The sequence below is a fragment of the Rhodanobacter glycinis genome (assembly GCF_006438785.1).
Classification (GTDB): Bacteria; Pseudomonadota; Gammaproteobacteria; order Xanthomonadales; family Rhodanobacteraceae; genus Rhodanobacter; species Rhodanobacter glycinis_A.
Genome location: NZ_RCZB01000003.1, coordinates 686,793 through 772,628 on the forward strand (window position 1 = coordinate 686,793; position 85,836 = coordinate 772,628).

The 85,836-nt window shown below is 62.8% G+C and carries 64 protein-coding genes and 2 tRNA genes (1 of these 66 cut by a window edge); 46 read left to right on the forward strand and 20 right to left on the reverse strand.

The features are described from left to right. From gmd to EAH75_RS13705, 6 genes are all read right to left on the reverse strand, one after another. Positions 1-174 carry the 5' end (the start) of a GDP-mannose 4,6-dehydratase gene (gmd, locus tag EAH75_RS13680; RefSeq protein WP_140805817.1) on the reverse strand. Its footprint begins 945 nt before the window's first position, so only the first 174 of its 1,119 coding nucleotides appear in the window; the start codon lies at positions 172-174; its stop codon lies beyond the left edge, outside the window. Positions 175-240: 66 nt separating this feature from the next. After that, positions 241-2,277, reverse strand: coding sequence for a tetratricopeptide repeat protein (locus EAH75_RS13685; RefSeq protein WP_140805819.1), 2,037 nt, complete (start codon positions 2,275-2,277; stop codon positions 241-243). Positions 2,278-2,337: 60 nt separating this feature from the next. After that, complete coding sequence (locus tag EAH75_RS13690; protein ID WP_161596304.1) at positions 2,338-4,137, reverse strand: phosphoethanolamine transferase; 1,800 nt, start codon at positions 4,135-4,137, stop codon at positions 2,338-2,340. 16 nt (positions 4,138-4,153) lie between these two features. After that, entirely contained in the window at positions 4,154-6,187 is a 2,034-nt protein-coding gene (locus tag EAH75_RS13695) for a tetratricopeptide repeat protein (protein WP_140805823.1), read from the reverse strand. A 62-nt stretch (positions 6,188-6,249) separates the two neighbouring features. Then, positions 6,250-6,681: a pilin gene (locus tag EAH75_RS13700; RefSeq protein ID WP_140805825.1), complete on the reverse strand. Its 432-nt coding sequence runs from the start codon at positions 6,679-6,681 to the stop codon at positions 6,250-6,252. Between the two features lie 341 nt (positions 6,682-7,022). Next, on the reverse strand, positions 7,023-7,463 hold the full coding sequence (locus tag EAH75_RS13705; RefSeq protein WP_140805827.1) for a pilin: 441 nt from the start codon (positions 7,461-7,463) through the stop codon (positions 7,023-7,025). 208 nt (positions 7,464-7,671) lie between these two features. Between EAH75_RS13705 and EAH75_RS13710 the strand changes: the two genes are divergently transcribed. Beyond that, a complete protein-coding gene (locus EAH75_RS13710) occupies positions 7,672-9,801 on the forward strand; it encodes an alpha/beta hydrolase family protein (protein WP_140805829.1) in 2,130 nt (709 codons plus the stop codon). A gap of 382 nt (positions 9,802-10,183) precedes the next feature. Here EAH75_RS13710 and EAH75_RS13715 read toward each other — a convergent pair whose 3' ends face one another. The 6 genes from EAH75_RS13715 to EAH75_RS13740 all read right to left on the reverse strand — a co-directional run bounded on the left by EAH75_RS13715 (position 10,184) and on the right by EAH75_RS13740 (position 15,754). After that, a complete protein-coding gene (locus EAH75_RS13715) occupies positions 10,184-10,678 on the reverse strand; it encodes an REP-associated tyrosine transposase (protein WP_140652360.1) in 495 nt (164 codons plus the stop codon). 196 nt (positions 10,679-10,874) lie between these two features. Then, on the reverse strand, positions 10,875-11,897 hold the full coding sequence (locus EAH75_RS13720) for a magnesium and cobalt transport protein CorA (RefSeq protein WP_140652363.1): 1,023 nt from the start codon (positions 11,895-11,897) through the stop codon (positions 10,875-10,877). A 52-nt stretch (positions 11,898-11,949) separates the two neighbouring features. After that, on the reverse strand, positions 11,950-13,155 hold the full coding sequence (locus EAH75_RS13725; RefSeq protein ID WP_140805831.1) for a DUF4105 domain-containing protein: 1,206 nt from the start codon (positions 13,153-13,155) through the stop codon (positions 11,950-11,952). A 132-nt stretch (positions 13,156-13,287) separates the two neighbouring features. Further along, complete coding sequence (locus tag EAH75_RS13730; RefSeq protein ID WP_140652367.1) at positions 13,288-14,133, reverse strand: HlyC/CorC family transporter; 846 nt, start codon at positions 14,131-14,133, stop codon at positions 13,288-13,290. Positions 14,134-14,225: 92 nt separating this feature from the next. Further along, positions 14,226-14,669, reverse strand: coding sequence for an rRNA maturation RNase YbeY (ybeY, locus tag EAH75_RS13735; RefSeq protein ID WP_240046229.1), 444 nt, complete (start codon positions 14,667-14,669; stop codon positions 14,226-14,228). Positions 14,670-14,773: 104 nt separating this feature from the next. Further along, on the reverse strand, positions 14,774-15,754 hold the full coding sequence (locus EAH75_RS13740) for a PhoH family protein (RefSeq protein ID WP_140652369.1): 981 nt from the start codon (positions 15,752-15,754) through the stop codon (positions 14,774-14,776). Positions 15,755-15,901: 147 nt separating this feature from the next. Here EAH75_RS13740 and EAH75_RS13745 point away from each other — a divergent pair, with 147 nt between their 5' ends. From EAH75_RS13745 to EAH75_RS13760, 4 genes are read left to right on the forward strand one after another with little or no spacing between them, the layout of a single operon-like run. Next, entirely contained in the window at positions 15,902-16,564 is a 663-nt protein-coding gene (locus tag EAH75_RS13745; protein ID WP_140805833.1) for a TetR/AcrR family transcriptional regulator, read from the forward strand. Between the two features lie 16 nt (positions 16,565-16,580). After that, positions 16,581-17,555 carry an HlyD family secretion protein gene (locus EAH75_RS13750; RefSeq protein WP_140805835.1) on the forward strand — a complete coding sequence of 325 codons (975 nt, stop codon included), beginning with the start codon at positions 16,581-16,583 and terminating at the stop codon, positions 17,553-17,555. A gap of 35 nt (positions 17,556-17,590) precedes the next feature. Further along, positions 17,591-18,535 (forward strand): ABC transporter ATP-binding protein, encoded by a 945-nt coding sequence (locus EAH75_RS13755; RefSeq protein ID WP_140805901.1) that lies wholly within the window; start codon positions 17,591-17,593, stop codon positions 18,533-18,535. Further along, positions 18,532-19,641 (forward strand): ABC transporter permease, encoded by a 1,110-nt coding sequence (locus EAH75_RS13760; protein ID WP_140652375.1) that lies wholly within the window; start codon positions 18,532-18,534, stop codon positions 19,639-19,641. Before EAH75_RS13755 ends, EAH75_RS13760 begins: the two co-directional genes overlap by 4 nt. A gap of 85 nt (positions 19,642-19,726) precedes the next feature. Here EAH75_RS13760 and miaB read toward each other — a convergent pair whose 3' ends face one another. Then, on the reverse strand, positions 19,727-21,070 hold the full coding sequence (miaB, locus tag EAH75_RS13765; protein ID WP_140805837.1) for a tRNA (N6-isopentenyl adenosine(37)-C2)-methylthiotransferase MiaB: 1,344 nt from the start codon (positions 21,068-21,070) through the stop codon (positions 19,727-19,729). Positions 21,071-21,351: 281 nt separating this feature from the next. On the opposite strand from miaB, the gene EAH75_RS13770 reads away from it, so the two are divergent. Further along, complete coding sequence (locus EAH75_RS13770) at positions 21,352-22,503, forward strand: lytic transglycosylase domain-containing protein (protein ID WP_140805839.1); 1,152 nt, start codon at positions 21,352-21,354, stop codon at positions 22,501-22,503. 1 nt (position 22,504) lies between these two features. Here the strand turns inward: EAH75_RS13770 and EAH75_RS13775 are convergent, their stop codons facing one another. Further along, positions 22,505-23,680 carry a S1C family serine protease gene (locus EAH75_RS13775; RefSeq protein WP_140652381.1) on the reverse strand — a complete coding sequence of 392 codons (1,176 nt, stop codon included), beginning with the start codon at positions 23,678-23,680 and terminating at the stop codon, positions 22,505-22,507. Positions 23,681-23,845: 165 nt separating this feature from the next. Here EAH75_RS13775 and petA point away from each other — a divergent pair, with 165 nt between their 5' ends. The 5 genes from petA (at position 23,846) to EAH75_RS13800 (ending at position 27,656) form a co-directional block, all read left to right on the forward strand. Then, positions 23,846-24,451 carry a ubiquinol-cytochrome c reductase iron-sulfur subunit gene (gene petA / locus EAH75_RS13780; RefSeq protein WP_140652383.1) on the forward strand — a complete coding sequence of 202 codons (606 nt, stop codon included), beginning with the start codon at positions 23,846-23,848 and terminating at the stop codon, positions 24,449-24,451. Beyond that, the gene (locus EAH75_RS13785) at positions 24,451-25,752 is read left to right on the forward strand and encodes a cytochrome b (RefSeq protein ID WP_140652386.1); all 1,302 of its coding nucleotides are present in this window, start codon (positions 24,451-24,453) and stop codon (positions 25,750-25,752) included. The genes petA and EAH75_RS13785 overlap by 1 nt, the downstream gene beginning before the upstream one ends. A 13-nt stretch (positions 25,753-25,765) precedes the next feature. Continuing rightward, the gene (locus tag EAH75_RS13790) at positions 25,766-26,506 is read left to right on the forward strand and encodes a cytochrome c1 (protein WP_140652388.1); all 741 of its coding nucleotides are present in this window, start codon (positions 25,766-25,768) and stop codon (positions 26,504-26,506) included. 69 nt (positions 26,507-26,575) lie between these two features. Beyond that, entirely contained in the window at positions 26,576-27,214 is a 639-nt protein-coding gene (locus EAH75_RS13795; protein WP_140652390.1) for a glutathione S-transferase N-terminal domain-containing protein, read from the forward strand. Beyond that, positions 27,201-27,656, forward strand: a complete 456-nt coding sequence (locus EAH75_RS13800; protein ID WP_241668948.1) for a ClpXP protease specificity-enhancing factor — start codon at positions 27,201-27,203, stop codon at positions 27,654-27,656. Before EAH75_RS13795 ends, EAH75_RS13800 begins: the two co-directional genes overlap by 14 nt. 43 nt (positions 27,657-27,699) lie before the next feature. Here EAH75_RS13800 and EAH75_RS13805 read toward each other — a convergent pair whose 3' ends face one another. The 4 genes from EAH75_RS13805 to EAH75_RS13820 form a co-directional block, all read right to left on the reverse strand. Then, complete coding sequence (locus EAH75_RS13805) at positions 27,700-28,107, reverse strand: DUF3301 domain-containing protein (RefSeq protein WP_140652394.1); 408 nt, start codon at positions 28,105-28,107, stop codon at positions 27,700-27,702. 47 nt (positions 28,108-28,154) lie between these two features. Further along, positions 28,155-29,012 (reverse strand): carboxylating nicotinate-nucleotide diphosphorylase, encoded by an 858-nt coding sequence (nadC, locus tag EAH75_RS13810; RefSeq protein WP_140652397.1) that lies wholly within the window; start codon positions 29,010-29,012, stop codon positions 28,155-28,157. Further along, positions 29,009-31,330: a DUF1631 domain-containing protein gene (locus EAH75_RS13815; protein ID WP_140652399.1), complete on the reverse strand. Its 2,322-nt coding sequence runs from the start codon at positions 31,328-31,330 to the stop codon at positions 29,009-29,011. Before EAH75_RS13815 ends, nadC begins: the two co-directional genes overlap by 4 nt. 132 nt (positions 31,331-31,462) lie before the next feature. Then, positions 31,463-31,732 carry a Trm112 family protein gene (locus EAH75_RS13820; protein ID WP_140652401.1) on the reverse strand — a complete coding sequence of 90 codons (270 nt, stop codon included), beginning with the start codon at positions 31,730-31,732 and terminating at the stop codon, positions 31,463-31,465. Between the two features lie 66 nt (positions 31,733-31,798). On the opposite strand from EAH75_RS13820, the gene purE reads away from it, so the two are divergent. Both purE and EAH75_RS13830 read left to right on the forward strand, forming a co-directional pair. Continuing rightward, the gene (gene purE / locus EAH75_RS13825) at positions 31,799-32,302 is read left to right on the forward strand and encodes a 5-(carboxyamino)imidazole ribonucleotide mutase (RefSeq protein WP_140652403.1); all 504 of its coding nucleotides are present in this window, start codon (positions 31,799-31,801) and stop codon (positions 32,300-32,302) included. Further along, positions 32,299-33,453, forward strand: a complete 1,155-nt coding sequence (locus EAH75_RS13830; RefSeq protein WP_140805841.1) for a 5-(carboxyamino)imidazole ribonucleotide synthase — start codon at positions 32,299-32,301, stop codon at positions 33,451-33,453. Before purE ends, EAH75_RS13830 begins: the two co-directional genes overlap by 4 nt. A gap of 65 nt (positions 33,454-33,518) precedes the next feature. Here the strand turns inward: EAH75_RS13830 and EAH75_RS13835 are convergent, their stop codons facing one another. Next, positions 33,519-34,097, reverse strand: coding sequence for a superoxide dismutase (locus tag EAH75_RS13835; protein WP_140652407.1), 579 nt, complete (start codon positions 34,095-34,097; stop codon positions 33,519-33,521). Between the two features lie 114 nt (positions 34,098-34,211). Between EAH75_RS13835 and grxD the strand changes: the two genes are divergently transcribed. The 7 genes from grxD to EAH75_RS13870 all read left to right on the forward strand — a co-directional run bounded on the left by grxD (position 34,212) and on the right by EAH75_RS13870 (position 43,185). Further along, positions 34,212-34,535 (forward strand): Grx4 family monothiol glutaredoxin, encoded by a 324-nt coding sequence (gene grxD / locus EAH75_RS13840; protein ID WP_140652493.1) that lies wholly within the window; start codon positions 34,212-34,214, stop codon positions 34,533-34,535. Next, the gene (locus EAH75_RS13845; protein WP_140805903.1) at positions 34,535-35,302 is read left to right on the forward strand and encodes an SDR family NAD(P)-dependent oxidoreductase; all 768 of its coding nucleotides are present in this window, start codon (positions 34,535-34,537) and stop codon (positions 35,300-35,302) included. The genes grxD and EAH75_RS13845 overlap by 1 nt, the downstream gene beginning before the upstream one ends. A 66-nt stretch (positions 35,303-35,368) precedes the next feature. Further along, positions 35,369-35,968 carry a YhgN family NAAT transporter gene (locus EAH75_RS13850; protein ID WP_140652495.1) on the forward strand — a complete coding sequence of 200 codons (600 nt, stop codon included), beginning with the start codon at positions 35,369-35,371 and terminating at the stop codon, positions 35,966-35,968. A gap of 98 nt (positions 35,969-36,066) precedes the next feature. Then, positions 36,067-37,779, forward strand: coding sequence for a GNAT family N-acyltransferase (locus EAH75_RS13855; protein WP_140652411.1), 1,713 nt, complete (start codon positions 36,067-36,069; stop codon positions 37,777-37,779). Positions 37,780-38,150: 371 nt separating this feature from the next. Continuing rightward, the gene (locus EAH75_RS13860) at positions 38,151-41,483 is read left to right on the forward strand and encodes a TonB-dependent receptor (protein WP_140652413.1); all 3,333 of its coding nucleotides are present in this window, start codon (positions 38,151-38,153) and stop codon (positions 41,481-41,483) included. Positions 41,484-41,638: 155 nt separating this feature from the next. After that, complete coding sequence (ppnN, locus tag EAH75_RS13865) at positions 41,639-43,039, forward strand: nucleotide 5'-monophosphate nucleosidase PpnN (protein WP_140652415.1); 1,401 nt, start codon at positions 41,639-41,641, stop codon at positions 43,037-43,039. 69 nt (positions 43,040-43,108) lie between these two features. Further along, a tRNA-Asn gene (locus EAH75_RS13870) sits at positions 43,109-43,185 on the forward strand. A gap of 61 nt (positions 43,186-43,246) precedes the next feature. Here EAH75_RS13870 and EAH75_RS13875 read toward each other — a convergent pair. Then, positions 43,247-43,804, reverse strand: coding sequence for a GspH/FimT family pseudopilin (locus EAH75_RS13875; RefSeq protein WP_140652497.1), 558 nt, complete (start codon positions 43,802-43,804; stop codon positions 43,247-43,249). 157 nt (positions 43,805-43,961) lie between these two features. Between EAH75_RS13875 and uvrB the strand changes: the two genes are divergently transcribed. The 26 genes from uvrB to EAH75_RS14005 all read left to right on the forward strand — a co-directional run. Continuing rightward, positions 43,962-45,983, forward strand: coding sequence for an excinuclease ABC subunit UvrB (gene uvrB / locus EAH75_RS13880; RefSeq protein ID WP_140805843.1), 2,022 nt, complete (start codon positions 43,962-43,964; stop codon positions 45,981-45,983). Positions 45,984-46,069: 86 nt separating this feature from the next. Beyond that, positions 46,070-46,144: transfer RNA gene (locus tag EAH75_RS13885), tRNA-Val, on the forward strand. 952 nt (positions 46,145-47,096) lie between these two features. Next, entirely contained in the window at positions 47,097-47,618 is a 522-nt protein-coding gene (tssB, locus tag EAH75_RS13890; RefSeq protein ID WP_140652499.1) for a type VI secretion system contractile sheath small subunit, read from the forward strand. A 6-nt stretch (positions 47,619-47,624) separates the two neighbouring features. Further along, positions 47,625-49,121 carry a type VI secretion system contractile sheath large subunit gene (gene tssC / locus EAH75_RS13895; RefSeq protein WP_140652418.1) on the forward strand — a complete coding sequence of 499 codons (1,497 nt, stop codon included), beginning with the start codon at positions 47,625-47,627 and terminating at the stop codon, positions 49,119-49,121. A 130-nt stretch (positions 49,122-49,251) separates the two neighbouring features. Continuing rightward, positions 49,252-49,746 (forward strand): Hcp family type VI secretion system effector, encoded by a 495-nt coding sequence (locus EAH75_RS13900; protein ID WP_140652420.1) that lies wholly within the window; start codon positions 49,252-49,254, stop codon positions 49,744-49,746. Between the two features lie 191 nt (positions 49,747-49,937). Continuing rightward, entirely contained in the window at positions 49,938-50,729 is a 792-nt protein-coding gene (locus tag EAH75_RS13905) for a type VI secretion system accessory protein TagJ (RefSeq protein ID WP_140805845.1), read from the forward strand. A gap of 18 nt (positions 50,730-50,747) precedes the next feature. Then, positions 50,748-51,251: a type VI secretion system baseplate subunit TssE gene (gene tssE, locus EAH75_RS13910; RefSeq protein WP_140805905.1), complete on the forward strand. Its 504-nt coding sequence runs from the start codon at positions 50,748-50,750 to the stop codon at positions 51,249-51,251. 6 nt (positions 51,252-51,257) lie between these two features. After that, positions 51,258-53,141: a type VI secretion system baseplate subunit TssF gene (gene tssF, locus EAH75_RS13915; protein ID WP_140805847.1), complete on the forward strand. Its 1,884-nt coding sequence runs from the start codon at positions 51,258-51,260 to the stop codon at positions 53,139-53,141. After that, positions 53,105-54,127 carry a type VI secretion system baseplate subunit TssG gene (gene tssG, locus EAH75_RS13920; RefSeq protein ID WP_140805849.1) on the forward strand — a complete coding sequence of 341 codons (1,023 nt, stop codon included), beginning with the start codon at positions 53,105-53,107 and terminating at the stop codon, positions 54,125-54,127. Before tssF ends, tssG begins: the two co-directional genes overlap by 37 nt. 121 nt (positions 54,128-54,248) lie before the next feature. Beyond that, on the forward strand, positions 54,249-56,981 hold the full coding sequence (gene tssH / locus EAH75_RS13925; protein ID WP_140805851.1) for a type VI secretion system ATPase TssH: 2,733 nt from the start codon (positions 54,249-54,251) through the stop codon (positions 56,979-56,981). Between the two features lie 86 nt (positions 56,982-57,067). Then, positions 57,068-57,943, forward strand: a complete 876-nt coding sequence (locus tag EAH75_RS13930; protein WP_140652432.1) for a hypothetical protein — start codon at positions 57,068-57,070, stop codon at positions 57,941-57,943. A gap of 94 nt (positions 57,944-58,037) precedes the next feature. Next, a complete protein-coding gene (locus tag EAH75_RS13935) occupies positions 58,038-59,051 on the forward strand; it encodes a hypothetical protein (RefSeq protein ID WP_140805852.1) in 1,014 nt (337 codons plus the stop codon). Positions 59,052-59,182: 131 nt separating this feature from the next. After that, positions 59,183-59,470: a PAAR domain-containing protein gene (locus EAH75_RS13940; RefSeq protein ID WP_140652436.1), complete on the forward strand. Its 288-nt coding sequence runs from the start codon at positions 59,183-59,185 to the stop codon at positions 59,468-59,470. Between the two features lie 203 nt (positions 59,471-59,673). Further along, entirely contained in the window at positions 59,674-60,987 is a 1,314-nt protein-coding gene (locus EAH75_RS13945; RefSeq protein ID WP_140805907.1) for a tetratricopeptide repeat protein, read from the forward strand. 364 nt (positions 60,988-61,351) lie between these two features. Continuing rightward, complete coding sequence (locus EAH75_RS13950; RefSeq protein ID WP_140652440.1) at positions 61,352-63,367, forward strand: type VI secretion system Vgr family protein; 2,016 nt, start codon at positions 61,352-61,354, stop codon at positions 63,365-63,367. A 16-nt stretch (positions 63,368-63,383) separates the two neighbouring features. Next, positions 63,384-63,932 (forward strand): DUF6931 family protein, encoded by a 549-nt coding sequence (locus tag EAH75_RS13955; protein ID WP_140805854.1) that lies wholly within the window; start codon positions 63,384-63,386, stop codon positions 63,930-63,932. Positions 63,933-64,314: 382 nt separating this feature from the next. After that, positions 64,315-65,682: a type VI secretion system-associated FHA domain protein TagH gene (tagH, locus tag EAH75_RS13960; protein ID WP_140805855.1), complete on the forward strand. Its 1,368-nt coding sequence runs from the start codon at positions 64,315-64,317 to the stop codon at positions 65,680-65,682. Between the two features lie 124 nt (positions 65,683-65,806). Beyond that, positions 65,807-67,144: a type VI secretion system baseplate subunit TssK gene (gene tssK / locus EAH75_RS13965; RefSeq protein WP_140805857.1), complete on the forward strand. Its 1,338-nt coding sequence runs from the start codon at positions 65,807-65,809 to the stop codon at positions 67,142-67,144. 4 nt (positions 67,145-67,148) lie between these two features. Further along, positions 67,149-68,504 (forward strand): type IVB secretion system protein IcmH/DotU, encoded by a 1,356-nt coding sequence (gene icmH, locus EAH75_RS13970; RefSeq protein ID WP_140805860.1) that lies wholly within the window; start codon positions 67,149-67,151, stop codon positions 68,502-68,504. Positions 68,505-68,509: 5 nt separating this feature from the next. Next, positions 68,510-72,049 carry a type VI secretion system membrane subunit TssM gene (gene tssM / locus EAH75_RS13975; RefSeq protein WP_140805862.1) on the forward strand — a complete coding sequence of 1,180 codons (3,540 nt, stop codon included), beginning with the start codon at positions 68,510-68,512 and terminating at the stop codon, positions 72,047-72,049. 4 nt (positions 72,050-72,053) lie between these two features. Continuing rightward, positions 72,054-73,655: a type VI secretion system-associated protein TagF gene (tagF, locus tag EAH75_RS13980; protein ID WP_140805864.1), complete on the forward strand. Its 1,602-nt coding sequence runs from the start codon at positions 72,054-72,056 to the stop codon at positions 73,653-73,655. Beyond that, positions 73,652-74,371 (forward strand): PP2C family protein-serine/threonine phosphatase, encoded by a 720-nt coding sequence (locus EAH75_RS13985; protein ID WP_140805866.1) that lies wholly within the window; start codon positions 73,652-73,654, stop codon positions 74,369-74,371. The genes tagF and EAH75_RS13985 overlap by 4 nt, the downstream gene beginning before the upstream one ends. Positions 74,372-74,387: 16 nt before the next feature. After that, positions 74,388-78,809, forward strand: coding sequence for a protein kinase domain-containing protein (locus EAH75_RS13990; protein WP_140805868.1), 4,422 nt, complete (start codon positions 74,388-74,390; stop codon positions 78,807-78,809). Next, positions 78,806-79,165, forward strand: a complete 360-nt coding sequence (locus tag EAH75_RS13995; protein WP_140805870.1) for a hypothetical protein — start codon at positions 78,806-78,808, stop codon at positions 79,163-79,165. The genes EAH75_RS13990 and EAH75_RS13995 overlap by 4 nt, the downstream gene beginning before the upstream one ends. A 457-nt stretch (positions 79,166-79,622) precedes the next feature. Further along, positions 79,623-81,407 carry a ShlB/FhaC/HecB family hemolysin secretion/activation protein gene (locus EAH75_RS14000; RefSeq protein WP_241668950.1) on the forward strand — a complete coding sequence of 595 codons (1,785 nt, stop codon included), beginning with the start codon at positions 79,623-79,625 and terminating at the stop codon, positions 81,405-81,407. Between the two features lie 12 nt (positions 81,408-81,419). Next, on the forward strand, positions 81,420-85,836 hold a 4,417-nt coding region (locus EAH75_RS14005; protein WP_161596305.1), incomplete at its 3' end, for a beta strand repeat-containing protein.

The following is an 85,836-nucleotide window of genomic DNA, read 5'->3' on the forward strand; positions in this document are numbered from 1 at the left end:
CTGCCCCGATTCATGCGGGTCCTGATAGAGGTGGTTGACCCGCTCGGTGTTGAATGACGATGCCCGGCGCTTGACGCCATGAACCTCGTAACCCTTCTCCAGCAAAAATTCCGCCAGATAGGCGCCATCCTGACCGGTGATTCCAGAAATAAGTGCTCGCTTCACGAGGTTCATCGCCTGATGGGGATCGCAAGTTGTCAGTTTAAGCGTTGCCGGTGCCTGCGCGTAGAGTGCCTTTTCTCACTCGCGCGACAGCCGGGCCAATTGCTCCCGCAAGGGCTCAAGGCTATTGTTCAACCGACCACCGATATTGAGTCGTTCCAATTGCTGCAACGCCTGAGCGGCTTCATCCACGCGGCCCTGGGCAACCATCATCCGGACTAATGTGATCCGATAGGCAGCTTCATTTGGGCTGGTTTCGATGGCTTCCCTCGTCATGCGCGCGCCCAGCTCCTTGTCATTCAATACGTTCCAGGCGTAATCGCCATAGGTAGCAAGTAGACGCGCGCTGGGATGGGGATGTGCGAGCGCAGCCATAAATGCATCGATCATGCGGTCTCGGGGCAGGTCGCAGTGATTTTCGCGCGCACATTGAGTCAACGCGCCTAACGAACTTTCGTCCTGCACCCCCGGTGTGTGTGCCTTGAGCTTGGCGATCAAACTACGCCACCAGGAATCTTTTAGTGGCAGATGCATCTTTGCGTTCATGAAGATCAAGGCTTGCTCGGGGAGAATCGATGAACCCGGCAAGGCCGCGGATCTCTCCAACGGAGCGTAGGCAAGTGCTGTAAAAGGCGAGGCCGGAGCGTAGTGCGAATAGATGATATAGGTGCGACCCAGTTCATACTGGGATCTTGGGGAGTCTGGCGCACGGGACGCCAAATCTTCGGCCAGCCGCAACGGATCACCCCACGCGTAGGATGTCAGAGCGGTTAGAGCGGTCCAGCACAAGAACAACCCCCCGAGCAAAACGTGACGGGGCAGGGCAAAGGGTCGGTTGCACGGTACCGCCAGTATCGGCACGACCGCCATGAGCAGCCCGAAGCTGGCGAAATAATTTCGGTGTTCGTAGATCAGTTCCAGCGGAAGGATGGTTCCGGTTAGGAGCTCGCATCCAAGGAAGAGCGCCATTCCCAGGGCAATCAGGGGTTTGCGCGACCGTAGCCAGATGCCCGCGCCGATAAAGATGATCAGAAATGCAATGCTGCCAAGCGTGCTCCATGGAGTGGTCAATCCCACTGATATGCGAAAATCATCGTGATAGAACGAAAGCGCATTGGGCGTAGGTAGAAGAGTCCACGCTATGTAGTCAACGACAATGCGTGCTTCGCTGAGCAGGCGCGTGCCGAGGGTGAAGTCGCGCGATGCCCATGTTTCGGGTTTCAACAGGCCGGGAACCAGCCAGACCAAACCAAGCAGCATCGGTAGAACCAGAACGAAGAGGTAAAGACCGACGACGCGCAAGTCGCGTCGGGGTGCCTTCACATCGGGAGCCCCCGGGAAAGGTCTGTTTTCGACCGATTCGCCAAACTGAAACAGTGCCCACTCGGTTAGCAGTGCATACAGCGGCAACATCACCGCCGTTTCCTTGGCAAGAAGGCCAAAGGCCGTTGGAATCGTGACGCTGATCAAGCAAAGAACGAAGCCGCGAACGTATGTCGAAAAGCCGACGCTTTCCTTGCTTGGAGGCGAAGAAGTAGACGCGCTGGCAAGCATAAGGCGGCGACCGCTGACATAGCCGAGCAAGCCAATTAATACAAATAGATTGGCCATGCTCTCCATGCGCTGGACGACGTACAGCACGCCGGTCAGGTTGATCGGCAGCAGCAACCAGCCACCGGCGACCAGCGCGCCCACTACGTCAGCCCGGGCCATGCCGCTCTCCGTCGCGGGGAAACGATCGGCCACCAGTGCATCATCTTCTTGTACCAGTAGTAGCGCCCTTGCCAGCAGAAAGACCAACAGCCCGTTCAGCAGGTGAATGACGAGATTGGTCGCCTTCATCCAGAATGGATCGAGGCCACTGATCAGGTAGTTGATCGCAAAACTGAGCGAAGCGAGCGGGCGCTTGAAATCGCTCGCTGGTGAAGAAAGGGCTGCGTTGATCAATGAAGGCAGACTTGCATCCGGCGGTTGTACGCCCTGGTTGTCGACAATGTTGGGGTAGTCGTCGAACAGGTAGCTGCCTTGAAGGCCTGGCCAATACACGGCGGCTGTGATTGCCAGCAACAAGAGCACTAGCCATAGGCCACTACGGCGAGACGGAAGCAAATTCATAGACACATCGGGCACTCAATGGGTCATGCATCGTAACGGACACATGGATGCTGGGTCTGGTCAGCCGCCCACCTGCTTTGTCGTCGTTGGTCGCGGGGTTGCCGCGCTCGAAGATTCGCCGGGAAGCGCGAGTGGGGCTTTCGGGTTCGCCGGAATGACAATCGGACACTTCTTGCCAAGCACGGCATGATCGAAATCGCTCTGCCACGCCGAGTTGACGATGCGAGGGCGGTAATGCCATTGCTGGCTGAACAGACTCCGCGTCGCGTCATGACTGGGAAAGTTCACGCCAGCCATATCGATCAGTGACTCGAAAGTGTTCGCGCTAAGTGTGCGTTCTCCTGCATGTGCGCGCATGTTGGCCACGCGTTCCGGGAACTGTTGTGCGTAGGTATCCGAATACCAGAAAAAAGCCGGAATCTGAAACTCGAAATGTGTGCCGAGACCATGCCCCGCGAAAGAGCACGTCGGCGTTACCAGCATTTCACCGTGGTCCGACTCGAACCACAATGCGGTGGTCGCGTCGCTTTGACGCAGAATGTTAATCGCTTCGGCAAGCACATGGTCGGTATACAAGATCGTATTATCGTAGCTGTTCTGCATTCGTATGCCTGGCAGAATGCTGTCGTCCTGATCGGAATAAGTGGGCCGGAAGTGCTTGAAACTTGCTGGATAGCGATAATCGTAGCTCAGATGACTTCCCATCATATGCAACACGATGAATAGATCATTATTTGAATCATGCAGCGCGCCGCGTAGAGGCGCCAACAGATCCTCATCGTAGCTCCCCGGTGCTGCCCATGAGGCATGATTCAGCCATTGGACGTGCTGGGCCTGATAGGCATACATCGACACGGGCGAATCGAACTCGCCGATCGCTAGCTGATTGGATATCCAGTAGGTTTCGTAGCCCGCCTCCTGCATGGCCCGCAAAATTGAGGCCTCATCGAAGGTCGCACTTTTGCTTGTGATTGGCTTGCGCGTCAGGATTTGTGGGATGGCATCGATTGACTCCGGCCATGAGGTCACCATGTGTCCAATCGGGACAAGATTGGTGACGCGACTTAGTTTTGGATTGGTTGCGCGTGTGTAACCGAAAAGCTGCCAATTGGCGCGTCGACTGCTTTCACCGATCACAAGCACATACACTTGGCGCTGGTGCACTGGACTAATGCGATGGGCGTGAAAACGATATGCGTCCAGTCGTGAGGCGCTGGCACGCATGGCGGTCCATTCCGCCCGATAGCTGGTTACACGTTGAAACACCCCGAATGGATAACCGAGTTCGACTGGCGCACCAAGGGTCGACCACAGTTTCATTGCTCCATGCATACGCTGGCGCAGATTCCCGGATGTCGTGGCCAAGGTTGTCGCCATGGCTACTAGCGGCGTGGTAATAACGATGACGAGAATCCACGACCGTCCGCGACCTCGCCAGCGCACGCGCGCGCGTGCGCTGCATCGCGCGGCCAGCAGTGCCAGAGTCACAGCGGCCAGTAGGCAAAGTAGGATGGGGGTTAGTGAGCCACCCAGGTATTCGCGCGTTTCCCGAGGATTGGTAGCGACCAGCGTGGCGATGATTTCTGCTGAAGTGGGATGGCGATAGGTGGCGATGAAGAACGCCTCCATCGGGGCTAGTAATGCAAATGGAGCTAGCAGGAGACAGGCCAGCCACGGTGCGTCGCCCAGCAATGCAAAAAACACCAACAGAAGAATGACCGGCACCATCAAAGCCTGTATCCACAGCGCAATGCCGCGCCCGTACCACCACCAGATCAGGTTGGGCAGCATTAACAATGCAAACAGCGAGAACAAGGCGATCAACGCCCACTTGCGATTTGAAGTGAATCCTTGAGTCATAATCGATTTTCTTGATTCAATGACGAGGTGTATTGTCTGACCGATGCGGGATATCGACGGGTGACTGGCCGTCGGGTGTTGTGTGTTCTTCCGCCTGCTCGCTAAGGGTGGCGCGTAAGTGCGTGAGCTCATGCGGCCAGTAGTCCTGTCGCGTGAGCACCCACTCGTGCACCATAGGCATGCCAAAGTCCGGCGGCATGGCGTGGCTTTTTACCTGTTGATAGTGATCAAGCAATTGGAGGCCTTGCGTCGGGTAGCCAGCGGAACCCAGTATCGCGGCGACCTCCAGTGCAAATCCGGGGCGTATTTGCAAATCAAGTGCGCGGAGATAGTCCGCGAGCGCCTCATCGGGCTGATGCTGTGCGAGCGCAATTCGGCCGCGCATATAAAGGAAGTCCTGCTGCCGCCCGGAGTCCGCCAGTTTTGGGTTGTGGAGGCCATCGTTGATCAGATCGAGCAGGACCGCCAGCGTCAAGCCGGGGCACTCGCCGGTCGCGGCTACAGGCAGGGTGCGGTCAAACCAATTGGCGAATAACGATCCCGTATTGGCGCTGCCGCGCATGGCTGTGCGCGCAGCGGCAATGTCGCCCGATGTTATTCCGCCGGTCATGCAGTGCGCGCCGATCAGGCTGAAGGCTAGTTGTACTTGGTCAGGCTGAGCGATCAGCAGATTTTCCAGTCGGCGCGCCGCATCGAAAGGATGTCCGGTTTGCATCTGGTTTTGCGCAGCATTGGTCTGTGCTCTAGCCGAGTTGGGGTTGATGTCTGCCCAAACCAGCGCTTGCGCATGCACATTACCCCACACCTCGGTACTGGCATGGGTCATCACCGCCAAGCCGAGCGGCAGCACAATCATCAGGCCACGTTTGAGCAAGGACAGTGTCCGGGTGTCCGCCAGCCACAGCCCCAGCGGCCAGAACATCAGTAATGCGGGCACGTAGTTGCGATGTTCGAAATACAGCTCCAAACCAATCGATGTGGATTCGAGCAACTGGCCTGCGAAGTAAAACAGGATAGCCAGCGACCACGCGGGGTAGTGTTTCCGCAACCGCCAGGCGACACCGATCATTATAAGAATGGCAATGATGGCCGGTAACGTTGTGGCGGGATGCAACAACGAGGTGGATGCGACGTACTGGTCGTTGAACAGTCCGCTCGAAAACGCCCGCGGCACCCACAATAACGACAGGTAATCCAGCAGTATTCGCGGCTCGGTCAACAGGCGCTGCGCGGTCGACCAAGGCCGTATTCCCATGTTGTCACCATGCAGCATGCCAAGCACGGCGATACGGGTCAGGTACGCGAGAATGGTCGCCGCAGGAACTACCCCCAGTATCCACATGACGCCGCGATGGGCGAGTATCGCCTGCCCTGATGGCAATGCGTGCCGCGGTTTCAAGACAATGACTTCTATCAGCAGTGCATAGAAAGGCAATAGGGCGCCGTTGGCTTTGGCGAGGATGCCCAGCAGGGTGAAACCGCCTAGTCCAATCACGCTCCAGATCAGGCCGCCGCGGATGTTTCCACGGAACAGTTGATTGCGTCCGTGTAGCCAGATCAGCAGGCCGGCCATTACGCAGGTGGCCGGCAGCATTGCTTCGCGCTGGACGATATACAGGGTGGTGGATACAAGCAGCGGGTGCAGCAGCCATAGCGCGGCACCGAACAGGGCGGCGGTCTGGTAACGGCGAGTTTCAACTACCAGTGATTGCCCAAGTTTGGCGAGCAGGACATACAGCAATGCCCCGTTGAACAGGTGCAGGATCAAGCTGGTGCGCTTGAAAGGGAATGGATTGGCTGGCCAGTCGTTCGCGTCGAGCAAGAAGGTCAGCAACGTCAATGGTCGACCGGTGGGGTCGGCGGTACCGGAAGTAATGTAGCGCCAGAAAGTTGGCCAAGTGTCGATCGGGCCGGTGGCGCCCAAAGCCGGCAAATTAGCGAAATCGTCGAACAGGAAACCACCATGCAGACCAGGCCAGTAAGCGGCCAGTGTAAGCAGCGCGAATGCTGCCCATGCGAATAGCGGCCTTATGGAGTAGCGATTTTGCATCTGTTATCCGAAAAAAAGGGCCGCCCGAGGCGGCCCTTCTGGTAGCAATCTTGCCGAAACTATTATCGGCAGGAGGTCGGCAAGTACTTGGGCAACAGGGCCGCATTGCCCTTGCAGTGCCATTCGACGCTGCCGGCGTGGGTGATCGCAGACATCGACAGCTGAGCGCTTGCCAGTGCTTTATTCGCTTTGGCACCCACGTATGTGGCCGTGATGATACCGCTCGTCACAGTGAGCGTGTCCACGTACTGTCCGGAAATCAGCGATGGTGCTGCAAGCCCGGCAGATGTGTTGCCCCCTGGAAAGCGACCTGTATTGCTGTAGAACTCGCCGACCGCGGTCTTGGCACCATCAGCCAACACGGCACCTTCAGACACCTGCGTGCGAATCAGGTAATCCTGATAGGCCGGGATGGCGATGGCGGCGAGGATCGCGATGATCGCAACCACGATCATCAATTCGATCAGGGTAAAACCTTTCTGCATCTTCTTCATGATAGTTCCTCTGTATTTGGTTAGCTAACCGTGTGATGCCCCCTGAGCCCCAGTCCCGTATCCCCCTAGGCGGGATCGGACCCCATACTCATGGTCAGGAACGACCAGGAAGCTCGCGGCAGAGTCAAGCAGGTTGTATGCCATAACTGCTGCGGGTGTATTCCCGCATATTCGCGGGTGAAAGGATTGTGCCCGGGGTCACGAAAGCTCGCAACCACTGGTACGACATGTCTGCGAGGTTTTGGAAGTGTGACCCAAAGGCGGTACGGGGTGTTGTCCATGCCGGGCACTTAGTGACGCTCATTGTCAGTTTGTGTGGTGGTCGTGATAAGTCAGCGACGCTATTTGCGACAAGTCGTAGGCAGATATTTGTCCGCCACAGTCCCACCGTTGCAACTCCAGGTAATGCTTCCGGCCTGAGTGATGGCAGAAAGCACAAGGGTGCTAGCTCGAATGCCCTGGTTGGCCTTGGGACCATTGAAGACGACCGTGATCTTGCCGGCGGGAGTCAGGTCCAGGCTGGAAACGTATTCGCCGATAATCGAGGTGTTTTTTGCCAGGCCTGCGGACGCGTTGGATTTAGGGAACCGTCCGGTGTTGGAGACGAAGTCCCATTCTGCGGCCTTGGCCCCGGTGGCCAGAACCATGCCCTCGCTGACCTGGGTACGTATCAAATAATCCTGATAGGCCGGGATGGCAATCGCGGCAAGGATCGCAATGATTGCAACGACGATCATCAGTTCGATCAAGGTAAAACCGGCGGAAATGCGCTGGCGCAACATGGTGGACTCCCCTGTGAGTGCCAGTAGCAGGCACGTTTTGTACCAAATGTGAAGAGCCGGCGTGAGCTGGATCACATTGCCGTACGAGGTTCCACAAGACTTGAGTCATGGGACTTCCTCTCGTGACCTGGTTGGTAAATGACGGGTTGCTTGCTTCGTGTCCGCGCCGCGCTTAACGTCGAGGTTTCGTCCAACCCGAGGAAGTTCCATGAAACCCCTGATTGCCGCGCTACTGCTTGCGCTGGCCGCTGCGCCTGCGATGGCGGGCGATGTTGTGGATACCACCTTCGTCAAGACTGAGGGCGTGCATGCATTCAATGTGCGCGACCTGGTGATGATGGATCGGGTCAGCGATCCGCAGCTGTCGCCGGATGGGCGCTACGCGGCGTTTGGCGTGCGCAGCACCGATTACGCAGCTAACAAGGGCGTCAGCGCGATCTATGTGTTGGATCTCGACAAGGGTGGCCAGCCGGTGAAGGTGGTCGACAAGGGTGGTTCGGCGCGCTGGTCGGCGGATGGGCGCAGCCTGTATTTCGTGGCACCGGCCAAGGGCGTGGCGCAGTTGTGGCGAGTGGACCTGGGCGGCAAGGGTGGTTTGAACCTTGCCAAACATGCGGCGGCCGCACAGGTGAGTCATGGCGTGCTGGACCTCGGCGGCTACAAGCTGTCGCCGGATGGCAAGCAGGTACTGTTGTCGTACGAGGTGTTCACCGACTGCACCACGCTGGCGTGCACCCAGCAGCGCGCCGCGGCGCGTGACAAGGACAAGGCGAGCGGCACGCTTTACACGAAGCTGTTCGTGCGGCACTGGGACACTTGGGCTAACGGCCGGCGCAATCAGCTATTCGTGGCCAGCTTCGATGGAAAGGGACAGTTGCCCGCCGAACCGAAACTGCTGAGCCGTGGCATCGACGGGGATGTCCCGAGCAAGCCTTTCGGTGACGAGGGCGAGTTCGCGTTTGCGCCGGATGGCAAGAGCGCGTACTTCGACGTGCGCATTGCCGGCACGACCGAGCCGTGGTCGACCAATTTCGACGTGTACAGCGTACCGGTGGATGGTTCCACCGCGCCGAAGAATCTCACCGCTGACAACAAGGCGTGGGATGCATATCCGGTGGCCTCACCGGACGGCAAGACGCTGTACTACCTGGCGATGAAGACGCCGGGTTCCGAGGCCGATCGGTTCGCGATCATGGCGCTGGATCTGGCTAGCGGCACCCGGCGTGAAGTGGACCCGAACTGGGATCGTTCGCCCGGTGGCCTGACGATTTCCGCCGATGGCAAGACGCTGTATGCCACCGCCGACGACAACGGCCAGCATCCGCTGTTCGCGATCGACGCGGCCAATGGCAAGGTCAGCCAGTTGGTCGGCGAGGGCACGGTGGGCGGCTATTCCATGGCTGCCGGCAAGTTGCTGCTGACGCGCGATGATCTGAAGCGCCCGGCGGATGTCTATCTTGCGCAAGCCGATGGCAGCGCCCTGCGACAGGTCACCCACTACAACGCGGCGGCCCTGAAGAATACGAAGGTCGGCGATTTCGAGTTTTTCAACTTCAAGGGCGCGAACAACGCAACCGTGCAGGGCTACGTGGTCAAGCCGGCCAACTACCAGAGCGGCAAGACCTATCCGGTGGCGTTCATCATCCACGGTGGCCCGCAGGGCGCGATGGAAAACGGCTGGAGTTACCGCTGGAATCCGCAGACCTATGCCGGCCAGGGCTTCGCCGTGGTGACGGTGAATTTTCACGGCTCCACCGGTTACGGCCAGGCCTTCACCGACGCGATTTCCGGCGACTGGGGTGGCAAGCCGCTGGAGGATCTGAAGCTGGGCTGGAAGGCCGCGCTGGACAAGTACAGCTTCCTCGATGGCGACCGCGCCTGCGCTATGGGTGCCAGCTATGGCGGCTACATGACGTACTGGATCGCCGGTGTGTGGAATCAGCCGTGGAAGTGCCTGATCGATCACGACGGCGTGTTCGATACGCGCGCGATGTACTACGACACCGAGGAGCTGTGGTTCGAAGAGAAGGAAAACGGCGGCACGCCCTGGGAGCATCCTGAGAACTACGAGAAATTCAATCCGGTCAACCACGTCAAGGACTGGCGCGTACCGATGTTGGTGGTGCACAGCGCCAACGATTTTCGCATCCCGATCACCCAGGGCATGGGTGCGTTCACCGCACTGCAGCGCCGCGGCATCCCCAGTGAGTTCCTGACCTTCCCCGATGAAACCCACTTCGTGCTGAAGCCGCACAACAGCGTGCAGTGGCACGACACGGTGAATGGCTGGCTGAAGAAATGGACGGCCAAAGACGCGCCGAAAACGCCAGCGAAATGAATCTTCTCGTGTCATGACTACATTGTGGGAGCGACTTCAGTCGCGATGCTCTTGCTGCCTTGAGGCTGGGCCATCGCGGCTGAAGCCGCTCCCACAAAATCGCGCGGATCCTGTCCACAAGGGACTCCCCGTGGTCGTCGGAGCGACTTCAGTCACGATGCTCTTGCTGCATTGAGGCTAGGCCATCGCGGCTGAAGCCGCTCCCACAAAACTACGCGGATCCTGCCCACAAGAGACTCCCCGCGATCGTGGGAGCGACTTCAGTCGCGATGCTCTTGCTGCCTTGAGGCTGGGCCATCGCGGCTGAAGCCGCTCCCACAAAACCACGCGGATCCTGCCCATAAGGGACTCTCTGCGATCGTGGGAGCGACTTCAGTCGCGATCAATCCAGTTGCAAACCAGTAGCGCCATTGATGAAGTACGCATCCCAATACGGATAGTCCATCAGGTCTTCCACCAACCCTGCGCGTACAGGGTTGGCAATGATATAGCGGGTTGTCTGCTCGATGGCCTCGTCCCGGCGCAGCGCATGATCATGGAAACCTTTGGCCCAGAGTGGTCCATCAAATGCACAGGATTGATTCACGTGACGAGCCGTTACGCCCTTGATGCGCTGAACTACGGTCGAGAGGTTTGCACCTTCGCCAAGTTCGATCAGGCCATGCCAATGGTCCGGCATCAATACCCAGCACAGGCAACGACTGGGCAACCAGAGTTCCGCGGAGGAGATTGTGCGAGCGGTCGCCCGTGCCAGTTCCGGATCGAGGAAATGGGGTTTGCGCTGCGAGGTGGTCCAAGTGATGAGATAGAGCTGGCCCGACAGGGAACGTCTGCCAGTGCGTAACCGTCGATAGCCCAGAGTGGGGAGGCGTGACATGGGGCCAGTTTGCAGGGCCGAAGCATGGCAGTCATGCAGTCAGCGGTTTGCTGGCTTGTAGTTGTTATCGGGCACATGTGTAGGAGCATCGCGACTGAAGTCGCTCCCACAAGCAGCGCACGTCATTTTGTGGGAGCGACTTCAGTCGCGATGTCTGGTTGTTTTGACGCGGAAACAGCCACCGCGATCCGCCAGCTCAGAGCCACTTCGCCCGTTTCAGCCCCAGGTAGATGCCGCCGACGACGAGAACCATCACGGTGATCATCGCGGGATAGGCCCATGGCTTGCTGAGTTCGGGCATGTGCTGGAAGTTCATGCCGTACCAGCTGGTGAGCAGGGTCGGCGCGGCGAGCATGGCGGCCCAGCCGGCGAGCTTCTTCATCACCTCGTTCTGGCCGAAGCTGACCAGCGAGAGGTTGACGCTGATGGCGGCAGACAGCATTTCGCGCATCGCGCCAATCGATTCGTTGACGCGGAACACGTGGTCGTAGACATCGCGGAAATACGGGCGCAGTTCGTCGGGGATCAGCTGCGGATGCAAACGTACCAGCTGGCTGATGATGTCCTGCAGTGGTGCCACTGCCAGGCGCAGTGTCATCAGGTCGCGCTGCATGTCATACAGGCGATGCACCGTGCTGCGCTTGAAGGTTTCGGCGAAGATGTCCTGCTCCAGCTGCTGCAATTCCTCGCGGAATTCGCGCACGATCGGCAGCAGGTTGTCGACAATGAAGTCGAGTACGCCGTACAGGCCATAGCTTGGTCCGTTGGCCAGCAGTTCCGGTGTGTGCTCGCAGGTGCGCCGCGCCGGTGCATAGGACAGCGAAGCGCCGTGGCGCACGGTGACCATGTAGCGCGGGCCGAAGAAGATATGTGTTTCGCCGAAGGCCAGGTGGCCGTTGATCAGCTGGGCGGTCTGCACCACCAGGAACAGCGAATCACCGTACGTCTCGATCTTGGTGCGCTGATGCGCAGCGTGGGCATCCTCGATCGCCAGGTCGTGCAGGCCGAACTCTTCCTGCAGCTTCAGCAGCAGGTGTTCATCCGGCTCGTGCAGGCCGACCCAGACGAAGGTACCCGGTTGCGCCAGCACATCGCTGATCGCGTCGAGGGTGACGTCACCGATCCGGCTGCCGTCCTGTCGATAGGCGATGCAGTTGACCACCATCGGCTGGTCGGAGGTTGATGGTGCGATTGGCGCTGGCGGGGTGAGCAGATTCATGCGCGCATCATGCCCCGCACCGGAAGACGGGGCAATTGCACATCGCCGGATATCAGCGGTTGCGACGCAGGCTCCAGGCCAGTGCCAGCCAGCACGGCAGCGCAAGCAGCAGCCACGGCTGGTTCTGTTGCACGGTGCCCGGCAGCAGGTGCAACAGCACGGCGATCACGATAGCGAGCAGTTGCAGTGCGATCACGCCGTCCATGAAACGCGAGGCGGCGAAGCCGCGGCGCGAGCGCCACAGCGTCGGCAGCAGCAGCAAGGCCAGCGGGTTGAACAGCAGCAGATTGGCATTGGCCCACGCCGAGTGATGCGTGGTGAGTGTCCACAGCGCCAGCAAGATCAGGCCGACGATGGTGGCCGAAACCAGGTACAAGGTGCCGAGCAGGGCATAGCCAATTGGCCACCGGCGCCGCGTCAATACGATCAACACGCCAATCACCAGGCCAGCCAGCGCCAGCGGCAGGCGCAGGTCGGGCGCGGCGGTCGGCGGCACGTCCAGCCGATTCGGCGAGGTCAGCTGTTCGCCGCGCACCAGCGGCTGCAGGCCACCATGACCGTTGTCGACACGCACCTCGCGCAACTGGGTCTGCAGTACTTCGGGCAGGAAGCTTTCCTGCCATGCGTCGAGCGGCTGGTCGGCATACGGCCCCAGGCCCAGATCCATGATCAGCATCAGCCATGGCTGCGCGCTCATCAGGCGCACCGTCTGCTGGCGGTAGGTCATGCCGCCGGGGCGTGCGGTCAGCTGGGCTTTCATCACGCCGCCCAGTGCCTTGTCCAGCGCGTCGCGCACGCGGGTGGTGCAGTTGTCGGCGTAGTAGTCGTAGTTGTAGCCGGCGTTTTCGGGGCGCAGGTTCCACAGCAGGAAATCGCGCAGCGCGGCCGCCTGGTCGGCAGTCATCGCCAGTGTCTGGCGGGTGACCGAGCGGCCGCTCTCGATGTAGAAGCGCTCGTCGATGCCGCTGGGGGCCGCGTCCATCAGGTAATGCATGCGACCGCGGGCGAAGTTGAGGAAGAAGTTCTCCTCGTTGAAATCGAACACGCCGTAGTTGAAGTTGACCGCCTCGCCCGATCCGCTGTCGCGCAGTTCGATCGCATCGTGACCGAAGCGCTCCCAGTAGGTTTCGCCGGGACCGTAGGTGATCAGCGATACCTCGATATTGGCGCCGGGGGCGTTGGCGATGCTGGCGTGGGCAGGCAGTGCGAAGGCCATCCAGAGCATGGCAAGGCAGAACGCGGAGCCGATGTATCGCATGAATCCAACCTTGTCGTAGTGGTGCTCTGTGGGAGCGACTTCAGTCGCGATGCGTCGCTGATTGAACACCAGAGCGTCGCGACTGAAGTCGCTCCCACGGGATCGCGCCTTTCAGGGCTGCGTCTGGGCGGCTCAGTCTTTCTGGCGATCTACGCGGAACTGCTGCACGCGTCGATCATCGGCTTCGGTGACGTGGAACTGGTAGTCGCCGATGCGGACTTCCTCGCCGACCTCCGGCAGATGGCCGAACTCCGAGGTGACCATGCCACCGACGGTGTCGTATTCCTCGTCGGAGAAGCCGGCACCGATGTATTCGTTGAAATCCTCGATCGGCGTCAGCGCGCTGACCAGCCAGTCACCGCCAGGCTGCTGGTGCATCAGCTTGGGTTCTTCCTCGTCGTCGTGTTCGTCGTCGATCTCGCCGACGATCTGCTCGAGTACGTCCTCGATGGTGATCAGGCCGGCGACGCCGCCGTATTCGTTGACCACCAGCGCCATGTGGTTGCGCGACAGCCGGAACTCCTCCAGCAGCACGTTCAATCGCATCGATTCGGGAATCAGCACGGCCGGGCGCAGGATGGCGCGGATGTCGAAATGCTCTGCCGCGCCGAAGAACTTGAGCAGATCCTTGGCCAGCAGGATGCCGAGGATCTCGTCCTTGTCGTCGCCATGCACGGGGAAGCGCGAGTGACCCGATTCGACCACGGCAGCGAGAATGTCGGGCAGCGGCGACTCGGCCGCCAGCATCACGATCTGCGCGCGCGGGACCATGACGTCGTCCACGCTCAGTTCGGTGACCTTGATCGCACCCTCGACCATGGTGAGGGTGTCGACGGACAGCAGTCCGTTGGTCTGGGCGGAGCGCAACTCCTCGATCAGTTCGCTGCGGTTGCGTGGCTCGCCGGAAAACATGTGGCCCAGCCGGTCCCACCAGGTGCGGTGTGCCGGGCCGCTGGTACTGCCAGGGTCGTCGTTCATCACTCGTTTGAATGCAGCCCGTAAACGGGCGGAAGGCCGATTCTAGCGGAAAAATTTTGACGCTTCCGAGGGTTTGCCAGGCGCAGGCAGGTTCAGGTGTACGGGTCGGCGATACCCAGGCCAGCGAGAATGCGGGTTTCCAGCGCCTCCATCACGTTGGCTTCGCCGTCTTCGATGTGGTCATGGCCGAGCAAATGCAGCACGCCGTGGATGGTCAGGTGGGCCCAGTGATCGCGCGGCGACTTGGTTTGCCCGGCGGCTTCGCGCAGCACCACCGGCGCGCAGATCGCCAGGTCGCCGATCAGCGGCAGGGCCACGCCGGGCGGCAATTCGGCGGGGAATGACAGCACATTGGTGGCGTAGTCCTTGCCGCGATAGTCGCGGTTGAGCGCGCGACCTTCATCGGCATCGACGATTCGGATGGACAGCTCCGCCGGTTTGCGGCGTCTGGCGCCATGCAGAGCCGCCTCGACCCAGCGGCGGAAACTGGCCGACGCCGGGAGGCCGGCGCGCGGCACCGCATAACCGACGTGCACCGTGGCGCTGCCTGGGGGGAGCGACTTCAGCCGCGATGATTTTGCCTCTTGTGAACGAACGCTCGCGACCGAAGCTGTTTTCACCGTTGCAGAAATCCGCCGATTCACTGGCTATCCTCTTCCTTCTGTTCGAACGCCTCGTAGGCGCGCACGATCTTCGCCACCAGCGGGTGACGCACCACATCGCGCGAGGTGAAGAAAGTGAAGCTGATGCCGTTGACGCCACGCAGTACCTCGATCGCCTGACGCAGGCCCGAGCGGGTGTTGCGCGGCAGGTCGACCTGGGTGACGTCGCCGGTGATCACCGCCACCGTGCCGAAGCCGATCCGGGTGAGGAACATCTTCATCTGCTCGACGGTGGTGTTCTGCGCCTCGTCGAGAATCACGTAGGAATCGTTGAGCGTGCGTCCGCGCATGTAGGCCAACGGCGCGATTTCGATCACGTTGCGCTCGATCAGCTTGGCCACCTTCTCGAAGCCCAGCATCTCGTACAGCGCGTCGTACAGCGGGCGCAGGTACGGATCGACCTTCTGCGACAGGTCGCCGGGCAGGAAGCCGAGTTTCTCGCCAGCCTCGACCGCGGGGCGTACCAGCAGCAGGCGCTGCACGCGGTTCGCCTCCAGCGCCTCGACTGCGCTGGCCACCGCCAGATAGGTCTTGCCGGTGCCGGCCGGACCCACGCCGAAGCTGATGTCGTGGCTGGCGATCGCGTGCAGGTAGCGCGCCTGGTTGGGGCCGCGACCCTTGATCACGCCGCGCTTGACCCGGATCGCCACCTCCTGTGTGCCTTCGGCGGCGTCGGCGCCGATCGCGTCGATGCCGGACTCGGCCAGATGCAGGTTGATCTTCGCGCCGGTCAGGGCTTCGTCCTCGGTCAGGGCGTAGAGCACGCGCAGCACCTTGTCAGCGGCACGCGCCGCCACTTCCTCGCCGATCACCTGGAAGATGTTGCCGCGATGGTTGACCTCGATGCCCAGCCGCAATTCGATCTGCCGCAGGTGTTCGTCGAACGGCCCGCACAGGTTGGCGAGGCGGGCATTGTCTTCGGGGTCGAGCGCGAAGTCGCGTTGGATAAGTTCACTCATAAGACGCGCGAGAGTAGCGCGCAAGCGGCACGAGGGCCACCGCCAGCGGTGACGCGCGGATCGCACGTGACTCATCCATGCAGGCGGGCGCGGGCGCCGACGGGGGTGGTGCTTGAAACTAATTAACCAATCAATTAATTTAGGCGCATGGCCCGAGCAACCCCACCCCCCAGCCGCACCCGCCGCCGTCGCGCCGGCCGCCCCGGCGCCGACCAGCCCGACCTGCGCGAGCTGCTGCTGGATACGGCGATCGCGCAGTTTGCGCGGCACGGCATCGCCGCCACTTCGCTGCGCGCGATTGCCAGCGCGGCGGCGGTCACCCCGGCGCTGCTGCATTACTACTTCGGCGACAAGTCGCGGCTCACCCAGGCGCTGCTCGACGAACGCCTGCTGCCCGCGCTGGGCGGCCTGCGCGCGCAGCTGGAGCAGGTCGGCGACGATCCGCTGGAGCTGATGGAAGGCTTTGCCCGCGGCATCACCGAAATCGTCACCCGGCATCCGTGGCTACCGTCGCTGTGGGTGCGCGAGGTGCTGAGTGAGGACGGCGTGCTGCGCGAGGCGATGCTGCTGCGGGGTGCCCCGTCGCTGCCGCAGATGCTGGCGCAGCGCTTTGCCGCGGCGCAGGCCGCGGGCCGCCTTAACGTCGATCTCGACCCGCGACTGCTGATGGTTTCGCTGGTCGGCCTGACGATGTTTCCGCTGGCCAGCGCGCCGGTATGGCGCGGCGTATTCGGCGGCGGCGAGCTGGATGCCGGCGCCCTGCTCAAACACACGCTGGCGCTGCTCCGGCGCGGCACGGAACCGGCATGAATCCGGGGAGGCACACATGAAAACCACGGGCATGATCCATCGCCTGGCACCGCTCGTCGCCGGCCTCGGCCTGCTGCTGGGCGCCTGCACGAAGACGCCGCCCGAGGCGCTGGGCACGCTCGAGCACGACCGCATCACGCTGCCGGCGGCGGCGGCCGAACGCATCGTGGCGGTGCAGGTGCGCGAGGGCGAACAGGTGCAGGCAGGGCAGCTGCTGCTGCGGCTCGACCCGGCCCATACCCGGGCGGAGCTCGCCGCCGCCGAGGCGCAGCTGCGCCAGCAACACGAAGTGCTGGCCGAGCTCGAGGCGGGGCCGCGTTTTGAGAACATCGACCAGGCCCGTGCGAATCTGGCAGCGGCGCAGGCGCAGGCGCGCGAAGCGCGGGCCTATTACGCGCGCCTGTTGCCGCTGAAGAGTCAGAGCTACGTGGCCGCGGCGGATCTGGATCGCGCCCGTGCCGCGGCCGGCAATGCCGACGGTCAGGCCGCTGCGGCCGGCGCGGCGCTGGCCGCGCTGGTGCACGGATCGCGTCCACAACAGATCGCGCAGGCACAGGCCGCGGTGGCCGCTGCAGCCGCCCAGGTGCGCGCGCAGACGGTGTTGCTGGACAAGCTGAGCGTGGTGGCGCCGCGTGGCGGCTGGGTCGACAGCATCCCGTACAAGCTCGGCGACCAGGCGCCGGTCGGCTCGCCGCTGGCGATCCTGCTGGCCGGCGACACACCTTACGCACGCATCTACGTGCCGGAGCAGCAGCGCGCCGGCGTGCATGTCGGCGACGCAGTGGACGTCTATGTGGCCGGACGCGCCACGCCGTATGCGGGCAAGGTGCGCATGCTGCGCAGTGAGCCCGCGTTCACGCCGTACTACGCGCTGATCGGCGAGGACGCGGCGCGTTTGAGCTATCTCGCCGAGATCGCGCTCGGTGCGGATGCTGACGCGTTGCCCGCGGGGCTGCCGGTGCGCGTCGAATTTGCTGGGGCTGCGAAGTGAGCACGTCGATCGCAGGCGATGCCGACCGCCTGGCGATTCGCGCACGCGGCCTGACCCGGCGTTTCGGCGAACTGGTGGCGGTGGATCACGTCGACCTCGACGTGCCGGCCCGGCGCGTCTACGGTTTTCTCGGCCCCAACGGATCGGGCAAGTCGACCACCATCCGCATGCTGTGCGGCCTGCTCACGCCCAGCGACGGCCAGATCGAGGTGCTGGGGCTGCAGATCCCCGCGCAGGCCGATGCCTTGCGTCCGCACATCGGCTACATGACGCAGCGGTTCTCGTTGTTCGAAGACCTTACCGTGCGCGAGAACCTGGAGTTTCTGGCGGCCATCCAGGGCGTGCCGAAGTCGCGCACGAAACGGCGCATCGACGAGCTGGTCGATCAATACCATTTCGCCGACCGGCAGAAGCAGCTGGCCGGCACCTTGAGCGGCGGCCAGAAGCAGCGGCTTGCGCTGGCCGGCGCGGTGATCCACGAGCCGGAGCTGCTGTTTCTGGACGAGCCGACCAGCGCGGTGGATCCGGAATCGCGCCGTGACTTCTGGGAGAAGCTGTTCGAACTGGCCGACCTCGGCACCACGCTGCTGGTCTCCACGCATCTGATGGACGAGGCCGAGCGCTGCCATCGGCTGGCGATCCTCGATCGCGGCCGGCTGGTGGCCGACGGCACCCCGGGCGAACTCACCGCCGCGCTGGCGGGACGCACCTTCCTCATCGACACCGCCGATCCGCGCCGCGCCCAGCGCACGCTGGTCGATGTGCCCGGCGTGCTCGGCGTGGCCCAGGTCGGCACCAGCCTGCGCGTGCTGGCTGGCGACGATAAGGGCATGATCCAACGCATGGACGAGGCGCTTGCCGCCGCCGGACAGCACGCCGGCGTGGCGCCGGCCGCAGCGAACCTGGAGGATGTCTTTGTCGCTGCCACGCGCGGCGGCGTGACGGGGGCGGGCGATCGCGAACGGGAGCACGCGGCATGAGCTGGCGCCGGCTGTGGGCCATCGTGCTCAAGGAGCTGCGCCAGCTTCGCCGCGACCGCGTGACACTGGCGATGATCATCGGCATCCCGATCATCCAGCTGGTGTTGTTCGGCTACGCGATCAACTTCACCTTGCGCGGGCTCAACGCCGGCATCGCCGACCAGGCCGGTACCGCCGGTTCGCGCGCGCTGGTGATGGACATGCTTTCCAGCGGCGTGATCGCGCCGGTCGCGGTGGCGAACACGCCCGCGGCGCTGATGGAAATGATCCGGCGCGGGCAGATCAGCGTGGGCGTGGTGATCCCGCCTGATTTCGAACGCCGCCGCATCGACGGTCGCGAAGTGGCGCAGATCCTGGTGGACGGCAGTGACACTGCGGTACAGAGCGCCGCGGCGCAGCTGGCGCAGACGCCGATCGACAGCGCCCGGCCGAGCCTGCGCGCACCGCTCGCCAGCACGCCGGCGCCGGCGCCGATCAGCGTAGTGAGTTTCTACAATCCGCAGCGGCTGTCCACGGTCAACATCGTGCCGGGCCTGATCGGCGTGATCCTCACCATGACGATGGTGCTGTTCACCGGCATCGCGGTGGTGCGCGAGCGCGAGCGCGGCAACATGGAGCTGCTGATCGCCACGCCGCTGACCAGCACCGAACTGATGATCGGCAAGGTGCTGCCGTACATCGCGATCGGCCTGGTGCAGGCCAGCGTGATCCTGGCGCTGGGCATCTGGCTGTTCCACGTGCCGATCCGCGGCAGCGTGCTGGACGTCTATCTGGCGACGTGCCTGCTGATCCTGGCCAGCCTCGCGCTGGGTCTGCTTATCTCGACGCGGGCGCAGTCGCAGTTCCAGGCGATGCAGATGACGTTCTTCGTGTTCCTGCCCTCGATCCTGCTGTCCGGCTTCATGTTTCCGTTTGCCGGCATGCCGAAGTTCGCGCAGTGGTTTGCCGAGATCCTGCCGCTGACCCATTTCCTGCGGCTGATCCGCGGCGTGATGCTGCGCGGCGCCAGCCTGTGGGAGCTGTGGGGCGAGGTGCTGGCGCTGGCGGTGTTCACGCTGGTGATGATGACCGCGGCGATCCTGCGTTTCCGCAAGCGGCTGGATTGAGCGGTGCAGGGCGCCCCCTCCCCAGCTCTCCTTGCGAGCAGAGGAGGTACCCTGCCACGGACAGAACGGTCGCGGCGTGCGGGAGTCAGGCTGCGGCTTCTTCGCTCAGCTGCACTCGCCCGCGCAGCGAATTGGCCATCGCGTCGGTGATCAGCACGTCGACGAACTGGCCGATCATGCGCGGGTGCCCGGCGAAGTTCACGTAGCGCATATTCTCGGTACGGCCCATCAGCTCGCTGGGGTCGCGGGTGCTGGGCTTTTCCACCAGCACGCGCTGCACGCTGCCGACCATCCCCTCGCTGATTTTTTTCGCGTTGGCGTTGATCGCCGCCTGCAGCCGCATCAGGCGCGCGTGTTTTTCCGTCGCCGGGGTGTCGTCGGCGAGGTTCGCCGCCGGCGTGCCGGGACGCGAGGAGAAGATGAAGGAGAAGCTCTGGTCGAAGCCGATGTCGTCGATCAGCTTCATGGTCTTCTCGAAATCCGCCTCGGTCTCGCCGGGGAAGCCGACGATGAAGTCGGACGACACACAGATGTCCGGGCGCACCGCGCGCAGTTTGCGGATCTTCTGCTTGAACTCGATCGCGGTGTAGCCGCGCTTCATCGCGCTGAGGATGCGGTCGGAGCCAGCCTGCACCGGCAGATGCAGGTAGTTGGCCAGCTGCGGCACGTTGGCGTAGGCCTCGATCAGCGAGTCGGAGAACTCCAGCGGATGCGAGGTGGTGAAGCGGATGCGGCCGATGCCGTCGATCTGCGCGATCGCGTGGATCAGCACGGCGAGATCCGCGATGCCGCCGTCGTGGGTCGGGCCGCGATAGGCGTTGACGTTCTGGCCGAGCAGGTTCACTTCACGCACGCCCTGGGCAGCGAGCTTGGCGACTTCGACGATCACGTCGTCGAACGGACGGCTGAGCTCCTCGCCCCGGGTGTACGGCACCACGCAGTAGCTGCAGTATTTGGAGCAGCCTTCCATGATCGACACAAACGCGGTGGGGCCTTCGGCGCGCGGCTCGGGCAGGCGGTCGAACTTCTCGATCTCGGGGAAGCTGATGTCCACCTGCGGCAGGCCGCTGGCGCGCTGTTTCTCGATCAGCTCCGGCAGGCGGTGCAGCGTCTGCGGGCCGAACACCAGGTCGACGTAGGGGGCGCGCTTGACGATCGCCGCGCCTTCCTGCGAGGCCACGCAGCCGCCCACGCCGATCAGCACCGGCCTGCCGTCCTGCTTGTGCTGCTTCCAGCGGCCGAGCTGACTGAACACCTTCTCCTGCGCCTTTTCGCGGATCGAGCAGGTGTTGATCAGGATCACGTCCGCCTCGGATTCGTCCAAGGTCAGCTCCATGCCGTGCGACGCCTTCAGCACGTCGGCCATCTTGGCCGAGTCGTACTCGTTCATCTGGCAGCCGTGGGTCTTGATGAAGAGTTTGCCGGTCATGGCGTGGATACCGTGGTTCGTGGAGCAGGAGGTGCGATCCGCTGAACCGCGCAGTTTACCCGCGTGACGGCGTACTCGCCAGTAATTCGACATGACAGATCAAGCACTTGCGCTGGCCGGGAGGCCTTTCACGGGAAGGCACTGCCCGCCTGCCTTTGCCAGCACCACGGCGGCGGATCGAAGAGCCGGTGGGCAATCTCCGCCCTACATTAGCGTTTGGTAGCTCACGAAATGGCCCGCACACACTTGGCGCGGGCGGCGCATGGCGGCACACTGCCACCATGTTCGACGTCGCACGTCATGGGGGAAGCGTCGATCCTGCCGGGAGCTTCCCATTACGCTCGATCCTGTCCTGGGTCGCGCTGGGCTGTGCGCTGCTGTGGTGGCCAACCGCCCACGCAGGCACGATGTATCAATGCACCGGTTCCAGCGGCGAAGCCGTGTTCAGCAGCAGCAAGGCGGGGTATCACGGCTGTAAGGCGATCAGCACCTATGCAGCACCGGTCCCACGCCGGCTGGCGCTGCCGCCACCGTCGGTATCGCTGACCGGAGTGACGGGCTCGGTCGTGACCACGGCGCACAATCTCGCGGCAGGTGGTGTCGAGCCGACTTCACTGATCGGCGTGCGCGGCATGGTGGAAACCAGCGCGCAGCGGATCGGACAGACGCAGATGCAGAGGGTGTCGCTGGCCGCCATCGAGGGCTCGGTCGAGACTAGTGCCAAACATCCTCTGGGGGCTGTTGCCACCGCGGGCACTCCAGGCCGGTGGAACTATCACGAGTCGCCTGATGCGGTGCCGCTGGCTGCGCCGGTGGCAGTCGCTTCCGCCGACCGCGTGCTGCGTGGCGCGGTTTACCGCATCGTGCGCCAGGATGGCAGCGTGGAGTACACCAACCTGCGGCCGGCCGGGCAACAGGGTCACGCCGTGACCATGCTCTTCAGCTACATCGCCACCTGCGCCGCGTGCAACCTGCACTCGACCATCCGCTGGGGCAGCGTGTCGCTCAACCTCACCGCGTATGCGGACACGATCCGCGCGGCCAGCATCGAGTACGGCGTCGACGAGGCGTTCCTGCGCGCGATCATCCATGCCGAGAGTGCGTTCAATCCGCGCGCCTTATCGCTCAAGGGAGCGCAGGGTCTGATGCAGTTGATGCCGGGCACGGCCAATGACATGGGCGTGCTGGATGCGTTCAATTCCGATCAGAACATTCGCGGCGGCGCGCGTTACCTGGGCCTGTTGTTGCACAATTTCGATGGCAATGAACGGCTGGCCGCCGCCGCCTACAACGCCGGCCCCGGCGCGGTGCAGCGCTACAAGGGCGTACCTCCCTACGCCGAAACCATGGTTTACGTGGAGCGGGTGGATACCCTGCGCAAGCGCTATGGTGCCGCGATCCATCCGCCGCTGGCGTCGCGCGGGCCGGGCTGACTCAGTTGTCCAGCGCCGCGTTGGCGTTCATCAATGGCCGTTGCGCCAGGGTGATCTCGAGGTGGAACGGGCTGCCGTTGCGCAGGCCGGAGATTTGCACCTTGCTGCCGGGTTTGAGCGCGGCTTCGCGCCGACGCAGGTCGGCCGGATCGCGGATGTCGTCGGTGCCGATGCGCAGCAGAATGTCGCGGGGTTGGATGCCGGCCTGGGCTGCAGGGCTGCCCGGATAGACCGTGGTCACCTGGGCACCGCGCGCCGCCGCCGGCAGGCCGCTGTCGGCGGCTACCGGGACGAACGCATAGTCGGCGCCGATCCAGCCGCGCACCACGTGGCCGGTGGCGATGATCTGATCCAGTACTTTTTTGGCCGTGGTCACCGGAATGGCAAAGCCGATGCCTTCGGCGCCGACAGCCTTGCCGATCAGCAGCGTGTTGATGCCGACCAGTTGTCCCTCGGCATTGACCAGCGCACCACCGGAGTTGCCGAGGTTGATGGCTGCGTCGGTCTGAATGAAGTCCTCGGCGCTGGAGCTGTTCAACTGGCGACCGATCGCGCTGACGATACCCATCGTCACGGTCTGGTTGAGCCCCAGCGGATTGCCGATCGCCAGCACCACATCGCCGGGGCGCAGCTGCTGGTCGGCTATCTGGATCACCGGCAGGTTGCTGGCGTCGATCTTCAACACCGCCAGATCGGATTCCTCGTCCGCCCCGACCAGGGTGGCCTTGGCGATGCGACCGTCGTAGAGCAGCACCTGGATGTCGGCGGCGTGGGCGATCACGTGGTTGTTGGTGAGCACATAGCCCTGATCCTGCGCACTGACGATCACGCCGGAGCCGAGCGTCTGCTCGCGGTGCTGATAGGTGGTGGGCTGGCCACCGAAAAGCTGCTGCAGCACCGGGTTGTCGTACATGCGCACGGCCTGCTCGGTGACGATCTTGTTGGCATAGATGTTCACCACCGAGGGCGCGGCGGCGGCTACCGCGTCCGCATAGGAGACCGGTCCGCTGCCCACATGGTTTTGACTGACCTGTGTCGCCGGGGGCGTGGTCAGGCCGAAGCGTGCGCGCAGGCGCTCGCCGCTGCCGGGCCAGAACAGGCCCACGACAAACGCCATGGCCAACCCGAGGACGGCAAATCGTGCGATGAAGAGGAGCGTGCCGGCGGCATGTTTCATGTCGAAAGGAGAGAGTCCCGGCGAGTCGTGGCGAATGTTGCGGTGAAAGGGCTTCGCCCGGATCCGGTTTATTGTACGAGGCAAGGCCTGACGCTACACTAACGCGATTTTTGCGGGGTCCCAAACCCCACCATAGACATGACATTGCAAGTACCGGAGAGCCTGATGGCGAACGAAGTCGTCGATCACGGCCGCCGCCGTTTCCTGACAGCAACCACAGCGGTGGTTGGTGGCATAGGAATCGTGTCGGCAGCTGTGCCCTTCATCAAGTCGTGGGAACCCAGCGCGCGCGCCAAGGCCGCTGGCGCTCCGGTTACCCAGTCGTTGGCCAAGATCGAGGCGGGGCAGATGCTGACCGTGTCATGGCGCAGCCTGCCGGTATTCGTGCTCAATCGCACCCCGGCGCAGCTGGCCACGCTGCCGATGGTGGATTCGCGCCTGGTGGACCCCAAGTCCAACGGCGCCTCCTCCGACCAGCAGCCGAAGTACGCGCAGAACGAGGGCCGCTCGATCAAGCCGGAATGGCTGGTGATTGTCGGCATCTGCACGCACCTGGGCTGCGTGCCGGACTTCGTGCCGGAGATCAAGCCCGAGCCGTTCGATCCGAACTGGAAAGGCGGTTTCTACTGCCCCTGCCACAAGTCGCGCTATGACCTGGCCGGCCGCGTGTTCAGCGGTGTTCCGGCACCGAAGAACCTGCAGGTGCCGCCGTATCACTTCATCGACGACAGCACCATCCAGATTGGCGTGGATCCGAAGGAGGCTGGCTAATGGCCAACGTATTCACGAGCATCGGTGACTGGGTCAACGAGCGTGCGCCGAACATGATGCCTGCGTACCGCAAGCACATGACCGAGTACTACGCGCCGAAGAACTTCAACCTCTGGTACTACTTCGGTTCGCTGGCGCTGCTGGTGCTGGTCAACCAGATCGTCACCGGCATCTTCCTTACCATGAACTTCAACCCGAGTGCGGCGGGAGCCTTCAACTCGGTCGAATACATCATGCGTGACGTGGAGTGGGGCTGGCTGATCCGCTACATGCACTCCACCGGTGCCTCGCTGTTCTTCGTGGTGGTTTTCCTGCACATGTTCCGCGGCATCATGTACGGCTCGTACAAGAAGCCGCGCGAACTGGTGTGGCTGCTCGGCATGCTGATTTTCCTGGCGCTGATGGCCGAGGCATTCATGGGTTACGTGCTGCCATGGGGCAACATGTCGTTCTGGGGCGCCAAGGTGATCATCTCGCTGTTCGGCACGATCCCCTACATCGGCGGCACGCTGGTGGAGTGGATCATGGGCGACTTCCTGCCGGCCGATGCCACGCTCAACCGCTTCTTCGCGCTGCACGTGATCGCGTTGCCGATCGTGCTGCTGTTGCTGGTGGTGCTGCACATCGCCGCGCTGCACGAAGTGGGCTCGAACAACCCCGACGGCGTGGAGATCAAGAAGGGCCCGAAGGGCAATCGCTGGGATGCGAGCAAGCCGGCCGACGGCATCCCGTTCCACCCGTACTACACGGTCAAGGATCTGGTCGGCGTGGGCTTCTTCCTGCTGATTGCCGCCTTCATCATCTTCTTTGCGCCGACCTTCGGTGGCTGGTTCCTGGAGCACGACAACTTCATCCCGGCCAACAACCTGGCTACGCCGTCGCACATCAAGCCGGTTTGGTACTTCACCCCGTTCTACGCGATCGTGCGCATGATCCCGTCCTTCCTCGGCTCGGCCGTATGGGGCGTGATCGCGATGTTCGGCTCGATCGGCGTGCTGTTCGCCATGCCCTGGCTGGATCGCGGCAAGGTCAAGTCGATCCGCTATCGCGGCACCGGCTTCAAGGTGGCGCTGGGCCTGTTCGTGCTGTCGTTCTTCATGCTCGGTGCGGTCGGCGCGGGCATCACCGCCGAGGTGATGCCGGTATGGTTCGGCGACATCGACGTGACGTTCTGGGAGAACCTGTTCGGCCGCGTGATGACCGCGGTCTACTTCGGCTTCTTCGCATTCCTTTGGGCTTACACATACTTCGGCTGGGAAAAGACCAAGCCGGTTCCGGAACGGGTGACGACGCATGACTAAGCGGCAGCTGCTAATGAAGCGATACATCTTCCCGGTGGCGTTGGCGTTCAGTCTGATCGTCGGCAGTGTGTCGGTGCAGGCGTCGGAGGAGGGCGGCCTGCCTGCGGCCGGTACCAACGTGCAGGATCAGGCTTCGCTGCAACGCGGCGCCAAGCTGTTCTTCAATTACTGCGTTGGCTGCCATTCGCTGAAGTACATGCGCTATGAGCGAATCGCCACGGACCTGGGCCTGTCCGAACAGGAAGTGATGCAGAACCTCAATTTCACCGGCGCTAAGTTCGGTGAAACCGTGGTTTCGCAGATGCCGGCGGAGTCGGCCACCAAGTGGTTCGGCAAGGCCCCGCCGGACCTGTCGCTGGAAGTGCGGGCGAAGGGTGCGGACTGGGTTTACGGCTATCTCAATTCGTTCTATCTGGACCCGAGCCGCCCGGTGGGCTGGAACAACACGGTGTTCCCGAATGCGTCGATGCCGTTCCCGTTGTGGGAACTGCAGGGGCTGCAGACCGCCGAGATGAAGCCGGTCAAGGCCGGTGCGGATCCGGTGGTGGAGAAGCTGGTGCTGTCGCAGCCGGGCAAACTGACCCCGGCGCAGTTCCAGCAGGCTACCCGTGACCTGACCAGCTTCCTGGAATACGCCTCCGAGCCGGCCGCCCTGGAGCGGCACCACTACGGCATCTGGGTGCTGCTGTTCCTGGCGTTCTTCACCTTGCTGGCAGCCATGCTCAAGAAGGAATACTGGAAAGACGTCCACTGATCCGGGTGGCATCATCCGATTGCGGCGGCCATGAGCCGCCGCAATCGTCTCACCGATGGGGAATCGCGCATGGTCCAAAGCGCTCGCTCGCGTACCGTATTGACGCTCTACACCACGGCCGATGACATCCAGTGTCATCGCGCGCGGCTGGTGCTGGCCGCCAAGGGGGTCAGCTACGAACGGGTACTGGTGGATCCGGCGAAACCACCGGAAGACCTGATCGACCTCAACCCCTATGCCAGTACGCCGACCCTGGTCGACCGCGACCTGACCCTGTTCGATACCTCGGTAGTCTGCGAATACCTGGACGAGCGCTATCCGCACCCACCGCTGATGCCGATCGATCCGCAATCGCGCGCGCGCCTGCGGGTGGCTGCGGTGCGCATCGAGAAGGACTGGCTGACCGAGGTGGACATCATTCGGGCCGGTGGTCGCCCGGCGGATGCTGCGCGCAAACGTCTGCGCGAGCAGATGCTGTCCACGGTGCCGCTGTTCAAGGCGTCGAAATTCTTCCTCAATCCCGAGATGAGCTTGGCCGATTGTCTGGTGGCGCCGGTGATCTGGCGGTTACCGTGGCTAGGCGTGGAGCTGGGGCGCGAGGGCAAGCCGGTCATCGACTACGGTGAGCGTTTGTTTCACAGTCAGGGTTTTGCGCGCAGCATGACCGATCAGGAAAAGGCGATGCGGCAACTCCATGAGCAAGAATGAAACAGTACCCATGACCTCCAATCGCCCCTACCTGTTGCGGGCGATCTATGACTGGATCAGCGACAACAACCTGACCCCGTACGTGCTGGTCGACGCCGGTTTCGCCGGCGTTCGTGTACCGCCGCAGGTAGTCAAGAATGGCCAGGTGGTGCTCAACCTGGCGATGCGCGCGGTGGCGAATCTGGATCTGGGCAATGAATGGATCAGCTTTCAGGCGCGTTTTTCCGGCGTCAGCCAGACCATCCAGATTCCAGTGCTGGCGGTGCTGGCGCTGTACGCCCAGGAAAACGGCCAGGGCATGATGTTTCCGGCGGATGAAGAGGGTGGTGATACTCCGCCGCCATCCGCGCCCGAACCTGACGATGCGTCGCCGGCCCCCGATGCCGACGTAGGTGGCGCCAAGCCCAAGCGCGGCGCGCCGCATTTGCGGGTGGTCAAGTAGGCACAATGGCTGTGGGTCGCCGGGTTTCCGGAAAACCGGATGCTCAGTGCAGCCGGTTGTTCGTGCGTGGATGCAGCGGCACGACATTGCTCGGTGGCGTTGGCAATGCCGTTCTGGCGATTGCTTCTTCATGCGCCAGCAGCTCGATCGTCGGCAGGCTCAGGCTGCTGAGCGTATTGCCAATCATCCACAGCCGCCCCGGCTCGCGGTCGTGGCCATCAATGCTCACCTCGAAGCCGTAGCAGCGTTCGATCATGCGCAGGCCATTGACGCCCCGACGCAGGCGCACGCTGCGAAGTCCCACGGTTTCGTCCAGCAACTGCAGGCCGTGCTGCTGGCATTGTCGCCGCGCCTCCTGCACTGCCCGCTCGCGCGCCACGCTCAGCTTCAGCCATAGCCCGACGATACTTCCCAGGGCCAGCAACAGCAGAAGATTGGAAAGATCGCTCATGCCTGCAGTGTGTGGGCGCGACCGGCCGCGTGCAAGCTGGGCGCCGCTCAGGTCAGCTGCAAACGCAGCGACAGATCTACGGCCCGCACGTGCTTGGTCAATGCGCCGACCGAAATGAAGTCGACGCCGGTGCGCGCAAACTCGCCGATCGTCTGCAGGTCGACGTTGCCGGATACTTCCAGCGGTGCGCGACCGGCGGTGCGGTTCACCGCCTCGGCCATCCGGGCCAGATCGAAGTTGTCCAGCATGATCCGGTCCGCACCTGCGTCAAGCGCCTGCGCCAGCTCATCGAGATTTTCCACCTCGACCTCGAGCAGCAGATCCGGATACAGCTGGCGCGCAGCCAGAACTGCGGCGGCGATGCTGCCGGCGGCGATGATGTGGTTTTCCTTGATAAGGATCGCGTCGTACAGACCCATGCGGTGGTTGTGTCCACCGCCGCACCGCACCGCGTATTTTTGGGCGATGCGCAGGCCCGGGATGGTCTTGCGGGTATCCAGGATACGCACGCTGGTGCCGGCGACGGCAGCGACGTAGGCGGCGGTTACCGTAGCGGTTGCGGAGAGCAGCTGCAGGAAGTTCAGCGCCGAGCGTTCAGCCGTGACCAGCGAACGGGCATGTCCGGACAGGCGGCAGATCACGGCGCCAGCCTCGACCGACTGGCCATCACGGGCCTGCCAGTCGATCTGCACGGCAGGATCGAGCTGGCGGAAGCAGGCGTCGAACCACGGTGTGCCCGCAATCACTGCCGCATCGCGGCAGGTCAGGACGGCGTGGGCCAGGGCGTCGCCAGGCAGGAGCCCCGCCGTGGCGTCGCCCTGGCCCAGATCCTCGGCAAGGGCGCGTGCGACATCGACGGCGATCTGTGCAGCATCCGGTACTGCAAGCGATGACGTGTGACTCATTCGGAATCTGTACCCGCGGCCGGCGTCGTATCCGGCTGGCTCAGCTTGCCGACGATGGCACTCATCGCACGGTCGAACAGCGCGTTGGCGGCGAGCACGCGAGCCTGGCCGCCGGCGAGCAGCACAGCCAGTTCCTGTGGCGGGTAGTCGGCCACTTTCAGGCCACGTCGATTGACGAACAGGTAGCGACCGCTCATCGGGCTGATCCAGGACAGCTTGGCGCGGGTCATAGCTTCGTCGGCGAAGCAGAACTCCAGCCAGGTGCCCGGTTGCAGCGCCTGCACCTGATGCCATTCGGGACTGTCCAGCGGTACCTCGACGGTTTCCTCCTGAGCGTCGACATTTGCGGCCGGTGCGGCATCGTGGTCGATGATCGGCTGGATGCTGTCGGGGATCGCCAGCATGGCAGCGTCCTCCTCGATGGTGACGACCTCGGTTGCGTCCAGCGTCTCGCCGAGCTGCTGCCGGTAGTAGGTGTGCAGCTGACTGAGCAGGCGTTCGATGTCCTGTTCCTGGAACGCCACATTGGTCAGACCCTGCCGCAATGCGCGCTCGACACCAGGCAGCATCTGCCGCAGCGCCTGGCGGCTTTCCGGGTTCGCGGCCGGCCGAGTGCTGGCGATGAAATCGTCGACGAAGCGCAGTGCGCTCTTGAATTCGGGCGAGGTTTCGCCCTGGCGCAGCAAGGTCAGCACCAGGTGATTGGCCCAGGCCCGCGCGAGGATGCCATGCACCAGCGGCGGCAGTTTCTGCTCGCCGATGCGATCGAGGATTTCACGTGCGGCGCGGCGGCGCGCCTGTTCGAGTTTCTCGCGGCCGCGGGTGGACTCGGCAACGCGCTGTTCGGCCAGTTCGGAGCGCCGCTTGTTGACGTCCTGAAACTGCTGTAGGTCGACCAGCAGGCGCTCGAAGATGCCCATGTCGTCGTCGAAGTCGTGCAGCAGCTGATCGACGATCGATTTCACTTTCTCGTGCAGTCGGCGGTCACGATCGGACTCTTCCGACCAACCCTTGGCCTGCTCGGCCAGGCAATCCAGCAGCCGGCGCGCCGGATGCTGGCGGTGGGCGAACAGCTTGCGATCGAGAATCGCCGCCTTGAGATAGGGAATCTGCAGCCGCGCCAGCATCACCTGCATCGCGGCAGGCAGGTTACGGTCTTCCAGGATGAATTCGAACAGCATGCCGACCAGGTCGATGGTGTCCTCATCGATGGTGGCGACATGGCTGGGCCGCTCGCCGCGCAATGCGCCGATCTGGGTCAGCAGTTGGCTCTTCAGCTGCAACACTTCACGGCTGAGTTCGGCGGCATCGCCCGGCTGTGCGTAGGGCAATGGGCCGGCGCTGGCGATCTGGCTCTGCAGCACGCTGAGTGCGCCAAGCAACTCGTTCGCCGAAGGCAGCGGCCCGCTCATCACGTGCATGCCGGCGATGCTGCCACTGCCCATGTTGCCGCCAACAACGGGGCCGCGGCGCGCGCTGAACAGTGCATGCAACGTCTGCAGCAGGTCGCTGGGAATATCGCCGACTTCGTCTGCCATCGCGGTGGCCGCACCGGCTTGCTGGCCGTCGCCACCGTGGGTGGCGGCACCGGCAGCCTTCGCGTTGCCGCCACGCACCACTTCGTGGCGCATTTGCGGGAGCACGCCGGCGCGCACCAGCTCAGTGTTGATTTCCTGATAGAGCTCTTCCAGCGAAGACAGCACGTAGCGATCGAACAGCTTGTAGATGATCAGCTTGACGCGCATGTCCGCGCTGAGTTCATGCAGCGCTTGGCGAAATGCCTGTGCCAGGATCGCCGGTGCCACCGGATTGCTGGTGTCATCAATCTTGTGGCCGCCACAGATCACCGACAGCCGCTGATTGACGGCGAACAGATCGCGCGACAGCCGCGATTCGTTCTTGCCGATCATGCTGGTGATCGCCAGCGATTCCTCCAGCTCGTTGTCCGCCACCAGCGACAGCTCGACCGTGCCCGACGACATCGCTGCGGTGGTGGCCTGGGATTGTTGCGCTGGGCGGGTCAGTTCGCCGAGATCGCGGCTGATCGTGCCAAGGAAACTGCGCTCCACCGCGGGACGGCGTTTGCGCACCTCGCGCATGCCATCGAAATAATGCATCTGGGCGGCGTTGTTCTCTGCCTTTTCGGCGAGGTCGAACAGCGCGTCGTCGACATGTTCGAAGGCATTGCCGACCCATTGCTGCAGACGCTTGCCGGCGATGCTTCGGACCGCGTTCAGCAATTCACCGACGCGCTCACTGGCAGGATCCAGGCGCTGGCTCAAATTGACGACTCTGGATGGATCACTGGCTTCGTTCATCGCCAAACCCCTGAAAACATTTGCTACACGCAACTGAGCCCGAACGGGCCGTGCAGATGTCGACGATAAGCTAAAGCGGGTGCCCGTGTCATTCCTAGGGTGGCGGGGCCGTCCTGGCGGCCAACGAATGCGTCAGGCTGCCGGAAAGTCCGTCAGCTGCAGCGTACCGATACCTTCCTCCGGGAGCATTACCGGGATGCCATCCTCGACCCGATAGATCACCTTGCGATCGATGGTGATCAAAGCCTCGGCGATTCGCTCGCGCACTGCGACGCCAGCGACGGAATCGACCGTGCCGGCAGCGATCGCGTCGTTCAGGGCATCGAGCTCGCGCTTGCTCAGCGGACGCACCGGCGTTTTACTGACCGGGCAGCACAGGATGTCGAGTAGACGCTTGTCCATGATGGGTTTGCGGGTGTGCCGAGGCTGGGAAAGCCCGTACAATAGCCGTTTTTGGACGACCGGGCCATGACAGGAACAACCAAGCCGCCGCGCGTTGGCGTCGTGATGGGTTCGCGTTCGGACTGGGAAACCATGCAGCACGCAGCCAATGTGCTGACCGAGCTGGGAGTGGCGCACGAGGTGCGGGTGGTTTCCGCGCACCGCACCCCGGATCTGCTGTTCAGTTACGCCGAACAGGCGCCGGTGCGCGGTATCCAGGTGATCATCGCCGGTGCCGGCGGCGCCGCCCATCTGCCCGGCATGCTGGCGGCGAAAACCCGCCTGCCGGTGCTAGGCGTGCCGGTGCAATCGAAGGCACTGAACGGGATGGATTCACTGCTGTCGATCGCGCAGATGCCCGCCGGCATCCCGGTCGGCACCCTGGCGATTGGCCGTGCCGGCGCGGTGAACGCCGGCCTGCTGGCCGCGGCAGTGCTGGCGCTGCACGATCCGGCACTGGCCACGGCGCTGGACAATTGGCGCACGCGACAGACCCAGGCCGTGCTCGATCAGCCGGACCCGCGTCAATGAGCGAACGGCGGCAGCCCGTGCTGGGCGTTCTCGGTGGCGGCCAGCTGGCGCGCATGCTGGCTTTGGCAGCGGCGCCACTGGGTGTGAATACGCTGGTGGTGGACAGTTCCGCCGACGCCTGTGCGGGACAGGTCGCGCCACTGGTGGTGGCCGACTGGACCGACTACGCCGCGCTGGAAGCGTTTGCCGCCCGGGTCGACGTGGTCACCTTCGATTTCGAGAATGTGCCGGCGGAGACCGCCCATTGGCTGGCCGAGCGGGTCGCGGTATTTCCCGCGCCGCAGGCGTTGGCGGTGGCGCAGGACCGGCTGGCCGAGAAGACCCTGTTCCGCGAGTGCGGCCTGCCCACTCCGAACTTCATGACGGTGGACACCCGCGAGCAACTGGACCTGGCGTTGGTCGCGGTCGGCGCGCCGGCGATCCTGAAGACGCGCCGGCTCGGTTATGACGGCAAGGGCCAGTTCCGGCTGCGCGAACCGGCCGATGCCGATGCGGCATGGGCCGCGCTCGGCGCGCAGGCGTCGAAACATGGCTTGATCCTGGAAGCGTTCGTGCCGTTCGAGCGCGAGCTGTCAGTGATCGCCGTGCGCGGCCGCGACGGCGATTTCCGCATTTGGCCGCTGACCCGCAACTGGCATGTGGACGGCGTGCTGTCGATGAGCTTGGCGCCGGCGCCTGATATCGAATTGCTGCAACGGCGTGCTGCCGAACTGGCCCGCACACTGGCCGAACGACTGGGCTACGTGGGCGTGTTTGCGCTGGAACTGTTCGTCAGGGACGGCGAGCTGCTCGGCAACGAGATGGCGCCCCGGGTGCACAACTCCGGCCACTGGACCATCGAGGGCGCGCACACCAGTCAGTTCGAGAACCACGTTCGTGCCGTACTCGGCTTGCCCCTGGGCGATACTGGCGCGCGCGGCATATCTTCGATGTTCAACTGGATCGGTGATCTGCCTGACGCGTCTCCGATACTGCAAACGGTCGATGCGCATTGGCACGACTACGGCAAGCAGGCCCGTCCAGGCCGCAAGGTAGGTCACACCACGGTGTGCGCGCCGGATGCGGGCCAACTGGCCACGCGGCTTGCCGGGATTGCCGCGGCGCTCGGGCGCGAGACGCAGGTCGAGCCGGTGTTGCAGGTGCTGGACTGAGTCAGGCACGGACCCCGCCGCAAAAAACGGAGCCACATGGGCTCCGTTTTTGTTTCAGTAGTGAATCAGGCCAGGTTGCTGGCCGCAAATTCCCAGTTCACCAGATTCCAGAACGCTTCCACGTACTTCGGACGGGCGTTGCGGTAGTCGATGTAATACGCGTGTTCCCACACGTCGGTGGTGAACAGCGGCTTGTCGCTGCCGGTGATCGGGGTGGCCGCGTTGGACGTGTTGACGATGCCAAGCGAACCGTCCGGGCGCTGCACCAGCCAGGTCCAGCCCGAACCGAAGTTGCCGGCAGCGGATTTGCTGAACTCGTCCTTGAACTTGTCGAACGAGCCGAACGCCTTGCTGATCGCGTCGGCCAGCTTGCCGGTCGGTTCCCCACCGCCCTTGGGGCTCATCGAGTTCCAGTAGAACGTGTGGTTCCAGATCTGCGCAGCATTGTTGAACACGCCGCCGGAGGACTTTTTGATGATGTCTTCCAGCGCAGCGCCGGCGAACTCGGTGCCTTCGATCAGCTTGTTGAGATTGGTCACGTAGGCCTGATGGTGCTTGCCGTAGTGGAACTCCAGCGTTTCCGCGGAAATATGCGGCTCAAGTGCGTTCTTTTCGTACGGAAGCGGGGGAAGTTCGATCGCCATGATGAGGCTCCTTAGCTTTGGCTGGGGGAGAAAAGGTCGGCGCAGAGGACGGCAGCCGACGGGTGACTGATACAATATCGGTCTGCCTGCATTGTAAAGATGAAACACCGAGCTATGGACATCAACGAGCGAATCAAGGCGATGCTGGCCGCGCATCCCATCGTGCTTTTCATGAAAGGCACGCCGGAGTTTCCGATGTGTGGTTTCTCCAGCCGCGCCGCGAAGGCGCTGACCGAAGCGGGCGCCACGTTCCACGCGGTGAACGTGTTGGCCGATCCCCAGATTCGCGCGGCGCTGCCACATTTCGCGAACTGGCCGACTTTCCCGCAACTGTTCATCCAGGGCGAACTGATCGGCGGCTGCGACATCATCGAGGATCTGAAGTCCGCCGGCGAGTTGAGCCGGATGGCCGGGGACGTGGCCGGAGCGGCACCTTGATGACACTGCCGGTTTCCCGTTTGCCGGGCGGCTGGCTGCCGGCTGCCGACACCCTGGCCGATCGGGTGGTGCTGGTAACCGGGGCCTATGGCGGGCTGGGCGGCGCGGTGGCGCGGGCGGCATCGCGCGCGGGTGCCACGGTGGTGATCACCGGCAAGCGCAAACGCCAGCTGGAGCAGTTGTACGATGCGATGCGCGCCGAGGGTCTGGCCGAGCCGGTGATCCACCCGCTGGACATGGAGGCGGCCACACCGCGCGAGTACACCGCATTGGCCGAAGGGCTTGAGCGCGACTTTGGCCGACTTGACGGCATCGTGCATGCAGCCGTCAGTTTCGGTGGGCTGACGCCGATCACCATGCACAAGCCTGACGCCTGGTTGCGCGCGATGCACGTCAACGTGTCCGCCCCGTTTGCGCTGACCCAGGCCTGCCTGCCGTTGCTGACCCAGGCCGGCGACAGTGCGGTGGTGTTCGTGCTGGATAATCCCGAGTTGCTGCAACGCGCACACTGGGGCGGCTACGGCGTGTCGAAGGCGGCGCTGGAACGGTTCGTGGCGATCCTGCACGAGGAAACAGACAGCAGCGCGTTGCGCGTTCATGCCATGCTGCCGGGGCCGATGCGCACGGCGCTGCGGCAACTGGCGTATTTCGGCGAAGACATCATGCAGCGACCGCCGCCGGATGCCGCGGCTGCAGCGGCGATCTATCTGCTCAGTGCGCAGGGTGTAGCGGCACGCGGTGCAGTACTGGACCTTCGGGTCGACTGAATAGGAATTCCGGTCCGGCCGGAGCAGTGCGCGCCTCACCAGAAGGGAGCTGAGATGGAAACGCAGATGACCACGTTGTCGGCGGGAATCATGTTGTTTCTGATCATGGACCCGCTGGGCAACATCCCGTTCTTCCTGAGCCTGTTGAAAGACGTGCCGCCCAAGCGTCGCCGACGGGTGATGGTGCGCGAACTGCTGATCGCACTCGGTGTGCTGCTGGCGTTCCTGTTCGGCGGCCAGTACATCCTCAAGCTGCTGCAGCTGAAGCAGGAATCGATCAGCATCGCCGGCGGTATCGTGTTGTTCCTGATCGGCATTCGCATGGTATTTCCGCCGGCCGATGGCGGCGGCATCTTCGGCAAGCCCGGCCAGGGCGAACCGTTCATCGTGCCGATGGCGATTCCGGGTGTTGCCGGCCCGTCGGCGATGGCTGCGTTGTTGCTGTTGACCAACAGCCAGCCCGGCCGCACCGCCGACTGGGTGATCGCGTTGCTGCTGGCGTGGCTCGCCACCTCGCTGATCCTGCTCAGCGCCACCTACCTGTTTCGCTGGCTCGGTGAAAGCGTGCTCACGGCGCTGGAGCGCGTGATGGGCATGCTGCTGATTGCGCTGTCGGTGCAGATGTTCATGGCCGGTGTGGCGTCGTTCCTGCACCTGAACGTTTGAAACAGCGACACCGTCGGATCTGCCGTCCGTGACGCTTCGGATGATTGCCCAGCTGTCATAATTGATCGCCAGGATGGGGGAAATCCGAGGACGCAGACATGCTGAGTATCGAGCAATCCCTTACCGAGCGAATGCCATGGCTGGCGCAGTATCCGCGCATCCGTCGCCCGATGGCGGGCGTGCTGGGGCGGTTGGCCGATGAGGACGGTTTCAATCGCGTGCTGGATAGGGTCGGCACCGCTGAAGGTTTTGATTTTGTCGAGCGTGTGCTGGACATCCTCGGTACCAGCTATCAGGTCAATCCGCGCGAACGCGAGCACATCCCGGTCGATGGCCCGTTGCTGGTGGTGGCCAATCATCCGCTCGGCATGCAGGACGCCCTGGCCTTGCTGCAGCTGATCGGCTCGGTGCGCCGGGATGTGCGCTTTCTCGGCAACGACTGGCTGGCGGTGATTCCGCAGCTGAGCAAGCTGATGCTGCCGGTGGACGTGTTCGGCAAGGGCGCTGCGTCGCGTCTGCGCGGGATCTACCGTGCGCTGGACAACGGCGAGGCGCTGATCGTGTTTCCCGCCGGCGAAGTGTCGCGTGTGCGTCCGGGTGGCGTGCGTGACGGCCAGTGGTCGGATGGGTTTGCGCGGCTGTCACTGCGCAGCAAGGCGCCGGTGTTGCCGATTCATGTCGCCGCACGCAATTCGGCGATGTTCTATGGATTGTCGATGCTGGCCAAACCGCTGAGCACGGCGATGCTGCCGCGCGAGGCGGTGGCGCCGGGCAAGCGGCGGATCGGTTTCAGCATCGGTGCGCTGGTCAGCGCCGAGGAACTCGAACAGCGCAGCGGCGGCTCGTCGAAACAGGCCACCAAGCTGATGCGTCGGCATGTGTATCGGATCGGCCAGCATCGTGGCCTGATCTTTGGCGGGCAGGCGCCGCTGGCCTTGCCGGAATCGGCCGAACAGGTGGCAGCGGAACTGACCCGATCCGAAAAACTGGCGGACCTCGGCGACGGCAAGCAGGCGTGGTTGTTCAAGGGAGCGCTCGACAGCGCGGTCATGCGCGAGATTGGCCGGTTGCGCGAACTGACTTTCCGCAAGGTCGGCGAAGGCACTGGCGAGCGGCGTGATCTGGACGCTTATGACCCTCATTATGAACATCTGGTGTTGTGGGATCCGCAGGCGCTGCGCATTGTCGGTTCCTATCGCTTCGGGCATGGCGGCCGGCTAATTGCCGAGCGCGGCATGGCCGGGCTGTATACCTCCAGCCTGTTCAGCTATTCGCCGGCGCTGGAATCGCGGCTGGCGCAGGGCATGGAGCTGGGGCGCAGTTTCGTGGCGCCGGCGTACTGGCGTTCCCGCGCATTGGACCAGTTGTGGCAGGGCATCGGCCTGTATCTGCAGCGGCATCCGGAACTGCATTACCTGTTCGGTCCGGTCAGCATGTCGGTGAGCCTGCCGCGCGAGGCGCGCGAATGGATCGCCGCAGCACACCAGCATTATTTCGGTGCGCCGGGACTGGCCGCGGCGCGACAGCCATTCGTTATCTCGCCTGAAGTGGTGCAAGGCGTGCGCGCGGCACTGGAAGGTCTGGATGCGCCAGCCGGCCTCGGCAAGCTGAAACATCACCTGGATGCGCTGGGCGTCAGCCTGCCGATGTTGTATCGCCAGTATGTCGACCTGGTCGAGCCCGAAGGCGTGCAGTTCCTCGACTTCGGCGAGGATCCGGATTTTTCCGGCTGCGTGGATGGACTGGTGATGCTGGATCTGGCGAGCCTGAAACCCGCCAAGCGTGCACGCTACCTCGGAAAGTCTGCCTGAGCGCTAAGTGCGGCGCAGGTTGCTGCGGTGGCGACCAGCCTTTACCCGAGGCCATTTCAACAGCAGCTTCTATATGGCTGATTTCCAACAGTTCCGCTGGTTTGTGGCGTGGGTGGCATGAATCGACAGTGACGTGTCAGTGTTACAAAAGTGTCATACAATGTCGTTAAAATTGATTTAACAATCAGTCGGCGGGCGGGAAGGTCCGGCTAGCTGAAATGCCCGAGTCCATCGCTTTACGATGAGTTCGGAGTATCCACAATTGGGGTTATCACGAGTGATCGATGCCGCATTTGGCGTGTGCCAGGCAAGGTCGCGTTTTCACTCTGAAACGTAAAATTTTTCGTTGCGAACCAAAGGGTCGATCAAGAATGAATAGCCGAATTCGCGCCAAACTGCTGCCGTTTGCCATTGCCTCATTGCTGGCAACTGCGGTGCCCGCCATTGCGCAGGACACCTCCTCCTCGATCAGCGGTCGCGTACTCGACGCAAACGGCCAGCCGGTCGCCGGCGCCACCGTGCAGATCGTGCATGAGCCGTCGGGCACCACCAAGATCGCGACCACCGATGCCAGCGGCCGCTATGCCGCGCAGGGTTTGCGTGTGGGTGGTCCGTTCGACGTCACGGTGTCCAAGGCGGGCATGGCGCAGGCTGAGCAAGGTCAGGTGTATCTGCAGCTGGCTCAGGAAACCCCGGTCAATTTGACCATTGGCGCAGAGCAGGCGAAGGACGTCCAGAATCTCTCCGGCGTCACCGTGTCGGCCAATGCGCTTGCGCAGACGTTCTCGTCGGACAACAAGGGCATCTCGACCAATGTTTCGCAGCGCGAGCTGGAGGCAACGCCGACGCCGGGTCGTTCCATCCAGAACATCGTGCGCCTCGATCCGCGTATCGTGATTTCCGATCGGGACCGCGGCGAGATCTCCGCCATCGGTCAGAACAGCCGCTACAACAACATTACGGTGGACTCGGTCAGTGCCAACGATCCGTTCGGTCTGAACGCGAATGGTTTGCCCACGCTGGGCACGCCGATTTCGCAGGACACGATCCAGGAATACAACATCTCGACCGCCAACTACGACGTGGCCACCCGTCGCGGCGTCGGTGCGATCGTCAATGCCGTGACCAAGAGTGGTACCAACGATTTTCACGGTTCGGCGTATTACGCGTTCCAGAACCGCGACCAGATGATCGCCGACTACAATGGTCAGCCGTATGGTGGTTTTCGTCGTACCTGGACCGCTGGCGCTACCGTGGGTGGCCCGATCATCAAGGACAAGCTGTTCTTCTTCGCGTCGTACGAGAAGAGCAAGCAGATCGGCCCGTCATCCCAGTATGGCGTGCAGGGTTCCGGCGCGACCACCGAGATCCGCGGCCTGACCCAGCAGAACGTCGCTGACATCACCGCGGCAGCCAAGGCCAAGGGTCTGGGCGATGTCGGTGGCCTCAACGGCGGCAGTTCCGATCTGCAGGACAAGCGTTACCTGGCCAAGATCGACTGGAACATCACCAACAATCACCGCGCCAGCTTCACTTACAGCCAGACCAAGGAAAACAAGCCGATCATCACCGGCAACAACAATACGTTGGTGCTGTCGAGCGGTTGGTACAAGACGCAGGTAGACAACAAGAGCTACGCGCTGCATTTCTATGATGATTGGTCGGACGTCTTCTCCACCGATACCACGATCTCTTATGCCGACTTCCAGCAAAATCGCGGCCCGTACAACGGCACGCCCATGCCGGACGTTTCGGTTTGCGTAAACTCTGTCAACGGTTGCGGCAGCACCAGCAGCAGCTCGCCCGGCGTGGAATTCGGCACCGAGTATTCCAGCCAGGCCAACGTGCTGCACGTGAAGACGCTGAACGCGGCTTGGGCTGGAACGCTGTATCTGGGCGACCACACCGTGAAGGGTGGCTTCGACTTCCAGCGCGGTCAGTACTACAACTTGTTCCTGCAGAACGCATTTGGCAGCTATCAGTTCAACAACCTGGCCGATTTCAACGCCGGCAAGTATTACCTGTATCGCTTCAACACGCCGGCTGCTGGCCTTGGCCTGAGTGACGTCGCTGCCAATTTCGAACTGAAGGAATACGGTCTGTTCCTGCAGGATACCTGGCAGGTGAACTCGAACCTGTCGGTACAGTACGGTTTCCGCGTCGATATTCCGCTTACCAGCGATCGTCCGCTCTACAACCCCTGTTACGCCGCGGCACCGGGACAGGCAGTAATTGCCGCCAACTGTGTTTCGCCTCAGGGTGGTTTTGGTCGCACCAACGTCAGTACCATCAATGGCAATCGTCAGGTGCAGCCGCGCGCGTCGTTCAACTACACCTTTGACACCGAGCGCATGACGCAGTTGCGTGGTGGTGCGGGCCTGTTCATTTCCAACCCACCGAGCGTGTGGCTGGGCAACATCTACCAGAACTCCGGTGTGACCCAGGTGCAGTTCGCCTGCGGTCCGAGTTCCTCGGCATCGGCGGCCTGCAAACCTGGTTCGGTGGGCTATCCGGTGTTCAGCACTGATCCGAACGGCCAGAATGCCGGTTCGGCACCGATTCCGGGTGCCAAGGGTGCGCAGATGGCGGTCAGCACGGTCAGCGATAATTTCCAGATCCCGAGCGTGTGGAAGATGTCGCTCGGCTTTGACCGGGAGCTGCCGTGGTGGGGGGTGGTGTTCAGTGCCGACTATGAGCACATCAAGAATCGCAATGCGATCTGGTACCAGAACCTGAACATCGGTGCGCCCACCGGCGTGCTGCCTGATGGCCGATTCACCTATTACAAGAACCCGAAGGGCGGTAGCACCGGCAACACATCGCGCGCGAACGCCAACCCGGCGTTTGGCGATGCGGTGATCAACCTGGCCAACAGTGACCAGGGCAGTGCCGACAGCCTCAGCCTCGCACTGAAGAAGCCGTTCGCGGACGAATGGTCCGCCATGGCCGGCTTCACCTGGAGCCGCGCCACGGAAGTGAACCCGGGCACCTCGAGCGTGGCCCGTTCGAGCTACAGCAACAATGTCTGGGTGAACCCGAACGAGAACAAGGCGAGCACCTCCAGCTATTCGATCCCGAAGCGCGTGATCGCCTCGCTGACCTGGCAGCATCGCTTCTTCGGCGACTATGCCACCAGCGCCACTGTGTTCTATGACGGTCATTCGGGCACTCCGTATAGCTGGCGCTACGGCAATGACGCCAACGGTGACGGCTTCACCTCCGACCTGGCCTACATTCCGAACAAGGGTGATATCAGCTTCGCGCCGGGAACCACGCAGGCACTGCAGGACTCGTTCTGGCAGTACATCGACAATGACAAGTACCTGAAGGATCACAAGGGTGCGATCGCCAGCCGCAACGGTGCCCGTGCCGCGTGGATCAACCAGGTCGACCTGAGTTTCAGCCAGGAGATCCCGGGTCTGTTCAAGGGTAACAAGGGCATGCTCCGCCTGGATGTCTACAATCTCGGCAACATGCTCAACAAGAAGTGGGGTGTCGATCACCGTGCCAGCTTCCCATTGGTACGCAACCTTGCCGACTTCGCAGGTGTGGATGCCGCCGGCAAGCCGATCTACGACATCAGCAAGGCGGCCTACAAGGACAGCAACGGCAACTACAGCCCGCTGCCACTGCCGCGTGCTGACGAGTTGAACGGGCCGACCCAGCGTTGGTCGATCCTGGCCACCGTCCGTTACACCTTCTGACCGAACCGTTGTCCGGAAAGCATGACCGGCACCCGCAAGGGTGCCGGTTTTTTTGTGGCTTGACCGAGCCGTGCCGGCCGCGTGAAGCTAACCGGTCAGCTGCGGTCTTGCGCTGAAGTACATGCTGCACACAAGAAGACAGGAGAATGATTCGAATGAATGACATCAAGGCCGGATCGCGAAGCAAGTCAGCTACGGTAAGCGCCCGCATTTCACCGGTCGGTGGGTTGGATATCCTGTCGCGCAACGAGGTGGCGCGGCTGCGTGGCGCCAGCGATTCGGGTCTGCATGCGCTGCTGCGCCGTTGCGCGCTGGCGGTGCTGACCTCGGGCAATATCAGCGACGATCCGCGCGCCATTCTTGAGCACTATCCGGATTTCGACATCCAGGTGTTGCAGCAGGATCGCGGCATCAAGATCGAACTCAGTCATGCGCCGGCGCAGGCTTTCGTGGACGGGCAGATCATTCGCGGCATCAACGAACTGCTGGTGGCGGTGGTACGCGACATCGTCTACGTGTCGACCCAGCTGGAACAGATCGGCCTCGATCTGGACGGTTCGGCCGGGCTGACCCAAGGCGTTTTCGAGATCCTGCGCAATGCGCGCATCCTCAAGCCGCACATCGACCCCAACCTGGTGGTGTGCTGGGGCGGTCACTCGATCTCGCGCGACGAATACGACTACACCAAGCTGGTCGGCTATCAACTCGGATTGCGTGGACTGGACATCTGCACGGGCTGCGGGCCGGGTGCGATGAAGGGGCCGATGAAGGGCGCGACCATCGCGCACGCCAAGCAGCGGCGTCGGAACAATCGCTACATTGGCATCACCGAGCCGGGCATCATCGCCGCCGAGTCGCCGAACCCGATCGTCAATCATCTGGTGATCATGCCCGACATCGAGAAGCGACTTGAGGCCTTCGTGCGCATGGGTCACGGCATCCTAGTGTTTCCCGGTGGCGTGGGCACGGCCGAGGAAATCCTCTACTTGCTTGGCATCTTGTTGCATCCGGACAACTCCAGCATACCCTTCCCGTTGATCTTCACCGGGCCGCGCGAATCGGCAGCCTATTTCGAGCAGATCGATCGTTTCTTGCGGCTGAGCCTGGGTGACGAAGTGGCGCAGCGTTACCAGATCATCGTGGACGATCCGGCGGCCGTGGCACGGGCGATGATCAAGGGCATCGACAGGGTGCGTCACAACCGGCTTGACACCAAGGATGCGTTCTTCTTCAACTGGGCGTTGCAGATTCCGCTGGAATTCCAGCTGCCGTTTCGCCCCACACATGAGGCCATGCGTGCGCTACAGATTCATCACGACCGTCCGCGGCACGAACTGGCGGCGGACCTGCGCCGGGCATTTTCCGGCATTGTTGCCGGCAACGTGAAGGAGGAGGGCGTGCAGGCAATTGAGCAGCATGGCCCGTTCGACATCGACGGTGACGCGGACATCATGCGTGCGCTGGACAAGCTGTTGCAGGCGTTCGTCGAACAGCACCGGATGAAGCTGCCTGGTGGCACCGCATACGTACCCTGTTATCGGGTGGTGACGGCGTAGAAAATGTGCAGGGATCTATCAGCGATGGCTTGACAGCTAGGCACGCCCTCGACAAACTACGCAGCTCACGCCCGAATAGCTCAGCTGGTTAGAGCACTTGACTGTTAATCAGGGGGTCGCTGGTTCGAGTCCAGCTTCGGGCGCCAAGTATCGCAAAAAGCCGGCATATTGCCGGCTTTTTGCGCTCTAGCGCCGGCACCCCGCCAGTCAATTCGTTTGTGCGCAGGTAGCGGCCTGCTCTGCGCTGGCAGGAGCGCCCCGGATACGGCCCGAGTTGGAGACCACCACACTGAGCGCATGTGCAGCGTCGGATGGCTGGCAGAACAGTAGGGTGATGTTGCTGCCGCTGGCGCTGCCATCGGGACGAAAGCGCACGATGTGCCGACCTGAGCTGCTGTGGACGATCAGTTTTCCGGCATAGCCGTGGCCGGTATACAACGGCCCGTTGTCGGGCTGGTCGTCAAAATTGGCATCATGGCCAAGCAGCCAGCCGTTGTCCCAGCGCATATCGTCGCTGCAGCTGCTGCCATCGCGGGTGGGACAGAACAGCGTGCGCTTGCCGCTGGTGGCGGCGGTTTCGCGGGCATGCTGCAGTGCTGCGATGAAATCGGTCTGGGCGACCTGCAGTAGGTTGCGATTCAACAGATTTCGTAGAGGCGGCATGGCGATGCCGGCAAGCACCGCCATGATGGCGAGCACCATGATCTGCTCGACGAGGGTCATGCCACTTTGCTTGCGACGTAGCCTTGAATTCCGGGGAACCATCACGGCGTCGCTTCCTGCGTTGTCCGGGGATGTCCATGCTAGGACGCCGGTGCCGTGCGGCCAGTGGCCTCAAGGTCGCATGGATGTCAGTGTGTGCTGACGCGTCCTGTCAGCAGGTCCGATTTAGAATGGCCCACCACGCCCACATATGTAGCCGATGACTGACCGCTTCCAGCTCGTTGCTCCCTATCAGCCCGCCGGCGACCAGCCGCAGGCGATCCAGCGCCTGTCCGATGGCTTCGAGGCCGGTCTGGCCGCGCAGACCCTGCTCGGCGTGACCGGCTCGGGCAAGACCTACACGATCGCCAACGTGATCGAGCAGGTGCAGCGGCCGACCATCGTGATGGCGCCGAACAAGACGCTGGCCGCGCAGCTGTACGGCGAGTTCAAGGAGTTCTTCCCGCACAACGCGGTGGAGTACTTCGTCAGCTACTACGACTACTACCAGCCGGAAGCCTATGTGGTGGCGTCGGATACTTTCATCGAGAAGGACGCGTCGATCAACGAGCACATCGAGCAGATGCGGCTGTCGGCGACAAAGGCGCTGCTGTCGCGCCGCGACTCGATCATCGTGGCCACGGTGTCGGCGATCTACGGCCTCGGCAATCCCGAGGATTACCTGAGCCTGCGTTTGATCCTGGCCAAGGGCGAGCGTATTGAGCAGCGCAAGTTGATCCACCAGCTGACCGAGCTGCAATACACGCGCAACGAGATGGAGTTGCGGCGCGGCACCTATCGGGTACGCGGCGAAATCATCGACGTGTTTCCGGCTGAATCGGAGACCGAGGCGCTGCGCATCGAGCTGTTCGACGGCGAAGTGGAAAACATGGCGCTGTTCGACCCGCTCACAGGCGAGACCATTCGCAAGGTGCAGCGCTACACCGTCTATCCGCGAACGCATTACGCCAGCACGCGCGAGAGCGTGCTCAACGCGATCGAGACGATCAAGGTCGAGTTGAAGGAGCGGCTGGAGTTGCTCTATCGCGAGAACAAGCTGGTCGAGGCGCAGCGGCTGGATCAGCGCACGCGCTTTGACATCGAGATGATGACCGAGGTCGGTTACTGTCAGGGCATCGAAAACTATTCGCGCCACTTGACCCGGCGTGCGCCCGGCGAGCCGCCGCCGACACTGTTCGACTACCTGCCGTCCGACGGCTTGCTGGTGGTCGACGAGTCGCACGTCACCGTGCCGCAGCTGGGCGCCATGTACAAGGGCGATCGCTCGCGCAAGGAAACCCTGGTGGAATTCGGATTCCGGCTGCCATCGGCGATGGACAACCGGCCGCTGAAGTTCGAGGAGTGGGAGCAGCGGGTACCGCGCTCGATCTTCATCTCGGCCACGCCGCGCACCTATGAGTTGGACAAATCCGGTGAGGCCGTAGTCGAGCTGCTGGTACGCCCTACCGGCCTGGTGGATCCGGAAGTGGAAGTGCGCCCAGTACGCACCCAGGTCGACGACTTGCTCAGCGAGGTGCACAAGCGTGTGGCGATGGGCGATCGCGTGCTGGTCACCACGCTGACCAAACGGATGGCCGAGAATCTCACCGAATATTTGTCCGAACAGGACGTGAAGGTGCGCTACCTGCATTCGGACATCGAGACGGTCGAGCGCAGCGAAATCATCCGTGATCTGCGTCTTGGCGAATTCGACGTGCTGGTCGGCATCAACCTCCTGCGTGAGGGCTTGGACATGCCGGAGGTTTCACTGGTGGCGATCCTCGACGCCGACAAGGAGGGTTTCCTGCGCTCTACCGGATCGCTGATCCAGACCATCGGCCGTGCCGCCCGCAACGTTCGCGGCAAGGCGATCCTGTACGGCGATCAGGTTACCCGCTCGATGCAGGCGGCGATTGATGAAACGGCCCGCCGCCGCGAGAAGCAGCTGGCCTGGAACGAGCAACAAGGCATCGTGCCGACCACCATCGTGCGACGCATCGCCGACATCATGGAGGGCGCACGCAGCGAGGCGGGCAACCGTCGCGGCAGCAAATCCTCGACGCGCAGCCGTGCGGTGGCCGAGCAGGGCGCTGATTACGCCGGACTCAATGCGCAGCAGGCAGCAGGCATGCTGAAGAAACTGGAGGCGCAGATGTACAGGCACGCACAGAACCTGGAGTTCGAAGATGCCGCCCGGTTGCGCGACCAGATTCATCAGCTGCGGGAACAGGCCCTGCGTTGACCGCCCACCCAGCTTGCCGGGATATTGTCGAGAGCCGGCGGCTCCCGTATACTGCGCGGCTCGCGTACAGAGCCAGAACGCGAGACGGGCGGTTAGCTCAGCGGTAGAGCACTACCTTGACATGGTAGGGGTCACAAGTTCGATCCTTGTACCGCCCACCAATATTGAATGGCACTGGCCCAGGCAGCTATGCGACGCTCTGGGCGGTTGCACGAAGACGGTCCAGGAAAGCCGCCCATCAGGGCGGCTTTCCTGTTTCTGACCCTTCATCCCCCCCCGTTTCACCACAGGCGTCTGGCTGCCGCTACTGTGTTGAAAGCTGACTGGTGCGAGCGGGAAACGGAAACTCAGGAGAGGAGACAACGGTTTTGTGTCCTCTCGTCTGATGACTCGGGGCCGTTGACGACGCATGCGCCGCGCATGTGGTGGTCAGGCTCAAATTCAGCTTGCAGACAGTCGTTGACAGATGTACGTTAAGGAACGAACCGATCTCGTTCAGAATAGCCGCGTGCGCCAGTCTTCCGGCGTGCCGTTGCAGTAAAGGTTGGGGGGCTTCCGTCTGTCACAGAGACTGCGCTGCCAGGGCGGCGCATCGATGACGACGCCCCAAGGTGGAATGCGTCAGTACGCCTGCCGGGAGGCGGGGTCATTGTTCATCGTCGACTGATGAGCACTTGGCAGCAGGGTGGGCTTGGGAGGGGCGGGCATGGGTGCGCCTTTGCCTGTCCAACACAAGGAATGAAGGGGGTGACGATCACGCTTGCGAACGCTTTTGGCGACGACGGGTCGGGCCGTGTTGGGCATGCGGCCGTCCGGAATGCACCGAACCTGGCGCCAGGCATCGCATAGCGCGGTATTCGAGAACACGCGCATCCAAATTGATCCGGACCTGTCCGATCGACGGCCTGCGCCTTGCGGGTTGCGCTTGCCGTGTCGAGCAGGCAGCAATGCCGGAGCCATCCACATGAGGATAGTTGGCGAACGGCAAGTGATTGCGCCGTTCTGACGACCGTTGTACTGACGTCCTGCTTCCCCGTGGCAGACCAAAGCCATGCCGCGCAGAACCGACCGCTCCATTCAAAAACCGGAAGAGCATTTACTGGGAGACATCGCATGGCCAAGCAAAGTAGTCAGAAATTCATCGCGCGCAACCGCGCGCCGCGCGTGCAGATCGAGTATGACGTCGAGGTATATGGCGCTCAGAAAAAGGTGCAGGTGCCTTTCGTGATGGGTGTGATGTCGGATCTCTCCGGCGCCAACGCGGGCGAATTGCCGCCGATCGAGGATCGCAAGGCGCTGGAAATCGATGTCGACAACTTCGACGGACGTCTCCAGTCAATGAAGCCGCGGGTGACGTTTGCCGTGCCGAACACACTGACCGGCGAAGGCAATCTGGCTGTCGACATCACCTTTGAAAGCATGGATGACTTTTCCCCCGCCGCCGTGGCCAAGAAGGTCGGCGCGGTGGCCAAACTGCTTGAGGCACGTACTCAGCTCGCCAATCTGGACACATACATGGATGGCAAGGCCGGCGCCGAGAGCCTTATCGCGAAGGCGCTCAAGGACCCGGCACTGCTGCAGTCATTGGTATCGGCGCCCAAGCCCGCCGATGACACCAACAAAGACGGGGAGTAAGCAAGCATGGCAACTGAAAATCTGGCCGAACAACAGGGCGGCGCCGTTCAAACTCTGGATGCCGGCGACTTTGCCGCGCTACTGAGCAAGGAGTTCAGGCCCAAGAGTGACCGCGCGAAGGAAGAGGTGGAGTCCGCCGTCCGCACCTTGGCCGAGCAGGTATTGAACAAGTCCGACATTGTCTCCGACGATGTCGCCCAGACCATCAACGCCTACATCGCTGAAATTGATCGCAAGCTCAGCGAGCAGATCAACTTGATCATGCATCACGCTGATTTCCAGAAATTGGAGAGCGCCTGGCGCGGCCTGCATCACCTGGTCAACAACACCGAGACGGATCAGCAGCTGAAGATCCGTGTGATGAACATTTCCAAGAAGGAACTGGCCAAGACCCTGAAGCGCTACAAGGGGACGGCTTGGGACCAGAGCCCGATCTTCAAGAAGATGTATGAGGAAGAGTACGGCCAACTCGGTGGTGAGCCTTACGGCTGCTTGGTCGGCGATTACTATTTTGACCACAGCCCGCCCGATGTCGAACTGCTCGCTGGCATCGCACAGGTCGCAGCGGCTGCGCACGCACCCTTCCTCGCATCCGCCAATTCCACCCTGATGGGCATGGACAGCTGGAACGAACTGGCCAACCCGCGCGACCTTGCCAAGGTTTTTTCGACGCCGGACTATGCCGCCTGGCGTTCGCTGCGCGAGTCGGACGACGCCAAGTACATCGGCCTGACGATGCCACGCACCTTGGCTCGGCTGCCCTATGGTGCCAAGACGGACCCGGTGGAGGAGTTCAATTTCGAGGAAGATACCAGCGGTGCGGATTCGGCCAAGTACACCTGGCAGAACGCGGCCTATTCGATGGCGGTGAACATCAACCGTTCCTTCAAGGAATATGGCTGGTGCTCGCGGATCCGTGGCATCGAGTCCGGTGGTGCAGTCGAAGGTTTGCCGTCGCACACCTTCCCCACCGACGATGGCGGTGTGGACATGAAATGCCCTACCGAGATCGCGATCACAGACCGTCGCTCGGCCGAGCTGGACAAGATGGGCATGATGCCGCTCGTGCATCGCAAGAACTCGGACATGGCCGCGTTCATCAGCGCGCAGTCGCTGGCCAAACCGGAGGAGTACGACGATCCGGATGCCACCGCCAATGCAGCGCTCGGTGCACGCCTGCCCTATATGTTCGCGTGCTGCCGCTTCGCGCACTACCTGAAGTGCATCGTCCGCGACAAGATCGGCTCGTTCAAGGACCGCGATGCGATGGAACGCTGGCTGACGTCCTGGATCATGCAGTACGTCGATGGCGATCCGGCCAACTCCAGTGAACAGACCAAGGCACGCAAGCCGCTATCTGCTGCAGAGGTAGTAGTTGAAGAAGTGGAAGGAGCTCCGGGTTACTACACCTCGAAGTTTTTCCTCAAGCCGCATTACCAGTTGGAAGGCTTGACTGTTTCCTTGAGGCTCGTGTCCCGTTTGCCGTCGGCTGCCAAGAGCTAATCAGGCGTTGTGTCATTTGGTTCTGGAAGTCGCAGGTAGTAATCGCAACATCAACAATCGCCGGCATGTGTCAGCAAGACTCGCATGATGCAGCCGGTTCAACTGAAATAATCAGTCCAGGAGAATTCTGATGTCACTAGACATGCATTTGAAATTGACAGGTGGTGCGATCACGTTCACGGGTGAGTCGAAGCACACCAGTCATAAAGACGAAATCCAGGTCCTGGCATGGTCGTGGGGGTTGTCGCAGAGCGGTTCGTTCGGTCACGGCGCTGGTGGTGGTGCCGGCAAGGCGAACGTGCAGGACATCAGCTTCACCAAATACATCGACAAGAGTTCGACGGCATTCATCAAGGCGGTCGTGACCGGTGACCATATCGGATCTGTGGTCTTGTCGATCTCGAAGGCAGGCGGCAAGCAGGAAGACTACTTCACGATCACCCTCACCAGCGCCATGGTGACCAGTTACTCCACTGGGGGATCTGGCGGTGAAGACATGCTTACCGAGAACGTCACGATCAGCTTCGCGAAATTCGATGTCGAGTACTTCGCGCAGACCGACAAGGGCGCGGTGGCCTCGGCTGGCAAGGTCGGGTACAGCGTCGAGGAAATGGTGGCAACCTGATTCAACGCTCTACCTCTTGATTAGAGGTTGGGTTTCCCAGGGGTCTCTGTACAGGAATGGGTAGGCATCCGGTGACGGGAGTTGCCGGATGTCCCGCTGCTGGCTGGATGTGCAAAGACCGCCTGGGACCGGGTGTTTTCTTGATTTGGCCGTGTCCACGACTTGGTCAATGCCGGCCTGCGAGAGATGAAATGACACCAGAGAGCAAACTCAAAGAAGGTCGACTGGCTGAAGCGCTGCAACTGCTGACAGTGGAAGTCCGCAACAACCCGGCAGATGCCAAGCGCCGGGTTTTTTTATTCCAGTTGCTGGCTCTGCTTGGTCAGTGGGAGCGCGCGCAGAATCAGTTGAATGTGAGTGGCGAGCTGGAACCACTCAACGCAATGATGGTCGGCGCCTATACCGAGGCGTTGAAAGGCGAGGCGGTGCGTACCGATGTTTTTGCGGGGGCGCGGCTGCCGGTGGTCATTGGCGAGCCGGAACAATGGCTGGCGCTGCTGTTGCAGGCGTTGAAGCTGACCGCGAAGGGACGCCACGAACAGGCCGTCAGCCTGCGCGATCAGGCGTTCGATCAGGCGACAGCCGTAAGTGGGAGTATCGACGGTACCCCGTTTGAGTGGATTGCGGATGCGGATCCGCGACTGGGTCCCTGTCTGGAAATCGTCGTCAATGGCGGATATTCCTGGGTACCGTTCTCGCGTCTGCGGGAACTGAAATTCGAGGCGCCTACGGATCTTCGCGACAAGATCTGGGTGCCGGTGGAAGTTACCTGGGCAAATGGCGGCAAAGCCATCGGGTTCATTCCCGGTCGCTATCCCGGCTCCGAGCGCAGCGACGACAACGATGTGGTGCTGGGCCGCAAGACGGAATGGGTGGGTGCCGAAGATGGGCTCCAGACCGGGCTCGGTCAACGGATGCTGGCTACCGATGCGGGCGACTACCCGTTGCTCGATATCAGGCTGATTTCGTTCGACGCCAACTGATGAAGGTGCGTGCGTGACATGGCTGAGTTGACGACCCAGGAAAGGCTCCAACCCTCGCTGTTGGATCGGCTTACCGACGACGAACCTGGCAAGCTGGAAGAGAGCCGCGAGAAACGCGTGATCTCGGCCATGCGTTTACGCGATTGCGTTACACGCGATGTCTCGTGGTTGCTCAATTGCGTGAGCCTGGATGTGAGCGTGGACCTCGACGATTACCCGGAGGTGGCTCGCTCGGTGCTCAATTTCGGTATCCCCGACCTTACCGGCGCATCCCTGTCGGGTATCAATTCGGAAACCCTGCAACGTCAGATCAAGGACGTGATCCTCGCCTTCGAGCCGCGTCTGACGGCCAGTACGTTGCGGGTTTCGGCGAACGCGAACCAGAAGCGGATGGATCGCCAGGCGTTGAGGTTCAGCATCGAGTCGGAGATGTGGGCCCAGCCGATCCCGCTCAATCTCTACCTGAAAACCGAGGTGGACCTGGAGACGGGCAACTTCAAGGTATCGGAGGGCTTCGGCTGATCAATCATGGACCCACGCCTGCTGCGTTATTACAACCGGGAACTGCAACACGTCCGTGAGATGGGGGGCGAGTTTGCGCGCGAGTACCCGAAGATTGCCGGACGTCTCGGACTGGAGGGCTTCGAATGCGCGGATCCATATGTGGAGCGCCTGCTGGAAGGGTTCGCGTTCCTGGCAGCACGGGTTCAGCTCAAGCTCGACGCGCAGTATCCGGTGTTCACCCAGCACCTGCTGGAAATGATCTACCCGCACTATCTGGCACCGGTACCTTCGATGGCCGTCGTGCAGATGCAGCCGGACCTGAAGGAAAGCGGGCTGCTCGCCGGCCACACGGTTGCCCGGCATACGGCATTGCGCAGCTTGACCGGAAAAGATGACCGCACGGCCTGCGAATATCGCACCGCTCACGACGTAACCCTGTGGCCGCTGGAGCTTACCGACGCAAAGTATTTCGAGACCCCGGCGGCGATCGCTGCGGCGGGGGTGACGCTGCCGCCAGGCAAACCGGTGCGGGCCGGCCTGCGTTTGAAGTTCAGGGTGACTGCCGGTGCCCAGGCGAACATGCTCGCACTCGATAGCCTGCCGGTGTTCATCGCCGGCGCGGACGAGCTGCCCAAGCGGTTGTATGAACAGTTGCTGGGCAACGCGGTGAGTTTCGTCGTGCGCGCACAAGGCGCCAGCGGCGAGATCAGCCAGAGCTTCGACGCCTCGCACATCCATCGCAAAGGCTTCGAGGACGACGAGGCATTGATTCCCTACAGCGGCCGTTCGTTCAGCGGTTATCGGCTGCTGCAGGAATATTTCGCCTGCCCCGAGCGTTTCCTGTTTGCCGAATTCACCGGCTTGAAGTCCGTGCTGGCCCGTTCCAAAGGCAGCGAGTTCGAGATCGTGGTGCTGTTCGACCGCAGCGTGGCCAGCCTGCACAACGCGATCGACGTGAACAACTTCCGTCTGTTCTGCACTCCGGCGATCAACCTGTTTCCGCGCCGTGCAGACCGCATCCATCTGCAGCAGGGCAAGACCGAGTACCACATCCTCGCCGATCGCACCCGGCCGATGGATTTCGAGATCCACAGCATCGGCAACGTCGAGGGCTTCGGCGACAAGCAGGAGCCGGAGCAGCGCTTCCTGCCGTTCTACGGCTGCGACGAGCGTACCTGGCACAGCCAGCATTCCGCCTACTACACCATCCGTCGCGAGCCAAGGCTGATCTCGTCCCGACAGAAGCGTCAGGGCGCGCGCTCCAGCTATATCGGCAATGAAATGTTCATCGCCCTGGTGGACTCCAGCGAAGCGCCTTATTCCACTCAATTGCGTCAGATCGGCATGCAGTTGATGTGCACCAATCGCGACCTTCCGTTGCAGATGCCGGTGGGCAAGTCCAAGACCGATTTCACGCTGGAGACCGGCGCGCCAGTGGAGGCGATCCGTTGCGTCGCCGGGCCAACCAAACCACGTGCTTCAGTGGCCACTGGTGAGACCGCCTGGCGCTTGCTGAGCCATCTGCAGTTGAACTACGTGTCGCTGCTCGAGAACAACAGTGGCGAAGGGGCCTCGGCTCTGCGCGAAATGCTGACGCTGTATTGCGACGAATTCGATTCGAGCGCATTGCGTCAGATCGAAGGCGTGAAGGCGGTCAGCTCGCAAGCCATCGTGCGGCGAGTGCCCGTACCGGGGCCGATCACGTTTGGCCGTGGGTTGGAAATCACACTTACCTGCGATGACGGCGCGTTCGAAGGTACCGGCGCCTTCCTGCTGGGTGCGGTGATGCAGCAGTTCTTCACGCGTTACGTTTCGATCAATTCCTTCACAGAAACCGTTCTGCGTACATTGGAACGCAACGAGGTCGCCCGATGGCCCGCCCGGCTGGGAACACGGCAGACGCTGTAGCGCTGGAGAACGCGCTGCGCGACCACCCCGAGGCCTTCGAGTTCTTCGAAGCTGCCCGCAGGCTTGAGTGCGCGTTTCCCGAGCGGCCTCGGCTGGGTCACTCGGCCAAGGCACTGGATGATTTCGTGCGGCTGTGCCAGACACCGTCGCTGTCGTTCGCGCCGAAGACGGTCGATCGCTATCAGCCTGGCGGTGCCGGCAAACCAGCGCGCCTGCATGGCCTGTTCTTCGGGCTGTTCGGTCCCAACGCGCCATTGCCGTTGCACCTCACCGAATACGCCATGGATCGCGAGCTCAACGCGAAGGATTCCACCTTCACCGCATTCGCGAACATCTTCCATCACCGCATGATGAGTCTGTTCTATCGGGCCTGGGCCGACGCGCAGCCGACCGTGCAACTGGACCGTCCGGCCGAGGACCGTTTTCGCCTTTACATGGGTGCGCTGGTGGGTCTGGCTACACCGAATCTCGACAATCGCGACGCGTTGCCGGATCAGTTCAAGCGCTTTTTTGCAGGACGTCTGCTCCAGCAGACCCGCAACGCCGAAGGACTCAAGGGGCTGATCGAACGGTTCTTCCGCATCCCTGTCGGCATCGTGGAATTTGTCGCCGAATGGATGCGACTGCCGCCGACTTCCCATCTTCGGCTCGGTGGGTCCGGTGACGTGGCAGCGCTGGGGCTTACCGCTGTCACTGGCGAATACGTCTGGGGTAGCCAGCAGCGTTTTCGTCTGCGACTGGGGCCATTGAGCTGTGCCGAGTTCAACAATTTTCTGCCGGGCGGTGTGGCGCTCAACCAGTTGGTTGCCGCCGTAAAGACCTACGTGGGCGAGGAAAAGGCGTGGGATGTACAGCTGGTGCTGAAAAGGGCCGATGTGCCCGCCACCCGATTGGGCCGGAACGGGCGGATGGGCCTGACCACATGGATGGGACAGCCGCAGCAGGATGCCGATGTCGATGATGTCGTATTGAAGCCCGTGGGGTAGGTGATCGCGCGGGCTTGCACACGGCATGGTGGCATGAGCTGGAATCACGAATTCGCAACGCTGGATTGACTTCGCACCAAGACATCCGGATCGGACAACTACCACAAAAGGATCAATGACCATGGCCGAAATCAGTCGCGGCGCCCTGTTCGGAAAACTCAACAAGCTGGCCTTCCGTGGTATCGAAAGCGCCACCGTGTTCTGCAAACTGCGCGGCAATCCGTATGTGGAGCTGGTGCACTGGATCCATCAGATCCTGCAACTGCAGGACTCGGACCTGCATCGCATCATCAAGCAGTTCAACCTCAATCCGTCGAACCTGGCGCGTGACATCACCGATGCGCTGGATCGCCTGCCGCGCGGCTCCTCGTCCATCTCCGACCTTTCCAGCAATGTCGAGGAGGCCGTCGAGCGCGCGTGGGTATTCGCCACCCTGATGTTCGGCGAGGCGCAGGTGCGCACCGGCTATCTTGTCGTCGGTTGCATGCGTACGCGCAACCTGCGCAATGCGCTGGTGAACATTTCGGCCGAGTTCGACAAGATCAAGCCAGAGGCCCTGGTCGAGAAATTCGCGGAAGTGGTGGCTGGTTCGCCGGAAGACGGGCAAAGCGCGAACGACGGCTTCCGGATGGGCGGTGGCGGTGCACCAGGTGAGGCGAGCAGCGCAATGTCGCCCGCCCAGATGGGCAAGCAGGAGGCCCTGGCACAATTCACCGTCGACCTGACCGAGCAGGCGCGCAGCGGCAAGATGGATCCGATCGTCGGTCGCGACGACGAGATTCGCCAGCTGGTGGACATCCTCATGCGCCGGCGCCAGAACAATCCGATGCTGGTCGGCGAGGCCGGCGTGGGCAAGACCGCCGTGATCGAAGGCTTCGCCTTGCGTATCGTCGCCGGCGATGTGCCACCGCCGCTGAAGGACGTGCAACTGCGCGTGCTCGACGTGGGCCTGCTGCAGGCCGGTGCCAGCATGAAGGGCGAATTCGAGAATCGCCTCAAGCAAGTGATCGAGGAAGTGCAGTCCTCGACCCGGCCGATCATCCTGTTCATCGACGAGGCACATACGCTGGTCGGCGCCGGTGGCGCGGCGGGCACCGGTGATGCCGCGAACCTGCTCAAGCCGGCACTGGCGCGCGGCAACCTGCGCACGATCGGCGCCACGACGTGGGCCGAGTACAAGAAGCATATCGAGAAGGACCCGGCGCTGACCCGCCGCTTCCAGACCGTGCAGATCGACGAGCCGAGCGAGGAGAAGGCCATCCTGATGATGCGCGGTGTCGCCAGCGTCATGGAAAAGCACCACAAGGTGCAGATCCTCGACGAGGCGCTCGAAGCCGCAGTCAAGCTGTCGCATCGCTACATCCCTGCACGCCAGTTGCCGGACAAGGCGGTCAGCCTGCTCGACACTTCCTGCGCGCGCGTCGCGATCAGCCAGTACGCCGTGCCAGCAGAAGTGGACGACACCCGCAAGCGCATCGATGCACTTCAGACCGAGCTCGGCATCATCAACCGCGAGAAAAACGTCGGCGTCGATGTCGCGGCCCGCGAGGAAGCAGCTACCGAGAAACTCGCCACGCAGAAGGCGCGCCTGGAAACGCTGGAGGCGAACTGGGTCACCGAAAAGGATTTGGTCGAGAAGATTCTCGCGATCCGCGCCACGCTGCGGGGAACCGGCGCGCCGGTGGAGGGCACCGGCAGCTCGCTGGAGGAATCGGCCAACAAGGAAGCCGCCGAGAAGGGTGTGGCCGCGCTTGAGGGTGACGAGCGCACCGCTGCGCTGGGCGAACTGAAACGCCTGCAGAACCAGCTCGCCGAGTTGCAGGGGGAGCATCCGCTGATCCTGGCATCGGTGGACTACCAGGCGGTCGGCTCGGTGGTGTCCGACTGGACCGGCATCCCTGTCGGGCGGATGGTCAAGAGCGAGCTGGAAACGGTGATGAACCTGGCCACGCTGATGGGCCAGCGCGTGATCGGTCAGGACCACGCGATGGAGATGATCGCCAAGCGCATCCAGACCTCCCGTGCCGGCCTGGTCGACCCGAACAAGCCGATCGGCGTATTCATGCTCGCCGGCACCTCCGGCGTCGGCAAGACCGAGACCGCGCTGGCACTGGCCGAGGCGCTGTACGGCGGCGAGCAGAACATCATCACCATCAACATGAGCGAGTTCCAGGAGGCGCACACCGTTTCCACACTCAAGGGCGCTCCGCCCGGTTACATCGGTTATGGCGAAGGCGGCGTGCTCACCGAAGCCGTGCGACGCAAGCCGTATTCGGTGGTGCTGCTGGACGAGGTGGAGAAGGCACACCCGGACGTCCACGAAATCTTCTTCCAGGTGTTCGACAAGGGCGTGATGGAAGATGGCGAAGGCCGTTCGATCGACTTCAAGAACTGCCTGATTCTGTTGACCACCAACGCCGGCACCGACATGATCGCCGGCTTGTGCAAGGACCCTGAGCTGATGCCCGATCACGAGGGCATGGCCAAGGCGCTGCGCGAGCCGCTGCTGAAAATATTCCCGCCAGCATTGCTGGGCCGGTTGGTGACGATTCCGTACTACCCGCTGAGCCCGGAAATGCTGGGCAAGATCGTCAAGCTGCAGCTCAACCGCATCAAGAAGCGGGTCGAGGGTCGCTACAAGATCCCGTTCGAATACGACGAGGACGTGGTGAAGCTGGTGGTTGAGCGCTGCACCGAAACCGAGTCGGGCGGTCGCATGATCGACGCGATCCTGACCAACACCATGCTGCCGGATGTCTCGCGTGAATTCCTCACCCGGATGATGGAAGGCAACGCGATTGCACGGGTGCAGGTCGGGGTGACGGACGGGGAGTTTTCGTACGGGTTTGGGTGAGGCGGTGCGGTCAGGAAATGCCTTCACCGCTCAGGGGTTTGAAAGTGCGCTCTGATCTGGGTGGATCACTTTAAGGGGAAATTGGTATGAACGAACTTGCAGCCAAATTCGCAGCCCGATCGGCGGCGTCGCCGGTGTGCACCAAGCGATATCGGCACATCTGGACGCAGGAGCAGGGCGGTGTCACCTATGGCGACGGGGTCAGCACGTGGCCCGCGGTGTACGAACTGTCGACCTCCGCCGCGTCGACGGCGCTGACGGTCAACGTGCTGATAGGCGCGACCGACGGTGGTGGAGGCTTCACGGCCGAGGTCGCAACGCGCTGGTCTCTGGCGATCAAACGCGTCTGGAGCGACAAGGCCTCGGTGTCGATCAATGAAACCGCTGGAGGTGTCGTGAAGACCCATACCCGGCGAATTCTGTTCGACATTTCCTGGAACGATGCAAACGCCGAATACACGGTCCAATGTCGGCCGACGCCTGGCATGGCCGGCCTGATTGCGTCCATCGACAGCGGAGCAACCCCAGGAGCGCGCTGCGCTCACGTCCAGGCCCTCGGCGTTCCAAGCGTCAAGGCCGCGACCTACGACATCGCATGGCCCATGTGGAAGAAGACGGCGCTGTTGCACGACGTGGATCGGGACAACGTATTCCATGGCACGCCCAACATGCTCGAGTGGGGTGCGGACGACAGCGAAGCGGTGCCGCACGAATTCGGCCATACGATCGGCCTTCCAGACGAATATCTCACGACGCAGTACAACGGCGTGGCGGTCGACGCTGCCATCTACAACCAGCCGCCGTTCGGCACGAAGAGCATCATGAACAACACGGTGTCGAGCCGGGGATCTACCCTTTATCCGCGGCATTTCAGTCTGATCGCAACCGACTTCAGGGATTTGATGAGCACGCTCGTCAAGCCTGGCAGCACTTTCGGTGCGGCTACCGCGCGTATGTTGTGAATCCACAGCGTGTTGGTGAAAACGGGGTCAGATTGAACCACCCCGTTTTCATCCATGCGGTACTCAGAGTGCAGACAACAGGGGGAGACAGGCGATGCCATCCAAACCGCTAAGCATGGGCGAGTTCAAGGCCATGGGCGAACTGGCGCGAGCGCGCCAGCAACTGGTCGTCAACATGTTCGGCGGCACGAAGCTCAAGTTCGGCACCAGCAGTCAGCTGTCCACGGCCAAGCAGGTGCTGTCGACGGGCAAGAAGATCGTTTCCTCGGCCAACAAACTGGCAAAAGGCGGCAAGGCAGCCAGCACGGCGGCAAGCATGCCGGGCATGAAGGAGGCGGTGCAGGACTTCATCGTCGAATGCGCGGATGTCGATAACATCCATGAAGTGATCGCGGCGATCACGGGTGAGGTGCTGGCAAACCTGGTGCACGAGATCACGCCGATTCTCGGCGTGGTGACCAGCGGAGTGAAGCTGGCCAAGGCTGGCAAGGCAGTCGCAGAGGACGGATATCACCTCTACAAGAGCGACGACTACAAGGCTGGCTTCCGGCTCGGCGATCCCAGTGCAGCGGCCGAGGCGATCCAGCTCATCATCAAGCGCGACCTCGCCAAACACTCGGTGCAACTGGGGCAGCAGGCGCTCGCCACCGGCGCCAAGATCGGTGGGCTTTTCGCGGATTTCGGCACGGCCACCACGGCGGGCATCGGCATCGCCAATTCACTGGCCAGTCTTGGGCTGCAACTGTACGGCCTGGGCCTGGACATCAAGGACATGCGTGCCGGCAACAAGCGGTTGGCGGCACCGAACTCGCTGGATCTGTTGGTGTTCAACGAGTGCCCTATCCTTGGCTGCTATCTGCTCACCTGCGCTGATACATCGGCCGTCGCCAACATGTTCATTGCCGACATCGGGTTGCCGGGCTGGATGGACAAAGTCGAACTGATGAAGAAGAAGCAGATGGATCCCCTGCTCAAGATCGCCACCAAGAACATCACTAGCTCGCGCCTGCAACTGGAGGGGCTCGGCAGCGACAAGGGCACGCACGTCAAGAAGGGTTTCTTCGCCGGGATAAAGAGCAAGGCGCTCAAGCAGATCGGGCTGTCGTAAGGTTGCTGGGTGTTTCCGGTCACTGCGCGATTGAATGGAGCGGCAAAGCCAAACGGGCGGTCTGCTCATGAACCGCCGGAAGCGTAACATCGGGTCGTTGTCACTGAGTCCACCTGCCAGGTCCATCACTAATGCCCCCAGCCGCACGACTTACCGACATGCATGTCTGCCCGATGGTGACCGGCGTGGTGCCCCACGTCGGCGGCCCGATCCTGGCGCCTGGCGCACCCACCGTGCTGATCGGCGCACTGCCCGCCGCACGGGCTACCGACATGGTGACCTGCGTGGGCCCGCCCGATGTCATCGCCATGGGATCCACCAAGGTTCTCATAAGTGGCTTGCCGGCAGCGCGCCTCGGGGATCCGACTGCCCATGGCGGATCCATTGTGCTCGGCTGCCCCACGGTGTTGATCAGCTGAGCCAGGACATGGGAATGGCCACGGCTGCGCCGGGTTGATTCGGCGAGACATGCATCGTGGCGCCACGTGGCGAAGGGTGGGGAGAATTCGGTGAGAGGAAATCGCAAGTCGTTCATGGCTGGCGCTTGGGTGCCCGTTTGAAGCGGACATCGTCTGGTCGGGGCAGATGCGGGAGCCGCGCCACCGATGTCGCCCACGGCGTGATGGCTCTGCTGCGCAAGGCGGTCGAGGCCCATCAAGGCGGCGAGCTGGATACGGCAGAGACGCTCTATCGCCGAGTACTGCAGATGCAGGCCGGGCAGCCCGACGCGCTGCATTTTCTCGGCGTGCTGTGTCATCAGCGTGGTCGCAGCGAGGATGCCGTGAGGTTGATCCGATTGGCGCTTCGGGCCACTCCGCAACACGCCGATGCGCACAACAATCTCGGTAATGTTCACAAGGAAAGCAGCAACCTCGCCGAGGCCGAGGCGTGCTACCGACGTGCTCTGGCCTGCAACGCACATCATCAGGATGCGTTGGGCAATCTGACCGTGGTGCTTGAGGCCCAGCAGCGGCCGGAGGAGGCGCGGCAAGCCTGCCGCACGTTGATCGAGCAGGCTCCGCAATTGGGTCGCGCGCACTATTTGATGGGAATGCAGCTGCGCAGGCATGCGAGCGAGATCGAGGATGTGGAGCAGGCAGTGGTCTGCTTCAGGAACGCGATCCGCTTCGGCGGCAGCAACGTGCGGGCCCTCGATGAACTCGGTGTCGCGCTCTATGTGCTCGATCGGCACGACGAAGCCATCGGCGTTTACCGCGACTGGCTGAGCCGCGAGCCGGACAACCCCGTGCCCCGGCATATGCTGGCCGCCTGTGGCGGCATGGCAGCGCCGTCGCGGGCGGACGACGACTACGTGCGCAATGTGTTCGACAGATTCGCCGACAACTTTGACGAGCAACTGCTGAACAACCTCGCATACCGGGCGCCGCAGGTGCTGGTCGATGCGCTGAGGCCCATGCTTGGATTGCCCGCTGGCGTGCTGGATGTCCTTGATGCCGGCTGTGGCACCGGATTGTGTGGCCCGCTGATCCGACCGTATGCACATCGCCTGAGTGGCGTCGACCTCTCCGGCGGCATGGTCGAGAAGGCGCGTGCGCGCGGCGGTTACGACGTGCTGGACGTGGCCGAACTGACTGCGTATCTGCAACGACACCCGGATAGCTGGGACTTGGTGCTGTCCGCCGACACCCTGGTCTATTTTGGGGATCTGCACGTGGTGCTGTCTGCCGCCTGTCATGCCTTGCGGCTGGATGGATGGCTCGCCTTCACGCTGGAAGCGCTGGAGGGTGAGGAGAGTCGCACGGAGCTGAGTCCAAGTGGGCGCTATCAGCACACCCGCCGCTACGTGATGGATGCACTGGACGCCAATGGATTCACCGGCGTGGCAATCGCGCCCGAGTCACTTCGCAAGGAAATGGGTGCGCCGGTTGCTGGCTGGGTGGTGCTGGCACGCAAGAAGGAAAGCCGGGAGGGTTGAGGCTTTCGCCATCGGCAGCAACAGACAGGACAGTTTCGACATCGTGCGGATCGAGTGGCACGAGGCGGATCCGGCTCAGGATTTTGTGTCGACCGGAATGGTCGGGAATCGTTTGGCGGCGGCAGCGATCTCCGCGGGATGATCGCTGCTGCTGACCATGTGGTGGCCGTTGACCGTTGCCGCAGCGAAACGTTGCTAACATACCTGCCGCTCATGAAAGCAGGGGTTTGCCATGGGCGGATGCGCTGGAAGAACGGACGGCCTCGATCTGCCACGTCTCGAAAGGCCTCCCGTTGGGGGCGACAATATGGTACACAGCTGAAGTTGCCAGCCTGCCGTTGCGGGCTCGCGGGGGAGAGTGGATATGACGCATCGGATGACACTGAAGTCAGACCTCGGTGACAAGCTGCTGCCCGCAAGCCTGTCGGGCAGCGAGCAACTCGGGAGGCTTTTTTCCTACCAGCTGAAATTGCTGAGCAAGGACAGCGGGATCAAGCTGCTCGACCTGCTCGGCACATCGATGACGGTTACTCTTGATACGGGTGACTTCAAGCGTCATTTCAATGGCATCGTCTCGGAAATATCCCAGATCGGTTTCGAGAGTTTCCAGAACGAACGTCACGCCGAGTACGCAGTGACCCTGGTGCCAAAGCCCTGGTTGCTGCTGCACAAGGTGGACTGCCGGATCTACACCGATCTGTCTGTTCCAGACATCATCAAGACCGTGCTGTCCGAGGTGGGTTGTACCGATGTCAAGCTCAGCCTTAGCGGCAGCTACCCGGTTCGGGAATATTGCGTCCAGTATCGCGAGGATTACTTCAACTTCATCAGTCGGCTGATGGAGCAGGAGGGCATCTATTACTTCTTCCAGCACTCCGACAATACGCACACGATGGTGCTGGCTGACTCGCTTGGAGCTCACTCGGCGACTGGCGGATTTGACGAGCTGCCGTATCGGCCGCAGGGAGAGGCGAGTCGCGGCGCACAGACTCCAGCCATCCAGGATTTTTCCGCCGTACGCTCCATGCAGACCACCAAGTATTCGCTGACCGACTATGACCCTTTGAAGCCGCGCACTTCGCTGCTCGGAGATGAAACGATCAGCAACGCGGACAGCAACCACAACGTGATGGGCCTGGAGTCGTTCGACTACCCTGGCGACCATGTGACCGGTGACGTCGGCAAGCACTACGCGCAAGTACGGATCGAAGCGCTGAACGTGCAGCAGTCGCTGTGTTCGGGCTCGACCACGGCCAGCGGGCTGTTGACCGGCGCATTGTTCAAGCTGGCTGAGTTTCCCCGCAAGGAGCTCAACCTGGAATACCTCGTCACGGGTTCTACCGTGCATATCGAGGATGACGCCTACCACTCCGGCAAGGCACAGGGTGGCGACCTTTTCTTCTGCAATTTCTCGGCGATCCGGAGCGGGCAACCGTTCCGCACCATGCCTACCGCTGTCCGACCGATGGTGGTGGGCCTGCAGACCGCGGTGGTGGCGGGCAGCGATACTGCCGAGGACATCTCGGTCGACAAGTACGGTCGTATCCAGGTGATCTTTCACTGGAACAAGACGGACAAGAAGAACTGGCACATTTCCTGCCCGGTTCGGGTGGCCTCGGCATGGGCCGGCAAGAACTGGGGGGCCGTGAACATCCCTCGCGTCGGCCAGGAAGTGGTGATCAGTTTCCTCGAAGGGGATCCGGATCGACCGCTGGTGATCGGCAGCGTCTACAACGCGGACAACATGCCGCCCTACACCCTGCCGGACAACAAGACGCAGAGCGGCATCAAGAGCCGCAGCCATGAAGGCGGCGGTGCGGATGACTTCAACGAGATCCGCTTCGAGGACAAGAAAGGCAGTGAGGAACTGTACCTTCACGCGCAAAAGGACATGCGCGAAGAGGTGGAGAACGACCACTTCGTCGACATCGACCACGACGAAACCGTCAACATCAAGAACGACCAGACCGAGAACATCAAGCACGATCGCAAGCTGACAGTCGGCAACGATGACAAGCTCGATGTTACGCAGAATGCCACGACCACGGTCGGTCAGAAGTTCAAGCTCAGCGCGGGTACCGAGATTGAACTGGTCACCGGTGCCTCCAGCATCGTGATGAAAAGCGATGGCTCCATCGAGATCAAGGGCGTCAATATCAAGGTCAGCGGCAGCATGGGAGTAAAAGTGGATGGCCAGGTGGAGGTCGGCATCAAGGCCGGCGCCACCATGGACATCGGCGCGGGAGCATCCCTGAAGATGCACTCGGACGCGATGCTGGAAGTTGCCGGTGGCGCAATGGCCACCGTGAAAGGGCCGATGCTGACGCTGAAGGGCGATGCGATGACGCAGGTGTCCGGCGCCATCATCATGATCGGGTAAGCGGGAGGACACGCAGATGTCAGCAGTGTTGCAAGCATCCATGCAGATGGAATTGTCCGAGCCGGCCAGTGCGATGCTCAAGGCCGACATGACTCCGCAGGTAGCGGTGCAGGCCCTGGTCGGTGCCGGCCAGGTGCAGGATGCGCTGAAGCTGCTCGCGCGGCTCTTGCCCAAGCGCTATGCGGTAGCCTGGCTGTGCCAGTGCGCGCGCGATCAACCGTTGAGCCCCGAGGACAAGGCCGGCGCCTCGTTGGCAGAGAAGTGGGTGCGAGAACCGAACGAGAGCAATCGGCGCGCGGCATTCGAATTCGCCAACGCCGGCGGCTACAAATCGACGGGCGCATGGTTGGCCGCCGCCGCTGGATGGTCGGGAGGCAGCCTGGCACCGGCATCGCAGGAGACGCCGGTGCCTCCGGCGGATCATCTGACGGCGTGTGCCGTGGTGGCCGGGATCAACATGCTGGCAGCGCTGGTGATCGACAAGTTCGAGGCCCGCCGTGCCGGCTACATCGAGCCTGCGATGAACCTGCTCAACGCCGGCGGAGCCGCTTCGGGCTCTGCTTGAGTCAATCCCAGCCGGTCTTCCGGAAGCTTGCCCACTGCGCAGATGGGCGATACGATTGTGAACCGTAGTTTTATTGCGTCCGGCGAGCTCATCAACAGGTAGGGTCGGGGTTTGCGGCTCGGGAATAGCAGGGCTTCCGCGGGGTGTGAGGTTGCGTCGGTCGGCCATCGGGGCGTCTGGTTACGCTGATGCAGAGGGCGATCAGGTGCGCTATCGGGGCGGTACATTCAACCTGCAACAGTCGCGAAGCCTCGGTGGTTCGCGAACAATCATTCGGGACGACCATCCGGATTTCATGCGCTGACCCGTTGCATGAGTAAGCGCGATTCATTCATCGCTGTCCTGGTTGGCTGACAGTTGCAGGGGAAATACGAGCGTGTCGATGTCGCAGAGCCTGATCCTCGCAGTTGCTGGCCGCCAGGCTGCCCAATTTGGCAGTCGCAGCCGCAAGACGTTTGAGGCTGTGGGCGGAAGCATCGGCCGCTCCGAGGACTGCGACTGGGTGCTGAGTGCTTCCGGCGTGTCCCGCGTCCACGCGATGATCCGCTACCTCAATGGCATGTATTTCATCGAGGATCGCAGCACCAACGGCATGCTGTTGAACGATGCTCCGCTGATCAAGGGCGATCCTTCGGCGTTGAAAGACGGCGACCGGCTGCTGATTGATACCTTCGAAGTCGAAGTTCACCTGCAGGCAGCCACCGTCGCGTCAGCAATGCCCGACCTGCTGGCGCCGGCACCCGCGGCGGCCGTCCCGACGGCGATGGTGATCGATCCGCTGGATTTCGATCTGCTCGATCCGGTGCCGCGGGCTGCGGCTTATCCACCATCTACGTCAGCCATGCCGATGGACGCGGGTCTCATCCCCGGCGCCATCGATGCACAGGCGGGTGGAGAGCTTGACCCGTTGAGTTTTCTTGGCTCGGCCGACACGTCGTCCGGGCTCCTGTCAGGGGCCACCACGGGTAACGCCAGCTCGAGCTGGAACCACTCGGCCAGCACCGACGACTATTTCCATCCGCCGATGACGACCGATCAACGGCAAGCCAATGCGCTCCCGGAAAATTGGGATCTGACGGTGGGTGACTTCGCGTCGCCGCCGGCGCCACCCAGTTCGCCAGCGCCGCCCGCCGCGGTTGTGGCGTCACCGGTGGCCGTCCCGGCGCGTCCACCTTATAACCCCGCCACCCCGGTTGCAGAGACGACCGGCTCAGCGACACTGCCGCCGGATGTCGATCAGATATTCCGTGTTGTTGTCGACGGCGTGATGGATGTGTTGCGCGCCCGTGCCGAGATCAAGAACACGTTCCGCCTGCCGGTCACGATCATCCAGCGTTCCGAGAACAACCCGTTGAAATTCGCGCCGAACCCGGACGAGGCGCTGCAGAAGATCATGGCGCCGTCCAACGGCGCCTTCATGTCGGGCACGGCCGCGTTCGAGGATGCCTTCGACGATATCCGCTGCCATCAGATGGCGATGCTCGCCGGGGTGCGCGCGGCGTTCGAATCGCTGCTGGTGCATTTCAACCCGGATCGGTTCGAGCAGGAAGCGGATGGCTCGTCGAAGCGTTCGGCGTTCGCCGGCAAGGGCAAATACTGGGACAAGTACCGCGAGAACTTCGACGGACTGTCACGCGATCCCGACGAGTGCTTTCGTCGATTGTTCGGCGACGAATTCGCACGCGCCTATGAAGAACAGTTGTCACGCCTGAAATCGGCGCGGAGAATGCAGAAGTCGGCACGTCACTAGGGGCACTGGGGACGCGGGTTACAGGCAGGAAACATCCAGGGGACGCGCAGGCGAGCAACATGCCGCCCGCGCGGGAATGCCCGGCAGCGCAGCCGGGGGCATCTCACAGGGGCAGGCGCGACGCATGACGGATAACAACAAGGTCGTCTGGAGCGAGGGCTTGTTCCTTCGTCCCCAGCATCTGCAGCAGCAGGAGCGCTACCTTGAGCGCTTCGTGGAACTGCGCGCCGGCAGCCTGCGCCCTTATACATGGGGGTTCTCCGAACTGGAATTGGAGTCCGACCTGCTGGCGATCGGCAAGTTGGGCATCAAGCGTGCCCGCGGCGTATTCCCCGATGGCACGCCTTTTTCGATGCCCGGTGACGACCCGTTGCCGCTGGCGCTGGAAGTTGACGGCAACTGGCGCGACCAGACCGTATTCCTGACCCTGCCGCTGCGCTCGCCGGCACAACCGGACAGCGGCCGGCCCGAGGCGCCTGCCGAAAAGCTGTTCCGCTTCCGGGTACGGGAAACCGAGGTGCGCGACGCCTCCGGCAGCGTCGATGGGCTGACCCCGCTGGAAGTGGGCGGTCTCAATAGCCGCCTGCTGCCGCAATCGCAGCCACTTGAAGGCCTGGCGCAGATTCCGCTGGCGCGGATCGTGGAATGCCGCTCCGACCGTCGCGTGATCCTCGAAGAATCCTTCATGCCTACGGCGCTCAGCTGTCATGCCGCGCCGAGGCTCACGACTTTTCTCACCGAGCTGCTTGGCCTGCTGCATCAGCGCGGCGAGGCGCTGGCCAGTCGCGTGGCGGTGACCGATCGTGGTGGTGCCGCCGAGATCGCCGATTTCCTGCTGCTGCAGGTGGTGAATCGCTATCAGCCGCTGATCGCGCATCTGGCTGCCGCGCCGATCCTGCACCCGGAAGATTTCTACCGCGTGCTGGCGGGCATGGCCGGCGAGCTGTCCACGTTCACGGCGAGCGGCAAGCGACCGCCGGCGTTTCCACCGTATCGACATGAAGTGTTGCGTGAAACCTTCGAGCCGCTGATTGTCGCGTTGCGCAACAGTCTCAGTGCGGTGATGGAACAGACCGCCATTCCGATCCCGCTGCAGCAGCGCAAGTTTGGCGTATGGGTTGCCGTGGTGCCGGATCTGAGCCTGCTCGACACCGCCGCGTTCGTACTGGCAGCCAAGGCCGATCTCAAGTCCGAGGATCTGCGGCGGCAGTTGCCGGCGCAATCGAAGATCGGCCCGGTCGAGAAGATCCGCGATCTGGTGAACCTGCAATTGCCCGGTATTCCGGTGGCACCGATGCCGGTGGCGCCGCGGCAGATTCCGTACAACTCCGGCTATCTGTATTTCGAGTTCGACAAGAATTCGTCGATGTGGCGGGAGCTGAAGACGTCAGGCGGCATTGCCTTCCATTTCGGTGGCGAGTTCGCCGGTCTCGACTTGCAGTTGTGGGCGATCAGAGGTTGAGCGCATGAGCAGCAATGGTCCCAACGACGACGATCCCCTGCGGGATGCCACGGTAGTGCGTCCGCGTGGCGCGCCGACACCACCCGCACCCGCCCCGGCGCCTGCAGCGAGGCCGGCAGTTGCGTCAGCGAGAGGGCCTGCATCGCGTGCCGACATGGGGCCACCCGCAGCCATCAGTGATTTTCTCGGCGGCGGGTTGAACGCATTGGTACAGGCGGCAAGCCCGCTGCTGCTGCTTGCCGTGCAATTGCGCAACAGCGTGTCCCAGCCGGATGCAGCGCACCTGCGCGATCAAGTGATCGCCCAGGTACGTCAGTTCGAAAGTCATGCGCAAGCGGCCGGTATTGCGGCGCAGACCATTACCGCGGCGCGTTACGTGCTGTGTTCGACGCTTGACGAATCGGTGATGAACACGCCGTGGGGCCAGCAAAGCGGCTGGGCGGCCAAGACCCTGCTGGTGATCTTTCACGGTGAATCCTACGGTGGCGAGAAATTCTTCGTCATCCTCGATCGGCTGTGCGCGGACTTCTCGCGCCATATCGATCTGATCGAACTGATGTACATCTGCCTCGCATTGGGTTTTGGCGGGCGCTACCAGATCGAGGCCGATGGCCGCGCGAAGCTGGCCGACATCCAGGAAGACCTGTACCGGCGACTGAAGGGACAGCGCGCTCCGGCTGCGGAGGAGCTGGCGCCGCACTGGAAGGGCATCGAGGATCGGCGCAATCCGCTGGTTCGTTATGTACCGCTATGGGTGATCGTGGCCGCCGGTGCCTGTCTGCTGCTCGGTGCCTTTCTGTACTTCTATACACGGCTGAACGAACGGTCCTCGCCGGTGAGCGCGCAGGTTGCGCAGATTGGTCTGAAAGGTGCGGTGCCGCCGGATGAGGCGCGGCTCAGGCAGACGCAGCCCAAGGTCGCGCGCAAGAGCCTGAAGCAGCTGCTGGCGCAAGAAGAACAGGCCGGCGCGCTGACCGTTGACGAAAAGCCGGACGGGTCCGCGCTGGTGCGCCTCAATGCGACGGCGATGTTCGCCTCGGGCGGCACCGAAGTCACCGCGAAGCAGGTCCCGATGCTGCACGCCATCACCGCCGCGCTGAATCAGGTGCCGGGGCGGGTGATTGTGGTCGGCCATACCGACGATCAGCCCGTGCATTCATTGAAGTTCAAGGACAACTACGCACTTTCGGCGGAACGCGCGCGTTCGGTGCTGCAGATACTGAGTCAGGGCATCGACAATACGGGGCGGCTGGAGTCCAGCGGTGCGGGGTCATCGCAGCCGATCGCGCTGCCGGCCAGCCTTCCGGAAAATCGCGCGCGCAATCGCCGCGTCGAAATCCTTTACAGCCCGGAGGACTGAACATCGTGGGCAAGCTTCTTGCGCTGTTCAAATCCCGCCTGTTCATCACCCTCGTCGGCCTGTTGCTGCTGTCGCTGTTGATCTGGTTTGGCGGTCCCTACCTTGGCTTCGGCGAATCACAGCCGCTGACGAGCCCGGTCGTGCGGCTGTTGCTGATCATCGTGATCGTGGTGATCTGGGCGGTGTGGCTGCAGATCCAGCAACTGCGGGTACGCGGCAAGGCCAAACAGATGGCCAGCGACCTGAGTGACCAGGGTGCACCTGCAGCCGGCGGTGGCGAGCGCGATGAGCGCTCTGCCAACGAGCGTGCGCAGTTGCAGGGCCGCTTCCAGGAAGCCGTGGATACGTTGCGCAAGAATCGCAGCGGCGGCACCAATCTTTATGCCTTGCCCTGGTACGTGGTGATCGGTCCGCCGGGTTCCGGCAAGAGCACGCTCTTGCAGAACTCCGGGCTCAATTTTCCGCTGTCGAACAAGTTCGGCAAGGAAGCGATCCGCGGTGTTGGCGGTACCCGCAACTGCGACTGGTGGTTCACTGACGAAGCCGTGTTTCTGGACACCGCCGGCCGCTACACCACACAGGATTCCGACCGCGGTGCGGACGCCTCGGCGTGGGAGGAATTTCTCAATCTGCTGCGCAAGTATCGCAAGCGGCGGCCGATCAACGGCGTGATCGTGGCGATGAGCCTGTCGGATCTGCTGACACTGGATGCCAGCGGCCGCCAGCAGCACATCCTGGCGATTCGCCAGCGTCTGGACGAGCTCGCCAAGCACCTGCGCATCGGCGTGCCGGCCTACCTGGTATTCACCAAGTGCGACCTCGTGGCGGGCTTTACCGAATTCTTCGATGACCTCAATCCGGAGCTGCGCAGCCAGGTCTGGGGCATGTCGTTTCCGGTCGGCAAGACCATGGACGGCACTGCTGCGAAGCAATTTCTGGACGAGTTCAACCTGCTGCTGGACCGGCTCAACACGCGCATCCTCGACCGCCTGCATGGCGAGCGCGACCGCACCCGGCGCGCGGCGATCCTGTCGTTCCCGCAGCAGCTTGGCGCCTTGCGCGAAATCACCCGGCAGTTTGTCGAAGGCGTATTCACCGGGCATCAGTACGACGCGCCGCTGCTGCTGCGCGGCGCCTATTTCACTTCCGGCACGCAGGAAGGCACCCCGATCGACCGCATGATGGGCGCGGTGGCACGCACGTTCGGCCTGGATGCCTCGCGTCTGCACGTACCGGGCGCACAGAGTCGCACGTTCTTCGTCGAGCGCCTGCTCAAGGACGTACTGTTCAAGGAATCGGGTTTCGCCGGTACCAACCCCAAGCTTGAGCGGCAGAAGATCCTGCTGCAGGCCGCGTCCTATATCGGTGTGCTGCTGGCGTGTGCGTTGCTGGTTTTCGGGCTGGCCAGCAGCTATCGCCGCAATGGCAATTACCTGGCGCAAGTGCAGACAGCGTTGCAGAAATACCCGGCGCAGAGCGACATGTCGCTGGCGCCGAATCAGCAGGCGTATTTCGCACTGGTGCTGGAACGGCTGGAGGCATTGTCGGCCGCGGTGGATGTCGCCGACCAGCACAAGGGTAATGTGCCGCTGTCGATGCGTTTCGGCCTGTATCAGGGCAACGCCGTAGGCGACGAGGTGCGCGACGCCTATTACCGCGAACTCAACGGCATCCTGTTGCCAGGCGTGGCTTCACAGTTTCGTGCGGGCCTCGCCGCGAACGCAGCCGATCCCCAGATGCTCTACTACTACCTCAAGGGCTACCTGATGCTGGGTGAGCCCAAGCATTTGGACCATGATCAGATCGTGGCCCTGGCCGGCATCGAGTGGCGTCGCCTGTTCCCGGCCGATCCGGTCCTGCAGAAGGCGCTGACCAAGCACTTCGATGCGCTGGTCGGGCATGAGGGGCGCCTGCGTGCATTGACCCTGGATGCCGGTCTGGTGGAGCAGGCGCGCAACACATTGCGCACCGCGGATCTGCCCACCCTGATCTATGGCAACATCAAGCTCACGGCGGACAACGACGGCTATGCGCCTCTGCAACTGGACAAGGAGCTTGGCCTGCTCGGCAATGTGTATCGGCGCAAGAGCGGTGCGGCACTGTCCGAGCCACTGCCCGCGCTGTTCACCCAGCCGGCGTTCAAGAACGAGGTCGACAAGGGTATCGAGCAGGCGGTGACGCAATTCGCCGACGACGACTGGGTATTCGGTGCCAGCAAGATCGATTCCCTGCAGAAGGCCCAATTGGCCCAGCAGGTGCTCGCGCTCTACGAGCAGGATTACATCAAGGCCTGGGACGCCATCCTCAACGATCTGGAATTGCAGCCGATCAGCAATATCCAGGATGCCAGCGCCATCGCCGCCAAGCTTGCCGGCCCCAATTCGCCATTGAAGCTGTTGCTGAAGGTGGTACGAGACAACACCAACGACCTGATGCGTGCGCCGCCTGCGGATGCCGCAGACAAGGCCGAGGATGTGGCGAAAAAGCTGGCGCAGAAAAAGGCCACGCAGACCGCATTGGCGAGGGCGCTGGCACAGGCTGGTGCAGGCAGCGGCGGTACACCCGGGGCAGATGCGACGAGTGCAAAACCCGGGCAGGTGATCAGCGATCATTTTGAGCAGATCAACAAGCTCAGCGATGGGGCGCCCGGTGCCGCACCGATCGACCAGACGCTGAAGGTGCTCGATGATCTCAGCAAGACCTTGCTGACGATGGGTGATTTCAGCTCCGCCGCCGGGCAGCCCAACCCGCAATTGCTGATGGCGCAGCAGGCAGCCACGCAATTGCCTGCGCCGGCTTCCGGCTGGTTTGCGGCACTCACCGGCAAGAGCCAGGCGTTGGTAGCCAGCGGCACCAAGGGCGCGCTCGACGACCAGTTCCAGCAGGTGGTCGCGAAGGATTGCGCCGACTACACGCGCGGTCGCTATCCGTTCTCGCCATCCAGCAACAACGACATTCCTTTGCAGAACTTCGGTGAGATGTTCGGTTACGGTGGCCGTTTCGACAGCTTCTACACGCAGACGCTCGGCAAGCTGATCGATGCCAGCGGCCGCAACTGGCAATGGAAGACCGGACCCGGTGCGGTCAGCGGCTCGGCCGGCATGCTGGCGCAGATGCAGGGTGCCGACCGGATCAAGCAGATGTTCTTCCGCAGCGGCAACATGCCCGAGGTTGATTTCACGCTGCTCACGCCGGTACTCGATGCCGGCATCGGCAAGCTGGTCATCAATGTCGATGGCCAGAAGTACGAATACCAGCCGGGCGGCGCAACGAACGTCGCCATGAAGTGGCCGGGGCCGACGCCGGGATCCGTTTCGATTTCCGCCTACGACCCTTCCGGCGCGTTGCTGACGACGTTCGACTATCACGGTGACTGGGCGTTCTTCCGCGCATTGCAGGCGGCCAGCCTGCAGAAGCAATCCGATCTGCGTTTCGTCGCCAGCTTCAACTTCGGCGGCCATTTGGCGAAGGTGACGATCCAGGCCAACAACCTCAAGAACCCGTTCCTGAGCAACGCATTGTCCAGCTTCCGGTGCGGGGGCTAAGCGCGTGCCGAATCCCGCTGCAGGTTTTTTCGGAAAGCTGCCCAGCGCCGGGGATTTCGTGCAGCGTCGGTTGCCACCCGGTTTCGTCGATGTGTGGGATCACCATTTCGAAAGCGCGGTGGCGGAAAGCCGCAGCGCGTTGAATGGGGCTTGGTATGAGGCCTATCACGCCAGTCCGGCGTGGCGCTTCCTGCTCGCGCCAGCGATATGTGGAGAGTCGGCCTGGGCAGGGATCATGGGGCCGGGCGTGGACCGGGTCGGACGTTGCTTTCCAATGGTCATCGCCACGCCGATCGCGGCTGATGCCGGGGTCTGCGCCCGCGCGTTGACGGAGGGCGGCAGCTGGTTCGACTTGGCCGAGCAGGTGCACTTCGCCGCGCAGGCCGACGCCTCGATCAGTGTGGATGCGTTTGACGAGCAGGTGGCCGCGCTGGCGAGCCCGCTCGATGCAGGGCGGCCGGATGCGCTGGAGCTTCTGCATGGCATCGACTGGAACGCGGCAAGCCATTGGCGCCTGCCGCTGCCGGCCCGCGGTGGCACGGGCACGTTCCTGGGCGGGTTATGGACGCGCCTGGCGGCCACACCCGGCAACTGGTGTCTGTGGTGGACGACGGGAGTCGAGCGGGTACCGGCAAGTGTATTGATCACCAACGGTCTGCCGCAGCCGACGGCCTATGCCGGGTTTCTCGATGCCGGGTACAGCATCACGCCATGGCAGTCGATGGGGACGTTCGACGCTGTGGCTCGGTATCCACAAACTGTCGCTGACTTTGTCACCAGCCCCATCGATGTGCCGACCGCGATGCCACTGCCGGCGACACCGGTTGCGTGGCTGCCGGACGATCCGGAACTGTTTTCCGATCTGGGCGCGGTGCCTGAGTCGGTGATTTCAACAGCCCCTCCGGTACATGCCGTGACCATTGCGCCGACACCCGTTGGTGCCGGCGCGGGTGCCATGGTATTGAGCCGAGTGGACTGCGCCCTGACTCTGCTGGCGGCCGAAGTCGGCAGCCCCGATCCGCGGCAGCGGGCAGTCACTGCGGTGTCCTCGATCGGTCGTGACCTGCCCGCCACCGACCTGGCCGCTGGCATGCAGACCTTGCGCACGCGGATCATGGCGTTGAACCCGCAGCTGCGGCAGTCCAGCGAGGACCTGATTGATCCGGTGCTGGAAGATTGCGCGGTGATCGCCGCGCACGTCGCGGGCGGCCAGGCCGACCTGTTGCGGATCGGCACGGCGGCGGCATGGCATTGGCGGCAGGGGCAGCTGCAACCATTCTTCGCCAAGAGCACGGCGCCGCCGGCCGTCGAGGCCGGCGTCGATGATGATTTCAATGATCTGCTGTTCAGCCGGGTTTCGCTGACCGCACCCGGTCTTGGTGCGACGGCGCAGCCGACCTGCGGCGAGGTCTTCTGTGCGATCCAGGCAGGCGATCGCCTGTTGCTGATGGCGACCCAGCAATTGCTGCAACTACCACCAGAAGTCCTCGCACGCAGCCTCGCGATGCCGTCATGCGACGACGCGCGCCTGCACCTTGCCACCGCTGCAGGCCTTGGCGCGGACGCGACCCAATGGCCATTGGCGATCATCGAGATTGACGCATGACGACTCGATACGTTTCCGCGGGCCGCACGGTGACCGGGAAGGTCCGAAAGCACAACGAGGACGCCATTCTGATCCGTGACGAGGTCGGCTTGTGGGTCGTCGCCGATGGCCTCGGCGGACACTCGGCTGGCGACTATGCCAGCACGATGATCGTCGAGCGGCTCGCTGCGTTGCCCCGCACCGGCAGCGTGTTCGACTTCATCGAAACGATCGAGGACACCCTGGTCCAGGTCAATGCCGACCTGCTGCAGACTGCTGCCACTCGTGGCGTTGACCTGATCGGGTCGACCGTCGTGGTGCTCGTGCACGACAGGAATTTCATGCTGTGCGGCTGGGTCGGCGACAGCCGTGCCTATTGCTTCGAAGACAATCGCCTGCGCCAGATCACGCGCGACCACGTGCACGGTGGCGAGGACGACATCACCCATTTCGGCGCCACTCCGGCGCCGCCGCAGGCCGGTTCCGGCGTGCTCACGCGCGCGGTCGGTGCCGAAGAGCAGTTGTTCGTGGATTGGGTCATTGCAGACAATCGCCCGGGCACGGAATTCGTGCTTTGTTCCGATGGCATCAACAAGGAAATGTCCGATGCCGAGCTCGATGGCGAATGTCGCCGCAACCGGCAACCGCAAGACCTCATTGTCAGTCTGTTCGAGCTTGCCTTGAGCCGTGCCGGGCGGGACAACATTTCAGCCGTCGTCGTACGCCTCCAAGCATGATGAAAACTTCCCAGCCATGAATTCCATAGCCGAACTGGTTTCCGCCTACCAGGGCGACAAGCTCAAACTCCCCGCCCTGTTCGAAGCAGTGGCGGCGCGTGGCGCGTTGCCCGAGGCCGAATATCAGGCAGAAATAGCGTGGCTTGAGCAGCAGCGCAGCGAGGGCAGTGTCGAACCGCTCATCATCAAGGCGCTGCTGGCCAAGTTGGCCGTCGTGCAGTCGCAGGCGGCTCCGGCGGAACCCGAGCATGATGCCGACATCACCATGGTCAAGCCGACGACCCAGCGCCCGCCTGCGCCGGTGACTGCGCCCGATGACGATGATGTCACCCGCTTGCAGCCGACCTCGCGTCCCGCGCCGCCGCCGGTGGATCTGGACGAGATCACCGTGGTCAAGCCCACGTCGCATTCCTCCGCGCCGCCCGTCGCGGATGAAGCAACGGTGGTCAAGCCCGCGTCGGGTGCGTCACGGCCGCCAACGCAGGAGCGCGCCGCCGGCGTTACCGGCACGCAAGGCACCGGTTCCAGCATCAGCAGCAGCCAGTCCAGCTGGCAGCATATCTCCGACGCGGAAACGGCTGACTTTGTCACGGTGGGCTCGCTGCTCAAGGGACGCTTCTACCTCGAGAGAGAGATTGGTCGCGGCGGCATGGGTGTGGTGTTCAAAGCCCGCGACGAACGCAAGGTCGAGGCGCGTGACCGCGATCCCTACGTCGCAGTGAAGGTGTTGAATGACGAATTCCGCCGGCATCCCGATTCGCTGATCTCGCTGCAGCGAGAGTCGCGCCGTTCGCAGCAGCTGGCGCATGACAACATCGTGCGCGTCTACGATTTCGACAAGGACCGCACCATCGTCTTCATGACGATGGAGTACGTCGACGGCTCCGACCTCAAGCAGCTCATTCGCGAACGTGCCTACAACGGTTTGTCGCTGGCCGAGGCCCGGCCGCTTATCGAGGGCATGGCGCGAGCGCTCACGCGGGCACATGCGGCTGGCGTGGTGCACTCCGATTTCAAGCCGGCGAACGTCATGGTGACGCGCGAAGGCGTGCCGAAGGTTTTCGATTTCGGCATCGCGCGCGCCGGCAAGCACATGGGCGATGCGGTTGGCGAACAGACCGTGTTCGATGCCGGTACGCTGGGTGCGTTGACTCCGGCGTACGCCAGCCTCGAGATGATCCAGGGCAAGGATCCGGTGCCCGGCGATGATGTCTATGCGCTGGGTTGCGTCACGTTCGAACTGCTGACCGGCAAGCATCCCTACGACAAGGCCAGCGCCGAAGTGGCGATGAAGGAAGGCCGCAAGCCGCCGTTGGTGAAGGGGCTGACCAAGCACCAGTACAAGGTACTGTGCGCGAGCGTGGCGTTCACCAATGCACAGCGCCTGAAAAGCGCCAACGAGCTGGTCGAGGGGCTGCGCGAGGTGGGTCTGCGCGAGCGGGCGATGCCTTACCTGATCTATGGCGTGCCGGCTCTGCTGGTGGTTGCCGGTGGCGTCTGGGCCTGGACCAGCTACCGGCATGGCCATCAGGTGGCGGAGGTGATCGGGCGTTTCACCATGGTGCGCCCGGATCATTACGCCAACGAAAACCAGGCGCTGCAGGCGCTCAATACGCTCAACGACGACGACCGCAAGCGAATCATTGTCGACCAGAACGACCTGATCCAGAATTTTCTGCTGAGCCGCATCGATGCCTACTGGGATCCGGCCAAGGATCGCTATGACTACGCCGGAACGCAGCGCGTATTCAAGTTGCGCGACGATCTGAAACTGTATTCGCCGGCATTGGACATCAAGCGCAGCGCGGTGGAAAAACAGAGGAACGACCTGCTCAATTCACTGGATACCCAGCTGAGCCAGCAGATCAGTGCCGACGCCATCTTCGAGAACCAGCCAGACAACGTCGTCACGACGTTGGCCCACATCCGCGCTATCGACCCCGGCAGCGCGTTGCTCAAGAATGCCGAGCTCGAGCTCAAGTACGACGCGGCGATCGGCAAATCGATCGATGCCGGACATGTGGACGAAGCGGTGGCGGATCTCAAGCTTGCCAGCAGCCTGTTCCCCGATTCCAGCCGGTTGAAGCAGCGCGGCGCACAGCTGGACGAACTGGGCAAGGCGCTGGCGGCGCAGCAGCAGCAGGAGCAGGAAGCGAAGCAGCTGCAGCAGCAGCGCGAGCAAAGCCTGCAGACATTCACCGGCTTGCTCGACCACGCGAACAACGCCGACGACTGGCGCGGACAGGCGGCGGCAGCGTACCGCAATGCGGCAAAACTGCTCGCCGACGATCCGCGGCTGGCGCAGCAGGCTACCCGGCTGAAACAATCGTTGTCGGCACAGGCAGCGGAAAAACAGACCGCTGGAGATCTTGCCAGCGCGATCAGCATTGCCGGGTTCGGCATCGACCTGTTCCCGGGCGACTCGGCGCTGTCGGCGACGCGTCAGACCCTGCTGGAGCAGCAGAACAAGCTGGCGCAGCAGGCGGCTACCGAAGCGCAGCGCAATGCCCTGGCAAAGAGCCGGGTCGCCGACCTGCTGGCGCAGCCGCTCGGTACCGTGGTCTGGCTGCAGGACGTCAAGAGCGCATTGAACAATGCGCGGACCCAGGTCGGGGCCGGCTCGCCGGACTATGCCGGGTTGCGGGGCAGCGTCGATGCCAGCCTGGTCAAGCTGGTCCGTGATCGCATCGCCGCTGGCGATCTCGATGCGGCCGAGCGCGTCGGCAAGGCGGGGCAGCAGATCGATCCGGCCGAGGCGGGCTTTGCCAAGGTGCTGGCCGAGGTCGCCAACGCCCGTACCGTCGCCCAGCAGAAGACCTTGCAGCAACAGACGCAGGCTCTCGCCGATGCCCGCACCAGCCTGGCAGGACTCAGCGCCAAACCGGCGCTTACGCCGGACTGGCAGCAATCGGTGGCGGCGGCGATGGAGACATTGCGTGCCGACACATCGCCGGAGACCGAGCGCGCAGTCGACGCGCTGGGCACTGCTATCGCGAATGAAGCCGATCGGTTTGCCAACCCGCAACATCTGCCGCAGGCCAAGTTGGCGGTGGACTTCGGCCTCAAGTACATACCGAAGTCGACCCAGCTGCTCGCCGAAAGCGCCAAGCTTGACGCGCTCCAGCAGAACCTGCAGGCGAAGGCTGCCCAGGAGAGTGCCGATGCCGAGGTGAAATCGCGCATCGAATCGATGAAGAGTGCGGTGGCGGCCGGCGATGTGGGCAAGGCCAGCCAGTCGCTGGCACGTATCCAGACCTTGCAGCCGGATAACCCGTTCCTCAAGACTGAAGGACCGAAACTGCTGGCCGATGCGTATCTCGGCCAGGCCCACGATACGTTCCAGAAGGGGCGCTACCAGAAGGCGGCTGACGTCCTCGGTCAAGCTCTCAAGGCGTTGGGTGGCAACGCCGAATTGCGCTCGGCAAAGGCACGCTACGATTTGGTTGCCGCCATCATGGCAGCCGGCAGGCAGCCGCTTGCCGGTGCCGATTACGATCGATTGAAGAAGCAGCTCGATGGAGTTCGTCGAACGGACGCCAGCGCGCTGGGTGAGCTCGAATCGGATATGCGTATCCGCGGCCAGCTGTCCGCGAAATCGCTTGCCGAGCAACTCGAGCGGCTCAAGCCCACCGGTGCCGCACCGGCAGGTTCGCCAGTCCCCCTGGCGACAACGTCAGCCGAACCCGTTGAAGAGGCACCGCCTCCGGTCCTTCCCGGCAAGACACCCACGGTCCCCGGCAAGCCGGGCGCGGCAATCCGGCCGACCCCGACCGGTGCGCCTGCCGCGCCTGCGGGACCGCCGGGAGCGGACTCGTGCGCCAAGCCCGGACTGGCCGGAAAGGGCAAGTTCTGCTCCGACAACATCGGCGGTACGCGCGGCCCGTTGCTGGTCGTGGTGCCCGGAATCGGCGGTGGCAAGGCCTACGCCATGTCACGTGCAGAAATTTCCATTACCGAGTTCAATCAGTTCTGCAGGGCTACCGGCAAATGCGCTGCCACGACGGTGAACGACCAGGACCTGGGCAACGCGCCGATCAGCAACATCAGCCTGGATCAGGCCAAAGCCTATGCACGCTGGCTCAGCGACCTCAGTGGCGGCTATATCTACCGCCTGCCCGGCGACGAGGAATGGGTGCACGCGGCCAAGGGCGGCAGCGGCTGGAAGCAGGCCGAGGACAGCAACTGCGTGCCGCCCACGGCAGGTGGTGGCGAAGGCAGCGGAGCGGTCGTGTCGGCGCGGGGCCGTTCGCGCAATCCGTGGGGCTTGGTCAACATGACCGGAAATGTGTGGGAATGGGTGGTCAACGGCGGTAGCGTGATGGCGCGTGGCGGCAGCTTCAGCAGCTACTGGTCCGACTGTAGCGTCGACACGCATCGTGCCGACAGCGGCTCACCCCAGCGAGACGTAGGTTTCCGAGTGCTCAGGGAGCTGAAATGACTGAACGCGAACGGGCCATCAATCAGGATCTGCACGTCCTGGACGAAGCGCATCGGCTGGGCCGAATCACGCGTGCTGAATACCGTGCCCGACGTCGTCGCGTACTCGAATCGTTGTACGACAGCAGCGGCGTGGTCACCGCACGCAAGACCCTGGTCCCGGGTGTCGCAACGACCTCATCGCGCGCGCGCCATGACCATCCGGCGTCGGTTGGCGACGCATCGGCGGCTTCCGGACGGGCATTGACCACCCTGTTGACGATGCGGCCGGGGATTGCCTGGAAGCCATTGCTGGCTATCCTGGCTGGCGCCGTGCTTTTGGTTTTGCTGGCGTACTGGCTGTTGCGCGGCGCATGAAAATACCTGTCATCGCAGCTTGCCCGTGGTGGTCGGCTCGATACGGCAGCCTTCGCCGACCCCGTGGGCTTGACGCTTTCGCAAGCCTGCCGGGCGGAGCGGAGTCAACGCTACGGGTGCGGGTGACGGGTTGAAGTTTCCCGTCTGCGGCCATGGCCGAAACACCTTGCCACGACGCGATTTGCAATCCGTTTGCGCCATCGCGCCGACAAAAACCCGGCCTGGAAAAGCAGGGTTCCTCGCGTTGCCCGGGTGATCAGCAGGCGCCGATTCTCGCGATCTTTTGCGCCTGCCGATGGCTGTTCCGCTGAACGTCTTAGGGTGTATTCTGTGAGGAGTAACACGTACTGGCACAGGCAGCAATTGCCTTGCAGTGGGGGAAAGTTCGCAACGGCGTGACCTTGGATAACCCAGGTGCGCCGTCTACGGAAGTTGAAGCGGCCCGGGGGAATGTATCGTGCGAATTGTTTGCTTCGCGGCAGCGTTGGCATTGGCGCTGACTGGAGGAATGGCCTGCGCGCAAGACGCCGGCACCGCCTCGTCAGGCCAGGCGTCCGGCAAATCACAAACCACGATTGAACACGCTCCGTCGCCGCCATCAAGTGACGCCGCGGCGACCGTTTCGCCGCCACCTCAAGCATCCGGCAACGTCGTGCCTCCGGTGAAGGATCGCGATGCCGAGACTGCGCAGAAGATCGCGGTGCAAGGCTTTCGCGTCACCGGCGTGGCCGATCATGCGAGCCTTGGCGTGACACCGGCGAGCATCCAGGCGCTGGCCGATGCGCAATACCGGCAACTGGCCAGCACGGCGGGCAATCCGGTGAAGCTGGGCTTCGCCGAGATGCAGGGCGTGGCCGACAAGATCGTCGAGCGCTACCGGACGGCCGGGTTCATCGTATCCAACGCATTTTTGCCGGCACAGACTGTGGGTGCCGATCAGATCGTCGAGATCCAGGTGCTTGAGGGCAAGATCGGCAAGATCATCGTCAAGGGTACCAAACGCTATCGACCTGGGGTCATCTCGGCGCCGGCGGAAAAACTCAGGGGTAAGCCGCTGCTGAAAAGCGACGTGGATACAGCGCTGCTGTACGCACGCGACCTGCCGGGAGTCACAGTCTCGTCGACATTCCAGCCCGGCGAGCATACCGGCGATACCGATCTGGTGATGGTCGCCAACGAGGCCAAGCGGCCGTACAAGATCATGCTGGGCGCCAACAACTACGGTACCGACCTCACGGGCAAGTACCGTGCCCAGGCCGGCCTTGAATGGGACAACCCGCTGCGCATCGGCGATACCTTCAACGCCAACGTGGACTATGCACTGGATCCGAGCAACAACGTATATGGCGCGCTGAGCTATCGCGCGCCCGTCGGCATCACACCAGGCCTGACTGCCGTCATCGGTGCTTCGCGCAGCGAATTGCAGGTCAATACTGGCACCTTCTCCGCGCTTCACGTCAAGGGTCCGAGTTCGCTCTATTACGCGGGCATGGACTGGAAGTTCATCAACCGGGACGACCTCAAGACGATAGGCACGCTGCATGTCCTCAAGGAAGAGTCCAGGCTGGACGGCCTCGGCGTGAGCCTGTCGGATGAAAAATTCAGCGTCGGCGAACTGACCTACGGCATGATCCACACCGATCGCCGCTTTCATGGTGTCGACCTCCTGCAACTCAGCGTGCGCAAGTCGATCAACGACGATTCCACCGAACCCGACCTGGTCAGCCCGCAGCATGCGAGCAATTTCCTCGTCACCAAACTCTCGTATACGCGGTTGCAGTTTCTGAGCAAGTCGCAGCGACTCAACTTCAAGTTCGTCGGCCAGTACACCCGCGATGCGCTGGTTCCACTCGAACAGTTCGTGCTCGGTGGGCCCGACAGCACCCGCGCCTATCCGATTGCCGACGCCCTGCGCGACAAGGGTTATTACGCGTCGCTCGAATACCACGTCGATGCGCCTGGTTTCGGTGACGTGGTCTCGCCGTTCTACGGCAGGCCATGGCGCGAGCTGCTCGAATTCGAGGTGTTCGTCGACTATGCCAAGGGTTTCTCGGCGGGCGCGAACCGGCTCGTCACGCCGGATACCGCCACGCTGAGTGGCGCGGGCGCAGGCCTGATCTTCCGCCTGCCACGGTTCAACCAATTCGCGTTCCACCTCGACGGTGCGGTACCGCTGAGCTCGCAAGATGCGTCTGATGGCAAAGGCTTCCACATCTACTGTGGGTTCAGCTTCACGTATTGACGGATGATGACCATGAGCAAGAGCACCCGCATCAATCGACGCAACCCGCGCACCTCGGCGCGCAGGCATGCGACGCCTGCATTGGTCACCTCTCTGCCATTGCGCAAGACCTGGCCGATCAGCCTGTGCGTCGGCCTGGTCGTCGGCTCGATCGTGTTCAGCAGCGATGCGCTGGCCGGTGGCCCCACCGGAGGCGTCGTCGTCGGTGGTTCGGGCACGATCACGCAAAGCGGAAACAACACGGTCATCAACCAGGCCTCGAGCAGGCTGGCGTTGAACTGGCAGACGTTCAACGTCGGCGCCAACGAGTCGGTATTGTTCAACCAGCCGTCGCGCTCGGCGGTGGCGTTGAACCGGATCCTGGATCAGAACCCCAGCCAGATCTTCGGGCGCATCAACTCGAACGGCCAGATCTTCCTGATCAACACGCACGGCATCATCTTCGGCGCCACGGCGCAGATGAATGTCGGTGGCCTGCTTGCCAGCACGCTGGACCTGACCCCGAATGATTTTCTCGCCGGGCACTACAACCTCAATGCGGTCGCTCCCGCTGCCGGCGTGGTCAACCACGGGCTGATCCAGGCAGCGAGCGGTGGTTCGGTCAGCCTGGTCGGCGGCAGTGTGCTCAATGACGGGCTGATCTTCGCCAACTACGGCAAGATCAATCTCGATGGCGCCGATCACGCGACGCTCGACTTCGATGGCAACGGCCTGATCAACATCCAGATCACCGGCGAACTCAAGCAGCGTCTGGACGCCAAGGAAGCCGCCGTCACCAACAAGGGCAGGCTGAGTGCCGAAGACGGCACGGTGGTACTGCAGGCGGCGGCCACCAAGGATCTGTTCACCAACCTGGTCAACAACAGCGGCGTCATCGATGCCAGCGGCATCAGCACCGACGGTGGCGTGGTGCGCCTGGTCGCCAGCGGCGGCAACACCGAAAATTCCGGAATCATCGACACCAGCGGCAAACACGGTGGCCGCATCGAGCTGCTGTCGGACAAGGATGTGATGGTAACCGGCGGCACGCTGGATGCCTCGGGCACTCAGGGTGGTGGTGCGATTCGCGTCGGCGGCGGCGTTCGCGGCGGTGAGGGGCTCGTCATTGCCGACCGGACCTATGTTGCCGATGGCGCCATGCTCAATGCCGATGCAACCGGCAGCGGCAACGGTGGCAGCATTGCCGTGTTCTCACAGGACAACTCCGTCATCGCCGGCGGCTTGTCCGCGCGCGGTGGCGTTGGCGGCGGCAATGGCGGCTTTGTCGAGACCTCGAGTCACGGTGGCCTGACAGTCACCGGCACCCCGCAAGTCACTGCACGCAATGCCAACGGGTTCGGCGGCGACTGGCTGATCGATCCGAACAACATCAACATCGTTGCCGGTGGTGGCAGCACCAACATCAACGCCGCCAGTCCCTTTCTCTCAACGAACGACAGTGCGTCGCTCGGCGTCAACCTGATCACCGCCGCGTTGACCGGCGGCGCCAACGTCACGGTGACCACCGGCAGCGGTGGCACCAACGCGCAGGCCGGGGACATTACCCTCAATGCCGATCTCGACTACAACAGCAAGGGCACCAACGCGCTCACGTTCAACGCTGCGCACGACATCGTGATCAACAACAAGATCTTCGATTCGACGCCTGGTGGCGACGTGTTGAACCTGTCGCTGATCGCCGGCAACAACATCAGTCTTGCGAACGACATCTCGCTCGGCGGCGGCTCGGCCACGTTGACCGCCACGGCGGGGAGCATCACGCAAACGGCAGGAAAACTGCTGTCTGCCGGCACGTTGAACGCGACCGCCGCTACGGGTATCGGCCTGAATACGGCGGCAACGCTGCTCAATGTGGTCAACACCGGCGCCACCGGCAACATCGCGATCACCGAGGCAGATGGCGCCACGGTGCAGGCCCTGCAGCAGACCAATGCGGCCAATACCGCCGGCACGGTGTCGCTGACTTCAGCCACGGGAAATATCGGCATCGACGATGGCTCCGTGTTGAGCCAAGGTGGACTGGTCACGCTGACGGCGACGGCTGGCGCGATCACGGATGCCGATGGCGGTACGGCGGCCAGCATCACCAATGCTGGCGGACAGGCCACGCTCGGCGCCGCAACCGGCATCGGCGCTGCCGGCGTTGGCAACGAGATCGACACGCAAGTGGGCACGCTGGCGTTCGCCAACAGTGGCGCTGGCGGCGCTTCCGTCACGAATGCCGGTGCCTTGACGGTCAGCGGTACCTCGGGCAGCGGCAATGTCGGTGTCACCAACACGACGGGTGACCTGACGGTCAACGGCAACATCAGCACCACCGGCAATGTGGCCTTGACGGCTTCAGCCGGCAATATCGTGCGCACTGCGGGCACGATCAGCGGCAATGCGCTGACTCTTACGGCAGCGGGCACCAATGGTGCGATCGGTGCAGCGGGCGCGATTCTTACCGATGGCAGCAGCGTCGCTTTCAGTGCGAACGGCACCGGCGCGGTCAATATCACCGAAGCCAATAGCGCGAATGTCAGCGGTGCCGCGGGCAGCGGCAATGTCGGCGTCACCAGCACGACGGGTGACCTGACGGTCAGCGGCAACATCAGCACCACCGGCAATGTGGCCTTGACGGCTTCAGCCGGCAATATCGTGCGCACTGCGGGCACGATCAGCGGCAATGCGCTGACTCTTACGGCAGCGGGCACCAATGGTGCGATCGGTGCAGCGGGCGCGGTCCTCACCGATGCCAACAGCATCGCCTTCAGTGCGAACGGTACCGGCGCGGTCAATATCACCGAAGCCAACGGCGCGAATGTCAGTGGTACCGCAGGCAGCGGCGATGTCGGCATCACCAGCACCACGGCTGACCTCGGCGTGGTGGCGTCCGGCATCACCACTGCCGGCGGGGCGGTAACCCTCAAAGCCGCCGGGGGCGGTGCACGAATCAACATCGGTGCGGGTGCCACGGTGGACACTACCAACGCGGGCGCCGTCACCGCTGGCGCGGACGTCGGCCTGATTGGCGACAACGCGGACATCTTCGGAACTGTCAATGCCGGTACCGCCGGTACCGTCGCCATCCTGCAGGCCACGTCGGGAAGGCAGATTTCACTGGGAGTCGATGTCCCGCCAGGTCCTCCGCGGCTCGGCCTGACCGGTACTGAGCTCGACCAGATCACAGCCAACACGATCGTGATCGGTGATGCCTTTAGCGGTGATTTGGGAATCTTCGCGCCGATCGCGCCCGCTCATGCCGCCAACCTCTCGCTGAATACCGGGGGTGCCATTTCGCAGGCGGCGGGTGCGACCATCACGGTGGGTACCTTGACCGGTAGCTCAGTCGGCGCGACCACGCTGGGCGAAGCCAATGTCATCAGTACGCTCGGCAATTTCAGCGCGGCAGGTTTCAGTCTGACCAACGCCGCCGCGCTCAATGTCGCCGGTGCGGTCGATGGCGGCAGCAGCGCCAGCCTCTCCACCAGCGCGGGCGACCTCACGATCAGCGGCAGCATCACCGGGACCACCACCACACTTGGCGTGGCAGGCGCCATCAGCGAGGCCGCGGGTGGCGTGATCACCGCGACCACGCTGAACGGAACCGCAGTCAACAGCTCCTCGCTGGCCGGCACGGGCAATCAGATCCAGCAGCTGGGCAGTTTCAGCGTGACCGGTGCCGGGCAGGGGCTGAGCGTCCTCAACAACCGGGCACTGGATGTAACCGGGCCGGTCTCGGTGGGTGCGGGCGGCGATATTGCGCTCACCACCTCGGCCGGCGCGCTGACCATCGACAGTGCGCTGACCGGCGGCACGGTGTCGCTGACCGGCAATGCAGGGCTGGCCCTGAACGCGAATGTCAGCGCCGCGGCCCTGACCTTGACGAGCAGCACGGGCGGCATTTCGCAGAGCGTCGGCAGCAATGTGCTCGCCACCGGCAACACCAGCATCAATGGCGGAAGCGGAGCGGTGAGCCTGACTTCGGGCGGCAACGATTTCCAGGGAACGGTCTCGGCGACCGGTGCCGGTGTGTCGCTGGTGGACGTCAATGATCTGAACGTGGCTTCGCTGACCGACAACGCGAACGGCAACGTGAGCCTGGTCGCTGGTGGTGCCCTGACCTTGCCGGCGAGTGCGCTGTCGGCTGGTACCGGCAACCTGACCCTGGCGGCCAATGGTGGCGTGTTGTCGACCAGCGGCGCGTTGGATGGCACCAATGTGAGCCTGACCGGTCGCGACGGCGTGACGCTCGGCGGCGATGTAACGGCCCTGGGCACACTGGCATTGACCAGCACGAATGCGGCGATCGCGCAGACAGCGGGCAACATCGCCGTGACTGGCCTCACCACGATAAACGCAGGCAGCGGCGCAATCACGCTGGCTGATGGCGGCAACGACTTCACCGGTGCCGTGAGTCTGACCGGCGGTGTCACGCAAATCACCG

Coding starts and splice junctions, on each gene's coding strand:
- EAH75_RS13805 (WP_140652394.1), bottom strand. CDS start 28,107: ATGAGCGATCTTTCCAATCTTCTGCTGTTGCTGGCCCTGGGAAGTATC.
- tssB (WP_140652499.1), top strand. CDS start 47,097: ATGGCCAAGCAAAGTAGTCAGAAATTCATCGCGCGCAACCGCGCGCCG.
- EAH75_RS13815 (WP_140652399.1), bottom strand. CDS start 31,330: ATGAACGAAGCCAGTGATCCATCCAGAGTCGTCAATTTGAGCCAGCGC.
- EAH75_RS13900 (WP_140652420.1), top strand. CDS start 49,252: ATGTCACTAGACATGCATTTGAAATTGACAGGTGGTGCGATCACGTTC.
- EAH75_RS13775 (WP_140652381.1), bottom strand. CDS start 23,680: ATGAAACATGCCGCCGGCACGCTCCTCTTCATCGCACGATTTGCCGTC.
- EAH75_RS13770 (WP_140805839.1), top strand. CDS start 21,352: ATGTTCGACGTCGCACGTCATGGGGGAAGCGTCGATCCTGCCGGGAGC.
- tssG (WP_140805849.1), top strand. CDS start 53,105: ATGGCCCGCCCGGCTGGGAACACGGCAGACGCTGTAGCGCTGGAGAAC.
- EAH75_RS13930 (WP_140652432.1), top strand. CDS start 57,068: ATGAACGAACTTGCAGCCAAATTCGCAGCCCGATCGGCGGCGTCGCCG.
- EAH75_RS13985 (WP_140805866.1), top strand. CDS start 73,652: ATGACGACTCGATACGTTTCCGCGGGCCGCACGGTGACCGGGAAGGTC.
- tssF (WP_140805847.1), top strand. CDS start 51,258: ATGGACCCACGCCTGCTGCGTTATTACAACCGGGAACTGCAACACGTC.
- EAH75_RS13835 (WP_140652407.1), bottom strand. CDS start 34,097: ATGGCGATCGAACTTCCCCCGCTTCCGTACGAAAAGAACGCACTTGAG.
- tssH (WP_140805851.1), top strand. CDS start 54,249: ATGGCCGAAATCAGTCGCGGCGCCCTGTTCGGAAAACTCAACAAGCTG.
- EAH75_RS13845 (WP_140805903.1), top strand. CDS start 34,535: ATGACACTGCCGGTTTCCCGTTTGCCGGGCGGCTGGCTGCCGGCTGCC.
- purE (WP_140652403.1), top strand. CDS start 31,799: ATGACAGGAACAACCAAGCCGCCGCGCGTTGGCGTCGTGATGGGTTCG.
- ppnN (WP_140652415.1), top strand. CDS start 41,639: ATGAATGACATCAAGGCCGGATCGCGAAGCAAGTCAGCTACGGTAAGC.
- tssC (WP_140652418.1), top strand. CDS start 47,625: ATGGCAACTGAAAATCTGGCCGAACAACAGGGCGGCGCCGTTCAAACT.
- EAH75_RS13800 (WP_241668948.1), top strand. CDS start 27,201: ATGAGCAAGAATGAAACAGTACCCATGACCTCCAATCGCCCCTACCTG.
- EAH75_RS13905 (WP_140805845.1), top strand. CDS start 49,938: ATGACACCAGAGAGCAAACTCAAAGAAGGTCGACTGGCTGAAGCGCTG.
- EAH75_RS13700 (WP_140805825.1), bottom strand. CDS start 6,681: ATGAAGAAGATGCAGAAAGGTTTTACCCTGATCGAATTGATGATCGTG.
- EAH75_RS13785 (WP_140652386.1), top strand. CDS start 24,451: ATGGCCAACGTATTCACGAGCATCGGTGACTGGGTCAACGAGCGTGCG.
- EAH75_RS13860 (WP_140652413.1), top strand. CDS start 38,151: ATGAATAGCCGAATTCGCGCCAAACTGCTGCCGTTTGCCATTGCCTCA.
- tssK (WP_140805857.1), top strand. CDS start 65,807: ATGACGGATAACAACAAGGTCGTCTGGAGCGAGGGCTTGTTCCTTCGT.
- EAH75_RS13950 (WP_140652440.1), top strand. CDS start 61,352: ATGACGCATCGGATGACACTGAAGTCAGACCTCGGTGACAAGCTGCTG.
- EAH75_RS13935 (WP_140805852.1), top strand. CDS start 58,038: ATGCCATCCAAACCGCTAAGCATGGGCGAGTTCAAGGCCATGGGCGAA.
- uvrB (WP_140805843.1), top strand. CDS start 43,962: ATGACTGACCGCTTCCAGCTCGTTGCTCCCTATCAGCCCGCCGGCGAC.
- EAH75_RS13740 (WP_140652369.1), bottom strand. CDS start 15,754: ATGAGTGAACTTATCCAACGCGACTTCGCGCTCGACCCCGAAGACAAT.
- EAH75_RS13940 (WP_140652436.1), top strand. CDS start 59,183: ATGCCCCCAGCCGCACGACTTACCGACATGCATGTCTGCCCGATGGTG.
- EAH75_RS13720 (WP_140652363.1), bottom strand. CDS start 11,897: ATGAATCTGCTCACCCCGCCAGCGCCAATCGCACCATCAACCTCCGAC.
- EAH75_RS13745 (WP_140805833.1), top strand. CDS start 15,902: ATGGCCCGAGCAACCCCACCCCCCAGCCGCACCCGCCGCCGTCGCGCC.
- EAH75_RS13820 (WP_140652401.1), bottom strand. CDS start 31,732: ATGGACAAGCGTCTACTCGACATCCTGTGCTGCCCGGTCAGTAAAACG.
- icmH (WP_140805860.1), top strand. CDS start 67,149: ATGAGCAGCAATGGTCCCAACGACGACGATCCCCTGCGGGATGCCACG.
- EAH75_RS13715 (WP_140652360.1), bottom strand. CDS start 10,678: ATGTCACGCCTCCCCACTCTGGGCTATCGACGGTTACGCACTGGCAGA.
- EAH75_RS13685 (WP_140805819.1), bottom strand. CDS start 2,277: ATGAATTTGCTTCCGTCTCGCCGTAGTGGCCTATGGCTAGTGCTCTTG.
- EAH75_RS13705 (WP_140805827.1), bottom strand. CDS start 7,463: ATGTTGCGCCAGCGCATTTCCGCCGGTTTTACCTTGATCGAACTGATG.
- EAH75_RS13760 (WP_140652375.1), top strand. CDS start 18,532: ATGAGCTGGCGCCGGCTGTGGGCCATCGTGCTCAAGGAGCTGCGCCAG.
- EAH75_RS13855 (WP_140652411.1), top strand. CDS start 36,067: ATGCTGAGTATCGAGCAATCCCTTACCGAGCGAATGCCATGGCTGGCG.
- tssE (WP_140805905.1), top strand. CDS start 50,748: ATGGCTGAGTTGACGACCCAGGAAAGGCTCCAACCCTCGCTGTTGGAT.
- nadC (WP_140652397.1), bottom strand. CDS start 29,012: ATGAGTCACACGTCATCGCTTGCAGTACCGGATGCTGCACAGATCGCC.
- EAH75_RS13690 (WP_161596304.1), bottom strand. CDS start 4,137: ATGACTCAAGGATTCACTTCAAATCGCAAGTGGGCGTTGATCGCCTTG.
- EAH75_RS13830 (WP_140805841.1), top strand. CDS start 32,299: ATGAGCGAACGGCGGCAGCCCGTGCTGGGCGTTCTCGGTGGCGGCCAG.
- EAH75_RS13995 (WP_140805870.1), top strand. CDS start 78,806: ATGACTGAACGCGAACGGGCCATCAATCAGGATCTGCACGTCCTGGAC.
- EAH75_RS13945 (WP_140805907.1), top strand. CDS start 59,674: ATGGCTCTGCTGCGCAAGGCGGTCGAGGCCCATCAAGGCGGCGAGCTG.
- EAH75_RS13990 (WP_140805868.1), top strand. CDS start 74,388: ATGAATTCCATAGCCGAACTGGTTTCCGCCTACCAGGGCGACAAGCTC.
- EAH75_RS13790 (WP_140652388.1), top strand. CDS start 25,766: ATGAAGCGATACATCTTCCCGGTGGCGTTGGCGTTCAGTCTGATCGTC.
- grxD (WP_140652493.1), top strand. CDS start 34,212: ATGGACATCAACGAGCGAATCAAGGCGATGCTGGCCGCGCATCCCATC.
- EAH75_RS13850 (WP_140652495.1), top strand. CDS start 35,369: ATGACCACGTTGTCGGCGGGAATCATGTTGTTTCTGATCATGGACCCG.
- tagH (WP_140805855.1), top strand. CDS start 64,315: ATGTCGCAGAGCCTGATCCTCGCAGTTGCTGGCCGCCAGGCTGCCCAA.
- EAH75_RS13730 (WP_140652367.1), bottom strand. CDS start 14,133: ATGAACGACGACCCTGGCAGTACCAGCGGCCCGGCACACCGCACCTGG.
- EAH75_RS13725 (WP_140805831.1), bottom strand. CDS start 13,155: ATGCGATACATCGGCTCCGCGTTCTGCCTTGCCATGCTCTGGATGGCC.
- EAH75_RS13875 (WP_140652497.1), bottom strand. CDS start 43,804: ATGGTTCCCCGGAATTCAAGGCTACGTCGCAAGCAAAGTGGCATGACC.
- EAH75_RS13795 (WP_140652390.1), top strand. CDS start 26,576: ATGGTCCAAAGCGCTCGCTCGCGTACCGTATTGACGCTCTACACCACG.
- EAH75_RS13710 (WP_140805829.1), top strand. CDS start 7,672: ATGAAACCCCTGATTGCCGCGCTACTGCTTGCGCTGGCCGCTGCGCCT.
- miaB (WP_140805837.1), bottom strand. CDS start 21,070: ATGACCGGCAAACTCTTCATCAAGACCCACGGCTGCCAGATGAACGAG.
- EAH75_RS13695 (WP_140805823.1), bottom strand. CDS start 6,187: ATGCAAAATCGCTACTCCATAAGGCCGCTATTCGCATGGGCAGCATTC.
- EAH75_RS13955 (WP_140805854.1), top strand. CDS start 63,384: ATGTCAGCAGTGTTGCAAGCATCCATGCAGATGGAATTGTCCGAGCCG.
- EAH75_RS13750 (WP_140805835.1), top strand. CDS start 16,581: ATGAAAACCACGGGCATGATCCATCGCCTGGCACCGCTCGTCGCCGGC.
- petA (WP_140652383.1), top strand. CDS start 23,846: ATGGCGAACGAAGTCGTCGATCACGGCCGCCGCCGTTTCCTGACAGCA.